Annotated in this window: 88 protein-coding genes and 1 pseudogene (2 of these 89 only partly in view); 47 read left to right on the top strand and 42 right to left on the bottom strand. The window is 69.8% G+C overall.

Going from position 1 to position 115,343, the window contains the following annotated elements; translation table 11 throughout:
* The 5 genes in view from PV646_RS29930 to PV646_RS29950 are tightly spaced (at most 15 nt apart) and all read left to right on the top strand, a layout consistent with a single transcriptional unit that may run on beyond the window.
* A protein-coding gene (locus tag PV646_RS29930; RefSeq protein WP_500345628.1) for a LacI family DNA-binding transcriptional regulator crosses the window boundary here: on the top strand, positions 1-837 show its 3' portion. 186 nt of this gene lie to the left of the window's left edge; the window shows 837 of its 1,023 coding nt (coding positions 187-1,023); the start codon falls outside the window, past its left edge; it ends in the stop codon at positions 835-837.
* A 15-nt stretch (positions 838-852) separates the two neighbouring features.
* Positions 853-2,886 carry a glycoside hydrolase family 31 protein gene (locus PV646_RS29935; protein WP_500345629.1) on the top strand — a complete coding sequence of 678 codons (2,034 nt, stop codon included), beginning with the start codon at positions 853-855 and terminating at the stop codon, positions 2,884-2,886.
* The gene (locus PV646_RS29940; protein WP_500345630.1) at positions 2,883-4,835 is read left to right on the top strand and encodes a beta-galactosidase; all 1,953 of its coding nucleotides are present in this window, start codon (positions 2,883-2,885) and stop codon (positions 4,833-4,835) included. The genes PV646_RS29935 and PV646_RS29940 overlap by 4 nt, the downstream gene beginning before the upstream one ends.
* Positions 4,832-6,283: a glycoside hydrolase family 43 protein gene (locus PV646_RS29945; protein ID WP_500345631.1), complete on the top strand. Its 1,452-nt coding sequence runs from the start codon at positions 4,832-4,834 to the stop codon at positions 6,281-6,283. The genes PV646_RS29940 and PV646_RS29945 overlap by 4 nt, the downstream gene beginning before the upstream one ends.
* Positions 6,280-7,347, top strand: a complete 1,068-nt coding sequence (locus tag PV646_RS29950) for an SGNH/GDSL hydrolase family protein (protein ID WP_500345632.1) — start codon at positions 6,280-6,282, stop codon at positions 7,345-7,347. The genes PV646_RS29945 and PV646_RS29950 overlap by 4 nt, the downstream gene beginning before the upstream one ends.
* Position 7,348: 1 nt before the next feature.
* On the opposite strand, the gene PV646_RS29955 is transcribed toward PV646_RS29950, so the two are convergent.
* The 6 genes from PV646_RS29955 to PV646_RS29980 all read right to left on the bottom strand — a co-directional run bounded on the left by PV646_RS29955 (position 7,349) and on the right by PV646_RS29980 (position 13,254).
* A complete protein-coding gene (locus PV646_RS29955; protein ID WP_500345633.1) occupies positions 7,349-7,774 on the bottom strand; it encodes a nitroreductase family deazaflavin-dependent oxidoreductase in 426 nt (141 codons plus the stop codon).
* A gap of 29 nt (positions 7,775-7,803) precedes the next feature.
* A complete protein-coding gene (locus PV646_RS29960) occupies positions 7,804-8,619 on the bottom strand; it encodes an expansin EXLX1 family cellulose-binding protein (RefSeq protein ID WP_500345634.1) in 816 nt (271 codons plus the stop codon).
* The gene (gene yjfF, locus PV646_RS29965; RefSeq protein WP_500345635.1) at positions 8,616-9,578 is read right to left on the bottom strand and encodes a galactofuranose ABC transporter, permease protein YjfF; all 963 of its coding nucleotides are present in this window, start codon (positions 9,576-9,578) and stop codon (positions 8,616-8,618) included. The genes PV646_RS29960 and yjfF overlap by 4 nt, the downstream gene beginning before the upstream one ends.
* Positions 9,575-10,555 carry an ABC transporter permease gene (locus PV646_RS29970; protein ID WP_500345636.1) on the bottom strand — a complete coding sequence of 327 codons (981 nt, stop codon included), beginning with the start codon at positions 10,553-10,555 and terminating at the stop codon, positions 9,575-9,577. Before PV646_RS29970 ends, yjfF begins: the two co-directional genes overlap by 4 nt.
* Before the next feature lie 58 nt (positions 10,556-10,613).
* A complete protein-coding gene (locus PV646_RS29975; protein WP_500345637.1) occupies positions 10,614-12,149 on the bottom strand; it encodes a sugar ABC transporter ATP-binding protein in 1,536 nt (511 codons plus the stop codon).
* Positions 12,150-12,288: 139 nt separating this feature from the next.
* Positions 12,289-13,254 (bottom strand): ABC transporter substrate-binding protein, encoded by a 966-nt coding sequence (locus PV646_RS29980; RefSeq protein WP_500345868.1) that lies wholly within the window; start codon positions 13,252-13,254, stop codon positions 12,289-12,291.
* Between the two features lie 164 nt (positions 13,255-13,418).
* On the opposite strand from PV646_RS29980, the gene PV646_RS29985 reads away from it, so the two are divergent.
* The 3 genes from PV646_RS29985 (at position 13,419) to PV646_RS29995 (ending at position 18,415) form a co-directional block, all read left to right on the top strand.
* Positions 13,419-15,887 (top strand): alpha-L-arabinofuranosidase family protein, encoded by a 2,469-nt coding sequence (locus tag PV646_RS29985; protein ID WP_500345638.1) that lies wholly within the window; start codon positions 13,419-13,421, stop codon positions 15,885-15,887.
* Entirely contained in the window at positions 15,884-17,320 is a 1,437-nt protein-coding gene (locus PV646_RS29990) for a family 43 glycosylhydrolase (RefSeq protein WP_500345639.1), read from the top strand. Before PV646_RS29985 ends, PV646_RS29990 begins: the two co-directional genes overlap by 4 nt.
* 81 nt (positions 17,321-17,401) lie before the next feature.
* Complete coding sequence (locus PV646_RS29995; RefSeq protein ID WP_500345640.1) at positions 17,402-18,415, top strand: LacI family DNA-binding transcriptional regulator; 1,014 nt, start codon at positions 17,402-17,404, stop codon at positions 18,413-18,415.
* Positions 18,416-18,547: 132 nt separating this feature from the next.
* Here the strand turns inward: PV646_RS29995 and PV646_RS30000 are convergent, their stop codons facing one another.
* On the bottom strand, positions 18,548-18,775 hold the full coding sequence (locus PV646_RS30000; RefSeq protein WP_500345641.1) for a hypothetical protein: 228 nt from the start codon (positions 18,773-18,775) through the stop codon (positions 18,548-18,550).
* A gap of 148 nt (positions 18,776-18,923) precedes the next feature.
* Between PV646_RS30000 and araB the strand changes: the two genes are divergently transcribed.
* The 3 genes from araB to araA are packed head-to-tail and all read left to right on the top strand — an operon-like array spanning position 18,924 to position 22,770.
* Positions 18,924-20,597, top strand: coding sequence for a ribulokinase (gene araB / locus PV646_RS30005; RefSeq protein WP_500345869.1), 1,674 nt, complete (start codon positions 18,924-18,926; stop codon positions 20,595-20,597).
* Positions 20,597-21,250, top strand: coding sequence for an L-ribulose-5-phosphate 4-epimerase (locus tag PV646_RS30010; protein WP_500345642.1), 654 nt, complete (start codon positions 20,597-20,599; stop codon positions 21,248-21,250). The genes araB and PV646_RS30010 overlap by 1 nt, the downstream gene beginning before the upstream one ends.
* A 17-nt stretch (positions 21,251-21,267) precedes the next feature.
* The gene (gene araA, locus PV646_RS30015; RefSeq protein WP_500345643.1) at positions 21,268-22,770 is read left to right on the top strand and encodes an L-arabinose isomerase; all 1,503 of its coding nucleotides are present in this window, start codon (positions 21,268-21,270) and stop codon (positions 22,768-22,770) included.
* Here araA and PV646_RS30020 read toward each other — a convergent pair.
* Positions 22,740-23,567 carry an alpha/beta fold hydrolase gene (locus PV646_RS30020; RefSeq protein ID WP_500345644.1) on the bottom strand — a complete coding sequence of 276 codons (828 nt, stop codon included), beginning with the start codon at positions 23,565-23,567 and terminating at the stop codon, positions 22,740-22,742. The genes araA and PV646_RS30020 overlap by 31 nt on opposite strands.
* A gap of 193 nt (positions 23,568-23,760) precedes the next feature.
* Here PV646_RS30020 and PV646_RS30025 point away from each other — a divergent pair, with 193 nt between their 5' ends.
* The 3 genes from PV646_RS30025 to PV646_RS30035 all read left to right on the top strand — a co-directional run bounded on the left by PV646_RS30025 (position 23,761) and on the right by PV646_RS30035 (position 27,542).
* Positions 23,761-24,501, top strand: coding sequence for a hypothetical protein (locus PV646_RS30025; protein WP_500345645.1), 741 nt, complete (start codon positions 23,761-23,763; stop codon positions 24,499-24,501).
* Positions 24,502-24,656: 155 nt separating this feature from the next.
* Positions 24,657-26,618, top strand: coding sequence for an RICIN domain-containing protein (locus PV646_RS30030; protein WP_500345646.1), 1,962 nt, complete (start codon positions 24,657-24,659; stop codon positions 26,616-26,618).
* Between the two features lie 6 nt (positions 26,619-26,624).
* Positions 26,625-27,542: a cellulose binding domain-containing protein gene (locus tag PV646_RS30035; protein ID WP_500345647.1), complete on the top strand. Its 918-nt coding sequence runs from the start codon at positions 26,625-26,627 to the stop codon at positions 27,540-27,542.
* Here PV646_RS30035 and PV646_RS30040 read toward each other — a convergent pair whose 3' ends face one another.
* The gene (locus tag PV646_RS30040; RefSeq protein ID WP_500345648.1) at positions 27,543-28,526 is read right to left on the bottom strand and encodes a LacI family DNA-binding transcriptional regulator; all 984 of its coding nucleotides are present in this window, start codon (positions 28,524-28,526) and stop codon (positions 27,543-27,545) included.
* Positions 28,527-28,600: 74 nt separating this feature from the next.
* On the opposite strand from PV646_RS30040, the gene PV646_RS30045 reads away from it, so the two are divergent.
* The 6 genes from PV646_RS30045 to PV646_RS30070 all read left to right on the top strand — a co-directional run bounded on the left by PV646_RS30045 (position 28,601) and on the right by PV646_RS30070 (position 36,330).
* Positions 28,601-29,773 carry an MFS transporter gene (locus PV646_RS30045; RefSeq protein ID WP_500345649.1) on the top strand — a complete coding sequence of 391 codons (1,173 nt, stop codon included), beginning with the start codon at positions 28,601-28,603 and terminating at the stop codon, positions 29,771-29,773.
* A 208-nt stretch (positions 29,774-29,981) separates the two neighbouring features.
* A complete protein-coding gene (locus tag PV646_RS30050) occupies positions 29,982-32,159 on the top strand; it encodes a pectinesterase family protein (protein ID WP_500345650.1) in 2,178 nt (725 codons plus the stop codon).
* A gap of 50 nt (positions 32,160-32,209) precedes the next feature.
* Positions 32,210-33,031 (top strand): carbohydrate ABC transporter permease, encoded by an 822-nt coding sequence (locus PV646_RS30055; protein ID WP_500345870.1) that lies wholly within the window; start codon positions 32,210-32,212, stop codon positions 33,029-33,031.
* On the top strand, positions 33,028-33,909 hold the full coding sequence (locus PV646_RS30060; protein WP_500345651.1) for a carbohydrate ABC transporter permease: 882 nt from the start codon (positions 33,028-33,030) through the stop codon (positions 33,907-33,909). Before PV646_RS30055 ends, PV646_RS30060 begins: the two co-directional genes overlap by 4 nt.
* A 10-nt stretch (positions 33,910-33,919) precedes the next feature.
* Positions 33,920-35,188 (top strand): ABC transporter substrate-binding protein, encoded by a 1,269-nt coding sequence (locus tag PV646_RS30065; protein WP_500345652.1) that lies wholly within the window; start codon positions 33,920-33,922, stop codon positions 35,186-35,188.
* The gene (locus PV646_RS30070) at positions 35,185-36,330 is read left to right on the top strand and encodes an enolase C-terminal domain-like protein (protein ID WP_500345653.1); all 1,146 of its coding nucleotides are present in this window, start codon (positions 35,185-35,187) and stop codon (positions 36,328-36,330) included. Before PV646_RS30065 ends, PV646_RS30070 begins: the two co-directional genes overlap by 4 nt.
* 33 nt (positions 36,331-36,363) lie before the next feature.
* Here PV646_RS30070 and PV646_RS30075 read toward each other — a convergent pair whose 3' ends face one another.
* On the bottom strand, positions 36,364-37,128 hold the full coding sequence (locus tag PV646_RS30075; RefSeq protein ID WP_500345654.1) for a pectate lyase: 765 nt from the start codon (positions 37,126-37,128) through the stop codon (positions 36,364-36,366).
* Between the two features lie 173 nt (positions 37,129-37,301).
* Between PV646_RS30075 and PV646_RS30080 the strand changes: the two genes are divergently transcribed.
* From PV646_RS30080 to mmuM, 7 genes are all read left to right on the top strand, one after another.
* The gene (locus PV646_RS30080; protein WP_500345655.1) at positions 37,302-38,234 is read left to right on the top strand and encodes a pectate lyase family protein; all 933 of its coding nucleotides are present in this window, start codon (positions 37,302-37,304) and stop codon (positions 38,232-38,234) included.
* A 243-nt stretch (positions 38,235-38,477) separates the two neighbouring features.
* A complete protein-coding gene (locus PV646_RS30085; RefSeq protein ID WP_500345656.1) occupies positions 38,478-41,354 on the top strand; it encodes a glycoside hydrolase family 48 protein in 2,877 nt (958 codons plus the stop codon).
* 11 nt (positions 41,355-41,365) lie between these two features.
* On the top strand, positions 41,366-42,640 hold the full coding sequence (locus PV646_RS30090) for a lytic polysaccharide monooxygenase (protein ID WP_500345657.1): 1,275 nt from the start codon (positions 41,366-41,368) through the stop codon (positions 42,638-42,640).
* Positions 42,625-43,092, top strand: a complete 468-nt coding sequence (locus PV646_RS30095; RefSeq protein ID WP_500345658.1) for a hypothetical protein — start codon at positions 42,625-42,627, stop codon at positions 43,090-43,092. The genes PV646_RS30090 and PV646_RS30095 overlap by 16 nt, the downstream gene beginning before the upstream one ends.
* 20 nt (positions 43,093-43,112) lie before the next feature.
* Positions 43,113-44,861, top strand: a complete 1,749-nt coding sequence (locus PV646_RS30100) for a glycoside hydrolase family 6 protein (protein WP_500345659.1) — start codon at positions 43,113-43,115, stop codon at positions 44,859-44,861.
* Positions 44,862-45,094: 233 nt separating this feature from the next.
* Positions 45,095-46,117 (top strand): LacI family DNA-binding transcriptional regulator, encoded by a 1,023-nt coding sequence (locus PV646_RS30105; protein ID WP_500345660.1) that lies wholly within the window; start codon positions 45,095-45,097, stop codon positions 46,115-46,117.
* A 142-nt stretch (positions 46,118-46,259) separates the two neighbouring features.
* Complete coding sequence (gene mmuM / locus PV646_RS30110) at positions 46,260-47,153, top strand: homocysteine S-methyltransferase (RefSeq protein WP_500345661.1); 894 nt, start codon at positions 46,260-46,262, stop codon at positions 47,151-47,153.
* Positions 47,154-47,202: 49 nt separating this feature from the next.
* Here mmuM and PV646_RS30115 read toward each other — a convergent pair whose 3' ends face one another.
* The 3 genes from PV646_RS30115 to PV646_RS30125 all read right to left on the bottom strand — a co-directional run bounded on the left by PV646_RS30115 (position 47,203) and on the right by PV646_RS30125 (position 51,303).
* Positions 47,203-48,468 (bottom strand): CE1 family esterase, encoded by a 1,266-nt coding sequence (locus tag PV646_RS30115; protein ID WP_500345662.1) that lies wholly within the window; start codon positions 48,466-48,468, stop codon positions 47,203-47,205.
* A 17-nt stretch (positions 48,469-48,485) separates the two neighbouring features.
* On the bottom strand, positions 48,486-49,811 hold the full coding sequence (locus PV646_RS30120) for an extracellular catalytic domain type 1 short-chain-length polyhydroxyalkanoate depolymerase (protein ID WP_500345663.1): 1,326 nt from the start codon (positions 49,809-49,811) through the stop codon (positions 48,486-48,488).
* 115 nt (positions 49,812-49,926) lie between these two features.
* On the bottom strand, positions 49,927-51,303 hold the full coding sequence (locus tag PV646_RS30125) for an endo-1,4-beta-xylanase (protein ID WP_500345664.1): 1,377 nt from the start codon (positions 51,301-51,303) through the stop codon (positions 49,927-49,929).
* Positions 51,304-51,778: 475 nt separating this feature from the next.
* On the opposite strand from PV646_RS30125, the gene PV646_RS30130 reads away from it, so the two are divergent.
* The 5 genes from PV646_RS30130 (at position 51,779) to PV646_RS30150 (ending at position 59,639) form a co-directional block, all read left to right on the top strand.
* On the top strand, positions 51,779-53,113 hold the full coding sequence (locus tag PV646_RS30130; RefSeq protein WP_500345665.1) for a glycoside hydrolase family 6 protein: 1,335 nt from the start codon (positions 51,779-51,781) through the stop codon (positions 53,111-53,113).
* Positions 53,114-53,331: 218 nt separating this feature from the next.
* Positions 53,332-54,375, top strand: a complete 1,044-nt coding sequence (locus tag PV646_RS30135; RefSeq protein ID WP_500345666.1) for a LacI family DNA-binding transcriptional regulator — start codon at positions 53,332-53,334, stop codon at positions 54,373-54,375.
* A gap of 198 nt (positions 54,376-54,573) precedes the next feature.
* A complete protein-coding gene (locus tag PV646_RS30140) occupies positions 54,574-56,022 on the top strand; it encodes a glycoside hydrolase family 62 protein (RefSeq protein WP_500345667.1) in 1,449 nt (482 codons plus the stop codon).
* Between the two features lie 63 nt (positions 56,023-56,085).
* Entirely contained in the window at positions 56,086-57,711 is a 1,626-nt protein-coding gene (locus PV646_RS30145; protein ID WP_500345668.1) for a glycoside hydrolase family 27 protein, read from the top strand.
* A complete protein-coding gene (locus PV646_RS30150) occupies positions 57,708-59,639 on the top strand; it encodes a family 43 glycosylhydrolase (protein ID WP_500345669.1) in 1,932 nt (643 codons plus the stop codon). Before PV646_RS30145 ends, PV646_RS30150 begins: the two co-directional genes overlap by 4 nt.
* On the opposite strand, the gene PV646_RS30155 is transcribed toward PV646_RS30150, so the two are convergent.
* The 9 genes and pseudogenes from PV646_RS30155 to PV646_RS30195 all read right to left on the bottom strand — a co-directional run bounded on the left by PV646_RS30155 (position 59,626) and on the right by PV646_RS30195 (position 73,884).
* Positions 59,626-59,838 carry a sigma factor-like helix-turn-helix DNA-binding protein gene (locus PV646_RS30155; RefSeq protein WP_500345670.1) on the bottom strand — a complete coding sequence of 71 codons (213 nt, stop codon included), beginning with the start codon at positions 59,836-59,838 and terminating at the stop codon, positions 59,626-59,628. The genes PV646_RS30150 and PV646_RS30155 overlap by 14 nt on opposite strands.
* Positions 59,835-61,346: an AMP-binding protein gene (locus tag PV646_RS30160; protein WP_500345671.1), complete on the bottom strand. Its 1,512-nt coding sequence runs from the start codon at positions 61,344-61,346 to the stop codon at positions 59,835-59,837. The genes PV646_RS30155 and PV646_RS30160 overlap by 4 nt, the downstream gene beginning before the upstream one ends.
* Positions 61,347-62,153: 807 nt before the next feature.
* Positions 62,154-63,239: an aldose epimerase family protein gene (locus PV646_RS30165; protein WP_500345672.1), complete on the bottom strand. Its 1,086-nt coding sequence runs from the start codon at positions 63,237-63,239 to the stop codon at positions 62,154-62,156.
* Between the two features lie 55 nt (positions 63,240-63,294).
* Positions 63,295-66,240, bottom strand: a pseudogene (locus PV646_RS30170) (family 43 glycosylhydrolase); the annotation flags it as partial.
* Between the two features lie 124 nt (positions 66,241-66,364).
* A complete protein-coding gene (gene mmsB / locus PV646_RS30175) occupies positions 66,365-67,579 on the bottom strand; it encodes a multiple monosaccharide ABC transporter permease (RefSeq protein ID WP_500345673.1) in 1,215 nt (404 codons plus the stop codon).
* Positions 67,576-69,081 (bottom strand): multiple monosaccharide ABC transporter ATP-binding protein, encoded by a 1,506-nt coding sequence (mmsA, locus tag PV646_RS30180; RefSeq protein WP_500345871.1) that lies wholly within the window; start codon positions 69,079-69,081, stop codon positions 67,576-67,578. Before mmsA ends, mmsB begins: the two co-directional genes overlap by 4 nt.
* 27 nt (positions 69,082-69,108) lie before the next feature.
* Positions 69,109-70,194: a multiple monosaccharide ABC transporter substrate-binding protein gene (gene chvE, locus PV646_RS30185; RefSeq protein ID WP_500345674.1), complete on the bottom strand. Its 1,086-nt coding sequence runs from the start codon at positions 70,192-70,194 to the stop codon at positions 69,109-69,111.
* 392 nt (positions 70,195-70,586) lie between these two features.
* A complete protein-coding gene (locus PV646_RS30190) occupies positions 70,587-73,151 on the bottom strand; it encodes a glycoside hydrolase family 9 protein (protein WP_500345675.1) in 2,565 nt (854 codons plus the stop codon).
* 133 nt (positions 73,152-73,284) lie between these two features.
* Positions 73,285-73,884 carry a TetR/AcrR family transcriptional regulator gene (locus PV646_RS30195; RefSeq protein ID WP_500345676.1) on the bottom strand — a complete coding sequence of 200 codons (600 nt, stop codon included), beginning with the start codon at positions 73,882-73,884 and terminating at the stop codon, positions 73,285-73,287.
* Between the two features lie 86 nt (positions 73,885-73,970).
* On the opposite strand from PV646_RS30195, the gene PV646_RS30200 reads away from it, so the two are divergent.
* Positions 73,971-74,528, top strand: coding sequence for an NAD(P)H-dependent oxidoreductase (locus PV646_RS30200; RefSeq protein ID WP_500345677.1), 558 nt, complete (start codon positions 73,971-73,973; stop codon positions 74,526-74,528).
* 16 nt (positions 74,529-74,544) lie between these two features.
* On the opposite strand, the gene PV646_RS30205 is transcribed toward PV646_RS30200, so the two are convergent.
* From PV646_RS30205 to PV646_RS30240, 8 genes are all read right to left on the bottom strand, one after another.
* Positions 74,545-74,856, bottom strand: a complete 312-nt coding sequence (locus PV646_RS30205) for a hypothetical protein (RefSeq protein WP_500345678.1) — start codon at positions 74,854-74,856, stop codon at positions 74,545-74,547.
* A gap of 97 nt (positions 74,857-74,953) precedes the next feature.
* The gene (locus PV646_RS30210) at positions 74,954-75,976 is read right to left on the bottom strand and encodes a LacI family DNA-binding transcriptional regulator (protein WP_500345679.1); all 1,023 of its coding nucleotides are present in this window, start codon (positions 75,974-75,976) and stop codon (positions 74,954-74,956) included.
* Positions 75,973-77,349, bottom strand: coding sequence for a GH1 family beta-glucosidase (locus PV646_RS30215; RefSeq protein WP_500345680.1), 1,377 nt, complete (start codon positions 77,347-77,349; stop codon positions 75,973-75,975). Before PV646_RS30215 ends, PV646_RS30210 begins: the two co-directional genes overlap by 4 nt.
* A gap of 2 nt (positions 77,350-77,351) precedes the next feature.
* Complete coding sequence (locus tag PV646_RS30220; protein ID WP_500345681.1) at positions 77,352-78,164, bottom strand: carbohydrate ABC transporter permease; 813 nt, start codon at positions 78,162-78,164, stop codon at positions 77,352-77,354.
* A complete protein-coding gene (locus PV646_RS30225; protein ID WP_500345682.1) occupies positions 78,164-79,102 on the bottom strand; it encodes a carbohydrate ABC transporter permease in 939 nt (312 codons plus the stop codon). The genes PV646_RS30220 and PV646_RS30225 overlap by 1 nt, the downstream gene beginning before the upstream one ends.
* 20 nt (positions 79,103-79,122) lie before the next feature.
* Complete coding sequence (locus tag PV646_RS30230) at positions 79,123-80,403, bottom strand: ABC transporter substrate-binding protein (RefSeq protein WP_500345683.1); 1,281 nt, start codon at positions 80,401-80,403, stop codon at positions 79,123-79,125.
* A 368-nt stretch (positions 80,404-80,771) separates the two neighbouring features.
* Positions 80,772-81,794, bottom strand: coding sequence for a LacI family DNA-binding transcriptional regulator (locus tag PV646_RS30235; protein ID WP_500345684.1), 1,023 nt, complete (start codon positions 81,792-81,794; stop codon positions 80,772-80,774).
* A 137-nt stretch (positions 81,795-81,931) separates the two neighbouring features.
* A complete protein-coding gene (locus tag PV646_RS30240) occupies positions 81,932-84,583 on the bottom strand; it encodes a glycoside hydrolase family 9 protein (RefSeq protein ID WP_500345685.1) in 2,652 nt (883 codons plus the stop codon).
* A gap of 192 nt (positions 84,584-84,775) precedes the next feature.
* Here PV646_RS30240 and PV646_RS30245 point away from each other — a divergent pair, with 192 nt between their 5' ends.
* Positions 84,776-86,827 carry a cellulase family glycosylhydrolase gene (locus PV646_RS30245; RefSeq protein WP_500345686.1) on the top strand — a complete coding sequence of 684 codons (2,052 nt, stop codon included), beginning with the start codon at positions 84,776-84,778 and terminating at the stop codon, positions 86,825-86,827.
* Here PV646_RS30245 and PV646_RS30250 read toward each other — a convergent pair.
* A complete protein-coding gene (locus PV646_RS30250; RefSeq protein WP_500345687.1) occupies positions 86,811-87,773 on the bottom strand; it encodes an alpha/beta hydrolase in 963 nt (320 codons plus the stop codon). The two genes, PV646_RS30245 and PV646_RS30250, sit on opposite strands and share 17 nt — an antisense overlap.
* A gap of 98 nt (positions 87,774-87,871) precedes the next feature.
* Here PV646_RS30250 and PV646_RS30255 point away from each other — a divergent pair, with 98 nt between their 5' ends.
* The gene (locus PV646_RS30255; RefSeq protein WP_500345688.1) at positions 87,872-88,858 is read left to right on the top strand and encodes a helix-turn-helix domain-containing protein; all 987 of its coding nucleotides are present in this window, start codon (positions 87,872-87,874) and stop codon (positions 88,856-88,858) included.
* Positions 88,855-89,643, top strand: a complete 789-nt coding sequence (locus PV646_RS30260) for a GNAT family N-acetyltransferase (RefSeq protein ID WP_500345689.1) — start codon at positions 88,855-88,857, stop codon at positions 89,641-89,643. Before PV646_RS30255 ends, PV646_RS30260 begins: the two co-directional genes overlap by 4 nt.
* 45 nt (positions 89,644-89,688) lie before the next feature.
* On the opposite strand, the gene PV646_RS30265 is transcribed toward PV646_RS30260, so the two are convergent.
* The gene (locus PV646_RS30265) at positions 89,689-90,039 is read right to left on the bottom strand and encodes a hypothetical protein (RefSeq protein WP_500345690.1); all 351 of its coding nucleotides are present in this window, start codon (positions 90,037-90,039) and stop codon (positions 89,689-89,691) included.
* A gap of 42 nt (positions 90,040-90,081) precedes the next feature.
* On the bottom strand, positions 90,082-90,753 hold the full coding sequence (locus PV646_RS30270; protein WP_500345691.1) for a TetR/AcrR family transcriptional regulator: 672 nt from the start codon (positions 90,751-90,753) through the stop codon (positions 90,082-90,084).
* Between the two features lie 57 nt (positions 90,754-90,810).
* Here PV646_RS30270 and PV646_RS30275 point away from each other — a divergent pair, with 57 nt between their 5' ends.
* Entirely contained in the window at positions 90,811-92,181 is a 1,371-nt protein-coding gene (locus PV646_RS30275) for an MFS transporter (RefSeq protein ID WP_500345692.1), read from the top strand.
* Here PV646_RS30275 and PV646_RS30280 read toward each other — a convergent pair.
* From PV646_RS30280 to PV646_RS30290, 3 genes are all read right to left on the bottom strand, one after another.
* Positions 92,174-93,121: an alpha/beta fold hydrolase gene (locus PV646_RS30280; RefSeq protein WP_500345693.1), complete on the bottom strand. Its 948-nt coding sequence runs from the start codon at positions 93,119-93,121 to the stop codon at positions 92,174-92,176. The two genes, PV646_RS30275 and PV646_RS30280, sit on opposite strands and share 8 nt — an antisense overlap.
* Positions 93,122-93,189: 68 nt before the next feature.
* Positions 93,190-93,663 (bottom strand): GNAT family N-acetyltransferase, encoded by a 474-nt coding sequence (locus PV646_RS30285; RefSeq protein ID WP_500345694.1) that lies wholly within the window; start codon positions 93,661-93,663, stop codon positions 93,190-93,192.
* Positions 93,660-94,511 carry an NAD(+)/NADH kinase gene (locus PV646_RS30290; RefSeq protein WP_500345695.1) on the bottom strand — a complete coding sequence of 284 codons (852 nt, stop codon included), beginning with the start codon at positions 94,509-94,511 and terminating at the stop codon, positions 93,660-93,662. Before PV646_RS30290 ends, PV646_RS30285 begins: the two co-directional genes overlap by 4 nt.
* Positions 94,512-94,678: 167 nt before the next feature.
* Here PV646_RS30290 and PV646_RS30295 point away from each other — a divergent pair, with 167 nt between their 5' ends.
* From PV646_RS30295 to PV646_RS30310, 4 genes are read left to right on the top strand one after another with little or no spacing between them, the layout of a single operon-like run.
* Positions 94,679-95,296 carry a M15 family metallopeptidase gene (locus PV646_RS30295; RefSeq protein WP_500345696.1) on the top strand — a complete coding sequence of 206 codons (618 nt, stop codon included), beginning with the start codon at positions 94,679-94,681 and terminating at the stop codon, positions 95,294-95,296.
* Positions 95,281-96,384 (top strand): alanine racemase, encoded by a 1,104-nt coding sequence (alr, locus tag PV646_RS30300; RefSeq protein WP_500345697.1) that lies wholly within the window; start codon positions 95,281-95,283, stop codon positions 96,382-96,384. Before PV646_RS30295 ends, alr begins: the two co-directional genes overlap by 16 nt.
* A complete protein-coding gene (locus PV646_RS30305) occupies positions 96,381-97,334 on the top strand; it encodes a D-alanine--D-alanine ligase family protein (RefSeq protein WP_500345698.1) in 954 nt (317 codons plus the stop codon). Before alr ends, PV646_RS30305 begins: the two co-directional genes overlap by 4 nt.
* Positions 97,331-98,323, top strand: a complete 993-nt coding sequence (locus PV646_RS30310; protein WP_500345699.1) for an acyltransferase family protein — start codon at positions 97,331-97,333, stop codon at positions 98,321-98,323. Before PV646_RS30305 ends, PV646_RS30310 begins: the two co-directional genes overlap by 4 nt.
* Here PV646_RS30310 and PV646_RS30315 read toward each other — a convergent pair.
* The 4 genes from PV646_RS30315 to PV646_RS30330 all read right to left on the bottom strand — a co-directional run bounded on the left by PV646_RS30315 (position 98,277) and on the right by PV646_RS30330 (position 105,200).
* Complete coding sequence (locus tag PV646_RS30315; protein WP_500345700.1) at positions 98,277-99,296, bottom strand: glycoside hydrolase family 5 protein; 1,020 nt, start codon at positions 99,294-99,296, stop codon at positions 98,277-98,279. The two genes, PV646_RS30310 and PV646_RS30315, sit on opposite strands and share 47 nt — an antisense overlap.
* A 237-nt stretch (positions 99,297-99,533) precedes the next feature.
* Entirely contained in the window at positions 99,534-103,070 is a 3,537-nt protein-coding gene (locus PV646_RS30320; RefSeq protein ID WP_500345701.1) for an nSTAND1 domain-containing NTPase, read from the bottom strand.
* 34 nt (positions 103,071-103,104) lie between these two features.
* Entirely contained in the window at positions 103,105-104,226 is a 1,122-nt protein-coding gene (locus PV646_RS30325; protein ID WP_500345702.1) for an ArgE/DapE family deacylase, read from the bottom strand.
* Positions 104,223-105,200, bottom strand: coding sequence for a pyridoxal-phosphate dependent enzyme (locus PV646_RS30330; RefSeq protein ID WP_500345703.1), 978 nt, complete (start codon positions 105,198-105,200; stop codon positions 104,223-104,225). Before PV646_RS30330 ends, PV646_RS30325 begins: the two co-directional genes overlap by 4 nt.
* Before the next feature lie 88 nt (positions 105,201-105,288).
* On the opposite strand from PV646_RS30330, the gene PV646_RS30335 reads away from it, so the two are divergent.
* A complete protein-coding gene (locus PV646_RS30335) occupies positions 105,289-105,519 on the top strand; it encodes a hypothetical protein (protein WP_189157587.1) in 231 nt (76 codons plus the stop codon).
* Here PV646_RS30335 and PV646_RS30340 read toward each other — a convergent pair.
* The gene (locus PV646_RS30340) at positions 105,516-106,376 is read right to left on the bottom strand and encodes a LysR family transcriptional regulator (protein ID WP_500345872.1); all 861 of its coding nucleotides are present in this window, start codon (positions 106,374-106,376) and stop codon (positions 105,516-105,518) included. The genes PV646_RS30335 and PV646_RS30340 overlap by 4 nt on opposite strands.
* Positions 106,377-106,462: 86 nt before the next feature.
* On the opposite strand from PV646_RS30340, the gene PV646_RS30345 reads away from it, so the two are divergent.
* From PV646_RS30345 to PV646_RS30365, 5 genes are all read left to right on the top strand, one after another.
* On the top strand, positions 106,463-107,275 hold the full coding sequence (locus PV646_RS30345; protein WP_500345704.1) for an LLM class flavin-dependent oxidoreductase: 813 nt from the start codon (positions 106,463-106,465) through the stop codon (positions 107,273-107,275).
* Positions 107,275-108,081: an alpha/beta fold hydrolase gene (locus PV646_RS30350; protein ID WP_500345705.1), complete on the top strand. Its 807-nt coding sequence runs from the start codon at positions 107,275-107,277 to the stop codon at positions 108,079-108,081. The genes PV646_RS30345 and PV646_RS30350 overlap by 1 nt, the downstream gene beginning before the upstream one ends.
* Positions 108,082-108,195: 114 nt before the next feature.
* Positions 108,196-109,281: a hypothetical protein gene (locus PV646_RS30355; protein ID WP_500345706.1), complete on the top strand. Its 1,086-nt coding sequence runs from the start codon at positions 108,196-108,198 to the stop codon at positions 109,279-109,281.
* 75 nt (positions 109,282-109,356) lie between these two features.
* The gene (gene ligA, locus PV646_RS30360) at positions 109,357-111,351 is read left to right on the top strand and encodes an NAD-dependent DNA ligase LigA (RefSeq protein ID WP_500345707.1); all 1,995 of its coding nucleotides are present in this window, start codon (positions 109,357-109,359) and stop codon (positions 111,349-111,351) included.
* Positions 111,352-112,658: 1,307 nt separating this feature from the next.
* A complete protein-coding gene (locus tag PV646_RS30365; protein ID WP_500345708.1) occupies positions 112,659-113,810 on the top strand; it encodes a glycoside hydrolase family 88/105 protein in 1,152 nt (383 codons plus the stop codon).
* 36 nt (positions 113,811-113,846) lie between these two features.
* Here PV646_RS30365 and PV646_RS30370 read toward each other — a convergent pair whose 3' ends face one another.
* Positions 113,847-115,343, bottom strand: partial view of a winged helix-turn-helix domain-containing protein gene (locus PV646_RS30370; RefSeq protein ID WP_500345709.1) — the 3' portion only. Its footprint extends 984 nt past the window's final position; the window shows 1,497 of its 2,481 coding nt (coding positions 985-2,481); the start codon falls outside the window, past its right edge — the gene reads right to left on this strand; its stop codon occupies positions 113,847-113,849.

Consider the following 115,343-nt stretch of genomic DNA (forward strand, 5'->3'; position numbering starts at 1 on the left):
GCGCTGATGGTGCCGTTGCGCACGGACGTCTACGTGCCGGTGATGATGGAGATCGCGATCTCGGTGACGACGGCGGCCCGGCAGCACGGCTTCGACGTCCTGCTGATCACCAGCGACGAGGGCCCCGGCGGGGTCCGCAGGATCGCCGCCAGCGGCCTGGCCGACGGGGTGGTCCTGATGGACGTCGAACTGGACGACGAGCGCATCCCGGTGCTGCGGGCCCAGGGCACCCAGGCCGCGCTCATCGGACTGGCCGACGACGCGCGCGGACTGTCCTGTGTGGACCACGACTTCGCGGCCGCCGGGGCGTTGTGCGCGGACCACCTCGCCGATCTCGGCCACCGCGAGATCGCGTTCATCGGCTACGGATCCGGTGTCTACCACCGGCACGCGGGGTACGCCGAACGCACGCTCGCCGGTTTCCGGGACAGGGCGGGACAACGCGGCCTGCGGTTCCTGCACCGGACCTGCGAGGGCACGTACGAGAGCACCGCGGGGACGCTGGCGCGCGTCCTCGCGGACCGGCCGGGCACCACCGGTTTCGTGGTGCAGAACGAGGGCGCGATCGGCCCGTTGCTCAGTCTGCTGCGCTCCGGCGGGCGGACCGTGCCCGAGGACGCCTCAGTGGTTGCACTCTGCCAGGACCAGCTGGCCGAGCAGTTCTCGCCCCGGCTCACCGCGGTGACCGGTTCGGCGCAGGACCTCGGCCGGGTCGCCGTCGACCAGATCATGCGCCGGCTCGCCACCGCGAACGACGGTGGCCGCCCGGCCGACGAACGGGTGCTGCTCACGCCCGTCCTGACCGTGCGCGACAGCACGGGACCCGCACCGCACTGACCCGAGGAGTCCCGCATGTCCCCGTACTTCCGAGACCTCGGCACCGCGCTGGAGTGGCGTGCGAGGGGGGAGACCCTCCGCGTCGAGGCCTGGGGGCCGGACGCCGTGCGCGTCCGGGCGACCCCCGCGGGCCCGGTGCTCGACGACCTGCCCGGCGCCCTGCTCGACACCCCGCCGGAGAGCGAGGTGGAGATCAAGGTCGGCGAGCACCACGCGACCCTCGTCACGGGCGGGCTGACCGTCCGGATCGACGCCGGCACCGAGGGCGCGCTGACCCCCGACCTGGCGTCGTCGGCGGGACGGCTGACGTTCGGCAGGACCGAGGACGGCACCGAACTGCTCGCCGAGGAGCCCGCCCACTTCTGGTGGCCGGGCCCGCGCCTCGCGACCGCGACCGGCAACGGCCACCACCGCCTCGAACAACGTTTCCGCGCCTACCAGGGGGAAAAGCTCTACGGGCTCGGCCAGCACACCCACGGCCTGCTCGACCAGAAGGGCGCGGTCATCGACCTCGTCCAGCGCAACGCCGAGGTCACCGTCCCGCTGCTGATCTCCGACCGCGGCTACGGGCTGCTGTGGAACTCGCCCGCCATCGGCCGGGTGGAACTGGCGGAGACCGGCACCCGCTGGGTCGCCGACAGCGCCCGTCAGATCGACTACTGGATCACCGCCGGCGCACCGGCCGACGTGCTGCGCCGCTACGCCGGCGTGACCGGGCACTCGCCGCTCCTGCCCGAGTGGGCGTCGGGTTTCTGGCAGTGCAAACTGCGCTACCGCACCCAGGACGAACTGCTGGAGGTCGCCCGCGAGTACCGGCGGCGCGGGCTGCCGTTGTCCGTGATCGTCTGCGACTTCTTCCACTGGACCCACCTGGGCGACTGGCGCTTCGACCCGGCGGAGTGGCCCGATCCCGCGGCGATGGTGCGCGAGCTCGACGAGATGGGCGTCCGGCTGATGGTCTCGGTCTGGCCCTCGGTGAGCCCGGCCAGTGAAAACTACCACCCGATGCTGAACCAGGGGCTGTTGATCGGCACCGAGTTCGGCCCGATGGCGCACGCCGACTGGCCGGACAAGGGACTCGGCGCCTACTCCGCCCAGGTCGCCTTCTACGACGCCACCAACCCGTCGGCGCGCGAGTACGTCTGGGAACGGCTCCAGCGCGGCTACCACGACCTCGGCGTCACGGTGTTCTGGCTGGACGCGGGCGAACCCGAGCTGAAGCCCGGCCACCAGTACAACCTGCGCTACCACGCGGGACCCGGCCTGGAGGTCGGCAACCTCTACCCGCGCGAGAACGCCCGCACCGTCCACGACGGACTCCGCGCGGCCGGGGAGACCGAGATCATCTCGCTCAACCGGTCCTCATGGGCGGGCGCGCAGCGGTACGGCGCCGCGCTGTGGTCCGGTGACATCGGCACGGACTTCGCCACCCTGCGCGTGCAGATCAAGGCCGGGCTCAACGTCATGCTGTCCGGCATCCCCTGGTGGACGACGGACATCGGTGGCTTCCACGGCGGCGACCCCGACGACCCCGCCTACCGCGAGGTCCTGGTGCGCTGGTTCCAGTACGGCACCTTCTGCCCGTTGTTCCGCCTGCACGGTTTCCGCGGCGCCGAGCAGGTGCTGGAGCCGGGGATGACCGGCCTGGCCAACGAGGTCTGGTCGTACGGCGAGGAGGCCTACGAGATCCTCGCCGAGCACCTGCGTCTGCGGGAACGCCTGCGCCCCTACGTGATGGAGCAGATGCGCGTCACCTCCGAGACCGGCGTGCCGCCGATGCGGCCGGTGTTCCTGGAGTTCCCGGACGACCCCCGGGCGTGGCAGGTCGAGGACGCCTTCCTGCTCGGTCCCGACCTGCTGGTCGCCCCGGTGACCGAGGCGGGCGTGCGGGTTCGGGAGGTCTGGCTGCCCGCCGGCGCGCGGTGGACCGACGCGTGGACCGGCGAGGAACACGAGGGCGGGCAGACCGTGGTGGTGGCGGCGCCGATCGAGCGCATCCCGTTGTTCCTGCGCGACGACGCCAGTCTGCCCGTGCGGGGTGAGCCGTGATCACGGAACGCCTGGGGGGCCTGGCTTTCGGCGGCGACTACAACCCCGAGCAGTGGGACGAGCAGACGTGGAAGGAGGACGACGCGCTGATGCGCGCGGCCGGGGTCAACCTGGTCACGGTCGGCGTCTTCTCCTGGGCTCTGCTCGAACCCGAGGAGGGACGGTACGACTTCGCGTGGCTCGACGCGCACGTGGATCGGCTGCACGCCAACGGCATCGCGGTCGACCTGGCCACCCCGACGGCCTCGCCGCCGCCGTGGTTCACGCTCGCGCACCCGGACGCCATGCCGGTCAGGCCCGACGGCACCAGGCTGGTCCACGGCAGTCGTGACACCTACTGCCTGACCGCGCCGGCTTATCGGGACGCGGCCCGGCGCATCGCGTCGGCGCTGGCGGAACGGTATGGCGACCACCCGGCGGTGGCCTTGTGGCACGTGCACAACGAGTACGCGACGTTGTGCTGGTGCGAACACACCGCCGCCGCGTTCCGAGTGTGGCTGCGGGCCCGGCACGGTTCGCTCGACGTGCTCAACGAGGCCTGGGGGACGGCGTTCTGGAGCCAGCGGTACACCGCGTGGGAGCAGGTCCTGCCGCCGCGCGCGACGCAGTGGCACCGCAATCCCGGTCAGGCGCTGGACTTCAGCCGGTTCTTCTCCGACGAGGTGATCACCGCCTACCGGGAGCAGCGGGACGCGATCCGGGCGTTCAGCGACCGCCCGGTGACGACCAACCTGATGATGCCCGGCTACCAGAACGTCGACCTGTGGGCGCTGGGCCGCGAGGTCGACGTGGTGGCGATCGACCACTACCCGGACGCACCCGGTCTCGACGCGGCGGCGGACGTCGCGTTCGCCGCGGACCGCGCCCGGTCGTTCGCGGGCGGGCGGCCGTGGTTGCTGATGGAACAGGGCACCAGCACCGTCTACGCCGGTGACCGGGTGCTGGCCAAGGAGCCGGGGGAGGTGCTGCGCCACTCGCTCGGCCACGTCGCACGCGGGTCGGAGGGAGCGCTGTTCTTCCAGTGGCGGCAGTCGAAGGCGGGTGCGGAGCAGTGGCACTCGGGGATGGTTCCGCACGCCGGGCCGGACAGCCGCGTCTTCCGCGAGGTGAGGGAGACCGGCGCGGCCGTCGCCCGCCTGGCGGGGCTCGCGGGGTCGGCCGTCACGGCGCAGGTGGCGGTGCTGCACGACTCCGATGCCTGGTGGGCGTTGAACTCCGACGGCCTGCCGTCCTCCGAGCTCGGCTACCACTCGGCACTGCGCGCGGCTCACCGGGCGTTGTGGGACGCCGGGGTGGTGGCCGACTTCGCCCACCCGGCAACGGATCTGAGTCGCTACCGGCTCGTGCTGGCGCCGTCGCTGTACCTGCTGTCCGACGAGGGAGCGGAGAACCTCCGCCGTTACGCCGACGACGGGGGGACGTTGCTGGTGCAGCACTTCAGCGGAGTCGTCGACAGCCGCACGCACGCGTGGCTCGGCGGCTATCCGGTGGCAGCACTGCGGGAAGCCCTCGGCATCAGGGTCGAGGAACACCGGCCACTGCGGCGCGACGAGCGGATCACGTTGTCCGACGGTTCCCGCGGCACGGCCTGGAGCGAGTCGATCCGGTTGGAAGGCGCCGCCGCGGTCGCGACCTACACGCACGGCATGCTCGACGGACTTCCCGCACTCACCCGCAACGGCACGGCCTGGTACCTCTCGACCCGCCTCGACACCGCGGACTACACGGCGCTGGTGTCCGGACTGCTGGACTCCGCCGGCGTGGTGCGGCCGGAGATGCCGCCGGGCGTCGAGACCGTCACGCGCGAAGGGTCCGAGTGCCGCTGGCACTTCCTGCTGAACCACACCGGTGATCCCGTGCCGCTGCCGCTGCCCGTCCACGACCTGCTGACGGGCCGGCTCGCGGGCGAGGTCCCGGCCGGCGGATGTGTCGTGCTGGAGGAGAGATGATCCCCGGAATGCACCCCGACCCGAGCGTCTGCCGGGTCGGGGAGGACTACTACCTGGTGTGCTCGAGCTTCGAGTACTTCCCGGGCATCCCGGTCTTCCACAGCACGGATCTCCTGCGCTGGAAGCAGATCGGCAACGCGCTCGACCGTCCGAGCCAGCTGCTCCTGACGGCCTCGACACCGTCGTCCGCCGGGATCTACGCGCCGACGTTGCGCCACCACGACGGACGCTTCTGGCTGATCGTCACGAGCGTGAGCCACGGCGGCGGCAACATGGTGTTCACCGCCGACGATCCGGCCGGGCCGTGGTCCGACCCGGTCCTGCTGCCCGGTGTCGGGGGCATCGACCCCGACCTCGCCTGGGACGAGGAAGGCAACTGCTGGTGCACGGTCGCCGGCGTGCAGCAATACCGCATCGACCCCGCCACCGGTGAGACTTTCGGGCCGGCGCACCGGGTGTGGTCGGGTGCGCCCGGTGCGAAGGCCCCGGAGGCGCCGCACCTCTACCGGATCGGGGACCACTGGTACCTGATGATCGCCGAGGGTGGCACCGAGCGCGCGCACGCCGTCTCGATCGCGCGCGGGAGCTCGCCCAACGGCCCGTTCGAGCCGTGTCCCGCCAATCCGATCCTGACCCACCGCGGCACCGACGAGCCCGTGCAGAACACCGGTCACGCCGATCTCGTGCAGGCCCCGGACGGGTCGTGGTGGATGGTGCTGCTCGGCGTGCGTCCCGGTGGCGGCACGCCGGGTTGGCACGTGCTCGGCCGGGAGACCTTCCTGGCGCCGGTGACCTGGGCCGACGGCTGGCCCGTGGTCGGTGAACTGGTGTCCGGTCCCGATGCGGCGGAGTTCGACCGCGACGACTTCGACCACGACCTCGCGCCACGCTGGATCTCCGTGCGCGACCGTTCCGAACAGCACTGCACCACGGCGGAACGCGCCGGGTGGCTCACGCTGCACGCCCGCGGGTCCGGAATGGACGATCCCGCCGTGGTGTTCGCCGGGCAGCGCCAACGGCACCGGTCCTGCCGTGTCCGCACACTGCTCGACCCGGCGGACGGCACAGGGGGTCTGGCGGTCCGCCTCGACGAGGACCACCACTACGAGATCGAGGTCGCGGCGGGACAGGCGCGGGTCCTCGCCCGCATCGGGCCGCTGAGCACCGTCGTCGCGTCCCGGCCGGTGCCGGACGGGCCGGTCGTCCTGGTGGCGAGGGTGGACGAGGACAGGGCGCCGCGGGACGCTCGTTCGGGCCCGGACACCCTGGCGTTCGGCGTGGAGGAACCCGACGGCACCTTCTCCGCACTCGCCACGCTCGACGGCAAGTACCTGTCGACCGAGGTCGCCGGTGGTTTCACCGGTCGCGTCATCGGCCTGTACGCCGCGGCGGGCACCGTTCGCTTCGACTGGTTCGAGTACCGCTCATCCGATTGCGAGGGTTCATGAACGGATCACGTGCGACGGCTCTCTTGGCCGTGGCGGCCCTGGTGTTCACGGCCGCCCCGGCGACAGCGGGCGTCGGGTACCAGGCGCACACCGCGGGCCGCGTCACGAAGGCGGGCCAGTACACCTGGCCCGGCGTCTACTTCGAGGGACGGTTCCGCGGCACCGGGATCGGGGTCGTGCTCAACGACTCGGTCAACGACTACGACGTGCAGGTCGACGGCACGACCGTCGCGTCGCTGGTGATGCCGGGCAGTGTCACGCACTGGGTTCGCGGGCTGAGCGACACCGCGCACCGCGTCCGCCTGGTCAAGCGGACCGAAAGTCCTTGGGCCGCAGGGGAGTTCGGTGGGTTCGTCGCCGCGGACGGTGGCGCCGTGCTCGCGAAACCCTCCGCGCGCCACCGGCAGATCGAGTTCGTCGGCGACTCCCTGACCGCGGGTTACGGCAACCTCTCGACCACCCGCGACTGCTCCTCGAACGGCGGGGTCACCCGCAACACCAACACCGACGTGAGCTTCGGTGCGATCACCGCCCGCGCGCTGAACGCCGACTACCAGGTGAACGCGTTCTCCGGGATGGGCATGGTGCGCAACTACAACGGCCACTCCGCGGGCACCAGCTACCGCACCTACTACGACCGCGCGTTGCTGAACGTCGACGGTGACGTGTGGCGCGTTCCCGCTTCTTGGAGGCCGCAACTGGTCGTCGTGGGGCTGGGCACCAACGACTTCTCGACGCCGCTCAACCCCGGCGAGCCGTGGGCGACGCCGGAAGCCCTGGTCAGCGATTACAAGGCCGCGTACCAGGGCTTCCTGGACAAGCTGCGAGCCCGTTACGGCTCACGCACGACGATCGTGGTCGGCGTCCCCGAGGGCTCCGGGAGGTTCGCCGACGCCGCCCGGCAGGTCGTGCAGGACCGGGGTGACAGTCGCGTCCGCCTCTGGAACTACGACGACCCGGCGCTCGACCGGCTGGGGTGCGACTGGCACTTCTCGGCGCGCGACCACCGGCTGATCGCCGACAAGCTCAGCGCCTACCTCGCCACGATTCCCGTGCGCTGGTAGCTCACTTCGGGTCGAGCACGAACAGCGGGATCTGCCGGTCGGTCTTCTCCTGGTACTCGGCGTAGTTGGGGAAGGCCGCGACGGCCCGCTCCCACCACTCGGCTCGCTCGGCACCGTCGACCTCGCGGGCGGTGAAGCCCTTCGCCTCCGTGCCGTCCTGCAGGAGGATCTCCGGGTGGGCCTTGATGTTGTGGTACCAGGTGGGGTGCTCCGGCGCCCCGCCCTTGGACGCCACGACCGCGTAGCTGCCGGAGTGCTCCACGCGCATGACCGGGGTGTAGCGAAGAGCGCCGCTCTTCGCGCCGCGCACCGTCAGCAGCACGATCGGCCGGCCGAGGACCTTGACCCCCTCGGTCGTGCCCGTCTCCAGGATCGTCTCGGTCTGCTTCTGCACCCATTCGGTCGGGCTGAGTTTCACGTCTGCCATGTCCACGATCAACAACCCTGGCACCGAACTCATTCCCTCGCACGACGGAACTGCAGGGTCGTGGGCTGGATCGTGTCGGGCTTCACCGGCAGCGCGGCCACGACGAGGCGTTCGCCGTGGACGTCGGTGATCGCGATGTCACCGCCGCAGCCGGCGCCGTTCTCGGAGAGGAAGTAGTTGTACTCGGCGCGTTGGAGCTGAAGCCACTTCCCGCCCGCGAGCACTTCCAGCCGTGCCACGGGGTTGCGGTGGTCGAGGACCTGGATCCCGCACCAGTACTGGCTGGAACCGGACTTGTAGCGGATCCCGACGGTCTTCGCCGTGTCCGGGCTGACGATCGTCCAGGTGATCGGGATTTCACCCTTCACGGGTGGTGCGAGCTGCGCGAACGCCTCCGCGCTGAGGTCCAGCTGGCCCGGCCGGCACGGCGCGGGGCAGAGGTTCGTGATCCGGACGGTCAGGCTCTTCCCGCCTGCCTCGACCAGCACGAACGCGCCGCAGGCCGCCGAGTTCCCGTAGTCCGCCTCGTTCATCGCGGCGGTCAGCGGATCCGGGCCGGGGTCGTAGGAGCACGCGCCTCCGCCGTCGGAGTCGTAGAACGTCGCGACACCAGTCCGTCGCACGGCCGCCGGTTTCGGCGGGGCGCTGGAAGTCTGAGGCGTGGTCGTGGTCGTGGTGGTCGTCGTGGTCGTTTGTGCAGGTGGCGTGGTCGTGGTGGTCGTCGTGGTGGTCGGGCCCGCCACGGCGGTGCCCGCGACGCCCTGCCGGTCGCGCAGCACCACCACACCGAAGACCGCCACCACCGCCGCGAGCAGGACGAGCAGGAGGGGGCGGGTGCGTCTCACCGCCGCACCATAGTCCTCTGCACCGCGATGAACACCAGCAGCAGCACGCCGATCACGATCTTCGTCCACCACGAGCTGAGCGTGCCCTGGAAGGAGATCAGCGTCTGGATCGTGCCGAGCACCAGCACCCCGGCCAGTCCGCCGAGCACGTACCCGACACCGCCCGCCAGCAGCGTTCCGCCGATCACGACGGCCGCGATGGCGTCGAGTTCCATGCCGACCGCGTGCAGTCCGTAGCCGGAGAGCATGTAGAGGCTGAACAGCAGCCCGGCCAGCGACGAGCAGAGGCCGCTGATGACGTAGACGCCGACCTTGACGCGGGTCGTCGGCAGGCCCATCAGCAGCGCGGACGACTCGTTGCCGCCCACCGCGTAGACCGAACGGCCGAAGCGGGTGCGGTGCAGCACGTACATCGCGGCGGCGACGACCAGCAGCGCGATCACGACGTTGTAGGTGATCGTGACACCGCCGGGCAGTTCGATCGCGGCGGTGGCGACGGCGCGGAACGTCTTGTCCTTGATGGACACCGACTCCACGCTGATCAGGAAGCACAGGCCGCGGGCGAGGAACATGCCGGCGAGCGTGACGATGAACGGCTGGATGTCGAACTTGTGGATCACCAGGCCCATCAGCAACCCGAGCGTCGACCCGGTCAGCAGGACGACGACGATGACGAGCGGCACCGGCCATCCTGCCTTGAGGCCCGACGCCGTGATCATCGTGGACAACGCCACGACCGAGCCGACGGACAGGTCGATGCCGCCGCTGAGGATCACGAACGTCATGCCGGCCGCGAGCACGATGAGGAACGCGTTGTCGATGAACAGGTTCGCGATGACCTGACCGGACGCGAAGCCCTCGTAGCGCGCCGAGCCGACCCCGAACGCGAGGACGAACAGCGCGACGGTCGCCAGCACCGGGAGGAACCGCGTCGGCACCCGCGGGGCGAGAGTGGTCATGAGACGGCCACCTTCCGGAAGCTCAGTGCGGCACGGGCCTTGGGCGCCTGGACCAGGCACACGGCGATGACGACGACGGCCTTGAAGACCAGCGTCACCTCGGGCGCGACACCGATCGTGTAGACGGTCGTGGTGAGGGTCTGGATGATCAGCGCGCCGAGCAGCGTGCCGGCGAGCGAGTACCGCCCGCCCGCCAGTGACGTGCCGCCGATGACGACGGCGAGGATGGCGTCCATCTCGATCCACAACCCGGCGTTGTTGGCGTCGGCCGCGCTGACGTTGGAGCTGATCATCAGCCCGGCGATGCCCGCGCACACCGCGGCGAACACGTAGACGGTCCAGATGATGGTCCGTGAGCGCACGCCGGCCAGCCGCGACGCCTCGGGGTTCACCCCGACGGCCTCGATCAGCATGCCCAGCGCGGTCTTGCGGGTCACGAACGCCACCAGCCCCAGCACGAGCAGGCTGATCAGGATCGAGACGGGCAGCACCACGAACCCGGCCCCGACCTGCCGGTACGCGGTGTTGTTGACCGTGACGATCTGACCCTCGGTCACGAGCATCGCCACGCCGCGCCCGGCCGTCATCAGCACGAGCGTCGCGATGATGGGCTGGATCCCCATCCCCGCCACCAGGAACCCGTTCCACAGCCCCAGGACGGCGCAGAGCACGAGCGCGATCGCCATGCCTGCCAGCGCCGTGCCGGTGCTGTCCGACGTTCCGATGTGGACACACGTCACCGCGCCCGCGATCGCGGCCACCGCGCCGACGGAGAGGTCGATGCCGCGGGTGGCGATCACGAGCGTCATGCCCAGTGCGATCAGCAGGGTCGGCGCGCCGTTCTTCAGCACGTCGACCAGACCGCCGTAGAGGTGGCCGTCCTGGATGCGCAGCGCGAAGAAGGACGGGGTGACGGCGAGGTTGAGCAGCAGGAGCGCGGCCAGTGCCAGCAGGGGCCACAGGAGGCGGTTCTTCATCGGGTCACCTCGGGCGGTGCGGTGTTTCGGTGGGAGTGGGTCGGATCTGCCGGGGCGTTCACGACACCGCCTCCTTGTCCGGCGCCGCGCCGCCCGCGATCAGTTCGACGACCTCGTCCACGCCGGTCGCCGAGCCGTCCAGTTCGGCGATCTTGCGCCGGTCGCGCAGCACCACGATCCGGTCCGCGATGCGCACGACCTCCTCCAGTTCGGCGGAGATGAACAGCACCGCGGTGCCCTCCGCCGCCAGCGTCGTGACGAGCTGCTGGATCTGGGCCTTGGCGCCGATGTCGATGCCGCGGGTCGGTTCGTCGAGGATCAGCAGGCGCGGTTCGGTGACGAGCCAGCGCGCCAGGAGGACCTTCTGCTGGTTGCCGCCGGACAGTGTCCGCACCAGCGCGTCCGGGTTGGCGGGCCTGATGTCCAGTGCCTTCAGGTACTTCTCGACCAGCTGGTCCTTGGTCCGGCGCGACAGCGGGCGGGTCCAGCCGCGCGCCGCCTGCATCGCGAGCACCAGGTTGTCGCGGATCGAGAGGTCCGCGACCACGCCCTCGCCCTTGCGGTCCTCGGAGCTGAACGCGATGCCCGCGGCGATCGCCGAGCGGGGGCCGCGCAGGCGCAGCGGCGCGCCGTCCACGAGCAGCCTGCCGGAGTCCGCGCGGTCGGCGCCGAAGAGCAACCGGGCCAGTTCCGTGCGCCCGGAGCCCAGCAGGCCCGCGAGGCCGACGACCTGGCCCGCGCGGATCTCGAGGTCGAACGGTTCGATCGCGCCGCGCCTGCCCAGCCCCTCGGCCTGCACCAGCACCGGGCCCTGGGCGGTGCGCTTCTCGGCGGCGTCCTCGATCGCCTCGAGCGTGCCGAGGTCGCGGCCGATCATCTGCGAGATGAGCGAGCGCCGGTCCACGTCCGCGGTGAGGTGCTCACCGACGAGCGCCCCGTTGCGCAGCACCGTCATCCGGTCGGAGATCTCGTAGACCTGGTCGAGGAAGTGCGACACGAACAGGATCGCCACGCCCTCGTCGCGCAGGACCCGCATGATCCGGAACAGCTCGGCGACCTCGCCCGCGTCCAGACTGGACGTCGGCTCGTCGAGGACGAGCACGCGGCAGTCGATCGCGATCGCACGGGCGATGGCGACCAGTTGCTGCACCGCGATCGGGTGTTCGCTGAGGCTCGACGCCGGGTCGATGTGCACGCCGATGCGCGCGAGCACCTCCGCGGCACGGCGCCGCATCGCCGGGAAGTCGATGCCGCCGAGGCGGCGGGGTTCCCGGCCCAGCAGGATGTTCTCCGCGACCGTGAGGTTCGCGCAGAGGTTGACCTCCTGGTAGACCGTGCTGATCCCGGCGTGCTGGGCCTCGCCGGGGGAGGAGAACGCCACGCCCTCGCCCGCCAGCACGACCTCACCGGCGTCGGGACGGTGCACGCCCGTCAAGGTCTTGATGAGGGTGGACTTCCCGGCGCCGTTCTCGCCCATGAGGGCGTGCACTTCACCCGGGAACAGCCGGAAGTCGACGTCCTGCAACGCCTTCACGCCGGGAAACGCGAGGCTGATGCCCCGCATCTCGACGACTGGCGGCGGTGACTCGGTCATGGGCGCTGGCCTTCGTCGCTGGGGCCGCGAGGCCCGTCACGCGGATGCGCGCGCGTGACGGGCCCAGCGGGTTCGGGAGTCGGTGGTCGCGGTCGCGGGCTGGTGCGACCACGACCACCGACAGTCTCTCTCGTGGTGGTCAGTACTGGCGCTGCGGAAGCGCGGCCTTCGCCTGCTCCTGCGTGAACGTGCCCTCCTCGGTCACGACCCGCTCCGGCACCTGCTCACCCGCCACGACCTTCTTGGTGAGCTCCATCAGCTGCTTGCCCAGCAACGGGTTGCACTCGACGATGAAGTTGATCTCGCCGTTGGCCAGGGCCTGCATGCCGTCCTTCACCGCGTCCACGGTGATGATCTTGATGTCCTTGCCGGGCACCTTGCCGGCCGCCTTGATCGCCTCGATCGCGCCCAGGCCCATGTCGTCGTTGTGCGCGTACACCACGTCGATCTTCGGCTGGGACTTGAGGAACGCCTCCATGACCTGCTTGCCGCCGGACCGGGTGAAGTCACCGGTCTGCGACGCGACGACCTTGATGTCGGACTTGGAGGCGATCTTCTCCTCGAAGCCCTTCTTGCGGTCGATCGCGGGCGCCGCGCCGGTGGTGCCCTGCAGTTCCACCACGTTCGTCGGGCCGGAGGCGTTGGCCACCAGCCAGTCGCCGGCCTTGCGGCCCTCCTCGACGAAGTCCGAACCGAGGAACGTCTTGTAAAGCGACGTGTCGTCGGAGTCGATCGAGCGGTCGGTGAGGATCACCGGGATGTTGGCGCGCTTGGCTTCCTGCAGCACCGTGTCCCAGCCGGTCTCGACGACCGGGCTGAACGCGATCACCGACACCTTCTGCTGGATGTAGGAGCGGATCGCCTTGATCTGGTTCTCCTGCTTCTGCTGCGCGTCGGAGAACTTCAGCTCGATCCCGGCCGCCTTGGCCTCGTCCTGGATCGACTTGGTGTTGGCGGTGCGCCAGCCGCTTTCCGCGCCCACCTGGGCGAAGCCCATCGTGATGGTGCCGCTACCGGACGAACCGGTGCTCGCACCGTCTCCTGAACCACATGCGGTGAGCGCGCTCAGCAGAACCACGCTGGCGACTGTGGTGATCTTCTTCAGCACTGGGATTCCTCCGGGGTGACGACGGTGTCGCGGAGCTCGACCGCGTGTCCGCGGTTGTCAGGTGGCCAAGAGTGAACGCTCACAACTTTCGCGTCAAGGTCTTGCTCGTAACGAGTTGGCAGCCCTATGTTAACGCTCACTTCCGAGCTTGGAGGGAACCCGTGCCCCGCAAGCACGTCCTGTTGAGCGCCGCTCTCGCGGCCAGCCTCCTGGTCGCCGTTCCCGGATCCGGGGCGGCCGCCGAAACCGACTACACGCTCAAGATCGACACCGCCCGGCAGGGCCCGTCGATCGACGACTCGATGTACGGCGTGTTCTTCGAGGACATCAACCGCGCCGCCGACGGCGGTCTGTACGCCGAACTGGTGCAGAACCGCTCGTTCGAGTACGACCCGGCGGACAACGCGAGCTACCACGGCCTGACCTCCTGGGCGCCGCACAGCGGCACCGTCGACGTCGCCGACGACAGCGGCCGCATGAACGAGCGCAACCGCCGTTACCTGAAGCTGGGCCTGCCCGCCGGTGTCATCAACTCCGGCTACAACAGCGGCATCGCCGTGCAGGGCGGCCAGCGCTACGACTTCTCGGTGTGGGCGCGAGCCGACCAGGCCGCGCAGCTCACCGCCACGATCACCGATCCCGCCGGAACCGCCCTGGGCGACCCGGTCAAGGTCCAGGTCCGCGGCGACGGCTGGACCCGGTACACCGGCACGATCCGCGCGAAGAGCTCCACCACGACGGGCAGGCTCCTGGTGACCGGCGGCGGCACCGGGACCCTGCGGCTCGACATGATCTCGCTGATGCCGCAGGACACCTTCAAGGGTCACGGTCTGCGTCGCGACCTCGCCGAGAAGATCGCCGCGCTGAAGCCCGGTTTCGTCCGCTTCCCCGGAGGCTGCCTGGTCAACACCGGCAGCCACTACGGCTACGACGCGCCGAACTTCGAGCGCCGCCGCTCGTACCAGTGGAAGGACACCATCGGCCCGGTCGAGCAGCGCGCGACGAACTGGAACTTCTGGGGCTACAACCAGTCCTACGGCCTCGGCTACTACGAGTACTTCCAGTTCTCCGAGGACGTCGGCGCCATGCCGCTGCCCGTCGTGCCGGCGCTCGTCACCGGCTGCGGGCAGAACCGCGCCACCGACGACCCCGCGCTGTTGCAGCGCCACATCCAGGACACGCTGGACCTGATCGAGTTCGCGAACGGCCCGGCCGACTCGGTCTGGGGTCGCAAGCGCGCCGAGATGGGGCACCCCAAGCCGTTCGAGCTCACCCACCTCGCGGTCGGCAACGAGGAGAACCTGCCCGACGAGTTCATGGCGCGCTTCACGAAGTTCCGCGACGCCATCAACGCGAAGCACCCGGGCATCACCGTCGTCAGCAACTCCGGCCCCGACGACACCGGCGGCACGTTCGACCGGCTGTGGCAGCTGAACAAGCAGGCCGGCGTGAAGATGATCGACGAGCACTACTACAACAGCCCGAGCTGGTTCCTGGAGAACAACAACCGCTACGACTCCTACGATCGCAACGGTCCCAAGGTGTTCCTCGGCGAATACGCCTCGCAGGACAACAAGTTCGCCAACGCGCTGAGCGAAGCGGCGTTCATGACCGGGCTCGAACGCAACGCCGACGTCGTGAAGCTCGCCTCGTACGCGCCGCTGCTGGCCAACGAGGACTACGTCCAGTGGCGCCCGGACATGATCTGGTTCAACAACCACGCGTCGTGGGGCTCGGCGAGCTACGAGGTGCAGAAGCTCTTCATGAACAACGTGGGTGACCACGTCGTGCCGAGCACCGCCTCCGCCACTCCGTCCACCCAGGCGCCCATCACCGGCGCGATCGGCCTCTCGACCTGGGCCACGGCCGCCACCTACGACGACGTGAACGTCACCAACGCCTCCGGCCAGTCGTTGTTCAGCGACGACTTCTCCGGCACCGACGCCCGGTGGACGAAGTCCGGCCGTGGCGCGTGGAACGTCGTGAACGGCGCCTACGTCCAGTCCGACGCGGCAGCCGAGGACACGCTCGTCACGGCGGGGGACAAGACCTGGCGCGACTACACGCTGAACCTCAAGGCGACCAAGCAGTCCGGGCGTGAGGGCTTCCTCGTCGCGTTCGGAGTGCAGGACACCGGCAACTACTACTGGTGGAACCTCGGCGGCTGGAACAACACCCAGTCCGCGGTGGAGAAGGCCGTCGGCGGTGGCAAGAGCGTGCTCGTCAGCAACGGCACCCGCATCGACACCGGCCGCACGTACGACGTGCGCGTCGAGGTCCGCGGCCGGCACGTCGCGCTGTTCCTCGACGGCCAGAAGTGGGGCGAGTTCACCGACGACAAGGTGGCCGAACCGTTCCGCCAGGTCGTCACCCGCGACCGCGCCACCGGTGAGCTGATCGTCAAGGTGGTCAACGCCCAGGACAACGCCGCGCGTACTCGCGTCGACCTCGGCGTCCCGGTGGCGTCGACGGCGCGGGCGACCGTGCTGCAGGGCCGTCCCGACGACGTGAACACCGAGTTCGCCCAGCCGATCCGCACCCGTGCGGAGCAGGTCAAGGTGGCGAGCAGCTTCACCCACACGTTCCCGCCCAATTCCGTGACGTTCCTCCGGATCAGGAGCCGCTCGTGATCTCCCGCCGATCTCTGCTGGCCACGGGCGGTGTGCTCGCCGCGACCGGGGCGCTGACCTCCGCCACACCCGTCGCCACCGCCGCCGAACCCGTCGCGGAGGTGCCGACCCGCAGCCCGCTCGTCGAGCAGCGCGCCGACCCGTTCATCACGCCGCCGACCGACGGCATGTACTACCTGACCGGGTCCGTGCCCGAGTACGACCGGGTCGTCATCCGCGGCGCGTCCACTCTGGACGGTCTGTCGGCCGCCCGTGAGCGCACCATCTGGCGGCGACCGGCGTCGGGGAAGATGGGTGGCTACATCTGGGCGCCGGAGCTGCACCGCATCGACGGCAAGTGGTACGTCTACTTCGCCGCGGGCGACAAGGACGAACCGTTCCGCATCCGCACCTACGTGCTGGAGTCGCCGAACGCCGACCCGCGCGAGGGCGGCTGGGTGCTGCGCGGGCAGATGGTGACGGCGTGGGACACGTTCACGCTCGACGCGACCACCTTCGCGCACCGCGGCAAGCGCTACTTCCTGTGGGCGCAGAGCGAGCCCGGCATCGCCACCAACACGAACCTCTACATCGCCGAGATGGCCTCACCGCTCGCGTTGAAGAGCGCGCCGGTGCGGATCGCGACGCCGACGCTGTCGTGGGAGGTGCAGGGCTTCAAGGTGAACGAGGGGCCGGCGGTGCTGATCCGCAACGGCCGCGTGTTCGTGACGTTCTCCGCGAGCGCCACCGACGCCCGTTACTGCATGGGCCTGCTGACCGCCGACGAGAACGCGAACCTGCTCGACGCGCGGTCGTGGACGAAGTCGCCCTCGCCGGTGTTCGCGACTCACGTGCCCACCTCGCAGTACGGGCCTGGGCACAACTCGTTCACCACGGTGGGTTCGGCCGACGTGCTCGTCTACCACGCGCGCGACTACCGCGACATCACCGGCGATCCGCTGTTCGACCCGAACCGGCACACCCGCGTCCAGCGGTTGCACTGGAACGCGGACGGCACACCGTCGTTCGGCGTCCCGGTCGGCCGTGGCGGGCCGATCGTGCGGCTGTCGCCTTTGGACGCGGCGTCGCTGGTGCTGCGGCACTACGAGTACCGGCTGCGGATCGACGGCAACGTCCGCGACGTCGGCGACTCGCAGTTCCGTTTCGTACCGGGATTTCTGGGTTCCGGCACGGTCGCGCTGCAGTCCGTGAACTTCCCCGACCGCTACGTGCGGGTGGACGGGGACGTGGTCCGCATCGACCCGTTCGAGGACACCGACGCGTACGGCCGCGCGGCCAGCTTCGTTCGCGTACCGGGACTTTCGGACCGTGGCGCGGTCTCTCTGCGTGCCGGTGCGGACACGTATCTGGCACATGACACCGGTCGTGTCGTGTTGTCCAGACCAAATAACGACCGCGACGCGCGCAGACGTGCCACATTCCGGATCGAATGAGTGGACAATGAGCACTGCATCGATGCCGGCCTGGTGTTATCGCTAACATCACGGGTGCAGATCAAGGATCGGAGACCGCCAGTGGAGAAGACCTCGCGTGACCCCGCGATGACCGATGTCGCTCGACTCGCCGGGGTGTCGCACCAGACGGTCTCGCGTGTGCTCAACAACCACCCGAACGTCCGCGAGCAGACCAGGCTGCGCGTGCAGGCCGCGATCAAGGAGCTCGACTACCGCCCCAACCGCGCGGCCCGCGCGCTGGTCACCGGCAAGACGCAGCTCATCGGCGTCGTGGCGCAGAATTCCACTTTGTACGGCCCGGCCTCGCTCCTGTCCGCCTTCGAGGAGGCGGCGGGGGAGGCCGGGTTCGCGGTCAGCGTCGGCAGGGTGAAGGTCCTGGACCGCGACTCCATCGCCGCGGCCGTGGAACGCCACCGCGACCAGCGGGTGGCGGGCATCGTGGTGATCGCCCCGAACTCGGGGGCCGCCGACGCCGTCGCCGACGTCCCGGCCGACGTCCCGCTCGTGACGGTGGACGGCGACCCGGACCGCCCGACCCCGCTGGTCACCGTCGACCAAGCCCGCGGAGCGTTCGAGGCGACGAAACACCTGATCGACGCGGGCCACGACACGGTCTGGCACGTCTCGGGCCCCGCCGACTGGTTCGACGCGGCGGGCCGCGTGGACGGCTGGCGCACGGCACTGGACGCGTGCGGCGCCGAGGTCCCGCCGGTGGTGGCGGCGGACTGGAGCGCCGCCTCCGGCTACCGGGCAGGGCAGATGCTGGCCAGGATGCCCGAGGTGACGGCCGTGTTCTGCTCGAACGACCACCTCGCCCTCGGCGTGCTGCGGGCGATGAGCGAACGCGGCAGGAAGGTGCCGCACGAGGTGAGCGTCGTCGGCTTCGACGACGTGCCGGAGGCGGCCTACTTCATCCCGCCGCTCACGACCGTGCGCCCGGACTTCGCCGCCGTGGCACACGAGACGCTCGGGTTGCTGCTCGAGCAGATCAGCGACGGGGAGACGGCTCGGCCGCGGCGGACGGTCGCGCCGATGCTGGTGAAGCGGGAGAGCGTGGCGCCGCCGCCCCGTTAGGCGGGAGTGGCCGCACCGTCCGTTGGTGTGGAGGTGGTGTGCCGCTGGTCGCCCGCGGGAGGTGCGGCCGGGGGCGATCAGCGAGGAGAGAGCAGGGACACCGCCCTTCTGCGAGGGCGGTTCGGCGAACGCCTACCGGCGTTCGCACCCCACCGCGCCGCCGTTGTCGGGTGCCGGGTCGGGCCGCCTTCGTGCCGCACGCAGGCGGACGGCTTCCCGGCGCCCCTCGCCCAGACCCGGTGCAGCGTCCCGGTCTGCCCGCATCCCGCCCCGGACCTCGGCCGCGGTCCCACGCACCCACGCGCTCGCCCCACCCGAGCCTCCGTTCGCGCCGCTCCCGCCACCCACGCGCTCGCCCACCCGAGCCTCCGTCCGCGCCGCTCCCGCCACCTGCGCGTTGTCGTGCGCTCACGCCGTAACCATTTCGGCCGCTTGCAGGGAAATCACGATGTTTCGGGCACATCTTGACTCCCTGATTGTTAGCGATAACACTCAGGTCGTGACTGACATGACGATCGACCGCGACGCGTGCGTGGTGGGTGTCGACTTCGGCACGCTGTCCGGCCGCGCCGTGGTCGTGCGCGTCCGCGACGGCGCCGAGCTCGGCACCGCTGTGCACGACTACCGCCACGGAGTGGTGGACCAGGTCTTGCCCGCCACCGGCCGGCCGTTGCCGCCGGAGTGGGCATTGCAGGTCCCGGCCGACTACCTCGACGTCCTGCGCACCGCCGTCCCGCAGGCCGTCGAGGCGGCCGGGATCTCGGCGGAGCAGGTGGTCGGCATCGGCACCGACTTCACCGCCTGCACGATGGTGCCGGTCACGGGGGACGGCACGCCGTTGTGCGACCTGCCGGAGTTCGCGGAGAACCCGCACGCCTACATCAAGCTGTGGCGTCACCACGCCGCCCAGCCGCAGGCGGACCGGATCAACGAGCTGGCCCGCCGGCGCAAGGAGCCGTGGCTCCCGCGGTACGGCGGGCTGATCTCCTCGGAGTGGGAGTTCGCCAAGGGACTGCAGGTGCTGGAAGAGGCGCCCGAGGTCTACGCGGCCATGGAGCACTGGGTCGAGGCCGCCGACTGGATCGTCTGGCAGCTCACCGGTACTTACACCCGCAACGCCTGCACCGCCGGGTACAAGGGCATCCTCCAGGACGGCGCGTACCCCACCCAAGACTTCCTCAACGAACTCAACCCGGAGTTCGCGGACTTCGTCGCGGACAAGCTCGACCACCCGCTGTCCGCGCTGGGCGACAAGGCGGGCACGCTCACCGAGCAGGCCGCTGAATGGACCGGTCTCCGGCAGGGCATCGCGGTGTCGGTCGGCAACGTCGACGCCCACGTGACCGCGCCCGCCGCGCAGGCCGTCGGGCCCGGCCAGATGGTCGCGATCATGGGCACCTCCACCTGTCACGTGATGAGCGGCGAGGAGCTGCACGAGGTCCCGGGCATGTGCGGCGTCGTCGACGGCGGCATCGTGCCGGGGCTGTGGGGGTACGAGGCGGGGCAGAGCGGCGTCGGGGACATCTTCGCGTGGTTCCTGCGCAACCAGGTGCCGCCGAGCTACCACGAGGAGGCCGCCGAACGCGGCATCAGCGTGCACGAGCTGCTCTCGGAACTGGCGGCACGGCAGGAAGTCGGTGAGCACGGGCTCGTCGCGCTCGACTGGCACAGCGGCAACAGGTCCGTGCTGGTCGACCACGAACTGTCCGGCGTGGTCGTCGGCCAGACACTCGCCACCAAGGCCGAGGACGTCTACCGCGCCCTTCTGGAAGCCACGGCGTTCGGCACGCGCGTCATCGTCGACACCTTCACCGACTCGGGCGTCCCGGTCACCGAGCTCGTGATCGCCGGTGGGCTCACCAAGAACAAGCTGCTGATGCAGATCTACGCCGACGTCGTGAACCTGCCGCTGTCGGTGATCGGATCGGCGCAGGGGCCGGCCCTCGGTTCGGCGATGCACGCCGCGGTGGCCGCCGGTGCGCACGAGGACATCCGTGCGGCCGCCGCCGCGATGGGGTCGGTGCGGCGCAACGTCTTCACGCCCGTCCAGAAGAACGTCGAGGCGTACGAACGGCTCTTCCTCGACTACCAGGAGCTGCACGACTACTTCGGCCGCGGTGCCAACGATGTCATGCACCGGCTGCGCGAGTACCGCCGCACCGCTCTGGAGGGGAGGAGCTGATGTCGCCCACCGCAGAGCTGCGGCGCACGGTCGCCGAGCTGCACCGCGAGCTGACCCGCTACGAGCTGGTGAGCTGGACGGCCGGCAACGTGTCGGCACGGGTGCCCGGCCACGAGCTGATGGTGATCAAGCCGTCCGGGGTGTCCTACGACGAGCTCGGTCCGCACGCGATGGTCGTGACGGACCTGCACGGCAACCTCAAAGAAGGCGAACTCGCGCCGTCGAGCGACACCGCGGCGCACGCGTACGTCTACCGGCACATGCCCGACGTCGGCGGTGTCGTGCACACGCATTCTCCCTACGCCACAGCGTGGGCGGCACGCGGAGAGCCCATCCCGTGCGTGCTCACGATGATCGCGGACGAGTTCGGCGGTGACGTGCCGGTCGGGCCGTTCGCGTTGATCGGCGACGACTCGATCGGCAAGGGCATCGTCGACACCCTGAGCACCAGCAGGTCGAAGGCCGTGCTGATGCGCAACCACGGCCCGTTCACCGTCGGCGCGACCGCGAAGGCGGCCGTGAAGGCCGCGGTGCTGCTCGAGGACGTCGCCCGCACCGTCCACTTCGCACTCCAACTCGGCAAGCCCGACGTGATCGACAAGCAGGACGTCGACAAGCTCTACGAGCGCTACCAGAACGTTTACGGCCAGTGAGCCCAGAAGGAGAGCACATGGCGGACAAGCCCCAGATCTGGTTCCTCACCGGCAGCCAGCACCTCTACGGGCCCGAGACGCTGGACCAGGTCGCGGCGCAGTCCCAGCAGATCCAGCGGATGCTCAGCGACTCCCGCCGGATCAGCGCCGAGATCGTGTGGAAGCCGGTCCTGACGGACTCCGGCGCCATCCGGAAGGTCATGCAGGAGGCGAACAACGACGTGTCGTGCGTCGGCGTGATCGCGTGGATGCACACGTTCTCCCCGGCGAAGATGTGGATCACCGGGCTGGACCTGCTGCGCAAACCGCTGCTGCACCTGCACACCCAGCTCAACGAGGCGCTGCCGTGGTCCACGATCGACATGGACTTCATGAACCTCAACCAGGCCGCGCACGGCGACCGCGAGTTCGCGTACGTGCAGACGCGGATCGGAGTGGCGCGCAAGACGGTCGCGGGGCACGCGAGTGATCCCGTGGTGGCGGACCGGATCGACGGCTGGGCCCGTGCCGCCACCGGTGTCGCCCACCTGCGCGGCCTCAAGCTGGCCCGTTTCGGCGACAACATGCGCGACGTCGCCGTGACCGAGGGCGACAAGGTCGAGGCGGAGCTGCGGTTCGGCGTCTCGGTCAACACCTACGGCGTCAACGACCTCGTGGCCGTGGTCGACGAGGTGCCCGACGCCCGCATCGACCTGCTCGTGGCCGACTACGCCGAGGCCTACCGGCTCGGCCCGGAGCTGGCGCGCGGGGGAGAGCGGCACGACTCGCTGCGCTACGCCGCCCGCATCGAGATCGGCATGAGGTCCTTCCTGGACGACGGCGGGTTCGGCGCGTTCACGACGAACTTCCAGGACCTGGGCGGGCTGCGGCAGCTGCCGGGTCTCGCCGTGCAGCGGTTGATGGCGGACGGCTACGGCTTCGGCGGTGAGGGCGACTGGAAGACCTCGGCGCTGCTCGCCGCCGTGAAGGCCATGGGCACCGGCACGGGTCGCGGCACGTCGTTCATGGAGGACTACACCTACCACTTCGGGCCGGGTGAGCCGAAGATCCTCGGCGCGCACATGCTCGAGGTGTGCCCGACGATCGCCGCCGCCCAGCCGTCGTGCGAGATCCACCCGCTGGGCATCGGCGACCGGGAGGACCCGGTGCGCCTGGTGTTCGACGCCGCGACCGGACCCGCCGTCGTGGTGGGCCTGGCCGACATGGGCGACCGGTTCCGCCTGGTGGCCAACGAGGTCACGGTCGTGGAACCGGACGAGCCGCTGCCGAAGCTGCCGGTCGCGAGGGCCGTGTGGAAGCCTGCGCCGTCGCTCTCGACGTCCGCGGAGTGCTGGCTCACCGCGGGCGGCCCGCACCACACGGTGATGACGCAGGCCGTCGGAGCCGAGGTGCTGCGGGACTTCGCGCAGATGGCCGCCACGGAGCTGGTGCTGATCGACTCCGAGACGACCCCTGCCTCGTTCGGTGACCGGCTGCGCTGGAACTCCGCCTACCACCGCCTGGCGCTGGGAATCAACTGACGGGCGTGGAACTCGGCGATCTGCCGCCACATCGCGACGGGGTTGGAGTACATGGGGAGCTGCCCGCTGTGCGGGATCTCCGCCAGCTCCACCCCGTTCGCGTCGAGCAGGGGCAGGTAGGACAGGGCCGCGCACTGCTCGCCGTAGAGGTACATCTTCGGGCAGGGCAGTGACAGGAACCCCTGCAGCAGGTTCCCGTGGTCGGCGAGTTCGACCATCGAACGGAAGAGCGTCGGCAGGGCACCGCGGCGGACCTTGGTGGGAAGGTTCGCCGCGTAGAGCCCGCCGCCGTAACAAGGAGTCTCGCGGCTGCGCTCGGCCAGCGCGAAGACGTAGGCGCCCGGATCGTCGTGGCGCAGCGCCTCCCGGCTCAGCACGCAGTCCTCGGGGGCGAGGATGCCCTTGATGTTCACGAAGCTCAGGACGCGGCCCGGTTCCCTGCGGGCCAGCATGAGCGCCGCGAGCGCACCGGTGAGGTGCCCGACGACGTGGAACCGCCCGATGCCCGCTCGGTCGAGCATCGCGTGGAGGGTGTCCGCCAGGAACGGCAGGTCGACCGCTCCGAGGTCGGCGCACTCCGTGGCACCCGCACCCGGCGCGTCGTAGGCGAGGAAGGACCTCCCGGCGAAGTCGTGCCGCTGCAGGACGTCGAGGTAGTCCTCCTTGCTCGTGCCGAACCCGTGCAGGAAGACGACGGGGGCGTCGACGCCTTCCCTGCGCACCGACGCGACCCGGAGGTTCACTCCCCGGACTCGCAACGGGATCTGCTCGTGGACGACTCTGTCTGCCGAAGGCATGGCTGTTCCCCGGTTCTTCGCAGGTGCGGGACTGCGGAATGAATCGTGAGCATGCCAAAAGCTGTGAACGCTCACAAGTAGTTGAACCTTTGCCTTTCCCGGTACGTATCCCGCTGTGCCGGCAGAAAACGTCCCCTAGTCGTGAGGTTCGAATATGTCGAGAGCGCATGCACGACCGCAGCGGAGCAAGCGTGTGATCGTCGCCGGAGTCGCTGTGGCCGCGACGCTGACGGCGGTGACGGCGGCGGTCGCCTTCGCCGGTGGAGAGACCGGGACCGGTTCGATCGCGTGTCCCCAGCCGGTCGTCCCGGCGGCGCCGGCCGCCGCTCAGGCGGAGGTGCAGCGGGAGCTCGCCAACCTGGACAAGCAGATAGCCGAGGCGAACAACCGGCTGCGCACGTCGGCCGGTGAAGGCGGGCCGAACTTCGTGCAGAACGCGATTCTCGGTCCGTTGAAGGACAAGCGGGTCGCGGCGCTGAACCGCATCGAGACCGCCATCGGCCGGGTCGCCGAGAAGCCGGAGGGCCTGGAGAGGTTCGCGACCTGCGGACTCGGCCAGGCACCGGCCGTGGCCCCCGCGCCGGCGACCTCGAAGACGACCCCGAAGCCCGCGTCGACCGGCACCGGCGGTACGGGTGGGACGGCGGCCGGCGGGGTGATCGAGTGTCCGTTGCCGGTCGTGCAGAACGTGCCGGCGGCCGCGCGCGCCGAGGTCGACCGCGAGCTCGCCAACCTCGGCAAGCAGCAGGCGGAGGCGAACGAGAGGCTGCGCACCTCGGTGGGTCAGGGTGGCCCGAACTTCGTGCAGAACGCGATTCTCGGTCCGTTGAAGGACAAGCGGGTCGCGGCGCTGAACCGCATCGAGACCGCCATCGGCCGGGTCGCCCAGAAGCCGGAAGGCCTGGAACGCTTCGCCACCTGCTCGCTCAAGTAGCTCTCCTCGGGGCTCGGGCGAGTGGGCCCGCCTCCTCGGGGGCGAGCGTCCCAGGGGTCCTGCCGGCGGTCGCGCCTCCGTCCGGCAGGACCTTGACTCCCCAGTAGGTTCTCGATAGATGTTAGCGTGAACATCGCGCGTTCAACGGAGAACCGATGACCAGACTTCTCGCTCTGCTCGCCGTTTCGGCGCTCACCCTCTCCACCGCGGCCCCCGCCACGGCAGCCGTCGAGGCGGTCACGGTGAGACCGGATCCGACCTACCAGCAGGAGCCGTTCCAGGGCTGGGGCACGAGCCTGGTGTGGTTCGCCAACGCCACCGGCGGTTACCCGGACGAGATCCGCAACCAGCTGGCGGAGCTGCTGTTCGGCGAGGACGGGCTCAACCTCAACATCGCGCGGTACAACATCGGCGGCGGCAACGCTCCGGACGTGCCGCAGTACCTGAGGGCGGGTGCCGCCGTCCCCGGCTGGTGGAAGGCTCCGGCCGGCACCACCCGCGCGGACACCGACTGGTGGAAGCCGGGCGATCCGCGCTTCTTCGACAAGGCGGCAGATCCGCGGCAGCGGTGGTGGGTGGACCGGATCAAGCAGGACGTGACCCGGTGGGAGTCGTTCAGCAACTCGCCGCCGTGGTTCCAGACCGTGAGCGGGTACGTGTCGGGCGGCTTCGACCCGAACGCGGACCAGTTGCGGGAGGACAGGATCGGCGACTTCGCCGCCTACCTCGCCCAGGCGACCGCGGAGCTGGAACGGGCCCACGGCATCAAGTTCGCCACGGTCGACCCGTTCAACGAGCCCAACACCTCCTACTGGAAAACGACTCTCGGCCCGGACGGCAACCCGACGGGCGGGCGCCAGGAAGGTGCCCACCTCGGCCCGGCCCTGCAGGCCAAGGTCGTGCCCGCGATGGCGCAGGCGTTGCGCGCCAATCGTCTGAAAGCCACCGTCTCCGCGCCGGACGAGACCAACCCCGGGATCTTCGCCGACGACTGGGCGGGTTATCCGGCCGCGGTGCGCGACCAGGTCGGCCAGTTGAACGTGCACACCTACGGCACGGGCCGCCGCACGTCCGCGCGGGACATCGCCAAGGGCTCGGACAAGCCGCTCTGGATGAGCGAGGTCGACGGGCACTGGGGCACCGGGCAGAGCTTCACCAGCATGGAACCCGGCCTCGGCATCGCCGAGCGCGTGATCGACGACCTGCGCGAGCTCGAACCCCGCGCCTGGCTGCTGTGGCAGGCCGTCGAGGACTACAACAACATGACGCCCGGCGCCGAGTCCCCGAACGGCATGAACTGGGGTGTCATCCAGATCCCGTTCAACTGCGGTGCCCAGGACTCGCTGGCGACGTGCCCGGCGCGCGTGAACACGAAGTTCCACGCGCTGCGCAACTTCACGCACTTCGTGAAGCCCGGTGATCGTCTGGTCAAGGTCAACACGACGACCGACGTGGCCGCGGTGCGCAACACCGAGCTGAAGTCGGTGGTGCATCTGAACAAGAGCGAGCAGGCCCAGTCCGTGACGCTGGACCTGTCGGCGTTCGCCTCGGTGCGGCCGGGCGCGTCCGTCCGTCCCGTCGTGACGGACCAGTACGGCGCGTTGATGAAGGGCGCGGCCGTGCGCGTGAAGGACCGCAAGGCGACGCTGTCCGTGCCCGCCAAGTCGGTCACCACGTTCGAGGTGAGCGGTGTCAGCGGGGTGAACCGTGCGGCCGCCCTCGGCGGTGAGCACCGGCTCACCGGGGTGCAGAGCGGCAAGTCCCTCGCGCCGTCGGGCACCTCGCTCGTCCAGCGCACCACGGACCCGGCCGCGGCGAACCAGATGTGGCGTCTGGAGCGCCGGGCGGGTGGTTACGACAACCGCGCCCAGTTCTCCGTCGTGAACAAGGCCACCGGCCAGCGGATCGCGGCAGAGGGCGGCACCGTCGTGCTGACCTCGTCCGACGGACCGTCCGCGCGGTGGGTGCTGTCGTCCACCGGGGACGGCACCTGGACGTTCGTCAACGCGCAGAACGGAAGCCTGCTCGACGTGGCAGGGGAGTCGCGTGAGGATGGTGCCCGGATCGGGCTGTACCACGCGACCTCAGGCCCCAACCAACGATGGTCCGTGGGATAGATGTTGATGCGCAAGCAGTTGCTGGTGGTCCTGGTCCTGTGCACCGGAGCGTGCACGGCGGGGCCACCGGCGCCCGAACCCTCCCCCCGCGCGCCCTGGAAACCGCCCTCCCTGATCAACCAGGAGGTGCGGTCCCAGGACGTGCTGCACTTCGTGCGCGACGTCGTCGACAGCCGGACCGTCGAGCTGGCGGACGGCACGAAGGCGCGCATCGCCCAGCTGGCGCAGCCGGGGGAGTGCTGGGCCGAAAGCGCGCTCTCGTTCGCCAGGACGACGTTGCTGGCCAGCGCGGTCCGCGTCAGCCCTGTCCTCTCCGGTGACGTGAACCTGGCGCTGGAGGACGGGACGGACTACGCGTTGCTCGCGGTGCGGCAGGGCGTGCTGCGGCCGGAAGGGGTCGACGGAGGGGCACTGGTCACCGCCGAGTCCGAGGCTTCCGCGGAGCGCAAAGGCTTGTGGGGCCCGCCGTGCGACGGTTCCGTCACCGCACGCCCGACCACGACGACGATCGTCCCGGTGCCCACGACGGTTCCTCCTCCGCCCCCGCCACCTCGTCGCACGACCACCGCCGTGCCACCACCACCGGCACCGACACCTCCCGCACCACCCTGTGCCGTCGCCTACCGCATCACCGGCCAGTGGCCCAACGGGTTCCAGGCGAACGTGAGCGTGCGCAACACGGGCTCCACGCCGCTCAACGGCTGGACGTTGCGGTGGAGTTTCGCGAACGGACAGACCGTCACGGACATGTGGAACGCGAAAGCGCGGCAATCGGGTGCCACCGTCAACGCGGCGAACGCCGACTACAACCCGAGAATGGGTCCAGGAGAGTCGGTGACGATCGGGTTCAACGGCTCGGCGCGCGGCGCGAACGCCGTTCCCGGCGCGTTCGCGCTCAACGGTCAGGCCTGCTCGATCGAATGATCAGGCGCTGTCGCGAACGACGAGCGCGGAAGGGTAGAAAGTCGCCCCGGAGGTGTCGCGGCGGTCGAGGACCGCTCGCGCCGCCGCCGTGGCGATCTCCTCCACCGGATGCGTGCTCGTCGTGAGCGCCGGCCTGCTCAGCCCCGCGAAGGCGATGTCGTCGAACCCGGCGACCGCCACGTCGCCCGGCACCCGCACACCCAGCGCGTGCAGTCCGTCGAGGACACCGAGCGCGGTCAGGTCGCTGAGCGCGAACACCGCGTCCGTGTCCGGCCAGCGCGCCATGATCTCGATGGCCGCCTCGGCGCCCCTGAGGGCCGTGAAGTCGCCCGGGACGACCCTGGGCTCGCCGCCGCTGTCGTGCAGCACCTTCCGGTAGGCCTCGACGGCGCGGTCGCCGCAGGGCAGCCAGGACGGCCCGGTGACCATCGCGATGCGGCTCCGGCCGCTGCGCACGAGGTGCCGCACGACCCCGTCGGTGCCCGAGCGGTTGTCGACGTCGAAGGACGGCACCTGCCTCGTGCCGACCCCGACCGCGGCGACCCGTCCGCGCAGCGTGCGCGGCACGGTCTCCAGCGCGGGTCGGGTCGGGTTCACCACCACGAGACCCCCGAGCCCGCGGCCGTCGGCGAGGCGCGCGAGTGAACCGGGATCGTGCAAGGGTAGCCAGTGCAGGGAGACGCCGACCTCGCGTTCGGCGGCGACGTGCGCGGCCGAGGTCAGCACGCGGCCGACGTAGGGATCGTCGAGCACGGCGGCGGTGTGGCCGATGACGGCGATGGCGAGGCGCGTGCCGGTGCGGGTGACCAGCGCGCGGGCGGAGGCGTCCGGAACGTAGCCGAGCGCGGCCACCGCGGCGGTGACCCTGTCCCTGGTGTGTTGTGATGCCGGTCCCTGTCCCGTGACAACACGTGAGGCGGTGGCCCGGGACACGCCCGCGGCCCGTGCCACGTCATCCAGCGTGGCGGTGCGTTCTGCCGTCATCACAACAGTATTGCGGTGGAAGCGCTTCCATGTGTGGGGTAAGAACTTCAGTATCGAGAAAGGGAGGGACCGGGATGTCGGTCACGGTGCCGCGCAGTCAGGTCCGAGCCGCCGCGGCGGGGGTCGCGGTGACCTTCGGACTCAACGGTGTGGCGGTGGCGACCTGGTTCGCCCGCGTCCCCGCCGCCCGTGACGCGCTCGGCCTGACACCGGGCGCGCTGGGGTTGTTGCTGTTGTCGATGTCGGCGGGCGCGTGCCTGGCGATGCTCACCGCCGGCGAGGTCACTCACCGCCTCAGGCCGCGCCTCACGGTCTCGGTGTCCGCCGTGACCGTCGCGGTGGGACTCGCGGTCGCCGGCGTGGGCATCGGCGCGTACCCGTCGGCCGTGCTGACGGCGATCGGGATCTTCACGCTCGGCTACGGCTCGGGCCTGTGCGACGTGGCGATGAACGTCGAGGCCGCCGAGGTCGAACGCGCACTCGGCAAGACGGTGATGCCGCGCTTCCACGCCATGTGGAGCCTCGGCACCGTCGCCGCCGCGGGGCTCGCGTCTCTGGTGGCGTGGGCCGTGCTGCCGGTGACCGCACACCTGGGCGCGGTGGCAGTGGTGGTCGCCGTGGGCACCCTGGTGGCGTCCCGCACCTACCAGCTGGCGGGCGAGGCCGAACACGGTCGAGGCAGCGGCGTCATGGCCGCGTGGCGCGAACCCCGCACGTTGCTGATCGGACTCCTCGTGCTCGTGCTGGCGTTCACCGAGGGCACCGCGAACGACTGGGTGGCGGTGGCGTTCATCGACGGCTACACGCTCGACCCGGCACTGGGCGCGATCGTGTTCGGCGTGTTCGTCACGACGATGACGTTCGGCCGCATCTTCGGCACCATCGCACTCGACCGCTGGGGCCGGGTGCCGGCGATCCTCGTCTCGATGCTGCTCGCGGCCTCCGGTGTGACGCTCGCGGTGTTCGCCGGCTCTCCCGCCGTGGCGATCGCGGGCGTGGCGGTGTGGGGGCTGGGAACCGCTTTGGGGTTCCCGGTCGGGATGAGTGCCGCCGCGGACGATCCGGCTCGAGCCGCCGCTCGGGTGAGCGTGGTGGCGGTCATCGGGTACACCGCGTTCCTCGCCGGGCCTCCGCTCGTGGGGTTCCTGGGGAACGACGTGGGGGTGCTGCGGGCACTGCTGATCGTGCCGGTGCTGTTGCTGCCCGCGCTGGCGCTCGTGCCGATGCTGAAGCCGCCGAAGGACTGAGTCCTTCCGGAGAAACCCGAACGCCGCGATCAGTGATGATCGCGGCGTTCGCGCATTCGACGGTATTCGACTCGAATAATCGTCGAATACCGTCGCGGATCATCGAATGAATTCACTTCGTTGACGCATGGCGAACACATTCGTATTCTCGGTTCACGATCGTGGACGGTGTTCAAGAATGTGAATCCTTTCTGAAGGGTATTCCGTCATGCGGCTTTTCGTTGGCGCGCTGGCTTTCGCCTGCGCGGTTACCGGGGCGGTCCCGGCTCACGCCGGTCACGACCCGGCGCGGCAGGTGCTGGCCGCAGGGGACGGCTGGGCGTCGGCCGGGCCCGGCACGACCGGGGGTGCGGCGGCGCCGGCCTCGCACGTGCACGAGGTGCGCACGCGGGCCGAGCTCGTCGCGGCGCTCGCGGCACCGGCGCCGCGGATCGTCAAGGTCAAGGGTGTGATCGACGCTAACACCGGTGTCGACGGGAAACCGTTGCGCTGCAGCGACTACGCGGTCGACGGGTACACGCTGGAGGGGTATCTCGCGGCCTACGACCCCGCGGTGTGGGGATGGGAGCGTGAGCCCGAAGGGGCGCTCGAGAACGCTCGGGTCGCGTCGGCGAAGAAGCAGGAGGCGACGATCGCGCTCACCGTGCCGGCGGACACCACGATCATCGGTGTCGGGCGCGGGGCCGGGATCACCGGTGGCAGCCTGCGGATCCACAACAGCGGCAACGTGATCGTGCGCAACCTGACCTTCCGCGACACCCGCGACTGCTTCCCGCAGTGGGATCCCACGGACAACAGTCCCGGTGCGCCTCCCGGCAACTGGAACTCGCTCTACGACTCCGTGTCGATCCAGCGGTCGGAGCACGTGTGGGTCGACCACAGCACGTTCACCGACGAGCCGAACGTCGACAGCACCCAGCCGCTCCACTTCGGACGGCCCTACCAGGTGCACGACGGCCAGCTCGACATCACGAACGGGTCCGACCTCGTCACGGTGTCGCGCAACGTCTTCGCCGAGCACGGCAAGACGATGCTGATCGGCTCGTCGAACAGTTCGACGGTCGATCCCGGCAAGCTGCGGGTCTCGGTGCACCACAACGTCTTCCGCAACGTGCTCGAACGCGCGCCGCGGGTGCGGTTCGGCCAGGTGCACGTCTACAACAACCTGTACGAGGGCCCGCCGACCTACAGCTGGGGTGTCGGCGTCAGGTCGCAGATCTACGCGCAGAACAACCACATCAAGGGCATCACGCCCGAGAAGATCGTCTACAACTGGGGCGGCACGGCGCTCACCGACGTCGGCAACCTCGTCGACGGCAAGCCGACGAGCCTGGTCAACGCTCACAACGCGGCCAACCCGGGCAAGGAGCTCGGCGCCGACGCCGGGTGGACGCCGACGCTGAACCGGGGACTGGAACCCGCGCACCGGATCAAGCACCTCCAGGCGGGTGCGCAACCGGCCGGGCACCACCTCGTCGTCGGGCAGGGGTTCGCGACCGTGCAGGCCGCGATCGACGCGGCCTCGGCCGGCGCGGTGATCACTCTGCCGAAGGGCGTGTACCGGGAGGTCGTCAAGATCCCCCAGAGCAAGGCGAACCTCACGCTCAGGGGTGCCACCGGACGTGCGCAGGACGTCGTGATCGACTACGACAACGCCAGCGGCACGAAGAAGCCCGACGGCACGACGTACGGCACGACGGGCAGCGCCACGGCCACCATCGCCGCGGACGGGTTCACCGCCCGCGACCTCACCTTCCGCAACTCCTTCGACCGCGCGCAGCACCCGGAGATCACGGCGACGCAGGCCGTCGCCGTCAAGGCCACCGGGGACAGGGCGTTCTTCGACCGCGTGCGGTTCGAAGGCCACCAGGACACCCTCTACGCCGACTCGTCGTCCACCACGACGCGGTCGCGTCAGTACTACCGGGACTGCGCCATCACCGGTGACGTCGACTTCCTCTTCGGCCGGGCCACGGCGGTCTTCGAGCGGGCGACCATCACCGCGTTGAACCGCGGCCAGAACCCCAACGGGTACGTGACGGCGGCCAGCACGCGCAAGGACAACCCGCACGGTTTCCTGATCGTCGACTCGAAGATCCGCAGCGACGCCCCCGCGGGCACGTACTTCCTCGGCAGGCCGTGGCACCCCGGCGGTGACCCGGACGCGATCGCCCAGGTCGTCATCCGCGACACCGAGCTCCCGGCCGCGATCAAGAGCGCGCCGTGGACCGACATGTCCGGTTTCCCGTGGCGTGGCGCGAGGTTCGCGGAGTACCGCAACACCGGACCCGGCGCGGGCACCGGACCCGACCGCCCGCAGCTCACCGCGGACCAGGCGCGCAACCACACCAAGGCCGCCTACCTGAGCGGGTGGAACCCCGCGTGAGGACCCGCACCTGGGCGCCTTACGCCCTGATCGCCCCGACGCTGGTGCTGATGGGGGTGTTCCTGGTCTACCCGATCGCGAGCGTCGGGTGGTTCAGCCTCCGTCAGCACACCGTCACGCAACCGTGGAAGAACGGCTTCATCGGGTTCGAGAACTTCCGGCGGATGCTGTTCGAGGACGAGCTGTTCTGGCAGAGCCTCGCGTTCAGCGCCAAGTGGGTCGTCGTCGAAGTCGGTCTGCAGCTGGTGCTGGGGCTCGTCCTCGCACTGATCGTCAACGAGACGTTCATCGGCCGCGCGCTGGCCAGGGCACTGGTCTTCTCGCCGTGGGCGGTGTCCGGCGTCCTCACCACGGGCATCTGGATCCTGCTCTACAACCCGTCGACGGGGATCTTCCAGCAGCTCGCCCAGTGGGGCATCGGCGATCCCGGCACGTCGGTGCTCGGCAACCCGGAGACCGTGTTCCCCGCGACCGTCGTCACCGAGCTGTGGCGAGGGGTGCCGTTCTTCGCGATCCTCCTGCTCGCCGACCTGCAGACCATCCCCGGCGACCTGTACGAGGCCGCGTCGGTCGACGGTGCCGGGCGGTGGCGCCGGTTCATCAGCGTCACCCTGCCGCACCTGCGCGACGCGATCGTGCTGTCCACGTTGCTGAGGGCGGTGTGGGAGTTCAACAACGTCGACCTCATCTACACGCTCACCGGTGGTGGACCGGCGAACCAGACGACCACCCTGCCGCTCTACGTGGCGCGCAAGGCCGTGGACTCGCACGACTTCGGTTACGGGTCGGCACTGACGATGGCCGGCTTCGTGATCCTGCTGTTCTTCTCGATCTTCTACCTGAGGGTGTCCAAATTCGGGAGCCGGGCATGACCCAGACGCTGACTCGTCCGAAGACGGTCGTGCCGCCACCTCCGGCGCCACCTCGACGCAAGAAGCACCGCGATCCGAGCCGGTACTTCCGGCTGCACCTGCCGTTGGTGCTCTACCTGCTGTTCACGCTGATCCCGTTCTACTGGATGGTCGTCTTCGCCTTCCGGCCCGCGGGGGAGACCTCGCTCGTGCCGTGGCCGATCACGTTCGAGCACTTCGACACCGTGTGGAACGGCGTCGGTTTCGGGTTGTTCTTCCAGAACAGCCTGATCATCGGGGTCGGCACGCTGATCACCGTCACCGTGTTCGCGCTCATGGGCGGCTACGCGCTGGCGCGCTTCAAGTTCCGCGGACAGCGGGTCTTCCTGCTGGCGCTGCTGTGCACGCAGTTCATCCCCGGCGCGATGATGCTGATCCCGCTGTTCGTGATCTTCAAGTCCGCCGGGCTGCTGAACAGCCTGACCGGCCTGGTGATCGCCGACACCGCGTTCCAGCTGCCGCTCGCGCTGATCCTGATGAGCGGGTTCGTGCGCAACGTTCCGATCGAGCTCGAAGAGGCCGCGATGGTCGACGGCTGTTCGCGGTTGCGCGCGTTCTTCGCGGTGACCCTGCCGCAGCTGGTGCCGGCCATCGTGGCCGTCGGGTCGTTCGCGTTCATCGGTGCCTGGAACAACTTCCTGTTCGCGCTGATGTTCGCGAGCAGGCAGGACAAGTTCACGCTGCCGGTCGGACTGAGTTACGCGCTGGGGGAGTTCAACACCGACTTCGGGGCGCTCGCGGCGGGTGGCGTCATCGCCGCCGTGCCGGTCGTGCTGGTTTTCGCTGTCGTGCAGCGGTTCCTCGTGCAGGGACTGAGCGCGGGCGCGGTCAAGGGATGAGGGAGAGAGCATGAAGAGACTGCTGGTCGCGCTCGCACTGGTGGCGAGCGCGTGTTCCGCGACGCCGGACGGCCCGACGACGGTCACGTTCTGGGACAACAACGGCGGCCCCGGCCGCACGCCGATCTACCAGGAGCTGATCAAGCGGTTCGAGGCGGCGAACCCCGACATCAAGATCGCCTACGTGGGCGTTCCCAGTTCGTCGGTGCAGCAGAAGTACGACACGGCCATCGCGGGCGGATCCACGCCGGACGTCGGTGGCGTGACCACGTCCTACCTTGCGCATTTAGTCGGGCAGGACGCGCTCGAACCGGCCGACGAACGCGTCGAGAGCGGTGACCTCAAGGGGAAGCTCCTCAACGGCCTCCTGGAGACCGTGCGGCAGACCGCGCCCGACGGCAAGCTCTACGCCGTTCCCGCGTCGGGCAACATGGACGTGATCTGGTACCGGTCCGACCGGTTCGAGGAGAACAAGATCCCGGAACCCCAGACCTGGGACGAACTGGCGCAGGCGGCCGCCAAGCTGACCAAGCCCGCGGACAACCAGTACGGCTTCACGATCCGCGGCGGAGCCGGATCGGTCTTCCAGCTGCTGTCCGAGGCGTACTCCTACTCCGGTGTCGAGAAGTTCTACGACGGCGGCAAGAGCACCGTCGCCGACCCGCGCAACGCCGAGCTCGTGCGCAAGGTCGCGGAGATGTACAAGAAGGCCACCCCCGAGGCCGACGTGAACAACAACTACACGCAGATGGTCGCCCAGTTCACCGGTGGCGCGGTGTCGATGATGCACCACAACCTCGGTTCGACCGCGGACGTGATGAAGGCCCTCGGCCCGGAACGCGTCAGCGCCATGCCGTTGCCGAAGGGGCCGTCCGGCAAGCGGACCGTGGTGCCGAACCCGACGGACGGCTTCGCGGTGTTCAAGGGCTCGAAGAACCGGGACGCGGCCTGGAAGTTCGTCGACTTCCTGGTCTCGGCGGAGAGCAACGGCTACTGGAACGAGAAGGTCGGCCAGATCCCGGCGAACACCGACGTGCGCGGAGCCGAGTGGATCCAGAAGAACCCGGCCGTGAAGATGGCGCTCGGCGTGCTGGAGGACCCGTCCACCGTGCTCGTGCCCGCGCCGGTCTACCTGCCGGAGTACTCCTCGATCACCAAGACCGACACCGAACCGCTGTACCAGAAGGTGTTGCTGGGCCAGATGTCCGCGCAGGAGTTCCTCGACCAGCTCGCGGCCAAGCTCACCACCGCCCAGCAGGACTGGGAGAAGCGCAAGTGATCGAACGGGTGGTGGTGCGGACGTTCAAGACCACGGCGGCCACGTCAGTCGACCCCGAGGGGCACCGGCATCCGGCGCCCGAGCACGAGGTGGTCGAGGCGCTGCTGGAGATCACCGACACCGACGGCGTCACCGGGTACTGCCAGGTGCAGCCCGACCAGGTGCGGCCGGCGGTGCTGGACAAGCACGTGCGGCCGGTGCTGCTCGGCCAGGACCCGTGGGACCGCGAACGGCTGTGGCGCCTGCTGGCCCGGCGGCAACGCGGATCGCACGGCGGGTTCACCGACCGCGCGCTCGGGTTCGTCGACCAGGCGCTGTGGGACCTCGTGGCACGCCGCGCGGACCTGCCCGCGTGGAAGCTCGCCGGCGGTGCTCGTGACCGGATTCCGGCTTATGCCAGCACGATGTGCGGTGACACGGAGGGCCTCGCGACACCGGCCGACTACGCGGACTTCGCGAAGCACCTCGTGTCGGTCGGCTATCGGGCGATCAAGTTGCACACCTGGATGCCGCCCATCCCCGGTGCGCCGAGCGTCCCCCGTGACATCGAGGCGTGCCGGGCCGTGCGCGAGGCGGTGGGACCGGACGTCGCGCTGATGCTCGACGCGAGTCACTGGTACTCGCGCACCGAGGCGTTGAGGCTCGGCAGGGCGTTGCAGGAGCTGGACTTCTACTGGTTCGAGGAACCGATGGAGGAGGCGTCGATCAGCTCCTACCGGTGGCTCGCGGAGCAGCTCGACATCCCGGTGATCGGCCCGGAGGTGGCGTGGGGCAAGCACTTCACCCGCGCCGAGTGGATCACGTCCGGCGCGTGCGACGTGCTGCGGGCGGGCCCGGCGGGCAGCGGCGGCATCACGCCGGTGCTCAAGACCGTGCACCTCGCGGAGTCGTTCAACATGGACTGCGAGATCCACGGCAACGGGTCGGCCAGCCTCACCGTGCTCGGCGCGACCGACGCGGGCCGCTGGTACGAGCGAGGGCTGCTGCACCCGCACGTGGACTTCGACCGGGTTCCGCCGCACCGGAACGCCATCGCCGATCCGCTGGACGAGAACGGGCTCGTGACGTTGCCGCGGATTCCCGGAATCGGGGACGACTGGAATTTCGAACACATAGGAGTTCACACTCTTGAAGTGTGGTGAGAAATGCCCCGGCCGGCGGCCGGGGCATTTCCTCTACTTGTAGGTGATGTCCGAGGACTTGAACAGGCAGTTCGTGCTGTCCGCCCCGGTGCCGATTTTCTTCGGTTCACCGCTGGTGGTGCCCTGGTACTTGTCGCAGATCGCGATCTTCTTGCTGCTGTCCCCGACGATCGTGATCTTCGAGAACCGCGCTGTGTCGCCGTAGTTCGTGTTGATGCCGACCAGCGTCTTGCCGGGGGAGAACGCGGTGATGTTCTCCAGCACGACGTGCCTCTTGTGCTGCGTCTTGCAGTTGCCGCAGGACCGGTAGAGCTTGCCGAAGTCGTCCACCTGGAAGTTGCGGATGACCATCGTGCCCGGCCCGTTGTGCTGGAAGACCTTGTCCGACGCCTTGCGCGCGCCGCCACCGCTGATGGTCATGGTCTGCGAGGACGACGTGCCCTTGAACGTGGCCGCGTCCTCGCCGACGTCCTCCCACCAGACGTTGGAGAGCGTGCAGGTGCCGAGGCAGTGGACGCCGTCCGCGGCCGGCGAGCCGAGCACGACGTTCCTCAGCGTCGCGCCGTCGGCCAGCTGGAAGATCGGGTCCTGGCCCTCGTTCTGGCCGCCGGAACCGAGGTTGCCGGTGCCGTAGAACCGTTGCATTCCGCCGTCGTAGCCGCTCGATCCGACCTTGATGGTCGCACCGACCGGTTTCGATCCGGACGGGGTGGGAAAGGTGCTGCCCGCAGCCTGTGCCTGAGGTGCGAGAAAGGCTGCCAGTGCGGCGGCCAACACCAGTGGTGCCAGTTTCTTCATGTGCGCTCCGCATGCAGGGGGATGCGCGGCGGTAATTCGATGGTAGAGCGGTGATCTATTCTGTCAACTCGTTTCGATTGTTCGATTCGAATATCTTCGAAATGGTTGACCGCTCGCGCGGACACTGGTTGTGTGAGATGTACCGCCGCTCACCGATTTTGGGAGAGCGAGTAATGATTCCAAAACGCGCAGCATTGATTTCAGCCGCCGCGCTGGTACTCGGCGCGGTGTCCGTTCCCCAGGCGGCCGCAGCCCCGTTCGGGCTGGTCGGCTGGGCCACTCAGGGAGGTGGCACGACGGGTGGTGGCAGCGCCACGCCGGTCACGGTCACCACGGCGTCGGCGTTCGTCGCGGCCGCGAAGGCGTCGGGCTCAGCGGTGATCCGGGTCTCCGGCACCATCTCGCTGTCGAGCATGACGAAGGTCGCCTCGAACAAGACCATCGAGGGTGTCGGCTCGAGCTCGGCGATCACCGGTCAGGGCCTGAACATCGCCAACGCCTCCAACGTGATCGTGCGCAACCTCAACTTCAAGAGCTGGGGCGACGACGCGATCAACGTGCAGTACTCCACCCGCGTGTGGATCGACCACAACACCTTCTCCAACGGCTACGACGGCGCGCTCGACGTCAAGCGGGCCTCCGACTACGTCACGGTGTCGTGGAACAAGTTCACCAGCCACAACAAGACGATGCTGCTGGGCCACAGCGACGACAACGGCTCAGAGGATCGCGGCAAGCTCCGGGTGACCTACCACCACAACTGGTTCGACGGAACGCAGCAGCGCCACCCGCGCGTGCGGTTCGGCAACCCGGTGCACGTCTACAACAACTATTACGGCGGTGTGACCGACTACGGCGTCGCGTCGACCGTCGAGGGCGGGGTCCTGGTCGAAGGCAACTACTTCGAGAACACCCAGGACCCGTTCCACCGCGGCGAGGGCAGTTCACCCGGTGGATCGCTCGTGGCGCGCAACAACCACTTCGTCAACTCGGGAACGGGTGACCAGGGCGGCTCCGTGAAGAGCGTGCCCTACTCCTACCCGCTCGACGGCGCGAGCAGCGTGAAGAGCGTGGTCACCGCCGGTGCGGGCGCCGGACGCGGCTGACGAGACCAGGGGGCGCCCGAAGTGGCGTGGGCGCCCCCACCCTCGTCTGGGACCGCTCCCAGGATTCCACTCGAAGAGAGCAGTAAGAGGAACCGGTAGCGCAACCCCCGATGCGTCATCAGGCGTAGTGGGCAGGGTCATCTGGCAGAACATCGGCTGCACCGGCGGCCACTTGGCCGATGTGGTCCACGTTACAGTGCCGTGAACTCTGGGAGCGCTCCCAGTTGTCGAGAGGGCGGCGGCATGACTCGACGAAAAGTGGCGTTGACGGTTGCGGCGGTGGTGTTGGTCGGCGGAACTCCCGCCGTCGCGGCACCGCTGGCGGTGGCCTGCACCGTCACCTACCAGATCACCAACGAGTGGAACACCGGATTCGGCGCGGCCGTGTCGATCCGCAACGACGGGGAGGCACTCAACGGCTGGAACCTGACCTGGACGTTCCCGGACGGCCAGCGCGTCACCCAGGGCTGGAGCGGCAACTTCACGCAGACCGGCGCCGTGGTGAGCGTGACCAACCCGGCCTGGGCGCCCGCGCTCCCGTCGGGTGGCACCGCGCAGGTCGGCTTCAACGGCAGCAAGGGATCCGCGAACCGGCCCCCGACGGACTTCGCCGTCAACGGCGTGTCCTGCACCGGGCCCAACCAGTCGCCGTCCGTGGCACTGACGGCACCCACCAGCGGCAGCAGCTTCACCCTGCCCGCCACGATCCCCCTGGCGGCGACCGCGCAGGACACCGACGGCACGGTGGCCAAGGTCGACTTCTACGCCGGTGACACGCTCATCGCGACCGACACCAGCGCGCCGTACACCGGCACGTGGACGTCGGCGCCGGCCGGTGACCACAGCATCACCGCGCGAGCCACGGACAACCGTGGCGCCACCACGGCCTCGGCACCGGCCGCGGTCAAGGTCCTGTCCGGACCCGCGGTGGTGGCCTCGCCGAGCACGGTCTCGGTCAAGCAGGGCCAGTCGGCGACGTTCGACGTCTCCCTGGCCACGGCACCGAGCCAGCCCGTCACGGTCACGATCGCCCGCAGCGGCAGCACCGACCTGACGGCGACCCCGACGACGCTCACGTTCTCCGGCACCGCGAAGCAGACGGTGACGGTGGCGTCGGCGAACAACGGCGGTGCGCTCGGCACGGCGACGTTCACGGCCTCGGCCACCGGGTACAGCCCGGCGAGCGTCACGGTCAACGAGATCGATCCGTCCACTTCGGACTTCAACAAGGCGTTCCTCGACCAGTACAACAAGATCAAGGACCCGGCGAGCGGCTACTTCCGCAAGTTCGGCGACCTGCTCGTGCCCTACCACTCGGTCGAGACGCTGATGGTGGAGGCACCGGACCACGGTCACCAGACCACGTCCGAGGCGTTCAGCTACTACCTGTGGCTGGAGGCGAGCTACGGCCGCGTCACCGGGGACTGGGCACCGTTCAAGTCCGCGTTCGCGTCGATGGAGAAGTTCATCATCCCCGCGAAGGCCGACCAGCCGACCAACGACAAGTACGACCCGTCGAAGCCGGCGACCTACGCGCCGGAGCACCCGAGGATGGACGCCTACCCGTCGACGCTGGACGGCACAGTCCCGGTCGGGCAGGACCCGATCGCGGCCGAGCTGAAGACCGCGTACGGCAACTCGGACGTCTACGGCATGCACTGGCTGATCGACGTCGACAACACCTACGGCTTCGGCCGGTGCGGTGACGGCACGACGGCGCCCGCGTACATCAACACCTACCAGCGCGGCTCGTCGGAGTCGGTGTGGGAGACGATCCCGCAGCCCTCGTGCGACACGTTCAAGCACGGCGGTCCCAACGGCTTCCTGGACCTGTTCACCAAGGACGCGTCCTACGCCAAGCAGTGGAAGTACACCAACGCACCGGACGCGGACGCCCGCGTGGTGCAGGTGGCGCTGCTGGCCCAGCAGTGGGCGACGGCGCAGGGCAAGGCCGGTGACATCTCCAGCGAGATCGGCAAGTCCGCGAAGATGGGCGACTACCTGCGGTACGCCATGTTCGACAAGTACTTCAAGCGCATCGGCAACTGCAACAGCCCGTCGTCGTGCCCCGGCGCGACCGGTAAGAACAGTGCGCACTACCTGATGTCCTGGTACTACGCCTGGGGCGGCGCGACCGACACGTCGGCCGGTTGGGCGTGGCGCATCGGTGATGGTGCCTCGCACCAGGGCTACCAGAACCCGTTGGCGGCGCATGCTCTCGCGAACGTGCCGGCGCTCAAGCCGTTGTCCGCCACCGGGCAGCAGGACTGGGCGACGTCGCTGAGCAGGCAGCTCGAGATGCTGCAGTGGCTGCAGTCGGCCGACGGCGGTCTCGCCGGTGGCGTGACGAACAGCTGGGAGGGCCAGTACGCCTCACCTCCCGCCGGCACGCCGACGTTCTACGGCATGCACTACGACGCCCACCCGGTGTGGCGCGACCCGCCGAGCAACCGGTGGTTCGGCTTCCAGGTGTGGGGCATCGAGCGCACGGCCGCGCTGTACCGGCTGACCGGTGACGCGCGGGCCAAGAAGATCCTCGACAAGTGGGTGCCGTGGGCGATCGCGAACACCACGACCGGCACGAACTTCCAGATCCCCTCGGACCTCGAGTGGTCGGGAGCGCCGGACACGTGGAACGCCACCAACCCCGGCGCGAACGCGAACCTGCGGGTCCGCGTGCTCAACCGCAACCAGGACGTCGGCATCGCCGCGTCGTACGCCAAGGTGCTGCTGAACTACGCGGCGCGGTCGGGCAACGCCTCGGCCAAGACCACGGGTGAGGCGTTGCTGACGTCTCTGCTGTCGCACCAGGACAGCCTCGGCATCGCGACCCCCGAGACCCGCACGGACTACAACCGGTTCGACGACGTCTACAACACCAGCACCCGCGAGGGGCCGTACGTGCCCAGCGGCTGGACCGGGCGGATGCCCAACGGTGACCAGATCGGTCAGGGCTCGTCGTTCTTGTCGATGCGGTCGATGTTCCGCAACGACCCGCAGTGGCCGAAGGTGCAGTCCTATCTGGACGGTGGACCGGCACCGACGTTCACCTACCACCGGTTCTGGGCGCAAGCCGAGATCGCGACGGCGTTCTCCCTGCACGCCGAGATCTACGGGTGAGGAGTCCCGAGATGAGGAAACGCATAGCTCTGCTGGCAGTCGCAGCCGCGGTGGGCGCCGTTCTGGTGCACACCGGTGGCACGGCCGTCGCGCACGGGTCGATGGTCTGGCCCGGCAGCCGTACCTACCTCTGCTACGAGGACGGCCGCGCGGGCGGCGGTGGCGGCGACCTGAACCCGACCAACCCGGCGTGTGCCGCCGCGGTGGCCCAGGGCGGCAAGCAACCGTTGTGGGACTGGTTCGGCAACCTGATCAGCAACGCCGCCGGACGCCACCGGGAGATCATCCCCGACGGCAACCTGTGCGGTCCCACCACGAAGTACTCCGCCTACAACCTGACCCGTGGCGACTGGCCCACGACCCAGGTGCAGGCGAACAGCACGGTCACGTTGCGGTACAACGCATGGGCACCGCACCCCGGCACGTGGGATCAGTACGTCACCAAGGACGGTTTCGACCCGACGAAGCCGCTCAAGTGGTCCGACCTCGAGTCGGCGCCGTTCAACTCGGTGACGAACCCGCCGCTCGCCGGTGGCGAGTACGCGTGGCAGGCCCGGCTGCCCAACAAGTCCGGCCGCCACATCATCTATTCGCTGTGGCAGCGGTCGGACAGCCCTGAGGCGTTCTACAGCTGTTCGGACGTCGTGTTCGGTGGTGGCACCGGCACGCCGGACACCACCGCGCCGTCGACGCCGGGTACCCCTGTCGCTTCGGGCGTCACGGGCAGTTCGGTGAAGCTCGACTGGAGTGCCTCGACGGACAACGTGGGCGTGTCGTCCTACCGCGTCTACAGCGGTGGCCAGGTCGTCGCCACCTCCTCCACGAACTCGGTGACGGTGACCGGCCTCAGCGCGGACACCTCGTACTCGTTCACGGTGGTGGCGGCGGACTCCGCGGGCAACGCCTCGGCGGCGTCGTCGGGCGTCACGGTCAGAACCTCGACCGGTGGCGGCACCCCCACGGGTTCCTGCACGGTGGCGTACACGCGGCCGAGCACGTGGAACGGCGGGTTCACGGCGAACGTGTCGGTGTCGAACACGGGCACCAGCGCGATCAGCGCGTGGCAACTCGTCTGGGCGTTCCCGTCCGGGCAGCAGCTGTCGCAGGCCTGGTCGTCGACCGTCACGGTCGCGAGCGGGCAGGCCACGGCGAAGGGCGTGTCGTACAACGCGGACATCCCGGCCGGTGGCTCGGTGTCGTTCGGGTTCAACGCCACGACGACGGCCACGCCTCCGACCGATCCGACGTCCTTCACGCTCAACGGATCCGCGTGCGCCATCCGGTGACGAGGGCCCTGGTCGCCCTCCTGGTGGTGGGTTCGGTCGCGTTCGTCCTCCTCGTCGGGCGCGCCGAACCCACCCCAGACCTCAGCCGAGGTGTCGACGGCATCGGCGCGTGGCTGCACGCGCTGACCGACGAGTGCGCGACCGTCAAGCGGGGCGACGACTTCACGGACTTCGCCGGTCCGGTTCGGTCGAAGGTCTACGCGCCGTTCATCGCGGAGTGGGGGACCTGCGCCAAGCCGCCCTACGAGCGGCTCGGGCTGCTGGTCCTGAAGCCGGGCCTGGAACAGGCCTGGCGGACGGCGCTCGCGAAGGGCGAGGTCCGGGGCGACCCGGACCTCGCCTTCGGGGACGGCTTCGCCCTCACCGGCTCGATCGGCATGGAGTACATCGGCCTGAAAAGACTTGAGTGCACGCCTGCGGCGTGTTCGCTCATTGAGATAAAGCACCATTGAGAGACAGGAGATCCGGAGCGATGAAGCTCAACGGACAGAGGCGGTGGGCCGCGGCGGGAGTCGTGGTCGCCACCGTCGTGGCGACGCTCGGGGTGGCCATGAGCGCACCCGCGGGCGCCGCACCGGGATGCCGTGTCGACTACACGGCGAACCCTTGGGGCGGCGGAGGTTTCGGCGCCGCGGTGAAGATCACCAACCTCGGTGACGCCATCTCGGGCGGCTGGACGCTGAAGTTCACCCTCTCCGGCAGCCAGCGCGTGGCACAGGGCTGGAGCGCGAACTGGACCCAGTCCGGCCAGAACGTGACCGCGACGAGCCTGTCGTGGAACGGCAACCTGGGCACCGGCGCGTCCACCGACCTCGGTTTCAACGGCAGCGGCGCCGCGAGCGGTGACGCGAACCCGGCGTCGTTCACGCTGAACGGAACGGTCTGCACCGGTGGCACAGTGCCGACCACGACGACGACCACCACCACCACCACCACGACCACGACGTCCAACGGTCCTGGCCCCGGCCCGGGTCGCGTCGACAACGCGTTCGTGGGCGCGAAGCAGTACGTCAACCCGGACTGGGCGGCCAAGGCGAACGCGGAGCCCGGCGGCAGCCGGGTCGCGAACCAGCCGACCGCCGTGTGGCTCGACCGCATCGCGGCGATCGCGGGTACGGCGGACTCTCGCGGCCTGGTCGGACACCTGGACGAGGCGGTGCGCCAGGCGGCGGGCTCACCACTCGTCATCCAGCTGGTGATCTACAACCTGCCGGGTCGTGACTGCTCGGCCCTCGCGTCGAACGGTGAGCTCAAGGCGACCGAGATCGACCGCTACAAGTCGGAGTACATCGACCCGATCGCGGCGATCCTCGCCAGGCCGGCCTACTCGGGCCTGCGGATCGTCACCACGGTCGAGATCGACTCCCTGCCGAACCTCATCACCAACGTCTCGCCGCGCCCGACCGCGGTCGCCGCTTGCGACACGATGAAGTCCAACGGCAACTACGTGACGGGTGTCGGCTACGCGCTGGCGAAGCTCGGTGCGGTGCCGAACGTCTACAACTACCTCGACATCGGCCACCACGGCTGGATCGGCTGGGACGACAACTTCGGCGCGACGGCCGACCTGCTGTTCCAGGCGGCGAACGCGTCCGGCAGCACGAAGTCGAACGTGGTCGGCTTCATCGCCAACACCGCGAACTACGGCGCGCTGAAGGAGCCGCACTTCAAGATCGAGGACTCGGTGAACGGCACGTCGGTGCGCCAGTCGAAGTGGGTGGACTGGAACCGCTACGTCGACGAGCTGTCCTACGCCCAGGCGTTCCGGCAGCGGGCCGTCCAGGCGGGCTTCGACTCGAACATCGGCATGCTGATCGACACCAGCCGCAACGGCTGGGGCGGCAGTGCCCGGCCGACGGGCCCCGGCCCGACGACGAGCGTGGACGCGTACGTCAACGGCGGCAAGCTGGACCGCCGCATCCACCTCGGCAACTGGTGCAACCAGTCGGGTGCGGGCCTGGGCGAGCGCCCGAAGGCGGCACCGGAGTCGGGTATCGACGCGTACGTGTGGGTCAAGCCTCCGGGCGAGTCCGACGGTGCGAGCGAGGAGATCCCGAACAACGAGGGCAAGGGCTTCGACCGGATGTGCGACCCGACGTACACCGGGAACGTGCGCAACGGCAACAACCTGTCGGGATCACTGGGCAACGCCCCGATTTCCGGCAAGTGGTTCTCGTCGCAGTTCCAGGAGCTCATGCGGAACGCCTACCCGGCGCTCTGACCTGAGGATGTGAACGTGCTCATGCGGCCGGTCCCTCGTTTGGGGCCGCGCCGTGTGGGCACGCTCTTCCTGCCTGGCACAGTTTTCTGTCCAGCAAGTTTCCAGACAGTGCGGAATTCGTCTGGACCACCCGAAAAGCGCAATGTTAACGCGCACATAACTCTTGATGTCATCAGAAGGTGCTCCCTATGGTGTCGGCACGCTCACTGAGCGCAAGCGCGAGAGGAGGCTGTGTGGTCACCATCGCGGACGTCGCAAGGCACGCCGGGGTCGCCCCGAGCACGGTCTCCTACGTCCTCACGGGCAAGCGGTCGATCTCCGCGGACACGAAGTCGAGAGTCCGCGACAGCATCCGGGCACTGGGCTACCAGCCGCACGCCTCCGACCGCACGGCGTCGGCGGGCCGGACGAACGTGATCGGGCTGGTCCTCCCGCTGCGCGCCGGAACCCACCTGCCCGCGGTGATGCGCTTCGTCACCGCGGCGGTGACGACCGCCCGCCGCTACGACATGGACCTGTTGCTGCTGACCGCGGACGACGGCGCCGCGGGTCTGCGCCGGGCCGCGAACAGCGCCCAGGTCGACGGTTTCCTCGTCATGGACGTGGAGATGGACGACGACCGCGTGCCCCTGCTGAGGCAGCTGACCAAGCCGTCCGTCCTCATCGGACATCCGGCGGCCGCGCGCGGACTCACCTGCGTGGACCTCGACTTCGAGGCCGCGGGGGCGAAGTGCGTCGACCACCTGGCGGACCTCGGCCACCGCTCCATCGGTTTCCTCGGCGCGCCGAGCGCGGTCTACCGGCGTGGCACCGGTTTCGCGCACCGCACCATGAACGGGTTCAGCGCGGCCGCCATGCGCCGGGGAGTCGCCGCGACGGCGCTGTCCGTCGAGGGTGACCACGACTCGGTGCTCAGGGCGACCAAGGCTCTGATCCGCGCCCACCCGTCGATGACGGCGCTGGTGGTGCACAACGAGGCCGCGCTCGGCTGGATCACCACCTGCCTGCGCGCGGCGGGCCGCCAGGTCCCCGGTGACGTCGCCGTGGTCGCGATCTGCCCGGACGAACTGGCCGAGCAGACCTCACCGCTGCTCACCTCGGTGCGGCTGCCGGCGGAGGAGCTCGGCAGGCACGCCGTCGACCTGCTCGTCGCGAAGCTCGAGGGGAAGCAGGCTCCACCCCTGATGTTGTTGCCGCCCCGGCTGTCCCGCCGGGCGAGCACCCCGGATCCGGCCGCGCACCGCGGTACGGCCTGACCGGGCGGTTGCCGGGATCGCGTCCGTGCGTGTGGACATGCGGCGCACACACGCGGACGTTCCCGGCGGCCGTCCCTGGAGGAGTGCGCGATCTGTGACTGTCGCGCACTCCTCCTCCCTTCCCAGGCCCTAGAATCGCCGGGTGGAACTGGCAGAAGCTTTGGCGCACAGGGTCGTCGTGCTCGACGGCGGGATGTCGACGGCACTGGAACAGGCCGGGCACGACCTGTCCGACGAACTGTGGTCGGCGCGGCTGCTGCTCACCGACCCGGACGCCGTGCGCGCCGCCCACCTCGCCTTCTACCGTGCGGGGGCCTCGGTCGCCATCACCGCGAGCTACCAGGTGAGCTTCGCCGGTTTCGAGCGGCACGGCATCGGTGATGACGAGACCGCGCGCCTCTTGCGTTCCAGCGTCCAGCTCGCCCGCTCGGCAGCGTCCGAAGTGGAGGGACAGCGCTGGGTGGCGGCGTCGATCGGTCCGTACGGGGCCGTGCTGGCGGACGGCTCGGAGTACCGGGGCCGGTACGGCCTGTCGAGGCAGGACCTCGCCGACTTCCACCGCCGCCGGCTGGAGACGCTCTGCTCGGCCGAGCCGGACGTGCTCGCCGTCGAGACGATCCCGGACGTCGACGAGGCCGAGGCGGTGCTGGACGTGGTGCGCGGCAGCGGTGTGCCCGCGTGGCTCTCGTACAGCGTCCGCGGTGACAGGACCTGCGCGGGCCAACCGCTGGAGGAGGCGTTCGCCGCCGTGTCCGGTGTGGACGAGGTGATCGCGGTCGGGGTGAACTGCTGCGCGCCGGAGGATGTGACGGAGGCGGTGGCCGTGGCGCGCCGGGTGACCGGGCTGCCGGTCGTCGTCTACCCGAACAGCGGGGAGACCTGGGACGCGCAGGAGCGGTCGTGGACCGGGGCCGGCACCGGGATCGCGGCGTCGGCGGGGGAGTGGGCCGACGCCGGTGCCCGGCTGGTCGGAGGATGCTGCCGCACTGGTCCAGAGGGGATCGCGGTGCTGGCGGAGGCGCTGGAGAACCGCTGAGCCCCGGGTGCGGTCACGACCCTTGGGGTGGGCCGTGACCGCAGCCAGGTCACACGATCTGGCACGTGCGCCCGTTGAGGCTGAACCAGTCCGGCTTCCCGATGCCGCCCGTGTGCGTCGCCTGGAAACCGAAGGTGACCGACGCGCCGGGTGCGATCTGCCCGTTGTACGAGGCGTTCGTCGCGGTCACCTGGCCGCTGGAGGGCGAGTAGGTCGCACTCCAGCCGCCCGTGATCGTCTGCCCGCCGGGCAGCGCGAACACCAGCGACCACCCGTCCACGGGCGTCGTGCCGGTGTTGGTGAGGGTGATGTTCGACGTCAGGCCCTCCGCCCACGCGTTGATCGTGTCGCTCACCCGGCACGGCCACTGGGTCGGCAGGGGAGTGGACGGCGTGGTGCTCGGCGGAGTGCTGCCGCCGAACTGGGTGATGAACTTCCAGGCCTCGCCGGAGGTCCAGGTCTGCCACCCGTCACCGCCGGAGTCGATCGGCGCCGGGGTGTGCCCGCCGTCGAACGCCGCCCACACCACGGGGTACCCCGCGCGACAACCGCTGTAGGTCGTGACCACGTGCCTTCGGCTGCCCGCCGATGGTTCGGGGGCGTTCTGGGCGGTGCAGCCGTTGTTGCGCACGAACGTGTCGCGCAGGCCGCGGCCCAGGCCGATGCCCAGGACGTTGTCGCTGATGCCGTGGATGCCCATGTACCCGATGGGCTGCGCGCCGCCGTCGCACCCGCTGAGCTGCGCGCCCGAGTAGGCGACCACCGCGCGGAAAACGGTGGCACGGGCACAGGCCACGGCGTACGACATGCCGCCGCCGTAGCTGAAACCGCCCGCGAAGCGCTGGGTCGAGTCGATGCACAGCCCGGCGTCGAGCAACGCCACCAGGTCGTCGACGAACCTCAGGTCCTGGCCGCCGGGGTTGGCCCAGCCGTTGCCGTTGCCCTGCGGCGCCACGAAGATCGTGCCGTTGTTCGCGGCGTCGGAGAGCTTGCGCAGCCCGTAGTAGGACCAGTTGTAGCCGTCGGAACCGCCGGAGTCGACGTCGTTCGCGGTGCCGCCGCGCCAGTGGAAGCCCACGAAGAGCCGGTACTGGCGGTTGTTGTCGTAGTTGGGCGGCAGCCGCAGGATGTACGAACGACTCTGCCCACCACTGCTGATGGTGTGCTGGCCGCTCGTCAACGCCGGTGCCTTGCCGCACCCCGCTGTACTGGCCTCGGGACCTCCCGAGGCGATCCCCGCCGCTCCCAGGAACACCACGGCGCTCACGGCGGCAGCCGCGATCACGAACCGGGACTTGCCTTTCTGGTGGAACATCGTCGTCCCTCCGGTCGTCAGGCGACGGCGCACTGCACGCCGTTGAGGGTGAACCCACTGGCAACCCCGCTGTTGCCCGTGTGCGTGGCCTGGAAGCCGATCGAGATCTGGGCGTTGGGCTGGATCTGCGCGTTGTAGGAGACGTTCGACGCCGTCACCTGGCCGGTGGAGGGGGAGTAGGTCGCACTCCAGCCACCCGTGATCGTCTGTCCGCCCGGCAGCGTGAACTGCAGCTTCCAGCCGTTCACCGCCGTCGACGACGTGTTGGTGATGGTGATCGTCTCGGTCAGGCCGGTGTTCCACGCGTTGACCGCCGCCTTGACCGAGCAGCCCTGGGACGGCGGCGGAGTCGTGGTGGTGGTCGTAGTGGTGGTGGTCGTGGGATCCGTCGACGGGCGGTCCAGGCCGAGGAACGTGATGGCGTGCCCCACCATTCCGGCGGTCGGCACGTCGTGGCCGGTGCCCTGGGCGCTGATGCCCTCGACGACGCCCGTCGCGCCGTACCGGGTGCGGGTCCAGTTCGACTGCGGCTGGTCGGTGGAGACCGGAGTCCTGCTCACGCCGTGCACGTTCGTCCACTGGTCGAGCGCCTCGCCGAAGTTCGGGTACGCCAGCGTGGTGTCGTTGGTGCCGTGGAAGAGCTGCATCCGCGGGTAGCTCCCGGTGTAGCCGGGGAACATCGCCCGCGCCTGGTCACCCCACTGCTGCGGGGTCTTCTGCAGGTTCCCGCCCGAACACTGGCTGTTCCACAGCGACCCGTCGGTCGTGGCGAAGCACCCGGCGGGGACACCGGCGAAGGCCGACCCGGCGCTGAACACGTCCGGGTACTCGGCGGCCAGCACGTTGGTCATCATCGCCCCGGAGGAGATACCGGCGACGACGATGCGCGCCGGGTCGACGTTGTACCGCTGCCGTGCGTGCGACACCATCGACATGATGCCGGTCGAGTCGCTGCCTCCGTTGCGGCGCAACGCGTTCTGCGTCGACACGTCGAAGCAGCGGCCGTCCCGCGTGGCCTCCGGGTACACGATCACGTACCCGTAGCGGTCGGCGGCGCTGACGAACTCCCGCCCGCCGCCGTTGTGCACCGCGCTCGCGGACCCGGTGCAGTAGTGCACCATCAGGAGCAGTGCCGGACGGGCCGCGAGCCGGTCCGGTGCGTACACGTACATGTTCAGGCCGGTCGGGTTGGCGCCGAAACCGGTGACCGGCACCAGGGACGCGGCGAGTGCCTGCTGCGGCACGAGGGAGAAGCCGACGGCGGCGAGCAGGGACAGCACAGCCGCGACGACGGCGACGTGCCGCGTGGTCCTGCGCCGCTGGATGGAGTTCGGGATGGTCACGACGACCTCGTTCTCTTGCTGGGAAAGGGATCGGGGCGCTGAACCGCCACGAGGCCGGCGCCCGCGGGGGACGTCACGTCCGCTCCGCGGGAGCCTGCCTCGGTGTGGGGCGGTGTCAGCGCGCCGCGCAGGACGGGTTCAGGCCCGATCCGTTGCCACTGCCCTGGAAGCCGAACTCGGTGGACCCGCCCGCGGGCACGTTGGCGTTGTAGTCCACGTTGGTCCAGTTGACCGTTCCGCTGTTGCCGCTGCGGTTCGCGCTCCACGAGCCGGTGACCGTGGCGCTCGACAAGGTGGTCGTGACGGTCCAGCCGCTCAACGCGCTGGAGCCCGCGGTGACCTTGATCGTGGCCACGAACCCTTCGTTCCACTGGTTCAGCGACACCGTCGCGGTGCAGCCGCCCGGGCCGGGGCCGTTGCTCGTCGTCGTCGTCGTGGTGGTGGTAGTGGTCGTGGTCGTCGGGCCGGGGCCGCCACCCGCGTTGAGCGCGTCCAGCGTGGAGTTGTACGCGGCCTTCTTGTTGCCGTTGCCGTCGAAGAGCAGCGGGGTGCCGGAGGCACGCCACGAGTCGGTGTCGCGGATGCCCCACACGGTGATGCCGGTGCAGCGCGCGACCGCGAGGCAGGCCTGCGTGACCCTCTGGTAGTTCTGGGCCTGCGCACTGCCGGAGCCCTCGATGTCCAGCTCGGTGATCTGCACGTCGACGCCGAGGTTGGCGAAGTTCTGCAGGGTGGTCTGGTAGTTGGACGGCACCGGGCTGTTGGGGTTGAAGTGCGACTGGAGACCGACGCAGTCGATCGGGACGCCGCGGGACTTGAAGTCCTGCACCATCCGGTACACGGCCTGGGTCTTGGCGTGCGACCAGTCGTCGGTGTTGTAGTCGTTGTAGCAGAGCTTGGCGCCGGAGTCGGCGGCGCGGGCCGCGCGGAAGGCGGCCTCGATCCAGTCGTTGCCGGTGCGCTGGAGGTTGGAGTCGCGACGCGCGCCGCTGCTGCCATCGGCGAACGCCTCGTTCACCACGTCCCAGGCGTAGATCTTGCCGCGGTAGTAGGTCGCGACCTGGGTGACGTGGTTGAGCATCGCGTTGCGCAGGGCGGTGCCGGACATGTTCTGCATCCAGCCCGGTTGCTGGGAGTGCCACGCGAGAGCGTGTCCGCGCACCCGCTTGCCCTGGTTGCGAGCCTGGTTCAGGATGCGGTCGCCGTTGCCGTAGCTGAACTGGTTCTGGTTCGGCTCGGTCGCGTCCATCTTCATCTCGTTCTCGGCCGTGACCATGTCGAACTCGCGGTTCAGGATCCCCACGTAGGTCGAGTCACCGAGCCGGCCCGCGGCGACTGCGGTGCCGAAGTACCGGCCGCTCTGCTGGGCCGCGGCACCGAGGGTGGTCGCCGCGTTGGCGACAGGGGGTGCGATCAGGGTGGCGCCGACAAACGCTGTCGCGACCGTGGCGATGATCGGGATCAGCGCCACTGACTTCGATGTCAGTTTCATCTTCCACACTTTCCGAGGTCAACCCGAATGCAGGGTGGGGGATGGGCAGGACGGATGGCCGGACCCGGTGCGCCATTGCCGGATCTCGGTGGGCGGTGAGAATTGACGGAGATGTTCCGTCGTTGCCCGCCGTTGCCGTTCCGGAGTGTCGCAGCCGTTCGTCGGCGCTCACAAGAAGTCGCCGTCGAATTCGACTGCGGTTGACCTGAACGGCCTATCGCAGATGAGGGAGCGCTCCCAACTACCACGTCACCGCCTTGATCGCATTTTCCGGAGAAGTTTCGAAACTTTCTTCTGCGGCGTCGGCCATTCACACTTCCGGCGTTGACGATTCAGTGTTCCGTGGTTACGTTGACCCGAACTCGCATTAGCTGCTCCGAAGTATGAGAGCGCTCCCGCGTCGCCGATTCTCACGTCCGGACAGCACCGGCGCTGCGAGAACCGAATCACCTCGACCGAGCGAACTGGAGACACGATGACACGGTGGAAGCGGGGCGCGAGCGCGACTCTGCTCGCGGGCGCGGCGGTGACCGGCGTGGCGGCCCTGGTGATCAGCGGCGGCGCGACCGTCAGCGCCGCCGAGTCGGCGTTCTACGTCGACCCGTCGAGTTCGAGCGCGCGGTGGGTGGCCGCCAATCCCGGCGACTCGCGGGCGGCTGTCATCCGCGACCGCATCGCGTCGGTCCCGCAGGCGCGCTGGTACACCACGACCAACACCTCGACGGTGCGGTCGGAGGTCAGCTCCTTCGTCGGCGCGGCGGCCGCGGCCGGCAAGATCCCGATCCTGGTGGTCTACAACGTCCCGAACCGCGACTGCGGAGGCGCCAGCGGTGGCGGGGCGCCCTCCCACACGGCCTACCGGGCTTGGGTCGACGAGGTCGCGGCGGGCCTCGCCGGACGTCCGGCGACGATCGTGCTGGAACCGGACGTGCTGCCGTTGATGACCAACTGCCAGAACGCGGACCAGCAGAACCAGACCAAGGCGTCGATGGCCTACGCGGGCAAGAAGCTCAAGTCGGGTTCCGGGCAGGCCAAGGTCTACTTCGACATCGGCCACTCCTCGTGGCTGACCCCGGCGGAGGCGGCGAACCGGTTGCGCGGCGCGGACATCTCCAACAGCGCCGACGGCATCTCGACCAACGTGTCGAACTACCGCGCCACCTCCGACGAGGTGAACTTCGCGAAGAACGTGCTCAACGCCGTCGGTGACGGCCGTCTCAAGGCCGTGGTCGACACCAGCCGCAACGGCAACGGTCCCGCGGGCAGCGAGTGGTGCGACCCGGCGGGACGCGCGATCGGCACACCCAGCACGACGAACACGGGCGACTCGAGGATCGAGGCGTTCCTGTGGATCAAGCTGCCGGGCGAGTCGGACGGCTGCATCGCGCCGGCCGGGCAGTTCGTGCCGCAACGGGCCTACGAGCTCGCGATGGCGGCCGGACCGATCACGACGACGACCACCACCACGACCACGACCACCACGTCGGGTGGCGGCAACCCCGGTGGCGGGTGCACCGCGACCCACCGCGTGACGAGCCAGTGGCAGGGCGGGTACTCCGCGGAGGTCGTGATCGTGAACCGCGGCGCGGCGGTCAACGGCTGGACCTTCACGTTCTCCGCGCCGGGGGTCTCGGTCACCCAGGGCTGGAACGGGACGTGGACCGACACGGGCGACCAGGTCCGGGTGGCGAACGCGGCCTGGAACGGTTCGATCGGGTCCGGTGCCCAGGTGAGCATCGGGTACAACGCCAACTACGGCGGCACGCCACCGTTCTCGTCACCGGTGCTGAACGGTGTCGCCTGCTCCTGACGCGGTGAGAAGGAGGGGTCCCCGGCCTGCACGGCCGGGGACCCCTCCGTGTCTTGGGGAGTGGGGACGGTGAAGGTGGTGGAGGAGAAGGGATCCCGGCCGCGAGGCGGCCCACGGCTCGCTCCGCCGGACCCGTCCAGCGTGTGATCACGGACTTTCCGCGGTACTTCGGGCTGGTACGCGGCCGGGTTCCCGGTGCGGCAGGAGGCGGATCTGCGGTGGGACGATCGCGCGTGACCCTGGCCGACGTGGCGGCGGCGAGCGGGGTGTCGATCACCACGGCCTCGCTCGTCCTGACCGGGCGCGCGCGGGAGCTGCGCATCTCCCAGGCGGCCGAACAACGCGTGCGGTCCACCGCGCAGGAGCTGGGGTACCGGCGCGGCACCCGGCCGGGTCCAGGGTTGTCGCGGACGATCGGCTTCGTGCTCGACACGGCCGAGGCGTCCGGCCCGGCCGGTGACGTCGTCAAGGGAGCGGTGGAAGCCGCGTACCGGCGCGGGTTCATGCTGCTCGTCAGCGAGTCCGGCGGAGATCCGGTGGTGGAACGCGCCCTGGTCGAGGCGATGCGCGACCGGCAGGCGGACGGCGTCGTGTTCGCCGCCCTGCGCACCCGGACGGCCGCGGTGCCCGGCAGCCTGCGGCACGGCCCTGCCGTTCTGCTCAACACGATCCCCGGGATCCGCTCCGGCCTTCCGTCGGTGGTGTCCGACGAGGTGCGGGGCGGTCACTCGGCGGCCAGCGTCCTCGTCGAGGCCGGGCACGTCCGCGGTGTGCACCTGATCGGCGCCGGACCGGGGCCGTACGACGTCCCGGCCCACGGCGTCGCGGCGGTGGACCGCCTCACCGGCCTGCGCGAGGTGTTCGCCGCCACGGGGGTCGAGGTGGCCGGTGCCCACCGCTGTCCTGAGTGGACGGCGGAGGAGGGGTACGAGGCGACCGGGGAGCTGCTGCGCCACCACCGGCCGGAAGCGTTGGTGTGCCTGGACGACCGCCTGGCGTTCGGCGCGTACCAGGCTCTCGCCGACGCCGGGCTCTCCGTGCCGGGCGACGTGTCCGTGCTGGGGTTCGGCGACCACCCCGTCGCGTCCTGGATGCGTCCCCGGCTCACCACGATCGCCCAGCCGCACCACGAGCTCGGCGAACGGGCGGTGGAGATCCTGCTCGAGCTGGTGGAGGGGCGTGGCTCCCGGTCCCCGTCGATCCACCGGGTGCCGATGCCGGTGCGGCTGGGCGGTTCGGTGGCACCGAGTTGTTCGCGTTAACAGACGGAAGCTCGCAGGTGTGCAGTTCAGTGCCTTGCGGCTTGGTGCAGCTAAAAGTTAGCGCTCACATTTAGCTTTGACCGCCGCGTGAACCCGTCGTTACATTGCTGAGAGCCGCCCCTGAACGCCGATCCGGCGCGGGTGATCGCCACCTGCTCCGCTGCCTGATCCCGCTCCCTCCAGCGACGAAGGGTGATCATGTTCCTCGCACGGTTCCTCCCGTCCCGGCGCGCCCGGCTCACCGCCCTGGCCGCGGTCCCGCTCATCGCGGTGACCGCGCTGACCGCGGTCGCCCAGCAGCCCGCCTCGGCCGCGCCCGGCTGTTCGGTCACGTACTCGGCACCGTCGCAATGGGACGGTGGGTTCACCGCGGCCGTCACCGTCACGAACCTCGGTGACGCGGTCAACGGCTGGACGCTCACCTGGAGCTTCGGCGCGAGCCAGCAGGTGCGGCAGGCCTGGAACGCCCAGGTGACCCAGTCCGGCGCCCAGGTGACCGCGCGCAACGTCTCCTACAACGCGGCGATCCCCACCGGCGGCAAGGTCGAGTTCGGGTTCAACGGCTCCAGCGCGGGCTCCAACCCGAGCCCGACGGCGTTCACGCTCAACGGCACCCTCTGCACCGGCGACGTCGGCCCCACCACCACGACGACCACGACGACCACGACCGGCAACCCACCGGTGGGCAGCCTGCCGTCCAGCTTCCGCTGGTCCTCCAGCGGCCAGCTGATCAGCCCGAAGCCGGACTCCACGCACGCCAACGTCGCGGTGAAGGACCCGAGCGTGGTCTACCACAACGGCAAGTACCACGTCTTCGCGTCGACCTACACCGACGGCTACAACCTGATGTACACCAGCTTCACCGACTGGTCCCAGGCGTCGTCGGCACCCCACTTCTACCTCGACCGCTCCGGCATCGGCACCGGGTACCGGGCGGCGCCGCAGGTGTTCTACTTCGCGCCGCAACGCCTCTGGTACCTCGTCTACCAGACCGGGTCGAACGCCTCGTACTCCACCACCACCGACATCTCGAACCCGTCGTCGTGGTCGACGCCGAAGAACTTCTACGCCAACGGCATGCCGCAGATCATCCGCGACAACATCGGCAACGGTTACTGGGTCGACTTCTGGACGGTGTGCGACACCGCGAAGTGCTACCTGTTCTCCTCCGACGACAACGGCCACCTCTACCGGTCGGAGACGAACCTCGCGCAGTTCCCCAACGGCTTCACCAACACGGTGATCGCCATGCAGGACAGCGACCGCAACAGGTTGTTCGAGGCGGCCAACATCTACAAGATCGCCGGGAAGGACCAGTGGCTGCTGGTGCACGAGGCCATCGGCACCGACGGCCGCCGCTGGTTCCGCTCCTGGACGGCGCCCTCGATCACCGGTCCGTGGACGGCGCTGGCCGACAGCGAGTCGAACCCGTTCGCCCGCGCGAACAACGTGACGTTCCCGAATGGACAGTGGACCCGGGACATCAGCCACGGCGAGATGGTCCGCACCAACGTCGACCAGACGATGGAGATCAGCCCGTGCAAGCTCAGCTACCTGTACCAGGGCATGGACCCCAGCGCCGGCGGTGAGTACAACCGGCTGCCGTGGCGGCTCGGCCTGCTCACCCAGACCAACTCCACCTGCTGATCCCGGGGCCGGTGCCGCCGGTAGCGCCGCCGGCGGCACCGGCCCTGGGAGAAAGGGGCGACGATGCCCTCCCTGCTCAGCACACTCACCCACCTCGCCATCGCCGCGCTCACGGCGACGGCGGCCGTCAGCGCCGCCTCGGCGGCTCCCGGCAGCCCCGCACTCACCCCGCCCCTGGGCTGGAACAGCTGGAACAGCTTCGGGTGCGGCATCACCGAGGGCCAGGTCCGCCAGGCCGCCGACGCGATGGTGTCGTCGGGCATGCGCGACGCCGGCTACCAGTACGTCGTCGTGGACGACTGCTGGTTCGACCCGCAGCGCGACTCGGCGGGCGCCCTGCGCTCGCACCCCTCGAAGTTCCCCAGCGGCATGAAGGCCCTGGGCGACTACATCCACGCCCGCGGCCTGAAGTTCGGCATCTACCAGGTGCCGAACGAGCGCACGTGCGCGCAGACCACCGGCGCCCATCCCGGTTCCACGGGCAGCAAGGGCCACGAGGTGCAGGACGCGCGCACGTTCGCGTCCTGGGGCGTCGACTACCTGAAGTACGACTGGTGTTCCGGCGCCGGCACCCGCGACGAGCAGGTCGCCCGGTTCTCGATCATGCGCGACGCCCTGCGCGCCACCGGCCGCCCGATCGTCTACAGCATCAACCCCAACAGCTTCCACGCCATCACCGGCGACCGGTACGACTGGGGCCAGGTCGCCGACCTGTGGCGCACCACCGAGGACCTGCTGGACATCTGGCAGAACGGCAACGTCAACAGCTACCCGATGGGCGTGGGCAACGTCGTCGACGTCACCGCTCCGCTCGCGGTCCAGTCAGGACCGGGCCACTGGAACGACCCGGACATGCTGGTGGTCGGACGCCCCGGGCTCACGCTCACCGAGTCCCGCTCGCACTTCACGCTGTGGGCGCTGATGGCGGCGCCCTTGATGGCGGGCAACGACATCCGCACCATGTCCGCCGACGTGAGCGCGATCCTGCGCAACCAGCGCCTGCTCGCGGTGAACCAGGACGTCCTCGGCGCCGGAGGACGCAGGGTGCGCGACGACGGTGCCACGGAGGTGTTCGCCAAACCCCTCGCGGACGGCTCGGTCGCGGTCGGCCTGTTCAACCGGGGCGGCGGCGCCGCGACGATCAGCACCACGGCCGCCCAGATCGGCCTGTCGGGCAACGCCTTCACACTGACCGACCTGTGGACCGGCGGCACGTCCGGCACCTCGGGCGCGATCTCCGCCTCCGTTCCCGCGCACGGCGTCACCGCTTTCCGGGTGACGGGGGGAAGCCCCGTGCAGAGCAGCACGTCCCGGCTGCGTGGGGCGGGATCGAACCGCTGTCTCGACGTCGAGAACGGGTCCACCGCCGCCGGGACCGCCGCGGTGATCCAGGACTGCCTCACGCCCGCCTCCCAGCAGTGGGCGTCGTGGCCGGACGGCGAGGTGCGGGTGTTCGGCGACAAGTGCCTCGACGCCTACGACCAGGGCACCGCGAACGGCACGAGGGTCATCACCTGGCAGTGCAACGGCCAGGCGAACCAGCGCTGGACGCTCGGCTCCGACGGCACGCTCCGCAACACGAACGCCGGTCTGTGTCTCGACGTCGAACGGGCCGCGACGGCGAACGGCTCGAAGCTCGTGCTGTGGACCTGCAACGGTCAGTCCAACCAGAGGTGGGCGCGATCATGAGGTGGATTCCGGCCACGTTGTCCGCGCTCACCCTGGTGGCGGCGGGAGTCGCCGCGAGCACGGCCGCCCAGGCGGCTCCCGGCTGTGCGGTGACGTACACGAAGACCTCCGAGTGGCAGGGCGGCTTCGGCGCGTCCCTGTCCATCACGAACACCGGTGACGCGATCACCGGCTGGACGCTCGAGTGGACGTACGCGTCCGGCCAGCAGGTCGGGCAGCACTGGAACGCCGTGATCACGCAGAGCGGCACGGTGGTCAGCGCGCGCAACGCCTCCTACAACGGTTCCGTGCCGACCGGTGGCAAGGTCGAGTTCGGGTTCAACGCCACCTCCGGCTCCACGAACCCGGACCCGGTGTCGTTCCGCCTGAACGGCACCACCTGCGGCGACACCGGCACACCGCCGACGACGACCACTACCACCACCACGCCGAAACCGTCGTCCTTCGCGAACCCGGTGCTGTGGCAGGACTTCGCGGACATCGACATCATCCGCGTCGGCGACGCCTACTACTACTCGGCCTCGACCATGCACTACTCGCCGGGCGCGCCGGTCCTGCGCTCGTACGACCTGGTGAACTGGGAGTTCGCCGGACACTCCGTGCCACGCCTCGACTTCGGCTCCAAGTACGACCTGAACGGCAGCAGGGGGTACGTGCGGGGCATCTGGGCGTCGTTCCTCAACCACCGCAAGAGCAACAACACGTTCTACTGGGGTGGTTGCGTCGACTTCGCGCAGACCCACATCTACACCGCGACCTCCGTGGACGCGCAGTGGTCGAAGCTGTCCACCATCAACAAGTGTTACTACGACGCGGGGATGCTGGTCGACGACAACGACACGATGTACGTCGCCTACGGCAACACCACGATCAGCGTCGCGCAGCTCTCGGCGGACGGGAAGTCCGAGGTGCGGTCGCAGCAGGTGTTCCAGACGCCCTCGAACATCGGAACCCTGGAGGGCGCGCGGTTCTACAAGCGCAACGGCAGCTACTACATCTGGCTGACCAGGCCCGCGAACGGCCAGTACGTGCTCAAGGCGTCCAGCCCGTTCGGCCCGTACACGGTCCAGCAGGTGCTGCTGAACATGCCCGGCCCGATCCAGGGTGGGGGAGTGCCGCACCAGGGCGGCATGGTCCAGACGCAGAACGGCGACTGGTACTACATGGCGTTCGTCGACGCCTACCCCGGCGGCCGCGTGCCGGTGCTCGCGCCGATCACCTGGACCTCCGACGGCTGGCCGCGCATCACCACGGTCAACGGCGGCTGGGGTGCGAACTACCCGATGCCGAACCTGCCGTCGCGCCCGGTGAAACCCATGACCGGCGTCGACACCTTCGACGGGACGGCGCTCAAACCCCAGTGGGAGTGGAACCACAACCCGGACACCACGAAGTACAGCGTGAACAACGGCCTGCGGCTGTCCACCGCGACCGTCACCAACGACCTCTACAACGCCCGCAACACCCTCACCCACCGGGTCCAGGGGCCGACGTCGACCGCCACCGTGACGCTCGACCTGACCTCGATGCGCGACGGCGACCGCACCGGTCTCGCGATGCTGCGCGACTCCTCGGCGTGGATCGGCGTCAAGCGCGACAACGGCCGCAACCGCGTCGTCATGGTCAACGGCCTGACGATGGACGCGAACTGGAACACCACCGGCACCGGCACGGAGGTCTCGAGCGCGAACCTCTCCGGTACCCGGATCTGGTTGCGCGCCAACGCCGACATCCGTCCGGGCAGCGGACGGCAGGCCAGGTTCTCCTACAGCGCCGACGGGGTGAACTTTACGTCGCTGGGCACCGGCTTCACGTTGAAGAACGAGTGGCAGTTCTTCATGGGTTACCGGTTCGGCATCTTCAACCACGCCACGCAGGCCCTCGGCGGATCGGTCGGCGTCCAGCGCTTCGAGCTCACGACTCCATGACCCCGTTCTCGCACAACGCTCGTCTCAACGCCCGCAGGCCGTGGTGCAACCGCGTCTTCACGATGCTCTGCGGCAGTTCCAGCGCGTTCGCCACCGCGGCGACGGACTCGCCGCGGTAGCAGGCCCGCACGACCACCGCCCGGTGCTCCGGTTCCAGCGACGCCAGCGCGTCCGCGACGAGCCGGGCACCGGTGTTCACGAACGCCTCGCGGGGGAGCGGCGACCATCCAAACAGGACAGCAGTGCCCGTCGGTCGACCTTGCCGCGGTCGGTGGTCGGCAGCGCGTCGAGGGGCACGATCAACGTGGGCACGCAGTAGTGCGGCAGCCGTTGCGAGACCGCGCGCCTGGCCACCTCCGGTGCCGCCGTGCCCGGGCTGATGAACCCGACGAGCCTGCCGTCGTGCACCAGGGTCGTGGCCCGGTCGCAGCCCACCGCGCCTTCGAGTGCCTCGGTGACCGCGTTCAGCTCGAACCGGTACCCGAGCACCTCGACCTGGTCGCCGGCCCGGCCGTGGTGCTCCAGTTCGCCGTCCTCGGTCCACCGGCCGAGGTCGCCGGTGCGGAACATCAGGTGGTCCCCGCCGAGGAACGGGTCGGGCCGGAACCGGCGCGCGGTCAGGTCGAGGTCGCCCGCGTACCCCGCGGTGACGCCCGCTCCGCCCACCCACAGCTCACCGATCGCGCCGATGGCCCGGGGGCGCTGGTCCTCGTCGAGGACGTACGTGGTCGCGTTGGGCACCGGCGTCCCGATGGTGAGCCGCCCGCTGTTCGCGTCGCGACGCTGCACGGTGGCGGCGATGGTGACCTCGGTGGGGCCGTAGGCGTGGTGGAAGGCCACCCGGCTCGACCACGTGTCCGCCAGCGCCTGCGGGCACCGTTCACCGGCGACCACGACCGTGCGGACCCGGTGGCACGCTGAGGGGTCCAGCGCCGAGAGCACGCCGGGGGTGGCGATCACGACGTCCACCTCGCTCGCCGTCCGCTCGTCGCCGATCACCAGCGTGCCGCCGTTCGCCAGCGTGCCGAGCACCTCCCACATCGCGAGGTCGCAGGCGATGTTCAGCAGCTGCGACACCCTCGTCCCCGGCGCGATGCCGAGCGATCCGGGAGCCGTGAGGAGCAGGTTGCACAGGTTGGCGTGGGAGACCCGCACGCCGGTGGTGCCGGTGAAGACGATCGCGGCGGTGTCCGAGTCGGAGGTGATGGTGCGGCAGAACGTGTTCACGTCGGGCAGGGTGTCGATCGTGAGGACCTCGGCGAGGTGGCCGGGCAACGAGTCCGCGCTCGTCGTGAGCACCACGTCGATGCGCGCGGTGCGGACCACGTGCCGCAACCGCGCCTCGGACGTGGTGGCGGCGTCCTGCGGCACGTAGGCCGCCCCCGCCTTGAGCACCGCGAGGACGCCCACCACCATCGAGATCGACCGCGTCAGGAACAGTCCCACGTGGTCACCGGGACGCACGCCGGCGCGGATCAGGTACTCGGCCAGCAGCCCGGCCCTCGCGTCGAGTTCCGCGTACGTCAGCGACTCGCCGAGGTGTTCCACGGCGGTCAGGTGCGGTCGCCGTGCCGCGTGCGTCTCGAAGGCGTGGTGGACGTGGTCGAACGGAGGCGTGCGGATCGGCCCGGCGCCGAACGTCCGGAACAGCGCGCGATCGGAGAGGGACAGGTCCGCCAGCGCGGACTCCCGGAACTCGGCTGCCATGACAGGACCCCTTCCGCTGGTGCCGTTCCGTCAGCTTGAACGAAACAGACCGCGGAAGCCGCATCACTTGTCGAATCGACAGCGAATCGATCAAGACCTTGCGTCGCAACAGCTTGTGAAGTGCTCTGCCGCACGCTTGATCATCACCCGGAAGGCTGACCGACCGTTCCTCCGTTTGTCATTGTCGTCTGCGCATATGAGCATCTGTCCTATGACGACTGTCGAGCACGCCCCAGCGGAACTGCACCGCCACACCCACGGCCCCGGCTGCGGCCACGACGCCGTCGTGCACCGCGACCACGTCGACTACCTGCACGACGGGCACCTGCACCGCGAACACGTGACGGATCGCGGAGTGCACTACGACGAGTGCGACAAGTGCAGGTGCGCGCATTGCGCGGACTCGTGCGCGCAGTGCGATTGCTCGGACTGCGACTGCCCGACCTGTAACCACGCCCAATGCGCCTGCGAGGGGTGTTCAGACGCGTGCGCCAACTGCACGTGTGCCGAATGCACCTGCCCCACGTGCAGTCACGCCGCCTGAGCTAGTGCCGCGACCGGCAACCTTCGCCGCGTCTTCGACGCTCAGCGGGCCACCTCGCGGCACCGGCCCCGCGCCCCGGTACAACCAGTACGGGGACGCGGGGCCGGCACCACGACGCGGCCGTCTGAACGCCGAACACGGGGCAAACGCTGCCGGTCACGGCACCAGGGCCTGTGTCGAAGTCCGGTCCGCGACAGCCGGGCCCGTGCCGCCAGGAACCACCTCAAGCGCGACCCTCATCGAACCGGACTTCGACACAGGCCCTAGTCCGCAGTGGACAGTTGGAACACCGTCTCCTGGTGGTAGATCTCGCCGGGTCGCAGCACCGTGCTGGGGAAGTCCAGGCGGTTCGGCGAGTCCGGGAAGTGCTGCGCCTCCAGGGCGAAGCCCGCGTTGCGGCCGTACGGGCGTCCGCTGGTGCCCACCAGGTCGTCGGTCAGGAAGTTGCCCGAGTAGAACTGCAGGCCGGGCTCGGTGGTCCACATCGTCAGCAGGCGCCCGGACACCGGGTCGCAGGCCTGCGCGGCGAAGGAGGCGCCGGAGGAGTCCAGCACCCAGTTGTGGTCGTAGCCCGACGCGACGCGCAGCTGGGGGTGGGACGCGTCGATGCGGGCGCCGATCGCGGTCGGCAGCCGGAAGTCGAACGGGCTCGCGTCGACCGGCACGGGAGCGCCGACCGGGATCAGGTTCTCGTCGACCGCGCAGTAGTGGCTCGAGTTGAGCATCAGCGACTGGCGGTGCACGTCGCCGCTGCCCTCGCCGGCGAGGTTCCAGTAGCTGTGGTTGGTCATGTTGAGCACCGTGGGCGCGTCCGCCGTCGCGCGGTAGGTGATGCTCAGGCGGTTGTGCCGGTCGAGCCGGTACGTCACCTGCGCGGCGACGGCGCCGGGGAAGCCGCCGTCGCCGTCCGGGCTCACCAGGTCGAGCCGCACGCCCACGCTGTCCGGCTCGTGCAGTTCGGTCGCGGACCACACCCGCGTGTCGAAGCCCGCCGGTCCGCCGTGCAGGCTGTTCGGGCCGTTGTTGAGCGGGAGCCGGTGCTGGACGTCGTCCAGGGTGAAGGCGCCGCGGGCGATCCGGTTGGCGTACCGGCCGATCACGGCGCCGAAGAACACCCTGGCCGCGTCCGGCCGGTTGTTCGCGACGTAGTCGTCGAGCGCGGGGAACCCGAGCACCACGTTGGCCGGCACACCGTCACGGTCCGGGGCCTCCAGCGACTGGATCACGCCGCCGTAGTCCAGGACCCGCACGGTGAGCCCGCCCGGCCACGCCAGGACGTACCGGTGCACGTCGGCGTCGCCGACCCGGCCGAACAGTTCCCGGCGGAGCTCGGGTTCCCGCTGCGACATCGAACTCCTCGTATCAGTTGATCAGGGCCCGGCAGTGCTGAGGCCGGATCCGTTGTGGTGCGACGCTCTCCAAGGTGGGCTTGACCGGGACGATGGAGCCGTCGCGGCCGAACCTCATCCTGTCGATCGTGGTCTCGCGGTGCGTGCCGTCTCCGCCGGGGATGGCGAAGCGGTGGTACACGAGGTACCAGTCGTCCGTGCCCGGTACCTGCAGCATCGAACTGTGCCCGGTGCCCTTGACGCCGAGCTTGAGGTCCTTGCTCAGGATCAGGCCGCGGTTCGTGAACGGGCCGGTGGGGCTGGGGGCGGTCGCGTACGCGACGCGGTAGTCCTCGCTGCGCGTGTCGTCGATCGACCAGCTCAGGTAGTACGTGCCCTTGCGCTCCACCATGAACAGGCCCTCCCGGAAGTCCGTCAGCCCGGTGAGGCGGGTGATCTTGGCCGGGTCGTAGGAGATCATGTCAGGGTTCAGCGGAACGACGTAGGCCTCACCGTTGCCCCAGTAGAGGTAAGGCTGCCCGGAGCGGTCGACGAAGACGGCCGGGTCGATCGCCTGGCCGCCACCGCTGGGGTTGCGCGCGACCAGCGGTTTCCCGGAGTCGACGAACGGGCCGGTGGGGGAGTCGCTCACCGCGACGCCGATCTTGGCCTCGGCGCAGAAGTAGAAGTAGTACTTCCCGTTCCGTTCGACGATCGCCGGTGCCCAGGCGTTGCGGTCCGCCCAGCTCACGTCGGGGCCGAGGTCGAGGATGACGCCCTCGTCCTTCCAGTTCACCAGGTCCTTCGAGGACCAGGCGGAGAACTTCGTGCCGCTCCAGCCGTCGAAGCCGTCCGTGGTCGCGTAGATGTAGTAGGTGTCGCCGAACGCGACGACGTTCGGGTCGGCGTTGAGGCCCGGCAGCACGGGGCTGCGCATCTCGTGCGCCTCGACCGTCCACACCCGACTCTCGCGTCCCGACCTCACCGTGAACTCGCGGGGCTTGCGCAGGTCGACGGGGCCGCTGGGCGAGATCGACGCGCCGGGGGCGAGCCCGAAGTCGAGCTTGACCCTGCGCAGGTCGGTGCCCGGTTTGACCGGGAGCACGACGCTGCCGGGCTCGATGACCGCGGGCGCTTTGAGCGAGTCGTGCGCGACCGACCGGATCAGGGTGGCGTTGAACGGGAGCGCCGCGACCTCGTTGCCGGACAGCGCCCGGTTGTAGAGGCGGACGTCCTTCATCCTGCCCAGCAGCGTCCGGTCCGCTTCGTAGACCGAGCGACCCAGGTAGTTGGCCGCGGTGATCCCGCCGCCGATGTCGGACGGCTTGGTCGTGACGCCGGTCTTGCGCCCCACCTCCACACCGTCGAGGTAGAGCACCTCCACACCGTCGCCGATCGTCAGCGTGACGTTCTTCCAGACGTCGCGCGGCAGCGCACGGCCGGAGTTCACGCCCTGCTCGGTCGTCCAGTTGCCGGTCGCGATCGCGCTGCGATAGGTGTCACCGGTGCTGAACAGGTAGCCGTTGCCGGCCCCGTTCGGCGCGGTGTTGCCGAAGCCGTAGAGGAAGTAGGGCGTCTGCTGGCCGGGGTCGACCAGCACGTCGGCGGACATCGTGACGGCCGCGGCCCCGGTCAGCATGTTGTTCGGCAACTGGACGTGCCCACCCTCGAGCGACAGCGAGCCGTCGGAGAAGGAGGCGTTGCCGGCGAGCACACCGTCGTAACCGTGACCGGTGGCGTCGGCGGCGGACCCGGTGAGCGGCCAGTGCGCGACGAGCCCCTTGGCGTCGGCCTTGACCGGCGCCGGGGGAGCGGTGAGGCGGCTCAGTTCGGCCTGGGTCACCGGCAGCACCGTGCCGTGGCGCGGGGAGGCGGGCAGCCGGGCGCCCGTGGACATGGTCCACTTGCCGGAGGCGAGGTCGGTCGTCTCGAACGGCACGTAGCCGCGGCCGCCGTACTCGTCGATGAACAGGTACCACTTGTCCTCGGTGTTGGACTTGAAGCCGGTCGGGCCCTCACCGGCGCTCAGGCCCGGGCTGGTCGAGGTGGCCTTGCCGATGCACTCGGAGACGAAGTCGTACTTGAGGTTCAGCAGGTCCGTGGACTTCTCCGCGGTGATGTACTTGCTGCACGGCGAGGACGACGAGTTGTTCCGCTCGTCCTTCGTGTAGCGGTAGTAGGTGCCGCCGTGCTCGATGACGGTCGAGTCGATGACCGAGTAGCCCGGGTCGATCCACACCTTCGCCGGGCTGAACGTCACGAAGTCGCGCGTCGTCGCGTACATCATGCGGTTGTAGCTGTTGCCCGCGTGACCGGGATCGTTCTCCGCGTACAGCTTCGACGCCCAGTAGACGACGTAGTGGCCGCGCTTGGCGTCCCAGAACGCCTCCGGTGCCCAGGTGTTGCCCGCCGTCGGCGGCGACACCTCGACGCTGCGCTGGCGCGACCAGTTCCGCAGGTCGGTCGACTCCCACACCATGATCGACCGGCTGCCGGTGCGCTGGGCCGCGTCCCAGCCGCGACCGCCGTTGATCTTCAGGTCCGTAGCCAGCAGGTAGAACCTGTCGCCGTCGGGGGAGCGCATGATGTACGGGTCGCGCACGCCCAGCTCGCCGAGGCTCGACTTCAGGACCGGCTGGCCGTTGTTGACCTCGGAGAAGTCCAGCGGGTTGTTGCCGTTGCTGGCGGCGGCGTAGATCTGCTCGCCGATCGGGCTGCCCTCGCCCGTGAAGTAGAAGAAGCTGTAGCCCGCCAGCGGTTCCTTGACGGGCAACGGGACGACGGTGGCGGTGAGCGCGCGCGTGGTGCTCTGGCTGCCGCGGCTCACCTTCGCCGTCAGCACGACCTTGGTGGGCTTGCTCCCCGCGGGAGGCCGGCTCACCTCACCGGTCGCGGTGATCACCCTGCTGTTGGCCGACTTCCACGTGACGGTCGTGCCGTTCTCACCGGTGGTGGGCAGGGTGAGGTGACCGCGGACGTCGTCGAGGTTCGGCACCGCCAGCGCGTTGGCCGCGGTCCGCACTATCGGTTCGGCGGCGGCGGGCGTGACGGGGAGCAGGGCGGCCGTCACGACCACGACGACTCCGAAATGGCGCAGGGATGACAACATCGTTGTTGTTCGCCTTCCGGGGGAGGGAGGGGGTACTTCAGGCGCGTCGCTTGGTCCACACGTCGTAGGCGACCGCGATGAGCAGGACGAGACCCTTCACGAGCATCACGCGCTCGCTCGGCGCGCCGATCAGCGACATGCCGTTGTTGATCACGCCCATGATCAGGCCGCCGGTGATGGCGCCGACCACCTTGCCGACGCCGCCCTGCACCGCCGCGCCGCCGATGAACGCCGCCGCGATGGCGTCGAGCTCGAACGACATGCCCGCGGTCGGGCCCGCCTGGTTGAGCCGGCCGGCGAAGATCACGCCGGCGAGCGCCGCGAGCGCGCCCATGTTGACGAACACCCAGAACGTGACGGCCTTGACCTTCACTCCGGACAGCGTGGCGGCCTGCAGGTTGCCGCCGATCGAGTAGATGTGCCGGCCGAACACGGAGTTGTTCGCCATCAGCGAGTAGCCGAGGGCGAGTGCCGCGAGCAGCACCAGCACCCACGGCAGGTTGCGGAAGCGGGCGAGCTGGATGACGACGGCCATCACGACGACGGCCACGCCCGCGATCTTGAGCACGAACACCGGCATCGGCTCGACGGCCTGGCCGTAGCCGAGCCTGGCCGAGCGCTTGCGCCACTGCGACAACGCGAACCCGGCCACGAACGCGAGTCCGGCGAGGAGGCTCACCAGGTCGGCGCCGCCGAGCGGGCCGAGGCCGATGTTGCCGAGGTAACCGCCGGTGAACCCGTTGGCGAGCGACCGGATCTCGTCGGGGAACGGCCCGATGCCCTGGTTGCCCAGCGTCGTCAGGGTGAGCGCCCGGAACACGAGCATGCCCGCCAGCGTCACGATGAACGCGGGAATGCCGAAGTAGGCGATCCAGTAGCCCTGCGCCGCACCGATGATCGCGCCCGAGAGCAGCGTCAGCAGCACGGCCACCGGCCAGGGAAGTCCCCATTGGACGGTCAGCACCGCGCAGATCGCGCCGGTCAGCGCCACGGTCGAGCCGACCGACAGGTCGATGTGCCCGCCGATGATCACCAGGATCATGCCGATCGCGAGGATCAGCACGTAGGAGTTCTGGACGATGATGTTCGAGATGTTCTGCGGCTGCAGCAGCGCGCCGTCGGTCAGCACCGTGAACAGCACGACGATCAACGCGAACGCGACGTAGATACCCGACTGCCGCAGGTTGATCGAGAACCGGCGGGACGAGGCCGGCGGGGCGGCGGCCGGTGCGGGCACGGTCTTCGTGGTCATGAGCTTTGTCCTCGTGTCATGTACTGCATCAACCGTTCCTGCGTGGCCTCTTCGCGGCTCACCTCACCGGTGATGCGGCCCTCGGACAGCGCGTACACGCGGTCGCACAGGCCCAGGAGCTCCGGCAGCTCCGACGAGATCACCAGGACCGCGCGGCCCTGGGCGGCGAGGTCGTTGATGATCGAGTAGATCTCGTACTTGGCGCCGACGTCGATGCCGCGCGTCGGTTCGTCGAGGATCAGCACGTCCGGGTCGGTGAACATCCACTTCGCCAGCACGACCTTCTGCTGGTTGCCGCCGGACAGCGTGCCGGTCGGTGTCGACACGGCGGCCGTCCTGATGCCCATGGACTTCCGGAACCGCTCCGCGACGGTGTACTCCTCGTTCTCGTTCACCCAGCCGCGGTTCGCGAGCTTGTCCAGCGCCGCCGCGGAGACGTTGCGCTGCACGCCCTCGATGAGGTTGAGCCCGTACCGCTTGCGGTCCTCGCTCACGTACGCGAGGCCGTGGCGGATGGCGCCCCGGACCGTGCGGGTGTCGATCTCCCGGCCGTCCTTGACGACACGCCCGGAGACGCCGACGCCGTAGGAGCGGCCGAACACGCTCATCGCCAGTTCGGTGCGGCCCGCGCCCATGAGGCCCGCGAGACCCACGATCTCCCCGCGCCGCAACGACAACGTGGCGTTGTCGACGACCACCCGGTCCGGCTGGGCGGGGCTGTGCACCGTCCAGTCCTCGATGCGCAGCACCTCCTCGCCGATGTCGGGGGTGCGCGGCGGGAACCGGTGTTCGAGGTCGCGGCCGACCATGCCGGCGATGATGCGTTCCTCGCTGAGACCCTGGGCGGGCAACGTCTCGATGGTCCTGCCGTCGCGCAGCACGGTGACGGTGTCGGCGATCCGGGTGACCTCGCCCAGCTTGTGGGAGATGATCACGCTCGTGATGCCCTCCGCCCGCAGCCCGTCGAGCAGGTCGAGGAGGTGTTGCGAGTCGTCGTCGTTGAGCGCCGCCGTCGGTTCGTCCAGGATCAGCAGACTGACCTCTTTGGACAGTGCCTTGGCGATCTCGACGAGCTGCTGCTTGCCGACGCCCAGGTCGTTGACCGGTGTCGTCGGGTTCTCCCGCAGGCCGACGCGGTCGAGCAGCGCCTGGGCCTCGTGGTTGGTGCGGTTCCAGTCGATGAACCCGCGCCGGGACCTCTCGTTGCCCAGGAACAGGTTCTCCGCGACGGAGAGCTGGCCGCACAGCGCCAGTTCCTGGTGGATGATCACGATGCCGCGGCGCTCGCTGTCACGAACGCCGTGGAACGAGCACGACTCGCCCTCGAAGAGGATGTCTCCGTCGTACGTGCCGTGCGGGTGGACTCCGGACAGCACCTTCATCAGCGTGGACTTGCCCGCGCCGTTCTCTCCGCAGATCGCGTGGATCTCACCGCGCCGCACGGTCAACGAGACCTCGTGCAGCGCGGTGACACCCGCGAACCTCTTGGTGATGCCGCGCATCACCAGGATGTCGTCGGACACGATGTGCTACCTGAGCTGGTCGGCGGTGTAGTAGCCGGAGTCGATGAGCTCCTTCTGGTAGTTCCCCTTGTCCACGGGAACGGGCTGCAGCAGGAAGGAGGGCACGACCTTGTTGCCGTTGTCGTAGTCCTTGGTGTTGTTGACCTCGGGCTTGCCGCCCTTGAGCACGGCGTCGGCCATCTTCACCGTGACGTCGGCCAGCAGGCGGGTGTCCTTGTGGATCGTGGAGTACTGCTCACCGGCGATGATCGACTTCACCGAGGCGACCTCGGCGTCCTGGCCGGTGACGATCGGGTAGGCCTGCCCGGCGGTGCCGTAGCCACCGCTCTTGAGCGCGGACAGGATGCCGATCGAGATGCCGTCGTACGGGGAGAGCACGCCGTCGACCTTGGCACCGCCGTAGGTCGAGGTGAGCAGGTCCTCCATGCGCTTCTGCGCGGTGGCCGGGTCCCAGCGCAGGATCGCGACGGTCTTGAAGTCCTTCTGCCCCGACTTGACGCTGTACTTGCCCTGGTCGATGAGCGGCTGGAGCACCGACATCGCGCCGTTGAAGAAGAACGTGGCGTTGTTGTCGTCCGGCGAGCCCGCGAACAGCTCGATGTTGAACGGACCCTCGCCCTTGGTCTTCAGGCCGGCGACGAGCGAGTTCGCCTGCTCCACACCGACCTTGAAGTTGTCGAACGTCGCGTAGTAGTCGACGTTCGGGCTCTTGCGGATCAGGCGGTCGTACGCGATCACCGGGATCTTCGCGTCGGCGGCCTGCTGCAACTGCGAGGTGATCGCCGTGCCGTCGATCGAGGCGACGATCAGGAGCTTGGCGCCCTTGGTGATCTGGTTCTCGATCTGGTTCGCCTGGGTGGGGATGTCGTTCTCCGCGTACTGGAGGTCGACCTTGTACCCCTTGCCCTCCAGGGCTTTCTTGATGTTGTCGCCGTCGTGGATCCAGCGTTCGGACGACCGCGTCGGCATGGTGACGCCCACCAGCGCACCCTCGCTGGAGCCGGTCTGCTGGTCGACCGTCTTCTCCGCCGAACCACAGGCGGCGAGGGTGACGGCGAGTGCGGTGGTGGCCGCGATCCGGGCAAGCCTCATCAGTTCTCCTCGATGTCACCGACAGGCAACAGTGCTGTAGGCGGCGAGTGTTATCGCTAACAACATGCCCGTCAAGTGACACTTGGATAACGCCAGGTCGTGCCTGTTAGCGCTCACAGTGCACTGCCAGGTGGGGGTCGAGTGGCTCGACCGGTCGGTTGCCCGGCGGGCGCTGGATGCCGGGAGGCGTGCTGGGCTGTCCGCTGGAACGCGGTGGGCAGGCGGTCGGGCAACGCCGCGGAACGCCGGGTCAGGCGCCTGGTGGGTTGTTTGGAGTGCTGTTGGCCCTGGTTGCGTCTTGTTTGGTCGCCGGAGTGCCCGGCCACCCGGCTGGAACGCCGAGCGCCCGCCGCCACCGAAAGGTGACAGCGGGCGCTCGTCCCCAGCGCGGATCACACGGTCTTGCAGGTCCTCCCGTTCACCGCGAACACGGCGGGATCCGCCCCGGCCCCGGCGCCGTTGAACCCGATGTGGACCGACTTGCCCGGCTTGACCGAGCCGTTCCACGACATGCTGGCCGCCGTCACGTCACGCCCGGTCTGGCTCCACTGGGCCGACCACCCCGAGGTGACCCGCTGCGTGCCGGACAGGGCGAACCCGAGCGACCAGTCCGTCCACGCGGTCTTGCCGGTGTTGGTGATCTTCACCTGCGCGGTCAGGCCGTCGGGCCACCTGTTCGCGGTGAAGGAGACCTCGCAGTCCGCCTTCGGCGCGGTGGTGCCGGACTTCTCCGCCGCCCAGCCCGACACCCAGGCGAGCGCGGAGTTCCAGTTGATCGCCACCTCGTTCACCGAGTAGGCGCCGATGTCGTCCACCCAGCACTTCTGCTGCGGGCAGCCGGCGAGCAGGCGCTGGGCCACCGGGTCCTGCAGTGCGCTGTTCGGGCCGCCGGACAGCGAGCCGGGCGGTGCGATCGGCAACGTCGGGTCGTTCTGGCGCGCCCAGAAGCGGTGGTGCGCGTTGGTCATCGCCTGGTCGCCGTACCCCGCCACGTACGAGGTGCTCAGCGGGTTGCGGCCGAGGACGTAGTGCAGCGCCTCGAACACGCCCTCGCGGTACTTCGCGGTGCCGGTGAAGTCGTGGGCGAGGGCGAGCACCTGGGCGTTGTTCAGGACCGCGGAGTTCGAGCCCCACACGTACCCGGCGGTGCTGTTGTCGTACGGCGCCGCGTAGCCCATGTCCGCCATGGCGGACAGGTGCTGGTCCGCGACCGTGGCGAACGCGGTCTTGATCGCCGCGACGTCCGCCGCGGGCAGGCCGGTCGGAACGAGCGCGAGCGTGATGTCACCCAGCGGCGCGGTGCCGCCCCAGTGGAAGCCGCCTCGGTTGAGGCCGGCCGCCTTGTAGTGCGGGGAAGCGGTGACGTCGGTGCGGTAGGCGCTGTCACCGGTGGTCGCGTACAGCTCGGCGGCGGCCCAGTAGAACTCGTCGCTCACGGTGTCGTCGCTGTACGCGCCACCGCCGGTGCCGTCGTTCGGGTCGGCGAGCTTGGCCGGGTTCGCCTTGGCCGCCGTGTAGGCCTTGCGCGCTGCCGCGAGCAGGCGAGCGGAGTACTCCGCGTCGATGGTCTTCCAGAGACGTGAGCCCTGCGCGGCCACCGCGGCCAGGTTCAGCGTCGCGGCGGTGCTCGTCGCGGACAGCCTGCGAGGCTGGTCGTCCAGTTCGGGACGGGTGGGCAGCGCGGTCCAGTTCGCGTCGTGGATCTTGTGGTGCGCCATGCCGTCCGGCGCCTGCATCTTCAGCAGGAAGTCGGCCTCCCAGCGCGCCTCGTCCAGGAGGTCCGGCACACCGTTGGCCTTCTCCGGGATGTTCAGCGCGCCGTCGCGGTACGCGGACGCGTCACCGACGCGGGTCGCCCGTTCGTAGGCGTTGAGGAGCTGCCAGGTCGCGATACCGCCGTTGACCACGTACTTGCCGTGGTCGCCCGCGTCGTACCAGCCGCCGCGCACGTCGAGCGTGTAGCCGCAGGCCAGGTCCGCGCGGCACGGCACGTTGTTGTCACCCTGGTTGGGCGCCACGTTCACGTGAGCGGTGGGCCGTGCGTACTCGTCACCGACGTACTGCGCCTCGATCGGCGTTCCGCTGCGCTGGTGGTAGAAGAACGCGAGCGAGTCGTAGCGCAGCCGCTTGACCGGGTCCGCGGAGATGTCGAACGGGAAGCTGCTGTCCTCGCCGACCGACAGCGTGTAGCCGGTGCCGGCCGTGTCGAACGACGAGAAGTCGATCAGGTGCACCGGGTCGCCGGACGTCGCGTCCGCGCCCTTCGGCGTGCTCTGGCCGGTCGCCACCGCCGTGCCCGCGGAGTCGCGGAGCGTCCAGGTCTGCGGCGTCGTGGCCGTGGAGACGAGGGTCGCGCGCTTGGGCAGCCCCGGCACGTACGCCACCAGGTCGACCTGGACCTTCTTGGCGGGGTTGGGGTTCACGCCACCGGGCGGCTTCACGCCACCGATCACCGAGACGTTGTCGACGCAGATCGTGTTGTCCGCGGTCTGGCCGCCCAGCTGGAACGCGACCTGGCCGTTGCCGGCGTCGGGGAAGTCCAAAGTGGACGTGAAGGTGAACGAGAACCGTTGCTTGACGGGGGAGAGCGTGAACTGCTGGCTCGCGATCCCGCGGTACGGGCTGACGCTCTCGCCCGCGGCGGCCGTGACGGGCTGCGCCGTCGTGGCGTGCGCGTCGAACGAGAAGGTGTAGGACTGGCCGGTCTCGAACGGCACGCCGTTCTGGCCGATCAGGGCGTCCCAGGGGTTCGTCGTGCCACCGGTGACGGCGGCGCACAGTTCGCCGCCGGTGACCCGGTTGGTGACACCGGCGCTGCTCCACCAGGGATCGGGGGAACCGGTCTCGAACGTCCCGTTGAGCACGCGTTCGTAGTCCGCCGCGGCCGCGGGGGCGGCGAGCGGGAACGCGGCGAGCGCCACGAGCAGGGTCGCGGTGAGCAGGCGTCGGGATCTCATGGTCGTGAGGGTCTCCGTCCACGTCGACGATGTTCTGGGAGCGCTCCCAGGGCGACCGTAGGCGGAGTGCGCCGACGGCTACAACCCCTGTGCCGCCACAGGTCCCGTTCGACGGTCGAAATCGAATCGAACCTCAGGCCAGGAGACGGTCGACGAGGTCGTGCCAGCCCGCCTCGACCCGTGCGGGCGTCACGCCGCCGGTGCGGACGAGGTGGTCGACCAGCACGAGGTCCACCGACGCCAGCAGGGTGTGGGCGAGCAGTCCGGCGTCGGCGCCGGGCACGGCCTCGCGGACCAGGAGGGTCACGTGCCGGTGCCGCAGTTGCCGCGCGGGGATCAGGAACCGGCGGCCGGGCGACGGCTCGGCCGCCAGGTACAGGTCGAGGTTGGCGCGTTCGTGGCGCAGCACGGCGGGCCCGAACGCCCGCAGCCGCGTCGCCGCGTCGGCACCGGGACCGAGTGGGGGCGGGCCACTGAGGAACGCCTCCTGGAGTTGGATCTCCGAGCGGTCCAGCAGGGCCTGGAGCAGGCCGTTGCGATCGCCGAAACGCCGCGACACCGTGCCCTTGCCGACCCCGGCCGCGACGGCCACGTTCTCCATCGTGATCGCCGCCGCACCGCGTTCGGCCGCCAGCCGGGCCGCCGCTTCCAGCAGCAGGGCGCGGTTGCGCACCGCGTCCGCGCGCAGGCCCGTGTCCGGTCCGGCGAGGGGCAGGGGTGTGCTGTCGATCACCTAGACAGCCTAGCCGGAAGATAACCGGGCCGCGTCCCGTTTAAGGTGTGGTCGTTCCATCACCGTCTGCACCTGGGAGTCACCTCATGGCCGTCCGCATCCTCACGCTCGTCGGCAGCCTCCGGTCGGGTTCGCACAACCGCAGGCTCGCCGAGGCCGCGGTCCAGATCGCGCCGGAGAACGTCGAGATCAGCGTGTTCGAGGGCCTGGGCACCGTGCCGTTCTACAACGAGGACATCGACGCCGAGGGCACCGTGCCCGCCGAGGCCGTGAAGCTGCGGGAGGCCGCCGCGGAAGCCGACGCGCTGCTGCTGGTCTCGCCCGAGTACAACGGCACCATCCCCGCGGTGCTCAAGAACGCCATCGACTGGCTGTCGCGCCCCTACGGCGCGGGCGCCCTGTCCGGCATGCCGGTCGCCGTCGTCGGCACCGCGTTCGGCCAGTACGGGGGCGTGTGGGCGCAGGACGAGGCCCGCAAGGCCGTCAAGATCGCCGGTGGGGTGCCCGCCGAGGACCTGACGCTCTCGATCCCGGGCTCCGTGGTGCGCTTCGCCGAGCTCCACCCGGTCGACGACCCCGAGGTCACCGAGAAGCTCGCCGGTGTGCTCGAGGGCCTGGCCGCGCGCACGGCCGCCACCGTCTGACGGGGCAGGGCCGGCGTCAGCGCATCGTGACGGCGCGCCAGACCTTCGCGTTGTCGTCGGGACCGGTGCCGGGGCGGTTGTCCTGGTACCAGTCCATGATGCGGCGCCGGCCCGCGTCCGTGATGTGGTACCCGAGGTGGTCCCCGACGGGCGCCCAGATCAGCTCGGCCTCGAGGGCGCGCTTGATCGCGTCCTTGCGGCACATGCTCTGCAGCAACCACGGCCACACCATTCCCTGCGCGGTCATCCACAACACGCGCAGGACCGCCGTCTCCGGTAGTTCCTGATCGTCTTCCGGTGGTTCGTCGAAGAACCTGCCTGCCTGCATCCGTTACCCCCGCTCGTCCTGGTACGACGTAATACGGCCTGGTCCTGGCACTGGTTCAGGGATTCCGGCGAAAGCTTTCGGGATGAATGCAAACGGTTCAGGCGCTGGCCCGGCGCACGAGCGACGTGGGCAGCAGCATCGACTGGGGCAGCTTCTCCTCGCCGGCGAGCTCCGCGAGCAGGCGCCAGGTCATGGTCCGGCCGAACCCCTCGACGTCCTGCCGCACGGTCGTGAGCGGCGGTACGGCCGTCGACGCGAGCACGGAGTCGTCGAACCCGACGACCGCCACGTCGTCGGGAATCCGGTAGCCGCGCTCCTGGAGCACCCGCAACGCGCCCAGCGCCATGATGTCCGCGGCCACGAAGACCGCGTCGAGATCGGGCGCCCTGCGCAGCAGTTCCTCCATCGCGAGCGCGCCGCTCTCGGGCGAGAACTCGCTGCTGTGCGCCACCAGTTCCACGGGCATGCCGTGTTCGGCGAGTCCGCACCGCCAGCCGCTCAGGCGGTCCATGCCGACCGCCATGTCGTGCGGACCGGCGATGGTGGCGATCTTCTCGCGTCCCAAGGAGATCAGGAAGCGCACGGCCCCCAGCGCGCCGTTGAAGTTGTCCGCGTCGACGAACGGGACGGAGCCGCCCACGAGCGGACGGCCGCCCACCACCGTGGGCAGCCCCGTCTCGTGCAACGTCCTGGGCAACGGGTCCTCGCCGTGCAGGCTCACGACGAGCGCCCCGTCGACGTGCCCGCCGGTGAGGTACGCGATCTGGTCCTCACCGTCGAGCGGCTGGTTCATCATCAGCAGGAGCTGCACGTGCCGTCCCGCGAGTTCGGCGTGCACCCCGCGCAGCACGCCGGCGAAGAACGGGTCGGCGAGCACCCGGCTGCCCTGCTCGGAGATCACCAGGGCGATCGCGTTCGCCTTGCTGCCCGCCAGGGTGCGCGCGGCGTGGTTCGGGCTGTACCCGAGCAGCGCGATGGCGCGGTGCACCGCTTGGCGCGACCGCTCGCTCACGTACTTCTCGCCGTTGATCACCCTGGAGACCGTGGACTTCGACACCCCGGCCACGCGCGCGACCTCCTCGATGCGCGGGCCGGGGCGGCGACTCCTGCCTTCTGTCATGAGACGGCGACCAGCGCGTTGTCGCGGGCCACCCTGCTGTACCACCTCGCACTCATCTTGGGCGTGCGGATCTGGGTGTCGTAGTCGACGTGGACGATGCCGAACCGCTTCGCGTACCCCTCGGCCCACTCGAAGTTGTCCAGCAGCGACCAGCAGAAGTAGCCGCGCAGGTCGACCCCGGCCTCGATCGCCGCGTGGGCGGCACGCAGGTGGGAGGCGATGAAACCGGTGCGGTCCACGTCGTCGATGGCGCCGTTGCCGGAGAAGTCGTCGCGGAACGCGGCGCCGTTCTCCGTGATGTAGAGCGGGAGCTTCGGGTAGTCGTTGTGCACCCGCATCAGCACGGTGGTGAGCCCGTCCGGCCTGACCTCCCAGCCCATGTCCGTGGTGGGGGCGTCACGGGGCGGGAACGACGCGTGCTGCACGCCGACCCACGGCGACGGACCGGCTTCGCCGTTGGGAGTCGAGCTCACGTAGTGCTCGGTGTAGTAGTTGACGCCGAGCATGTCCAGCGGTGCCGAGATCACGCCGAGGTCGCCGTCGTGGACGTGGTCGCTGAACCCGAACGGTTCCAGGTCCTCGAGGATGTCGGCGGGGTACTCGCCGCGCAGCAACGGGTCCAGGAAGATCCGCTGCTGCAGGCCGTCGAGCCGGCGCGCGACGTCGAGGTCCGCCGGGTTGTCCGGGTCCACCGGGATGATCGGGTACATGTTGAGCGTGATGCCCACCTTGGCGTCCGGTTGGGCGGCGCGGATCGTGTCCGTCGCGAGCCCGTGCGCGAGCAGCAGGTGGTGCACCGCGGCGACAGCGGCCTTGGGTTCGGTGCGGCCGGGCGCGTGGATCCCGCCCGCGTACCCGAGGAACGCCGAGCACCACGGCTCGTTCATCGTCGTCCACGTGGCGACCCGGTCGCTGAGCGCCTCGACGGTCGACGCCGCGTAGTCGGCGAACCGGAACGCGGTGTCGCGGTTCGCCCAGCCGCCGGACTCCTCGAGCTTCTGCGGCAGGTCCCAGTGGTAGAGCGTCGGCCACGGCGCGATGTCGTGCGACAGCAACGAGTCGATGAGACGCTTGTAGAAGTCGAGCCCCGCCTGGTTGACCTTCCCGCCGTCCGGCCGCACGCGCGGCCAGGCGATCGAGAACCGGTAGGCCTTGAGTCCGAGGTCCGCCATCATGGCGACGTCCTGCTCGAACCGCCGGTAGTGGTCCGCGGCGGGTTCACCGCAGTCGCCGCCCACCACCTTCCCGGGCTGCCGGCAGAACTCGTCCCAGATGGAGTCGGTGCGGCCGTCGACGTCGGTCGCACCTTCCACCTGGAACGCCGCGGTCGCGGCCCCCCACAGAAAACCCTGTGGGAAAACAATGTTCTCCATTTTCACCCCTTGACGGCGCCCTGCATCACACCGGCGACGATCTGCCGCCCGAGCACGAGGAAAACGATGAGCACCGGAACCGTCGCGAGCGTGGTCCCGGCGAGTACGAGGGAGTAGTCGACGTAGTAACCGCTTTGCAGCTTCTCCAGTGCGACCTGCAACGTCGGGTTGTCCGCGTTCAGGACCACCAACGGCCACAGGAAGTCGTTCCAGGACTGCATGAACGTGAACACACCCAGCATGGCGGCGGCCGGCCGGGCGGCGGGGAGAGCGACGTGCCAGAACGCGCGCCACAGGCTGCAGCCGTCCATCCGCGCCGCCTCGACGAGTTCGTCGGGGATGGCGTCTAGGAGGTACTGCCGCATCCAGAACACGCCGAAGGCGGTGACGAGGTTCGGCACGATCACGGCTTCGAGCTCACCGGCCCAGCCGAACTCGGCCATCGCCATGTACAGCGGGATGATGCCGAGCTGGGTGGGCACCGCCAGCGTCGCCACCACGAACAGGAACAGCACACCCCGGCCGCGGAACTTCAGCTTGGCGAAGGCGAAACCGGCCAGTGTGGACAGCAGCACGACCGAGAACGTCACGGTGCCGGACACGAGGAAGCTGTTGCCCAGTGCCTTCCAGAACGGGACCGTGTCGAACACGCGTACGGCGTTGGTCCAGAAGTTGCCGCCGGGGATCAGCGTGAAGTCCCCGGTCAGCACCGAGTTGTCGCGGCTGGCCACGAGGAACGACCAGTAGAACGGGAAGGCGGAGCCGAGCACGAACGCGCCGAGGATCCCGTAGATCGCGAAGGACGGTCGTTTCATCATTTGACGGCCCTCCTGGTGAGCAAGAAGTTGAGGCCGGCGACGGCGATGATGATCATGAAAAGCACCCAGGCGATCGCGGAGGCGTACCCGAGGTCGGAGCCCTGGAACGCGGACTGGTAGAGGTAGAGCACGACGGTCTGGTACTGGTGCTCCGCGCCGCCGCCGCTGCCGCCCGAGGGCTCGAACAGCTTCGGCTCGGTGAAGATCTGCAGACCGCCGATGGTCGACGTGACGACGACGAAGATCAGCGTCGGCTTCAGCAACGGGAGCGTGATGCTGAAGAACCGCCGCAACGCGCTCGCGCCGTCCACCAGCGCGGCCTCGTAGACGTCCTTCGGGATCGCCTGCATCGCGGCGAGGATGATCAGCGCGTTGTAGCCCGTCCACCGCCAGTTGACCATCGACGCGATGGCGACGTGGCTGCCGAACGTGCTGGCCTGCCAGTCGATCGGGCTGATGCCGAGCAGTCCGAGAACGTCGTTCACGAGGCCGTACTGCGGGCCGAACAGGTTGCCGAAGATGATCGTCAACGCCACGAGGCTCGCCACGTAGGGGAGCAGCACGCCCATCCGCCACCCGGTGCGGGCCCGCAGGTTCGCGTTCAGCAGTGCCGCGATCACGATCGCGACGACGATCTGCGGGGCGCTCGACAGCAGGAAGATGCTGAAGGTGTTGAACAGCGCGTTCCAGAACTGGTCGTCCTGGAACAGCGTGCTGTAGTTCTCGAGCCCGATGAACGGCGTCTCGTCGGCGCCGATCTCCCAGTCGAACAGGGAGACGTAGGCCGTGTAGAGCAACGGGAACAGCCCGATGGCGATGAACAGCACGAAGAACGGTGCGACGAACAGGTACGGCGACACCTTGGCGTCCAGATTGGACATCCGGTACCGCCGCGGAGGCCGCGGGCGAGCCTCCTGCGCTCGCCCGCGGTCCACCTTGGAGAGAGTGGCGGTCACTACTTGGCCGCCTTCTGAGCGCCTTCGACGGCGGTCTTCCACGCCTCGTCAGCGGACTTGCCCTGTTCGACGGACAGCAGCGCCGGGCTGAAGACCGTCTCCTGGATCTGACCGTCGGCCGGACCCTTGTACTGCGCGGCCTTGATCTTCTTGGCCTGGGTGGCGAACAGCGCGCCGGCCTTGACGTCGCCGAAGTAGGCGTTGGTCTGCTCCAGCAGCTCCGGAGCGTCGAGCGCCTTCACCTGGCTCGGGAACGTGCCCTTGGCCTTGAACGCCTTGATCTGCTGCTCCGGCGCGGTCAGCCAGGCGGCGAGCTCGGCGGCCTTCTTGGCGTTCTTGCTCTGCTTCGGCACCGTCAGGTACGAGCCACCCCAGTTGCCGCCACCGTTCGGGAACGCGTCGGTGACCGCCCACTTGCCCTTGTTCTCGGGGCCGGCCTGCGACTCGACCACGCCGAGCATCCACGACGGGCAGGTCTTGGTGGCGAACTTGCCGAGCTTGAAGCCGGTGTTCCACTCGTTGCTGAACGCACCGAGCCGGGCCGACTGTCCCTTGCCGACAGCGGCGGTCACCGCGGTCCAGTTCTTCTTGATGTCGGCGTTGCTGTCCACGACCAGCTTGTCGGACTTGTCGTAGTAGCCCGTCTCGAGCTGGTTGTGCATGGCGTTGTAGACCTGGGCGGCGCTGTCGAACCAGCCGACGCCGGGAACCTTCGCGATGAACTGGTCACCGGCGGCGAAGTAGCTGTCCCACGTCGCGAAGAGCGCCTTCACGCCCTCCGGGTCCGACGGCAGACCGGCCTGCTGGAAGAGGTCCTTGCGGTAGCACATGGCGAGCGGACCGATGTCGGTCCCGTAGCCCATGAGCTTGCCGTCCTTGGTGGTGACCGCCTCGGTCTTCCACTTCAGCCAGCGGTCGTCCTCGACCTTCGGCCCGATCTCCTTGAGATCGTTGAACTGCCCGGACTTCGACATGAACTGGCTGAGGTAGCCCTCTTCGACGCCCTCGATGTCCGCGAGGCCGGAGCCCGCACCGAGCTTGGTGAACAGGTTCTGGTGGTGGGGCTGGCCCTGACCGGTCTTGCGCTGCGTGATCTTGACGTCCGAGTGAGCCGCCTCGTACTCCTTGAACAGCTCTTCGTAGCCGAACTCGTTGAACGTGGCGATGGTCAGCTCGGTCTTTCCGTCTGCGGTCTGACTGGCCCCGCCTGTCCCGCACGCTGTGGTGGCGGCGGCGGACACGGCGGCACAGATCAGCACGCTGATCCAACGGTGTCGCACGGGAGAACTCCTCTGGTCTCGGCGGCGGGTTCTGGGAGCGCTCCCAGACGGGGCAGAGTGTCGTCCCGGCTTCGAACGTGTGTCAAGACACACTTCGGCCCACACCAGGCGTTTTCGGGTCCGGGCGACGGGGTGACCTCGGGGTTCATGGCTCAGGTCACAGTTGGGAAACCTGGGAGCGTTCCCGGAAATGTGGCCGTTGGGTTAACACTGCGTGCCGCCTCCGGCACGCACCGCGTCACCCGGCAGGTCGCGCGGGGTGGGGGCTCACAGCCCGGAAAGGTTGTGACACCAATGGATCGGCTGCGCGGAACGGGTGAGCCGGCCTCCGGCGTTCGGTCTCGTGCCGGAGTCGCCGGGCTGTCGGGTCAGGCGCTCGCGCGGCGCACCAGTGAGGTCGGCAGCAGCAGTGACGGCGGCAGGCCGTCGTCGCCCGCGAGCTCGCCCAGCAGCCGCCACGTCATCGTGCGGCCGAGCTGCTCGACGTCCTGCCGGACGGTGGTGAGCGGGGGAGTCGCGGTCGAGGCGAGCAGCGAGTCGTCGAACCCGACCACCGCCACGTCCTCGGGGATGCGCCTGCCGCGGGCGTGCAGCACCTGCAGCACACCCAGGGCGATGATGTCGGCGGCGACGAAGACGGCGTCGATGCCGGGGTCCCGGTCGAGCAGTTCGGTCATGGCCTGGGCGCCGCTCTCCGGGGTGAAGTCGGCCTCCGCGACCAGGTGCGCGGGCAGTCCCGCCTCGCCCAGGCCACGACGCCAGCCGCTGAGCCGGTCGAGGCCCGCCGCCATGTCGCGCGGGCCCGCCACCGTCGCGATCCGGGTGCGTCCGAGCGAGACCAGGTGCCGGACGGCGTCGAGGCCGCCGGTGAAGTTGTCCGAGTCCACGAACGGGACGGAGCCCGCGGCGAGCGGCCGGCCACCCACGACGACCGGAAGGCCCATCTCCTGGAGCCGGTGCGGCAGCGGGTCGTCGCCGTGCAGGCTCACGAGGAGCGCGCCGTCGACGTGGCCGCCCGCGAGGTAGGCGAGGAGGTCGTCGTGGTCCTCCGGGCGGCTCATCATGAGCAGCAGCTGGATGCGGCGGCCGGTCAGTTCGGCGTGCACGCCGCGCAGGACCCCGGCGAAGAACGGGTCGCCGAGGACCCGGCTGCCGTGTTCGGACACGATCAGCGCGAGGGCGTTCGCCTTGCTGCCCGCGAGCGAGCGGGCCGCCTGGTTCGGGCTGTACTTCAGGTGGGTGATCGCGGTGTGCACGGCGTCGCGGGCCTTGGCGCTCACGTACTGCTCGCCGTTGATCACTCTGGAGACCGTCGACTTGGAGACGCCGGCGACGCGCGCGACCTCTTCGATCCGCGGTCCGGGCCGTCGTGTCCGGTCGATCTCCGTCATGAAGCACATCGTAGGAGTCCGCGGGCCTCATTTCGAATGTGACGAAACGCCCGCGTGTCCACTTCGTGAGAGCGCGACCTCGGATGGGAACGGGGCGGGACGCCTGTGCCGCGCAGAACGTCCCGCCCCGAGGCTCGTCAGGGCTCGATGCCCCACGCGAGGGAACCGCCGGTGTGGGCGGTCACCCGGTCGAAGTCGGTGAGGGAGTTGCTGATCCGGTAGCTGTGGTCGTCGGCCTGGTTGAAAGAGGACCAATCGGACTTCGCCACGCGAACCTGGATCTCACCCGTGCTCGCTCCCGTGGCGAGGCTGCCGGAGGCGAACGAGACCTCGACGTACGCGTCGGCTCCTGTTCGCGCCGATGCCAGCTTGACCACCCGCACCTGGACTCCCGCGCACCCGATCTGCGCCCAGTCGCACCACACCTGGTACGTCGCCGACGGTGCGTCGCCGGTGAACCAGTACCTGATCGTGGTGGTGGCGAGGCTGACCGGCGTCGTGCCGCGGTTCGTCAGCTGGAGCGTGGCGCCGATCTGGTTCGACGTGGCCGCGCCGGATCCCCTGTGCTGCACCGCGAGAGTGCTCGCGACGCCGGGCAGCGTGCGCGTGGTGACCGGGGAACTGGCGGCTGACACGTTGCCCGCCGCGTCTCTCGCACGGACCGAGAACGAGTACGGCGTGTCCGGCGCGAGGCCGGTGACCAGCAGGCTGGTCGTGCCGGACGAGCCCGTGACGGTAGTCCCGTTCAGCACGTCGTACCCGGCGACCCCGACGTTGTCGGTCGAGGCCGTCCAGTTCAGCGTCACGCTGGTCGTACCGGGAGCGGCGGTCAGTCCACTCGGGACCGACGGGGGAACGCTGTCGGAGACACCGCCGCCGGGTTCGTTGCCCCACACCGTCCTGCCGTCCTGGCGCAGCACGATCCGGTCGGTCTGCGCGACGGTGTTGCCGCTGCCGAGCCCGGTGTGCGACCAGTCGTTGGCCGGGTCCCACGTGCCGGCGCTGGTGATCCGGAACTGGACCTCCTTGCGGTACGCGGACTGCCCGGCCGGAGCGACGCCGGGGCACGGGATCTCCACGTAGTACACCGCGCCGCTGTGCAGCGTCGGCGCACTCGGTGTGCCGCACTGGTTGTAGTTCGTGGTGACGGTGATCTGGTTCGGTGTGGTGGCGCCGTCGAGCGTGAAGTAGTAGCGCAGCGTGCCGTTGAACGTGCGCGCCGGCCACGCGCTCTTGTTGAGCACGAACGCCTTGATCTCGGTGAACTGGGCCGCGCTCTGGTTCACCGAGGCCTGGACGGTCAGCTCGGGGCCGTCCGGCGTCTCGGCCACCGGGAACGAGGCGAGCGGGGTGCCGCCGTACTCGCCGTACAGGCGGGCGAGCGCGCCGGTGAAGCCCGCGTTGTAGTCGAGCGCGACCTCGTTCATCACGTAGTCACTGCGGCTGTCGGTGTAGGCGTCGTTGTTGGTGCTGGGGCCGCCGACCAACGCGCCGTACAGCACGTGCCGGCTGGTGACGGGCTCCTGGATGCTGTCGGCCCACGACCCGTGCGCGCCGCGGTGGTGCGGGTTGCGCGGCGGGTTGGTGCCGAAGCCGACGACGTAACTCGCGTTGCGGGGGTTGTCGCCGAGCGCGTAGTTGATCTGCCGCACGCCGAAGTCGTGGTAGGTCCTGGCGCGCGCACTGTCGCGAGTGGACAGCCAGTCCGAGTAGGTCAGGGCGGCGAACGCCGTGTTGGCGGCGTAGCGCAGCGAACCCCAGCTGTCGAGCACGGCCTGGCCGCCGGGGGAGTAGCGGATCCGGTTGCCGTTGTACCCGGTCGTCCAGAAGTCCAGCCAGCGGTTGGCGTCGGTGATGTAGGCCTGTTCGCCGGTGAGCTTGGCCATCAGGACGTAGGCGCCGTAGGACTTGTCGTCCCACGCGATGGTCCACTTGTAGGAGCGTTCGGAGCTCTGCGGTTCGGTGCCGAGCTTCTGGTACTCGGTCTTGGCCTTCGTCAGGTAGCTCGCTTCACCGGTGGCGCGGTGCAGCCAGATCGCACCCCAGACGAGCTCGTCCTGATAGCCGCTCCAGGAGTTGTAGAAGCTCGCGGCGTCGGTGATGCACGAGCTGTACTTGCCTCGGTAGGTGTCCGCGAACGAGTAGAGCTGCTTGGCGTGCGTCAGCAAGGTGGCCGCATAGGTCGGGTCGGTGTCCTTGAAGACCATCGAGGCCGACGCCATCGCGGCCGCGTACTCGCCCGCGAGGTCGGACCCCGGGCAGGAACTGTCCACTTTGTACGACGGCCGCGCCATCGGCATGACCTCGGCCGAGCCCCACCAGGCGTGGTCGGGGTTGCCCGCGCCGATCTGCCCGTAGACGACGTTCGGCGACGGATGTGCCTTGATGATCCAGTCGGTGCCGTGCCGCAGGTTCGCCAGCAGGTGCGGGAACTGGCCGGAACTCGTGTAGGCGGCCCGGTTCTCGACGGCGCCCCAGGCGAGCATCGAGACGCTGAACGCGAAGGGCAGCCCGAACTTCACGTGGTCACCGGCGTCGTAGAAGCCACCGGACAGGTCGAGTCCCACGTCGGAGCCGTCGCGCAACGCCGAGTCCGCCCGCCAGCTCACGCGGTTGTTCGCGGGCAGGGCGCCCGACCGCTGGGCGTCGTAGAACCAGACCGACTTCTGCAGCGCCTCCCCGTAGTTGAACGCCGGTGCGGCAGCCGAGGGTGACGCCACCGGACCGGCCACCACCGCGAGTGCCGCGACGAGGCCGGCTGCCGCGGCTCTGAACAGGCGACTGTGCACGTCAGCCTCCGATGACAGGGGACGAGACGGACCTGGGAGCGCTCCCAGGTCCGGGACTGTAACGGTCACGAAAGCGGTGCGACAGAGGCGTTTCCGCGTTCGACGTCGATTCGACGGCTCTCCTGTCCGCGTTCCACCCGAATGAGTACGGTGCGATCTTCTGGGAACGCTCCCAGATTCGGGAGGTGTGTCATGACCGGAAGGCGCGGCTTCGCGCTCACGGCGGCTTTCGTCTCGGTGGCCGCGAGCATCGGCCTGGCGGTAGTGGCCCCGGCCGCGGCGGCACCGGGGTGCAAGGTCGACTACACGGTGCCCAGCCAGTGGCAGGGCGGGTTCACCGCGAACGTGGCGGTGACCAACGTCGGTGACCGCGTCAACGGCTGGCGGCTGACCTGGACCTGGCCCTCGGGTCAGCAGGTGACCCAGGCCTGGAACGCCACGGTCACGTCGTCCGGCGCCCAGGCCACGGCCGCGGACGTGGGCTACAACGCGGTGATCGAACCGAACGGCAAGGTCTCGTTCGGTTTCAACGGCAGCTGGTCCGGCGCGAACACCGCGCCCACGTCGTTCGCTCTCAACGGCGTCACCTGCACTGGAAGCCCCGGCACACCGACGACGACCACCACAACCACCACCACGACCACGGGAAATCCTGTGCCGGGCGACGCCATGGCGCAGGTGGCCGCGATGCAGCCGGGGTGGAACCTCGGCAACACGCTGGACGCGACCGGCAGCGACGAGACGTCCTGGGGCAACCCGCGCGTCACGGAAGCCTTGCTGGACAACGTGAAGGCGCAGGGCTTCAAGAGCATCCGCATCCCCGTCACGTGGGGCCAGCACCAGGCGTCGGACCACACGATCGAGGCGGCCTACCTCAACCGCGTCAAGGAGGTCGTCGGCTGGGCGCTGGCGGACGGCTTCCAGGTGATGATCAACATTCACCACGACTCGTGGCAGTGGATCTCGGCCATGCCGTCGAACCGCACCGGCGTGCTCACCCGGTACAACGCGATCTGGACCCAGCTGGCGACCGCCTTCAAGGACTCGCCCGGCAAGCTCGTCTTCGAGAGCGTGAACGAACCGCAGTTCACCGGTAGTTCGGGCGACGCCCAGAGCGCCGAGTTGTTGCACGAGCTGAACGCGTCCTTCCGCACCATCGTGCGGAGTTCGGGTGGCAACAACGCGAGCCGCCTCCTCGTGCTGCCCACCCTGCACACGTCGTCCGACCAGGCCCGCCTCGACGAGCTGGCCACGTCGATGCGCGGGTTCAACGACCCGAACCTGATCGCGACCGTGCACTACTACGGCTACTGGCCGTTCAGCGTGAACGTCGCCGGCGGCACCCGGTACGACGCGACCGCGCAGAAGGACCTGACCGACTCGTTCGACCGCGTGTACAACACCTTCGTCTCCCGCGGTGTCCCGGTGATCCTCGGCGAGTACGGACTGCTCGGGTTCGACCGGCACACCGGCACGATCGAGCAGGGCGAGAAGCTGAAGTTCTTCGAGCACCTCGGCTACTACGCGCGCACCAAGAAGATCACGACGATGCTCTGGGACAACGGCCAGCACCTCGGCCGCACGTCGTTCCAGTGGAGCGACCCGGAGCTGATCGCGCAGATCAAGTCGAGCTGGGCGACCCGGTCCGGCACGGCGTCCACCGACCAGGTGTTCAGCGCCCGGTCCAGCGCCGTCACCGCCAAGACGATCACGTTGAACACCAACGGAACCACGTTCAACGGCCTGCGTCAGGGCAGCACGGAACTGGTGCGGGGCACCGACTACACGGTCTCGGGCGACCAGCTCACGCTGACGTCGGCGGCGATGACGAGGCTGAGCGGTTCACGCGCCTACGGCACGAACGCCGTGCTCACCGCCCACTTCTCGGCCGGGGTGCCGTGGCGGATCAACCTGATCACCCACGACACACCGGTGCTGTCCGCCGCGACCGGCACGACGGCCGCGTTCTCGATCCCGACCACCTTCCGCGGTGACCTGCTCGCCACGATGGAGGCCAAGTACGCCGACGGGTCGAACGCCGGACCGCACAACTGGACGTCCTACAAGGAGTTCGACAAGGCGTTCGCGCCGAACTACACCACCGGCGCGACGACGCTGACCCCGGAGTTCTTCGCCGAGGTCAACGACAACGCGCGGGTGACGCTGACGTTCCACTACTGGAGCGGCGCCACCGTCACCTACTACGTCACGAAGTCGGGCAGTTCGGTCACGGGGACTCTGTGACCTTCAGGCCGCGGCGCAGCGCCTCCACCTCGTCCGCGAACATCCGGCGGGAGATCTCGGCGCTCTCGATGAGCGACGAGCCGTGGAACGTGCCGGGGTAGAGGCGCAGCTCGGTCGGCACACCCGCGTGCGCGAGGCGGCGCGCGTACTCGACGCCCTCGTCGCGCAGCGGGTCGTACTGGCAGGTGGTGACGAACGTGGGCGGCAGGCCGGTGAGGTCGGTCGCCCTGGCGGGGGCGGCGTACGGCGAGACGTCGTCGCCGCCCGGTTCGGTACCGAGGTAGGCGGTCCAGCTGTAGATCGCGTTGGGACGGTTCCACAGCGGGGTGTCGACGTAGTCCCGCATCGAGTCGGTGTCGAGCCGGTCGTCCAGCTCGGGGATGCCGAGCAGCTGGAACGCCAGCTCGGGGCCACCGCGGTCGCGCGCCAGCAGCACCGTTCCGGCGGTGAGCCCGCCACCCGCGCTCTCGCCGCCGACGCCGAGCCGCGCGGGGTCGATGCCCAGCTCGACGGCCTTGGCCGCGGTCCAGGTCAGGGCCGCGTAGCAGTCCTCGACCGGCGCCGGGAACGGGTGCTCGGGCGCGAGCCGGTAGTCCACCGACACGATGACGACGTCCAGCTGGTCGACGATCTTCAGCACGTGCGCCTCGAACATCTCGACGCTGCCGATGATGAACCCGCCGCCGTGGATGTACACCAGACCGGGCGAGGGGTTCTCCCGTCCCGCGCGGCTGTAGACCCGCACCCGCACGTCCGGAGCGCCGGACGGCCCCGGCACCGTCTCGTCACGGATGTCGATCGGGTTCGCCGGCTCGTACGCCGGCATGAGGCCCGCCAGCTCCGACTGCTGGCCTCGGGCGCCTTGGAGTGCCTCGTAGTCGGTCATGGTCAGCTGCGGCAGCATGTCGAGCCAGGGCAGCAGTTCCGGGTCGATGTCGTAGCTCATGGGATCAATCCTCGGCTCGGAGCGGCGGTGCGGGCAGCCGACACGTGGCGGGCGATTCGGCCACCCGGCCAGCCACCTGTCGGGGATATGGTGACGGGATGAAGGGCCTGCTGCTGAGGTTGTCCGGGCTGGACGCCGACGCCGAGAGCGCGGTGAGGGTGATCGGGTTCTTCGATCGCCTGATCACCGAGCGCGCGGGCCTGGACGCGTTGGTGCGCAGCACGTCCGAACTCGCCGGGTGCCCAGTTGGCCTGCACGCGCCGGGCCAGGGCCTCTCGCTGCGGGCCGAGGCCGGAGGCGCGGTCACGGCGGCTCCGGTGCCCGCGAAGGCCTCGGTGCGCGCACTCGAAGCCGGTGTGCAGGTCTGGGTCGCCCGGCCGGGCACACCGGCGCCGCTCGACGACATGCTGCTGGAACGGTTCGCGATCGCCGCCGCCGTGCTGCTCGAGCACTCCAGCGTGCCGCTGCCGGAGCTGGGTGATCCCGCGCTGGTCGAGCTGGTGCTGTCGGACAGTGTTGGCACGGCGGAACGTTCGCGCGCCCTGCACCTGCTGGGCATCGGTGCCACCTCCCCGTTGCGAGTGCTGGCGGCGACCGGCGAGGTGCCCGGCCGTTCGGCGCTGATCGGTGACGTGCGGGCGGTCTTGAGCGTGGAGGTCCCGCAGACCGACGGGCGGTTCGGCGTCGGTCCGCTGCTGCCCGCGATCGACGCGGCGAAGTCCTGGCACGCCGCGCGCACGGCGTTGAAGTACACATCGGACGGTGAACCGGTGGTGTGGTGGGAGAAGCTCGGCGGCCTCGCGTTGCTCGCCGAGCAACTCGACCCGGCGGACATCGCGGCGCTGCCGGACGTGCGGGCCCTCGACGTGCTGGCCGCCGAACCCGGGATGATCACGATGCTCGACGCGCTGTGCACGACGGGGTCGGTCCGCAAGGCGGCCGCGGTGCTGCACCGCCACCACAGCACGATGACCGCCCGGCTGGCCCGGGCGGAGACGGCGCTCGGGTTCGAGCTGGACTCGGCCTCCGGGCGGTTCCGGCTGCACCTCGCGTTGATGATGAGGCGGCTAACCTCAGGCGCATGATCGACTTGACGGAAGAGTCCGTGGAGCAGCTGGTCGTCGGCTGGCGTGCGATGGTGCTGGACCGGAACCCGGACGCCGACGTGCGCGACCTCCCCGGCATCGCGGTGCGGTGGGCGGACTGCCGCTTCCCGTTCTGGAACTGCGTCACGCTCACCGAACCCGGCATCGGCGCCGACCTGCTCGCCCAGCGCTTCGCCGAGGCCGCGGACGTCCTGCGCGCCAAGGAGAACTTCGGCTTCCTGTGGGTGTTCGAGGACCTGGCGAAGGGCGCCGACCTCGACGCGCTGGCGGCGCGTGCCGGGTTCGAGTTCGCCTTCCCCGGCACCGGGATGGCGGGCGACCTGCTGCCGATCCCCGCGCCGTCCCACGCCGAGCTGACGTTCGAGCGCGTGACCACCGACGAGCAGTTGCTGGCGTACGCGGACATCAACTCCCGCGCCTACGGGTTCGACCTGGAAGCTGGACGGGACGGCATCGCGGGCTCGGCGTTGTGGAAGAGCGGGGTGCACGCCTACCTGGGCCTGCGCGACGGTGTGCCGGTGACCTGTGCGGGGGCGGTCGAGATGGCCGGGCGGTTGTTCGTGGTGCTGGTCGCGACCGAGCCCGGGCACGAGCGTCGTGGGTATGGCGAGGCGGTGACGCGCAAGGCGTTGCACGAGGCGTGGCGGACCACCGGGATCACCCGCGCCACGCTGCACGCCACGGCGGCCGGAGCGCCGGTCTACCCGCGGATCGGGTTCGAGCCGGCCGCGCCGATGCGGTTCTACGCGCTCAAGAGCTCGTAGCGAACGTCCGGACCCCGTCCTGGCGCCTGGGCGGGGTCCGGCGACTCATCCGTTTCGCCGGACCGCGGGATGGATCTTCAGGTGCAGCTTTCGCTGCTCGTCCCGGTGCTCGTCGAGGCGTTCCGGCTCGACCATCAGCACTTCGCCGATCCGCGTGTCCGGCCAGCCCTTGGACCGCGCCGCGTCGATGAACGACGCCTCCGACTGCGCTGCCGCGATCCGCGCGTTGAAGATCGCGTGAAGCCAGATCTCCATCACCTCGTCCGGCGGCACCGCCCCCCGTTGCGCGGCGAGGTTCAGCCCGACCAGCTGGTTCGGCTCGAGCAGCACCGCGCCCTCGTCGCCGAACTCGTCCAAGAACCATGCGTCGACCCGTGCGCTTCGGTCAGCCCCCATGGCTCTCATGGTGGCGCACCTGACGACCGGTGCGCCACCGCACTAGGCCGACACGGGCGCTGCCCACAGACCGACGAGCGCGTCCACCAGGCCCGTCGCGGCGTCCGGCCAGCTCGCGCGCGGGGTCGGGGTGCCGTCGGCGAGAGCGCGCTCACGTTCGGCGATCATGTGCACGAGCAGCTGGCGGGCCATGTCGTGACGTTCGGCCCGCACGTCGGCGGGCAGGTCGGCGAGGCAGGCGTTCAGGCCCGCCAGGATGCGCATCTGCGACGGTGACGAGCGCGTCTCCTCGACGAGGATCGGCCGCAGCGTCGGGTCGGTCATCACCTGGGCGCCGAACCGCGCGAACCAGGTGGGGCTGCCGACCGCGTCCAGGTGCTCGGTGGCCGGGCGGACCAGGCAGTCGAGCCAGTCGCGCAGGCCGGGGGAGGGGCCGAGGCCCGCGACCATGCGCTGCCGGATCTCCTCGACGTGCGCCAGGTGCCTGCGCGCGATCGCCCGCACGAGGTCGGCCTTGGTGCCGAAGTGGTAGCCGACCGCGGTGTTGTTGCCCTGCCCGGCCGCCTCGCTGACCTGGCGGTTCGACACCGCCACCACCCCGTGCTCGGCGAAGAGCCGCTCGGCCGCCGTGAGGATCAGCTCGCGGGTGGCGTGCGCTCGCTCCGCCCTGGACCGGCAGTCCACCTTGTTCATCGTCACTCCCGCTTCGGACATCTGGGACATCCTTGCACCGCCCGATCTTAAGTCAAGTGACTGACTTAGACTCGTCCCGTGCTCCTCGAAGAAACGCGTCCGGTGGCGCGCCCGAACGTCGTCGTGGCCGTGCTCGCGATGGGCGGCATCGTCGTCTCGCTGATGCAGACCCTCGTGATCCCGCTCCTGCCGAGGTTTCCGCAGCTCCTGGGCTCGTCGCCGGGCGACACCACCTGGGTCATCACCTCCACGCTGCTCGCCAGCGCGGTCGCGACACCCGTCATCGGCCGGCTCGGCGACATGTACGGCAAGCGCCGCATGCTCCTGATCAGCCTGGTCATGGTGGTCGTGGGCTCGGTGATCGCGGCGCTGAGCTACTCGCTGGTGCCGCTGATCATCGGGCGAGTCGTGCAGGGGATGGCCGTCGGCGTGATCCCGCTCGGCATCAGCATCATGCGCGACGAACTGCCGCGCGAACGGCTGGCCGGGGCGACCGCGCTGATGAGCGCCTCGCTCGGTGTCGGTGGCGCGCTCGGTCTGCCCGCGGCGGCGATCCTGGTCGAGCAGAGCGACTGGCACATGCTGTTCTGGACGTCGGCGGGAGCGGGCCTCCTGGCGCTCGCGGCGGTGCTCGTCTGGGTGCCGGAGTCGCCGATTCGCAGCGGTGGCCGCTTCGACTTCCCCGGCGCGCTCGGGCTCTCGGTCGCCCTGATCTGCCTGCTGCTCGGCGTGTCCAAGGCGTCGGCGTGGAGCGGTAGCGCCGTCACGGGCCTGTTCGTCGTCTCCGCCGCCGTGCTGGGCCTGTGGGGCTGGTGGGAGCTGAGGTCGCCGCAGCCGTTGGTCGACCTGCGCACCACGGCCCGGCGCCAGGTGCTGCTGACCAACATCGCGTCGGTGTCGTTCGCGTTCGCCCTGTTCGCGCAGTCGCTGGTGCTGCCGCAGGTCCTGCAACTCCCGGTCGCCACCGGTCACGGCCTCGGGCAGTCACTGCTCGTCACAGGCCTGGTGCTGGTGCCGTCCGGTCTGGTCATGATGGCGACGGCGCCGGTGTCCGCGCGCATCTCGAACGCGCGAGGCCCTCGCGTCACGCTGATCCTGGGCGCCCTGGTGGTCGCTTTCGGTTACGGGGCAGGGGTTTTCATGCTGACCGAGATCTGGCAGCTGGTCGTCGTCTCGGCCGTGATCGGCGCCGGCATCGGCCTGGGTTACGGCGCGATGCCCGCCCTGATCATGGGCGCCGTGCCGTCGTCGGAGACGGCCGCGGCCAACAGCCTCAACACCCTGATGCGCGCGATCGGCACGTCGGTGTCGAGCGCGGTGGCGGGCGTGCTGCTCGTGCAGGTGGCGGCGCCGTTCAGCTTCCAGCTCATCATGGGCCTGGGCGCCGCGACCGCGCTGCTCGCAGTCGTGGTCGCGGCGTTCATCCCCTCGGCACGTCAGGTCAGCTGAAGAACCGCGTGATCTCGCCGGCGACGAAGTCCGGCTGCTCCTCGGCGAGCCAGTGGCCGGACCCGTCGACCCGCACGACCTCGAACTGGTGCGCGACGTTCGGCAGCGCGCCCAGGAACTGGTCGTAGGACGAGATAGAGGCGAGGCCCAGCACCGGCGCCGCCAGCTTGGCGTAGGTCTTGCCGTCCGCGATGTCCTGGTGGAACGCCTGGTACCAGCCGTTGCTCGCGCGGATGGCGTCCGGCGAGTTGTAGTTCTGCGCGTAGATCCGCCGCGACCGCTCGTCGATGGCGGACGGCGTGAACGCGGTGTTGGCGAACAGCCAGTCGATCAGGTAGCGGAACCGGCCGGCCAGCAGTTGCTCGGGCAGGCCCATGACCTGGTTGAACGCGAACCACCACACGCTGAATCCGCCCGGCGGCGGCAGCAGCGGGATCTGGTAGAAGCTCTCGTCGGGGTGCAGCACGTCCATGAACGCGACCTTCTTCGTCGCGTCCGGGAAGTTGGCCGCGAAGGAGAACGCGACCATGCTGCCCAGGTCGTGCCCGACGACGTTGACCTTGCTGTACCCGAGCTTCTCGACGAGCGCGTGCAGGTCGGTCGCCATCGTCTTCTTGTCGTACCCGCCCGCGGGCTTGTCCGACCCGCCCTGCCCGCGCATGTCGACCGCGATCACCCGGAACCGCGTGGCGAGCGCGGGCAGGATCTTGTTGTACAGCCACCAGGTCTGCGGCCACCCGGCCAGCAGGACGAGCGGTTCGCCCCGTCCGCCGGTGACGTAGTGCAGGCGCACCCCGTTGACCTGCGCGTAGTTGTGCTTGAAGCCGGGGAGGTTCGGCTCCGGCGCCGTCCTCTCCGCGTCGGCACCGGCGGTCCCGGTGCTCGCGGCGAGCGCGGCGCCCGCACCCAGCGCGAACATCTCGCGCCTGTTCAGTTCCATCGTCCCCTGCCCCCTCGGTTTGCTCGGCGCGGACATCCGAACAAGCGGGGCTCGAGCCTGGCTGGAGATCAGGGAACGAGGTGGTAGGCGACCGTCGGCCAGACCTCGCCCTTGATCTCGCGGTCCTCGTCGCGGGCGGGGTCGCGGACGAACCCGGCCCGTTCCGCGACCTTGCGCGAGCCGGCGTTGTCGCGGTGCGTCCACAGCCTCAGCTCGGTCACCGTGCGGTGCGCGAGGATCCACGCGACGAACTCGGTGAGCGCCTTCGAGGCGAGCCCTCGGCCGCGGGCTTCGGCGGCGACGAGGTAGGACACGTGGCCGACGCCGTCCGCGAGGTCGACGGCGACGTTGCCGCAGCGCTCACCCGCGTCCTCGATGCAGAACGAGGCGGTGCCGGGGTTGCCGGGCAGCGCCTCGATCGCGGCGGCGACCTGCTCGGCGGTGATCGTGGGCGGGTCGGTCGTGTAGCGCTGCACCTCCGGGTCCCTGGTGGTCTCCGCGTACCAGGACGCGTCCTCGGTGGTCCACTCGCGCAACCTCACCCCAGCTCCGCCGAGTCCGTGAGCCGCAGCTTGCGCCGCGCCCGCTGGTAGAACGTCGTCATCCCGAGCCGCACGACCCTGGCGGCCGCGGCCCGCCCCCGCAACGACACCCGCTGACCGGGCTCGACGTACCCGGCGACCATGCCGTCCACCTCGACGGCCAGGCGGCCGCTCGACGGGAGCAGGTCGAGTTCCACCTCGTCGTTCACCGACAGCACCACGCCCCGGTTGTAGGCGGAGTGCGGTGAGGCCGGGGTGACCAGCAGCGCTTCGACGGACGGGCTGGTGATCGGGCCGCCCGCCGAGAAGCTGTACGCGGTGGAGCCGGTCGGGGTGGCGACGATGACGGCGTCGGCGGCGTAGCTGACGAACGGCTGGCCCGCCACGTGGACGGCGACCCGCGCGCTGCCCTCGCCGGGGATGCGGACCACGGCGATGTCGTTGAAGGCCGTGACCCTCTGGCCGGGGAACTCCGCGTCGATGGCCAGGCGGGGTTCGACGGTGAAGTCGTGCGCGTCGATGGCACTCAGGGCCGCGGGCAGGTCCGGGACGTCGACCTCGGCCAGGAAGCCGAGTTTGCCCAGGTTGACGCCCAGGACCGGGGCCTTCTCGCCGTCGGCCAGGCGCATGGCGCGCAGCATCGTGCCGTCGCCGCCGAGGCTCACGACCAGGTCGGCCCGGCGGCCCAGTTCCTCCGCGGTGACCGGGGTGGCCTCGCAGCGCAGGCGCTGGATCTCGTCGGAGATGCCGAGGATCTCGACACCGCGGTTGGTCGCCCAGCCGAGGACCGCCTCGACGGCGGCGGCGGAGTCTCGTTGCGGGTGCAGCACCAGGCCGGCGGCGTGCACGTCAGGTCGTCCTCTGTCGGGTCACCTCACCAGTCTGCCGAAATCCGGCGCGGTGTGCGGGTTCTCAGCCGTTCGGCCGATGTTCGGGGTCCCGAACCGGCCGAACGGCGGCGGGGCGTGGCCTGGAGGAGGAGTCCGGAGTGGACGCGGCTTCCTAGGTTGGCTGCATGACCATCCTGCTAGCCGATCCGATCGTGCGCGCCGTTCGCGTGCTCGACAACGGGGATCCTTTGGTGCCATTGGATTACGCGCCCGGAGTGCTGGTGCGGGAAGGGCTCGCGCGGCGGCTCGACGTGGCTCGCGCGCTGCTTCCGTCCGGTGTGGACCTGCGGGTGGTCGAGGGGCACCGCAGCGTCGCCGACCAGAGTGCGATCATCGAGCGGTACACGGCCGAACTGGCGGCGCTCCACCCCGTGGCCGACGCCGTCGAGCTCAGCCGGTTGTCGAGCCGGTTCGTGGCTCCGCTGGCCGTGGCTCCGCACGTCGCGGGCGCCGCCGTGGACCTGACGCTGGTCACGACGTCGGGTGCGGAGCTGTGGATGGGCACGGCGATCGACGCCACGCCCGAGGAGAGCGACGGCACGTGCTTCTTCGGCGCGCCGGTCGACGCCGAGGCCCGCCACAACCGAACAGTGCTGGCCGACGCCCTCGGGAGCGCCGGCCTGATCAACTACCCGACCGAGTGGTGGCACTGGTCCTACGGCGACCGCTACTGGGCGTTGCTCACCGGTGCCGACCACGCCGTCTACGGACCGGTGGAGGTGCCTGCGTGGGCGCGCTCGTGACGAGTGTCCGCCAGGTCTCGGCGGCGCCCGGGCTCTCGGTGGACCTCTCGGCGGTGGCCGCCAACACGCGGCGGTTCGTCTCGTGGGCGCGGGGTGGCGTCATGGCGGTGGTGAAGGCGGACGGGTTCGGGCACGGCCTGGGGGACGTCGCGCGCACGGCCGTCGCGAGTGGAGCGACGTGGATCGGGGTCACGTCGCTGGCGGAGGGCGTCGCGGTGCGGGAGTCCGGTGTGGACGTTCCGGTGCTCAGCTGGCTCAACCCCGTCGACGTGGACGTGCGCACGGCCGTCCGGTACGGGATCGACCTGAGCGTGCCGAGCCTGGAGCACCTCGCGGCGCTGGACGCCGGGGTGCGGGTGCACCTGCAACTGGACACGGGGATGGCGCGGGACGGGGCCGCGCCGGAGTCGTGGCTGTCGCTGATGTCGGCGGCACGCCGTGCGGAACTGACCGGGAAGGTCTCGGTCGTCGGAGTGATGGGACATCTGCCTTGTGCCGACACGCCTGGAGCGAGTGAGCCCGGCAAGCGCGCGTTCGCCAGGGGAGTCGAGATGGCCCGCCAGGCCGGTCTCCGGCCCTCGGTGCGCCACCTCGCGGCGACGAGCGCCGCGCTGACCGACCCCGGCACCCACCTGGACGTCGTCCGGATCGGGGCCGGGCTGGTGGGGATCGACCCGTCCGGGACCACCCGGCTGCGCTCCGCTCTGCGGTTCACGGCGCCGGTGGTCCAGGTCCGGCGGGTCGCGGCGGGAACGGGGGTCGGGTACGGGCACGCGCACGTCACCGACCGGGAGACGACGCTGGCGCTGCTGCCGGTGGGTTATGCGGACGGCTTGCCGCGCAACGCTTCCCGCCACGCCGAGGTGTGGCTGGCGGGACGGCGCCGGCCGGTCGCCGGGGTGATCTCGATGGACCAGGTCGTGGTCGACGCCGGGGACGACGTGGTGGTACCGGGGGACGAGGCGGTGGTGTTCGGGCCGGGGGAGAACGGCGAGCCGACGGTGGGGGACTGGGCTCGGTGGGCGGGGACGATCCCGCACGAGATCGTGACGGGCATCGGTGCGAGGGTGCGGAGGAGCGTTCGATGAGGGGCATCCGCGTCGCCGTGATCGGCGGCGGGCAGAACTGCGAGCACGACGTCTCGGTGGCGTCGGCGGCGTCGGTGCGCGCGGCGCTCGACCCGGCGAGGTACGAGGCCGTGCCGCTCACGATCGGCCGCGACGGCCGGTGGCACGGTCAGGACGGCCAGGTCCTCGACACGCTGGCGTCCGGCAGTCTCGCCGCCGCGCTCGACGTGCTGACGACCTGCGACGTGGTGCTGCCGCTGGTCCACGGGCCGTTGGGGGAGGACGGCACGCTGGCAGGACTGTGCGAACTGGCGGGCGTGCCGTACGTGGGATCGCCGCTGCGGGCCGGCGCGCTCGCGATGGACAAGTGGGCCACCAAGCTCGTCGCCGAGGCGGTCGGGGTCCGCACGGCCAAGGGGACGCTGGTCACCAACACGTCCACTGTGGACTTCACCGGGCCGGTCGTGGTGAAGCCGGTCGCGGCGGGGTCGAGCTTCGGGGTGACGCTCGTCGAACGCGAGGAGGAACTCGAACCCGCTGTGCGCCAGGCGTTGGAACTCGACGACCGCGTACTGGTCGAGGAGGTCCTGGACGGCCGGGAGATCGACGTCGCGGTGCTCGACGACCCCGACGAGGGCCGCCGGACCGGGCCACCGCTGGAGATCCGCGTCCCCGGACTGTTCGACACGACCGTGAAGTACGACGGCAGCGCCCAGTTCGTGATCCCGGCCCCGTTGGACGACACCGAGCTCAAGGCGCTGGAGGACACGGCGCTCAGGGTCTACGAGGCGCTCGGCTGCCGCGGGCTCGCGCGGGTCGACTTCTTCCTCACCCAGGACGGGTTCGTGCTCAACGAGGTCAACACGATGCCGGGCATGACGGCGGAGTCGCAGGTGCCCAAGATGTTCGCGGCCGCCGGACTGTCCTATCCGGACCTGCTGGACAAGCTGGTCCGGGGAGCGATGCGGTGAGGCGCATCGCCGGACTGGACGTGGTGCGCGGCATCGCGATTCTCCTCGTGATGCTGCGCCACGCGTTCCCCGACGTGTTCCCCGGTGCCGGTGTGGTCGGCGTGGTCGTGTTCTTCACGCTCAGCGGCTACCTGATCACCGGCGTCCTGCAACGGGAGTTGCAGGCGAAGGGACGGGTCGACTTCAAGCGGTTCTACCTGCGGCGGGCTCGCAGGCTGCTGCCGGCGTTGCTGGCGCTCGTCGTGGTCTTCGCCGTCGTCACGCTGGTGTTCGACCCGTTGGGAGAGCGCGACAAGCTGCTCAGGACCGTGATCGTGCTGGTCACGTTCACCGGCAACCTGCCGATCAGCGGGGTGAGCCCGGCGGCGTTCCACGGCTGGACGCTCGCCACCGAGGAGCAGTTCTACCTGCTGTGGCCGGCGCTCCTGGCCTTCGCCCGGGTGCGCAACCGGACGGGCGCTGTCCTGGTCGTCACGGCACTGGGAGCGCTCGCGGCCTGCACGGCGACGCTGATCTGGCTGTGGCCGAACGCCGACAACGCCTACGCGCTGCCGACGTCGTGGTTCGTGTGCTTCGTGATCGGCGCCGCGACCAGGCTCAAGCTGACCACCGCCCCACGCTGGGCCGTGCCGATCGCCCTGACCGGCCTGGCGATCCTCTCGGTCGTCCCGCTGCGGGGCCACGCGCTGACCTACCTCGTCGCGGGCCCGGCGATCGCGGCCTGCACGGCCGTGCTGCTGCTGGTCTGGTCGAAGTGGGAGCAGGTCGCGACACCGATCCGGCCGCTGGTCGCGCTGGGCGTCCTGTCCTACGGCGCCTACCTCTGGAACTACCCGCTGACGCTGTGGCTGCGGCCGGAACTGGGCGCCGCCGCCGGGCCGATCGCGGCGGTGCTCACGATCGTGGCGGCGGCGCTCAGTTGGCGTTACGTCGAGGAACCGGTCATGCGGCGAGGTAGCCGTTCACCAGAGCGAGCCACGCCGGCTTGAGGTGCCAGCCGTCCGGCTCGGAGGGGTCGGCGTAGTAGATGCCGTGGGTGTCCGGGTTGAGGCCGCTGATCCGGTAGGTCCACCACGCCCAGCCGATGCCGTTGTCGTCGAAGGCCTGCAGCACCTTGCGGGCCTTCGCCTTCGCGTCGTCGTCCCCGCTCTCGATGCCGACCTGGTTGATCCACACCGGCACGTCGTGGGCGGCGCGGAAGCCGGTGATCTGCCCGATCCGGTTCAACGGCTCGCTGAAGATGAAGTAGTTGCAGGTGTAGACGACCTTCGGGTCGACCGTCGTGAACGCGCCCTCGAGGTGACTGCACGCGTAGTTGTCGTTGGGCCCGACCACGATCGGGGTCCGGCGGTCGATGCCGCGGATCACGCCGATCATCTCGTCGTAGAACGCCTTCACCCCGGCGTCGTCCACCCCGATCGGCTGCGGCTCGGGCAGGATCTCGTACATCCCCACGTACGCCTTGGTCTTGTAGCGCTTCACGAGGAACTGCCAGACCTCCTTGAACTGCTGCTTCATCGCGGCGTTCGTCCAGAAGTTGTCCGGCCGCCCTCCCGCGCCCTGGCCGTGGTCGGAGTCCACGAACAGCGTGATCCACAGCCCGGCGGCACTCGCCTGCTCGACGGTCTGGTCGAGCAGCGCCAGGTGACCTGCCTTGATGTGGCTGGGGTTGGCCGGGTCCGGGTCACGGCTGTCGACGCCGTCCTTCCACTCACCCCACCAGCGCAGCGGGATCCGCACCGAGTTCGCCCCCGCCGCCGCGTTGACGGTCCCGTCCTGCGGCTGGACCGTCCCCCACTGCCCCCAGTTGTAGCCCCGCAGCACGATCGGGTTCCCCGCCGGATCGACCACGTCCGCCCCCGCCACCGACAGCCGTGCCGGTGCGGCGGCTGAGGCCGGAACGCCACCCGCGAGCAGCACCACCGCCGTGGCCAAGCCGCACACCACGTGTCTGAGCTTCATGAGATGTCCCCTCTCAAGATCGGCAACAACCGTTCGGGGCGATACGGTGCCGGAACTCCGACCGGGCGTGGTTCGGGCTTTGTTCGGGGAACATCAAGATCGCGGTTGTTCATCGTTGTTTCTTCACGCCGGCGCCTCGACCGTGAAGAACCTTCTCCCGCTACACAGGGCGGCGGGAGAAGGGGGAGAAGCATGAGTGACGAGGTGAGCCTGCCGAGATCGTCCTGACGAAGATCGTCATGGACAGGGCGGGGTGAGGTCGACGTCCGGGAAGTAGCGGTTCCAGTCGGGGGCGGACAGGGGCGGCGACACCGCGGCGCAGATGCGTGCGGCGGCGTGGCCGGCGTCGGCCTCCCACGCTCGTGCGGTCCGATCGCCGCCCGCGCTGAGCAGCGTGCGGCCGTCGGGGAGGAACGCGAGCGCGTAGACGCGTTCGGTGTGACCGGACAGGGTGGCCAGCGGGGTGTGGTCGCCCGTCCGCCACAGCCGGACGTCGTGGTCGGCGCTCGCACTGGCCAGGGTCGTGCCGTCCGGGGAGAACACCACGGCGTGCACGGTGTCGGTGTGGCCGGTGAGTTCGAAGCCGAGCTCACCGGTCGCGGCGTCCCACACGCGGACGGCGAAGTCGGTGCCGCCGGTGGCGAGGAACCTGCCGTCCGGGCTGAACGCGACCGACTTGACGACGTGCGACCGACCGGTGATGTGCGTGGTCACCCGGCCCAGGGCGATGTCCCAGACGCGCACGCTGAAGTCGGCGGAGCCGCTGGCCAGCCGGTGGCCGTCGGGGCTGAAGGCGAGGGACTCCACGGAGTCCGAGTGACCGAGCAGGGTGCCGGTCGAGGCGCCCGTCCGCGCGTCCCACAGGACGATGGCGCGGTCGGTGCCCGTTGTGGCGATCGTCGAGCCGTCCGGGCTGATGGCGAGGGCGTTGACGGCGTCGGCGTGACCCGCGAGGTCGGGGAGTTTCGCCGGAGTGCCGCCGCTGAGGTCCCAGCGGTGCACGCGGTGGTCGGCGCTGGCCGCCAGCAGGGTCCGGCCGTCCGGGGTGAACCGGACCGCGTTGACGGCGTCGGCGGGGCCGGTGAGGACGGTCAGGAGCCTGCCGTCCTGCCACAGCTTCACGGTGCGGTCGTAGCTGCCGGTCGCGACGATCCGGCCGTTCGTGGCGACGGAGTAGACGGAGTCGCTGTGGGCCTGGAGGAGTTCGCCGGGCAGGTCCCACAGCCGGACGGTGTGGTCGTCGCTCGCGGTCGCCAGCGCGGGTCCGGCGAACGCGGCCGCGACGACCCCGGCGGTGTGGCCGGTGAGCACGAGCGGGTCGGGCCGGTCCAGGTCCCAGACGCGGGCCGTGCGGTCGACCGACGTGCTCGCGAGACGGCCGTCGGGGCTGAACGCCAGGCCGCGCACGACGTCGGTGTGGCCGGACAGGATGCGCGGTTCGCCGCCGTCGACCGGCCAGATCCGGACGTCGCGGTCGTGGCCGGTGGCGATGCTCCGGCCGTCCGGGCTGATGGCCACCGCGTGGACCGGGCCCTTGCCCGGCAGCGTGCGCGCGGTGGTGGTCTTCAGGTCCCACAGCAGCGCGGCGCCGCCCCAGGTGCCGGCGACGAGCCGGTCCGGGCCGAACGCGAGCGAGATGACCGAGCCGGGCTGGGGCAGGTCGGCGATCCTGCGCGGGCTGCGCAGGTCGGTGAGGTCCCACAGCCGGACGAACCCGTCGGTGCTCGCGGTGGCCAGGATCCGGTCGTCGTCGCTGAACGCCACGGCGTTGACCTGCTCGGCGTGGGTGAGGGTGGCGAGCGCGGTGCCGGTGCTCGCGTCCCACAGACGGGCCGTGCGGTCCCATCCGGCCGTGGCCAGGATCGCGCCGTCGGAGTTGAACGCGACCTTCACGACGTTGGCGGTGTGGCCGGTGAGCTTCGCGACGGTGCGTGGGTGGTGCGGGTCGGTCACGTCGACGACCTCGGCGGTGCGGTCCCGGCTGGAGGTGGCGAGCAGCTTGCGCCGCGGTGAGTACGCGACGGAGTTGACGTTGTCGGTGTGGCCGGTAAGGCGGGTGGCGTAGAACGGCGTGAAGGCGCTGAGCACTGCACTCCGGGCATCGGGAGTGGGGGAGAGCCGGTACGCGGCGAGCGCGAGCTGGGCGGCCAGCGCCGGATCGCTGCCGCGCAGGCGCTGGGCGTCCTGGGCGACCTTCTGCGAGAGCGCGCTGTTGCGTTGGTTGGTCGCCTCTCTCGTGGCCTGCATCGCGGTGACGGAGATGCCGGTGACGATGATCAGCAGCAGCGTCAGCAGACCGACGAGGACCTGCAGCCGCCGCCGGTCCTTCCGGGTGCTCGCGAGCTCGGCCGACTCGGCGGTGACGCTGGAGGTGAGGAACTCGCGTTCGCGGGCGGTCAGCGGGTGCGGCGGCTCGGCCAGCCACGGGCGGAACGCGCCGAGGCGGGCGCCGCGGACGAGCGCGCCGGGATCGCGGTCGAGCGACTCCCACACCGCCGCCGACTCGGCCAGGTCGCGGTGGGCGCGCAGGCCGTCGCGGTCGGCCGCGAGCCATTCCCGCAGCCTCGGCCAGCAGCGGAGCAACGCCTCGTGCGTGATCTCGACGCGGTCGTGGTCGACCGTGATCAGCCGGTGGGTGGTCAGCGCCTCCAGCACCAGCGCGGTGTCCGGTTCGTCGTCGAGTTCGTCGCGGTGGATGCGGCGCTTGGTGTCCTCGGTGCCGTCGCCGATCGCGGTGAGCCGGAGGAACAACGACCGCACGACCTCCTGCTGCCGTTCGGTGAGGCCGGCGAACACCGACTCGGCCGTGCGGGTCAGCGCGCCCTCGAACCCGCCCGCGGCGCGGAAACCCTGCAGCGTCAGGGTGTTGCCCTTGCGGCGGCGCCAGGTCTCCAGCAGCGCGTGTGACAGCAACGGCAGCGCCCCGGCCTGCTCGACGCAGTTCGCGACGAGTTCGGCGACCAGCGCGGTCTCGACGGCGTGCCCGATGCGCCGGGCCGGTTGGACGATCGCGGCGCGCAGCTCGTCCGTGCTCATCGGGCCGACCGTGAGCTGGGCCCGGCCCATGGCCTCGACGAGCGAGGGGAAGTCCGTGCAGTGGCCGTAGAAGTCGGCCCGCACGCCCAGCACGACCCGGTGCGCGGTGAGGGCGTCGACGAACCGCCTGCGGGTGTCGCGGTCCTCGCAGAGGGTGAAGATCTCCTCGAACTGGTCGACCACGAGAACGGTGTCCCCGGTGGCGTCCCGCACCGCTTTGGCGCACTCCTCCGCCGGACGCGGGCCGGGGGTGAACAGCACGGCACGTTCGCCGAGCCTGGGCATCAGACCGGCCCTGAGCAGCGACGACTTGCCCGCGCCGGACGCGCCGACGACCACGACGACGCGTTCCTCCGCGACCAGACCGGTGAGGCGGTCGATCAGGCGGTCGCGGCCGAAGAACCGTTCCGCGTCCTGCTGCCCGAACGCGGTCAGCCCCGCGTACGGCGAGGTGATGTCCTGCTCCGGCGGCGCCTCGTCCGCGGCGGTGGCGTGCCAGCGGCGTTCCCACTCCTCCTCGGAACCGCCGCACGCCCGCACGTAGGCGAGCGTCACCTGCAACGTCGGCAGCTTGCGCCCGGCGGCGGCCTGGGACAGCGCCGCCTCCGAGTAGTGCGTCACCGAACTGAGCAGGCGGTAGGTGGGACTGCCCGCCCGTTCCCGCAACGACCTGAGCTCCCGCGCGAACGTGAGCACGGCTGAGTCTCCCGCGTCGAGCGGCCGTTCCTTGCGTGGCATCCCCGGTTCCCCCTCGTGCTCCCCAGGGAGGAAACTAGCGGCAGAAGTCGGTGATCGTGCCGGTCAGAACCTCGGTGAGTCGATCCAGAGAGGCCAGGTCGACGTGCTCGACAGCCGCGTGGGCACCCGCGCCGTCGACGCCGAACAGCAGGCAGGGGATGCCGGCGCGGTCCAGCAGGGCGCAGTCGGTCCAGAACGGCTCGGCGCGGATGATCGGCGGTGCGCCGAGGTGGGCGACGAGCGTGCGGACGATCTCGGCGTCCGGGTCTGCCTCGAACGGGTCCCTGGCGAGGCCTCGGGTGAGCCTGGCGGTGAAGTCCGGGACCGTCGCCGTCAGGTGGTCGAGGATCGTGCGCAGCTCGTCCTCCGTCTGCTGCGGCGATTCTCCGGGGACCGTGCGGCGTTCGAGGGTGATCTTGCAGGCCGACGGGTAGGTCGACGCCTCCTCACCGCCGCTGATCAGCGACGCGTGCACGGTGCCGGTGCCGAGCAGGTGGTGTCGCGGGCCTTCGGCGAGATCTCGGCCGAGCTGTTCGAGTGCCACGAGGAAGTGGCCTGCCTTGGTGATGGCGTCGACGCCGAGTTCCGGCCGGGAGCCGTGGGCCGCCCTGCCCTCGACCTCGACGTCGAACCACACGAAACCCTTGTGCGCCAGCGTGACTTCGAGGTGGCTGGGCTCGGTGACGATGGCGGCGTCGGCGGTGAAGTGTTCGAGGACCTCCTCCGTGCCGAAGCTGCCGTGTTCCTCGTCGGCCACGCACGCGACGATGACGTCGCCTCTGAGCGGGCGTTCGGTGGCTCGGGCGGCGGCGACCATCATGGCCGCGATGCCGCCCTTCATGTCGAAGGTGCCTCGCCCGAACATCTTGCCGTTTTCGACGTGCGGCTCGAGCGGGTCGCCGTCGTAGCCGGAGAGGCCGACCGTGTCGACGTGACCGTTGAGCATCAACGACCTCCCGCCGCCGGTGCCCTTCTTGACGGCGACGAGCGACGGCCTGCCAGGCCGTTGCTCCAGGCGGTGGACCTCGAAGTCGTGGGTGTGGAACCAGGTGGTGAGGAAGTCGGCGATCTCGCGTTCGCCGTTGCCGCCGGGGACGAGGTCGGGGTTGACCGAGTCGATGGAGATCAGTTCGGCCAGCAGGTCACGTGGGTTCACGGGCGTCCTTCGGTGCTGATGAGCACGACGGTGTCGAGTGGGCCGAACTCGTCACGGATGGCACGGAGTCCGGCGAGAGGTGCGGCGCCGCACGGTCCTGAGTGGACGTTCTGCGCGTGGAGGTCCTGCATCGCTTTGGTGCATTCGGTTTCGGAGATCGAGACGGCGGCGTCCAGGCCGTAGTGCAGGTACGGCCAGGAGGTGGCGGACGGGGTGCCGCAGTTGAGTCCGGCCATGATCGTGTCGCCGGTGGGGATGGTCCTGAGTTCACCCGCCTTCAGACTTTCGAGGACGCAGGCGGCGCTGTCCGGTTCGACGGCGAGGAGTCGCGTGCGGGAGTCGCGGCTGCGGTAGTGGGTGATCACGGCTTGCGCGAACGAGCCGACACCGACCGGCACGACGACCAGGTCGGGTTCGGCGTCGAGTTGCTCGTCGATCTCGTGGCAGAGCGTGCCGTAGCCCTCGACGATCCAGGCCGGGACCTCCTCGTAGCCGGGCCACCCCATGTCCTGCACGAGGACCCCGTCCGCCTTCGCGGCGTGGGCGACCGCGTCGTCGTACGTGCCGTCGACCACCGTGACCTCGGCGTTCTCGGCACGGATGGCCGCGATCGCCCGTTCGGGCACGGTGTTCGGGACGAAGACGCGGGCCCGGTGACCGCGGAGCCGGGCCATGCGCGCGACCGCCCTGCCGTGGTTGCCGTCGGTCGCGGTGGTGAGCGTGACCTGGCCCGAATGGCGTTCGAGCACCCGGTGAACGGCCCAGGACGCGCCGAGAGCCTTGAAAGCGGGCAGGCCGAGCCGGGAGGATTCGTCCTTGACGAACAGGCGGCCGATCTCGAGTTCCGCGGCGAGCGCCGGCAGTTCCGTCAGCGGAGTGGGCGCGTACTCGGGCAGTCTTGAGTGGAAGGCCCGCACCTCGGTGGGGGCGGGCGGGCAACGCCAGGTGCGGGCCCCTGGCCGCGAGAACTTCATGGGAGACAGCGTGCTGGTGGGTCGGATCATCGGTCCAGCGCATGTTTTCGACCTGTATCGGTGGGAGAATCCGATGAGTGGGAGCCGGATGAGTGACGAGGAGCTGATCGTCGAGTTCGCGCTGGCTCGTGTCGACAACCCGGGCCTCGACCTGGAGGAGGTCGCCGCGCTCGTGGTGCGGCGGGTCGGGCCGGAGCGCATGGTCGAGTTCGCCGGGCAGACCCTGGTGCACCGCGACGAACTGCGCGGAGCGGTGTTCCCGGCGGCCGTCGAACACGTGCTGCGAGTGGTGCTGACGTTGCGCGGGCCGCGCGACTAGAGGATGCCGGCTGCCTGCCTGGTCAGCTCGATGACGCGGGTGGCCAGCGGGGACAGGGTCCGGTTTGCCTGCCAGGCCAGGTAGATCTCGCGCGGGGGCAGCGCCGGTTCGAGTTCGTGGGTGGACAGGCCGCTCTGCACGTCCAGGGCGAGCCTCGGCACCACGGCCACGCCCAGACCGGCGCGGACCATCGAGAGCACCCCTCGGTTGTCGGCCGTGCGGAACACGATCAGCGGGGCGACACCGGCGTCGGCGTAGATGCGTTCGACCCTGGCCTGGTCGCAGATCGGTGGCTGGGCGACCATCGGCGTGCCGTGCAGGGCCCGCAGCGCGACGGGGCCGTCCGGGAACTGGCCGCGGCGCGCGACCAGCACGTACGGGTCGTCGAGGATCTTGGTCTGCTCGACGTCGCCCTTCAGCCGCCCGTCGAAGAAGAGCAGGTCGAGGCCGTCGATGCGGGGCTGGTCGGGCTCCTCCTCGAACAGCCTGATGTCGGTGGCGGGGTGTTCCTCGAGGATCTGGCGCACCACGGCCGGCAGGAGCACGTTGGTGACGCTCTGGAACGTGCCGATGTCGACCCGGCCCTCGCCCGCCTTGAAGCGTTCGACGGCGTCCTCGGTGGCGGCGGCGCGGGCCAGGAGTTCGCGTCCGTGAGCCAGCACCACCTCGCCCAGCGGAGTCAGGCGGACCGGTTTCGGGCCTCCCGGGCGGTCGAACACCGCACCGCCGACGGCCTTCTCCAGCGCGGCGACCTGCTGGCTCACGGCCGACTGCGTGTAGCCGAGGCGGTCGGCGGCCCGGCCGAACGTGCCTTCCGCGGCGACGGCGTCCAGGGTGGCGAGGTGGCGGAGGTCCATCACGGACCTGATGATAAGCCCTGCTTGTTGTTGCGAGCAGAATCTATCGCTTTTGTTAATGCTTTGCGGTTTCTAGCGTTGCCGGCATGAACCCACGATGCGCGCTCTGGTTGCCGCTCTTCGACTCGCTAGCCGATCCGTTGCTCGTCGCCCGTCTCGCCGCCGAGGCGGAGGAGGCGGGCTGGGCCGGGCTGTTCGTCTGGGACCACGTCCGGTGGCGCGAGCCGGTGACGCACGTGGCCGACCCGTGGATCACGCTGGCCGCCGTCGCCGCCGCGACCTCCGCGTTGCGGTTCGGGCCGATGGTCTCGGCGATCACCCGCCGCCGCCCGGTCAAGCTCGCCCGCGAGACCGCGTCGCTGGACCTGCTCGGCGGCGGCCGGCTCGTGCTCGGCGTGGGTCTGGGCAGCGACCGGTTCGCGGGCGAGTTCTCCCGGACCGGGGAGGAGTGCGACGACCGGGTGCGCGGCGAGATGCTCGACGAGTCGCTGGCGGTCCTGCGGGCCGCGTGGTCGGGCGAGACCGTGCACCACCACGGCACGCACTACACGGTGGACGGCGTGACGTTCCTGCCCCGGCCGGTGCAACGGCCCGGCGTGCCGGTGTGGGCGGCGGGCTTCCCCGGCAAGCCCCGGCCGATGCGCCGTGCCGCCCGCCTGGACGGGTTCTTCCCGGTGAACCTGTCGTCGGCCGGCGAGTTCGCGGACGCCGTGGGGCAGGTGGAGGCGCTGCGAACGGGCGACGGGCCGTTCGACTACGTCTGCGAGGTCGAGCCCGGCGCCGACGTGTCGCCGTTCGTGGAGGCTGGTGCCACCTGGTGCCTGACCGCGTTCGACCCTGCTTCTCTCTCGGTGGACCATGTGCGCGGCGTGCTGCGCGACGGACCGGCGGTGCGGTGATGGACGTCAACGGGGTGGAGTTGTGCGTCGAGACCTTCGGCGATCCTGGCGATCCGGCAGTGCTGCTGATCCACGGCGCGTGCGCGTCCATGTTGTGGTGGCAGACGGAGTTGTGCGCGGCTCTCGCGGCACGTGGGCGGTTCGTGATCCGCTACGACAACCGTGACACCGGACTCTCGGTGAGCTATCCGCCTGGTCGACCCGGCTACGCGCTGTCCGACATGGTGCTGGACGCGGTGGGGATCCTGGACGCGTTGGGCGTGGAGCGGGCGCACGTGGTGGGGCGGTCGATGAGCGGCGGGATCGCGCTGGCCCTCGGCGTCGAGCACGCGGACCGGGTGGCGTCGCTGACGTTCCTGGCGACCACGACCGGTGACCCTGGATTGCCGCCGATGACCGAGGCGTTCCTGGAGGCTTCGGGTCAGCAGTCGTCGTCCTCTGACGTGGAGAACATCGTGTCGGTGCTGCGCGCGTACGCCGGTCCGTCGCCCCACTTCGACGAGGACGCCGTACGGCTGCTCGCCGTTGAGGACGTGGCACGGACGGTGAACCTGCAGTCGGCGATGACGAACCACTTCTGCATCGAGTACGACGCACCTCGCAGTGGTGGGTTCGGAGACATCGTCGCGCCCACCCTGGTAGTGCACGGGGCGCTTGACCCGGTGTTTCCGCTGGCGCACGGAGAGGCGCTGCGTGACGCGGTGCCTGGAGCGTCGCTGCTGGTGCTGGACTCGGTGGGGCATGACCTACCGCGAGTGGTGTGGCCCCTGTTCGTGGACGCCCTTGTAGCGCACACGAGTGCATGACTTCGTCGCGGCTGGTCCGTTCGGCCGATCACCCGTTGCCGTTCATCGGGTCCAAACGACCTGTCGTCGTCCGCGGCCCCCGCCCCGGCGCGGATCACTGATCGACTCGGTCAGGTGGGTAGGACGTTGGGCCACGCGGACGCCGTGGAGTCGCTCGTGACGGAGGCCGACCTTGCGCGGTCGGTCTGGCGCGCGCTGCTGGACCTGCACGGTTCGCGGGCCGACGACCTCCTGCACGCGTTGTTGTCGAAGATCCCTCTGTCGTCGAACGCGGACGTGCTCGAACGATTGGTGGAGCGGGCAGCCGGTTCTGCCGACCGCGCCGAGCTGGCGGCGTCGGTCAGGCGGTTGCTCGCGCGTGGGCCGGCCCGGCGGTCCGTGCCCGCGCGCCACGCCGTCTACAGCCTCAACCTCGTGCTGCTGCACGTCTTGCTGGTACCGCTGTGCTCTTCTCGCGAGATGGACGTCGACTGGCCGAGGACGACGGCGTTCTGGAAGTCGCAACTGTCCGATGTGGAGTGGGACGAGCTGGTCGGGATGTTGCACGTGCGGTGGTCGGGGTCCGCCGCCGTGCTCGGGATCGGCGTTCCGGCCACTGTGGAGGATGAGGGACCGGTCGGGCGGATCTCGTTGCGGGAGGCGGCCAGGGACGCCCGTTTCACCGGCGATCCGGCGGCCAACGAGTTCCGGTACGCGTTCGAAGCCCTTCCGGACAACCGTTACGACGCGCACTACGCACGAGCCCTGATCCAGCTCACCGCCTCGCCGGTCGACCCGGAGGAACGGGCGGCGCACTACCTGCGGTGGGCCGGCCGGTATCCGGACCTGGTGCTGGACCGCCTGCGCCGCGACGTCACCGTGGACGTCGGGACCCTGCGGGAGCTGGCGGCGACCGAACTGGCCGCGAGCAGCGCGTTCGTCGTGCAGCTCTGCGACCGGATCGGCCGGGGCGGACCCGACGAGGACCTGCTCGACGTGGTCGACGGCCTCCGCCTGCCGCGCGTCGACCAGAGCTGCGAGATCGCGCTGCTGGACGCGTGGCTGCGGTTGCACGAACGGGGTTACCGGCATCCTTCACACCGTCGGGTGGATCTGGCGGCGGTGCTGCGGTCGATCGACTTCGAGATGATCGAGCGGCTCCGCCCCGACCTGGTCTACCGCTGTGGCACCGTGGCGCACGAGATCGGCCTGTTCGACTGAATTCGAGCGCGGTTCGAGCGGCGCTCCAGGCACGACCGTCCATTTTTGTCGGTGGTGGCCGGTAACGTCCCGTCCATGAGTGCTGCTGGGGATCGGATTCAGGAGCTCGCCGCCCGGATCGTCGAGCTGCGTGACGCGTACTACCAGGGTGAGCCGCTGGTGGCCGACGCGGAGTACGACGCGATCGAGGACGAGTTCCGCGCCCTGGTCGCGAAGCACCCGAAGCTCGCGCCGGAGGACAACCCTCTCGACCACGTAGGTGCGCCGTCGGTGCTGCACGCGCCCGTGCGCCACTCGCGGCCGATGCTGTCCCTGGAGAAGGCGAACAAGCCGGAGCAGGTCGAGTCGTTCTTCGCGCGGTTCCCCGGTCAGCCTGTCGTCGTCATGCCGAAGCTCGACGGCTTGTCGCTGGCGCTCGTGTACGAGAACGGGCGGCTCGCGCGTGCCGTCACCCGTGGCGACGGCACGACCGGTGACGACGTCACGTTCCTGACGCGCGCGTTGTGTGACGGCGTGCCGGACAAGGTCGATGCGCCGGGGCGGGTCGAGGTGCGCGGCGAGTGCGTGATGCTGCGCTCGACGTTCGACAAGTACAACGCGGCGCACCCGGACAAGCCGTTGATCAACCCGCGCAACGCGGCCGCGGGCACGTTGCGCGCCAAGGATCCGAAGGCGGTCGAGGGGCGGCGCATGCAGTTCTTCGCGTTCGACCTGACGACCGAGCCGGAGAGCGCCGATTCCGACCTCGACGCGGGCCTGCGCAAGCTGGGCTTCAGCGTGGCGGAGATGGAGCACTGCTCCACCGCGGCCGAGGCGCAGGCGCTGATCGGCGGCATCGAGACGGCCCGCAACACGCTCGACTACGACCTCGACGGCGCCGTGCTGCGCCTGGCGAACCGCGACGCGTTCGCCGCCGCGGGCACCCGTTCGTCGTCCCCGCGCGGCGCGATCGCGTACAAGTTCGCGGCCGAGGAGAAGACGACGGTGCTCAAGGCCGTCGTGTGGGACGTGGGCAAGACCGGCAAGATCGCCCCGGTCGCGCACCTGGAGCCCGTCTTCGTCGGCGGCACCACCGTCACCCGGGCGACGCTGGCCAACCAGGAGGTCATCCGCTCGCGCGGCATCAAGATCGGCGACACCGTCCTGGTCCGCCGCGCAGGCGACGTGATCCCGTTCGTCGCGGGCGTCCTCGACGAGTCGAAGCGCACCGGCGCCGAGCAGGAGATCGTCCCGCCCTCGGAGTGCCCGTCCTGCGAGCAACCGCTGACGGAGCAGGGCAACAGCCGCGAGCTGTTCTGCACGAACTCGGCCTGCCCGGCCCAGACAGTGCGCCGCCTGATCCACTGGTCGTCCCGCGCCGCCGCCGACATCGACGCCATCGGCCAGGTGTGGATCGAGCGCCTCGCCGAGACGGGCGACCTGGTGAACCCGTCCGACTTCTACACGCTCACCAAGGAACGCCTCCTGGAGTTCGACCGCGTGGGCGAGGTCTCCGCGACGCGCATGATCGAGTCCATCGACCGCAGCCGCTCCGTGGGCCTGCGCCGCGCGCTGATCGGCCTGTCGATCCCGATGGCCTCCGAAGGAACCGCTGCCCGCCTGTGCCGAGCGGGCTTCGAGTCCCTGGAGGCCGTGGCCGACGCGGGCGTGGAGAAGCTCGTAGCGGTGGAGGACATCGGCCAGAAGGTCGCCGAGTCCCTGAACGCACACCTGGCCCGCCTCCGCCCGGAGATCGAACGCCTGCGAGAGCGCGGCGTCTCCCTGGAGGTGCGCGAGGAGGACCTGCCCCCGGTAGTGGTCGCGGGCGCACCCCTGGAAGGCAAGTCCGTGGTCATCACGGGCTCCATCAGCGACCCGCGCTCCGGCGAGAAGGTCACCCGCCCGACGTTCCAGAAGATGTGCGAACGAGCCGGCGCCACCGCTGCCTCGTCGGTCTCGGCCACCACCGACCTCCTCATCACGGGCGAGGGCGTGGGCGCGGGCAAGCTGACGAAGGCGGAGAAGCTCGGCGTCGAGGTGGTCGACCAGGGCGAGATCTGGAAGAAGCTGATCGCTGCCGGGGTCGCGTGACCTGGCCGTCGAGGTGGGCGGCGGGGGTGTCTTACCTGGCTGTTGAGGTGGCGGCAGGGGTTGCGTGACCCGGCCGTTGAGGTGGCGGCTACGCGGCAGGGCTGCGTGGCCTGGCTGTTGAGGTCGCTGGCGACGCGGCAGGCGTTGCGTGACCTGACCTTGAGGTGAGCGGCGACGCGGCCGGGGTCGCCTGACACCGCAGTTGCGGAAGGCCACCACGCTGCCGTGGTCGCCTGACCCGCAGTTGCGGAAGGCCGGCACGCCGGAGGGGTCGCCTGCCCCGCACGTGAAGAAGCCCCCATGCTGCCTGGGGGAGGACGGCAGCCTGGGGGCGGAAGGCCCTCGAACCTCTGGGGGGTGTCGGTTCGAGGGCGAAGCTGGTGGTCGGTGCGGCGGTCGCCTCTCGGCGGTGTGCACGACGCGGCTCCGGGTGAACGGTGTTCCGCGAAGGCTGTTGTGTTGGGGCCCGGGGACTCGTTCCGCGCCGACCGTTCTGTTCAACGGTGCGGGGTTCCGTTGTGTTCCAAGGTGATCTGTGTGTCGGGTCACCTGTGGCGGTTGCGGTTTTGGTGGTTTGCAAGGGGAAGGAGGCCCTCGAGCCGTCTGGGGGTGTACGGCTCGAGGGCGTGGTTCGTGGTCGGTGCGGCGGTCGCCTCTCGGCGGTGTGCACAACGCGGTTCCAGCAGAATCGGTATCCCGTGAAGGCTTTCAGTTGGGGCCCGGGGACTCGTTCCGCACCGACTGTCCTGTTCAACGGAGCGGGCATCCGTTGTGTTCCAGGGCGATCTGTGTGCCCTGTCACCGCGCAGCGAGCGAAATCATTGGCTGTGCAGGGATTTCAGGCCAAGCAACTAGAAGACGTGTCAGGCACCTGTTGCGTTCCAGGGAAAGTTGTAATCCCAGTCACTCCACACAGCACGCAAATCCATGTCAGGCAACAAAGTTCGAGAGTCAGGGGGTCGGCGCGGCAGGAGAGGTCCGCGCCGACCAGGACGCCCTCGGGTCGTCTGTCGGGGAGAGTGACGGCCCGAGGGCGAGCTTGGGGAGGTCGATGCGAACGGTCGCCTCTCGGCGAGTGGCTCGACGCGGTACCAGCCGAACGGTCTTCCGCGAAGGCTTTGAGGTGAGGCCCGGGGGACACGGATCGCACCGACCAACCTGTACAACGGCGGCACCGGTCGTGGTGTTTCCGGGTGGGCTGTGGGGTCGCTCACCGTGTACCGGGATCTCGCCGAACCCTGGCCCGCAGCCGAAGTCCCCGCTCTAATGGAACCGACGCCGCCCACGTCACAGGTTGGAGAAACCTGATGGTGAGGCGGCGTTCGTTCCTGCTCGGGGCTTCGGCCCTGCCACTCCTCGGCCCCGGCACAGCCCAGGCCGGGCTCGAAACCCTGGCCGCGCCCGAATCTCTGGCCGGGCCAGAAACCCCGGCTGGGCCCGGACACGCGGCTGGGCCCGAACACCTGGCTGGGCCCGAACACCTGGCTGGGCCAGAAACCCCGGCTGGTACCCACACGCTGGCTGGCCCGCTCGACTCCGGACGCCTGGCCGCCGACTACTGGATCCGCACGCAGCCTCTCGGCGGCAACGACTGGCAGGACGCCACCCTGCACAGCGGCGTCATGGCCCTCTACCGCGCCACGAACGACCCCAGATACCGCGACTACACCCTGAGCTGGGCCAACCGGCACAACTTCGGGCTCAAGTCCCAGTCGGGCAACCCGCACTTCGCCGACCACCAGGCCGCGGGGCAGCCCTACCTCGACCTGTACGAGGACAACCCGGAACCGCGCAGGCGGGCGGCGATCGCCAGGGAGATCGACGCGACCGTCGCCACCGGCCGGACCGACTACTGGTGGTGGGTCGACGCGCTGCACATGGCGCTGCCGATCTTCGCGCGGCTGGGCAGGATGGACTACGGCGACCGCCTCTACCGGCACACCCGCCAGCGGCTGTGGAACAACGGGTTGTGGTGGCGTGACGGCAAGTTCGTGAACAAGAACATCTACTGGTCGCGCGGCAACGGCTGGGCGATCGCGGCGCTGGCCAAGGTGCTCCAGGTGCTCCCGGCGTCGTCGCCTCACCGCGCGGGGTACGAGGCGGACTTCCGGCAGATGGCGGCGAGGCTCGCCCAGGTGCAACGCCAGGACGGTTTCTGGAACGTCAACCTCGGCGACCCGAACAACTATCCGGGGCCGGAGACCAGCGGTACGGCCTTCTTCACCTACGGGCTGGCGTGGGGTGTGCGGTCCGGCCTGCTGAACGCCACCTACCGGCCTGTCGCGCTGAAGGGCTGGGACGGGCTCACTCGGACGGCACTGCAGGCGAGCGGGAGGCTCGGGTACGTGCAGGGCGTGGGGCAGCAGCCGTCGGACCACCAGCCCGTTCGCGCCGGCGACACCTCGAACTTCGCGGTGGGGGCCTTCCTGCTCGCCGCCTCGGAGGTTGTCAGGTTGTGAGGGTGCCGTCGGTGCGAAAGGGCGGAACTGACGTCGCTAGATCAGGCCTAGTCGCCGTGCCGCCAGCACGGCGTCACGGCGCTGGTTCACGCCCAGTTTGCGGTAGATGCCGCGCAGGTGCGTCTTCACCGTGTTGACCGACACGAACAGCGAGTCCGCGATCTCCTCGGCCGTGCGCATGGACGGCAGTTCGAGCAGCAGGTCGCGTTCGCGGCTGGTCAGCACGTCCGTGGACGCGGTCGACGCGGCGGGCAGCGCCGTCATCGTTGTCGTCGCGAACGGTTCGAGCCTGCCGAAGCGGCCGGCGCCTCTCGCCAGCAGGTCTCGCACGGGCTTGCCGGCGTTGTGGAACGGGCGTAGGGCGCCGACGGGTTCGGCGGCGGCCAGGGCTCGCGTGACGGCCTCGTGCGCGCGCCTCTGGTCACCGGCGCGGTCGACGAGCGTGGCCTCCAGCAGCCAGCCGTCGACGACGGTCGGTGCCGCGAGCGCGGGCAGTTCGCCGGAGAGCAGTGGTTCGACGATCTTGCGCGCCTGGGACGCGCGGGCGTGGTGGGTGTGCACGACCGCGCGCAGCACGGCCTGTTCGCCGCACGGGCCGAACATCGCCTCCACCTGTTCGGGCATCGCGGCCGCCCACTGCTCGTCCCCCGACCGCAACGCGATCCGCTGCACGGCCAGGGCGATGTGGGCGATGACCGGCGGCGTCACCTGCCGTCCGGCCACGTCCTGCCACTGCGCGCGAACCCGGCCGATCACCGCGCGGGGATCGCGGGCCGCCGGGAACGACACAGCGGCGTCCAAAGTGGACACGGCCAGTGCGGTGGCGGGGTCCCGGCCCCCGTCCAGCGCTCGCACCGCGCGATCGGTGAACTCCACCGCACGGGCGTCGTCGAGCCGCAGGTAGGCGTGCACGCCGAGGACCGTGTGGGCGAGCGTGCAGACGGAGTGCGTCTGCCAGCCCTTCTCCTCGGCGAACGCCAGCGCCTCGCCCGCCTGTCTGGCCGCGGCCAGGATGTCGCCGGACGCGCTGGTCAGTGCGGCCAGGTGGACCTGGCAGTCCAGTGTCGCGTAGTCGAACCGCTCCTGGCGCGCGATCGCCGCCGCCCGCACCAGGTCCCGCTCGGCCGCCGGGTGGTCGCCGCACAACAACGCCGCGACACCGCTGCTCATCAACGCGGCCACCTCCGCATCGGTGCCGCCACGCCCCGCCGCCGTGCGTGCCATCACCTGTGAGGCCTCACCGAGCCGTGCGTCGAACCGGCCGCGGTGCAGCAACGCGGTCGCGTGCAACACCCGCACCCGTTCCTGCCGCGGTCCGAGCGGTCCGCCGCCGATGCCGGTGAGCACGCGGTCCGCCGCCGCGACGTCACCGGCGTCCATCGCGACCAGTGCGGCCACGACTCCCACCTGGGGCTTGGCCAGCACGTGGCCCGGCACCGCGTCGAACACGTCCCGCAGCCGCCCGCTGCCCTCCCGCAGCACCTCGGGCAGCACCGAGTGTTCGACGATCTCGGCTGTCAGCTGGTCGTCACC

Origin of the sequence: Streptomyces sp. ID05-26A (assembly GCF_033794685.1) — a bacterium.
In the GTDB taxonomy this organism is placed as follows: domain Bacteria; phylum Actinomycetota; class Actinomycetes; order Mycobacteriales; family Pseudonocardiaceae; genus Lentzea.

Excerpts from the sequence above, each read along its gene's own strand:
- PV646_RS30210 (WP_500345679.1), bottom strand. The coding sequence starts at position 75,976 with ATGACAGAAGGCAGGAGTCGCCGCCCCGGCCCGCGCATCGAGGAGGTC.
- PV646_RS30160 (WP_500345671.1), bottom strand. The coding sequence starts at position 61,346 with ATGGCAGCCGAGTTCCGGGAGTCCGCGCTGGCGGACCTGTCCCTCTCC.
- PV646_RS30055 (WP_500345870.1), top strand. The coding sequence starts at position 32,210 with ATGGGGGTGTTCCTGGTCTACCCGATCGCGAGCGTCGGGTGGTTCAGC.
- ligA (WP_500345707.1), top strand. The coding sequence starts at position 109,357 with ATGAGTGCTGCTGGGGATCGGATTCAGGAGCTCGCCGCCCGGATCGTC.
- PV646_RS30045 (WP_500345649.1), top strand. The coding sequence starts at position 28,601 with ATGTCGGTCACGGTGCCGCGCAGTCAGGTCCGAGCCGCCGCGGCGGGG.
- PV646_RS30280 (WP_500345693.1), bottom strand. The coding sequence starts at position 93,121 with ATGGAACTGAACAGGCGCGAGATGTTCGCGCTGGGTGCGGGCGCCGCG.
- PV646_RS30040 (WP_500345648.1), bottom strand. The coding sequence starts at position 28,526 with ATGACGGCAGAACGCACCGCCACGCTGGATGACGTGGCACGGGCCGCG.
- PV646_RS30205 (WP_500345678.1), bottom strand. The coding sequence starts at position 74,856 with ATGCAGGCAGGCAGGTTCTTCGACGAACCACCGGAAGACGATCAGGAA.
- PV646_RS30235 (WP_500345684.1), bottom strand. The coding sequence starts at position 81,794 with ATGACGGAGATCGACCGGACACGACGGCCCGGACCGCGGATCGAAGAG.
- PV646_RS30365 (WP_500345708.1), top strand. The coding sequence starts at position 112,659 with ATGGTGAGGCGGCGTTCGTTCCTGCTCGGGGCTTCGGCCCTGCCACTC.
- PV646_RS30050 (WP_500345650.1), top strand. The coding sequence starts at position 29,982 with ATGCGGCTTTTCGTTGGCGCGCTGGCTTTCGCCTGCGCGGTTACCGGG.
- PV646_RS30265 (WP_500345690.1), bottom strand. The coding sequence starts at position 90,039 with ATGGGGGCTGACCGAAGCGCACGGGTCGACGCATGGTTCTTGGACGAG.
- PV646_RS30090 (WP_500345657.1), top strand. The coding sequence starts at position 41,366 with ATGAGGAAACGCATAGCTCTGCTGGCAGTCGCAGCCGCGGTGGGCGCC.
- chvE (WP_500345674.1), bottom strand. The coding sequence starts at position 70,194 with ATGAGGCTTGCCCGGATCGCGGCCACCACCGCACTCGCCGTCACCCTC.
- PV646_RS30315 (WP_500345700.1), bottom strand. The coding sequence starts at position 99,296 with ATGAAGCTCAGACACGTGGTGTGCGGCTTGGCCACGGCGGTGGTGCTG.
- PV646_RS30340 (WP_500345872.1), bottom strand. The coding sequence starts at position 106,376 with ATGGACCTCCGCCACCTCGCCACCCTGGACGCCGTCGCCGCGGAAGGC.
- PV646_RS30140 (WP_500345667.1), top strand. The coding sequence starts at position 54,574 with ATGTTCCTCGCACGGTTCCTCCCGTCCCGGCGCGCCCGGCTCACCGCC.
- PV646_RS30020 (WP_500345644.1), bottom strand. The coding sequence starts at position 23,567 with ATGCCTTCGGCAGACAGAGTCGTCCACGAGCAGATCCCGTTGCGAGTC.
- PV646_RS29950 (WP_500345632.1), top strand. The coding sequence starts at position 6,280 with ATGAACGGATCACGTGCGACGGCTCTCTTGGCCGTGGCGGCCCTGGTG.
- PV646_RS30060 (WP_500345651.1), top strand. The coding sequence starts at position 33,028 with ATGACCCAGACGCTGACTCGTCCGAAGACGGTCGTGCCGCCACCTCCG.
- PV646_RS30085 (WP_500345656.1), top strand. The coding sequence starts at position 38,478 with ATGACTCGACGAAAAGTGGCGTTGACGGTTGCGGCGGTGGTGTTGGTC.
- yjfF (WP_500345635.1), bottom strand. The coding sequence starts at position 9,578 with ATGACCACTCTCGCCCCGCGGGTGCCGACGCGGTTCCTCCCGGTGCTG.
- PV646_RS30245 (WP_500345686.1), top strand. The coding sequence starts at position 84,776 with ATGACCGGAAGGCGCGGCTTCGCGCTCACGGCGGCTTTCGTCTCGGTG.
- PV646_RS30320 (WP_500345701.1), bottom strand. The coding sequence starts at position 103,070 with ATGCCACGCAAGGAACGGCCGCTCGACGCGGGAGACTCAGCCGTGCTC.
- PV646_RS30065 (WP_500345652.1), top strand. The coding sequence starts at position 33,920 with ATGAAGAGACTGCTGGTCGCGCTCGCACTGGTGGCGAGCGCGTGTTCC.
- PV646_RS29935 (WP_500345629.1), top strand. The coding sequence starts at position 853 with ATGTCCCCGTACTTCCGAGACCTCGGCACCGCGCTGGAGTGGCGTGCG.
- PV646_RS29945 (WP_500345631.1), top strand. The coding sequence starts at position 4,832 with ATGATCCCCGGAATGCACCCCGACCCGAGCGTCTGCCGGGTCGGGGAG.
- PV646_RS30115 (WP_500345662.1), bottom strand. The coding sequence starts at position 48,468 with ATGTTCCACCAGAAAGGCAAGTCCCGGTTCGTGATCGCGGCTGCCGCC.
- PV646_RS29955 (WP_500345633.1), bottom strand. The coding sequence starts at position 7,774 with ATGGCAGACGTGAAACTCAGCCCGACCGAATGGGTGCAGAAGCAGACC.
- araB (WP_500345869.1), top strand. The coding sequence starts at position 18,924 with ATGACGATCGACCGCGACGCGTGCGTGGTGGGTGTCGACTTCGGCACG.
- PV646_RS30010 (WP_500345642.1), top strand. The coding sequence starts at position 20,597 with ATGTCGCCCACCGCAGAGCTGCGGCGCACGGTCGCCGAGCTGCACCGC.
- PV646_RS30305 (WP_500345698.1), top strand. The coding sequence starts at position 96,381 with ATGAGGGGCATCCGCGTCGCCGTGATCGGCGGCGGGCAGAACTGCGAG.
- PV646_RS30080 (WP_500345655.1), top strand. The coding sequence starts at position 37,302 with ATGATTCCAAAACGCGCAGCATTGATTTCAGCCGCCGCGCTGGTACTC.
- PV646_RS30100 (WP_500345659.1), top strand. The coding sequence starts at position 43,113 with ATGAAGCTCAACGGACAGAGGCGGTGGGCCGCGGCGGGAGTCGTGGTC.
- PV646_RS30165 (WP_500345672.1), bottom strand. The coding sequence starts at position 63,239 with ATGTCGCAGCGGGAACCCGAGCTCCGCCGGGAACTGTTCGGCCGGGTC.
- mmsB (WP_500345673.1), bottom strand. The coding sequence starts at position 67,579 with ATGACCACGAAGACCGTGCCCGCACCGGCCGCCGCCCCGCCGGCCTCG.
- PV646_RS30125 (WP_500345664.1), bottom strand. The coding sequence starts at position 51,303 with ATGAAACTGACATCGAAGTCAGTGGCGCTGATCCCGATCATCGCCACG.
- PV646_RS30035 (WP_500345647.1), top strand. The coding sequence starts at position 26,625 with ATGCGCAAGCAGTTGCTGGTGGTCCTGGTCCTGTGCACCGGAGCGTGC.
- araA (WP_500345643.1), top strand. The coding sequence starts at position 21,268 with ATGGCGGACAAGCCCCAGATCTGGTTCCTCACCGGCAGCCAGCACCTC.
- PV646_RS30250 (WP_500345687.1), bottom strand. The coding sequence starts at position 87,773 with ATGAGCTACGACATCGACCCGGAACTGCTGCCCTGGCTCGACATGCTG.
- PV646_RS29975 (WP_500345637.1), bottom strand. The coding sequence starts at position 12,149 with ATGACCGAGTCACCGCCGCCAGTCGTCGAGATGCGGGGCATCAGCCTC.
- PV646_RS30200 (WP_500345677.1), top strand. The coding sequence starts at position 73,971 with ATGGCCGTCCGCATCCTCACGCTCGTCGGCAGCCTCCGGTCGGGTTCG.
- PV646_RS30270 (WP_500345691.1), bottom strand. The coding sequence starts at position 90,753 with ATGTCCGAAGCGGGAGTGACGATGAACAAGGTGGACTGCCGGTCCAGG.
- PV646_RS30330 (WP_500345703.1), bottom strand. The coding sequence starts at position 105,200 with ATGAAGTTCTCGCGGCCAGGGGCCCGCACCTGGCGTTGCCCGCCCGCC.
- PV646_RS30335 (WP_189157587.1), top strand. The coding sequence starts at position 105,289 with ATGAGTGACGAGGAGCTGATCGTCGAGTTCGCGCTGGCTCGTGTCGAC.
- PV646_RS30295 (WP_500345696.1), top strand. The coding sequence starts at position 94,679 with ATGACCATCCTGCTAGCCGATCCGATCGTGCGCGCCGTTCGCGTGCTC.
- PV646_RS30255 (WP_500345688.1), top strand. The coding sequence starts at position 87,872 with ATGAAGGGCCTGCTGCTGAGGTTGTCCGGGCTGGACGCCGACGCCGAG.
- PV646_RS30145 (WP_500345668.1), top strand. The coding sequence starts at position 56,086 with ATGCCCTCCCTGCTCAGCACACTCACCCACCTCGCCATCGCCGCGCTC.
- PV646_RS30130 (WP_500345665.1), top strand. The coding sequence starts at position 51,779 with ATGACACGGTGGAAGCGGGGCGCGAGCGCGACTCTGCTCGCGGGCGCG.
- PV646_RS30190 (WP_500345675.1), bottom strand. The coding sequence starts at position 73,151 with ATGAGATCCCGACGCCTGCTCACCGCGACCCTGCTCGTGGCGCTCGCC.
- PV646_RS29970 (WP_500345636.1), bottom strand. The coding sequence starts at position 10,555 with ATGAAGAACCGCCTCCTGTGGCCCCTGCTGGCACTGGCCGCGCTCCTG.
- PV646_RS30345 (WP_500345704.1), top strand. The coding sequence starts at position 106,463 with ATGAACCCACGATGCGCGCTCTGGTTGCCGCTCTTCGACTCGCTAGCC.
- PV646_RS30260 (WP_500345689.1), top strand. The coding sequence starts at position 88,855 with ATGATCGACTTGACGGAAGAGTCCGTGGAGCAGCTGGTCGTCGGCTGG.
- PV646_RS30350 (WP_500345705.1), top strand. The coding sequence starts at position 107,275 with ATGGACGTCAACGGGGTGGAGTTGTGCGTCGAGACCTTCGGCGATCCT.
- PV646_RS30030 (WP_500345646.1), top strand. The coding sequence starts at position 24,657 with ATGACCAGACTTCTCGCTCTGCTCGCCGTTTCGGCGCTCACCCTCTCC.
- PV646_RS30150 (WP_500345669.1), top strand. The coding sequence starts at position 57,708 with ATGAGGTGGATTCCGGCCACGTTGTCCGCGCTCACCCTGGTGGCGGCG.
- PV646_RS30215 (WP_500345680.1), bottom strand. The coding sequence starts at position 77,349 with ATGGAGAACATTGTTTTCCCACAGGGTTTTCTGTGGGGGGCCGCGACC.
- PV646_RS30075 (WP_500345654.1), bottom strand. The coding sequence starts at position 37,128 with ATGAAGAAACTGGCACCACTGGTGTTGGCCGCCGCACTGGCAGCCTTT.
- PV646_RS30220 (WP_500345681.1), bottom strand. The coding sequence starts at position 78,164 with ATGAAACGACCGTCCTTCGCGATCTACGGGATCCTCGGCGCGTTCGTG.
- mmsA (WP_500345871.1), bottom strand. The coding sequence starts at position 69,081 with ATGCGCGGCATCACCAAGAGGTTCGCGGGTGTCACCGCGCTGCACGAG.